The organism is Dactylosporangium sp. NPDC050688 (assembly GCF_040654515.1).
Lineage (GTDB): Bacteria > Actinomycetota > Actinomycetes > Mycobacteriales > Micromonosporaceae > Dactylosporangium.
Genome location: NZ_JBFAIC010000035.1, coordinates 1 through 110,928 on the forward strand (window position 1 = coordinate 1; position 110,928 = coordinate 110,928).

Sequence of the window (110,928 nt, forward strand, 5' to 3'; positions counted from 1 at the left end):
GTCGCTGCTGCCGGAGTGGGTCGTCGCCGGGTACCAGCGGGAACGCACCGGCGCGATCCTGCCCAACGTCGCGCGTGTTGGGGCTGTCGGGGCACGTGGCTGCTGAAGCCCTGCCCGCAGTGGACGGCGCGAGGCAACCGGTGCTGATCGGCTCGGCGACCTCGAACCGGTCGCAGGTGCTCGTCACCACCTGGCCTGTCAGTAGCTGAAGGTCACGGCGGGGTCGTCACCGATCCACTGCCACATCTGCACGGTGCCGCCGGATTCTGCGTTGGCCCGAAATCCGGCCGGGTCGACCTTGCGGGCCTGCACGCAGATCGGGCACACCAGGAACGTGCCGCCTGCCTTGGCGTAACGGTCGAGGAGATCCGCCAGGGGTGGGCAACCGTCGCAGGCGACGGCCTGGGCGAATCCCTCGGTGGCGAGCCGGACCGCCTCCTTGGTCAGGAACATCAGCGTCGGTCGTCCCTGCTCGGCCGCGCCGACCGCGACGAGGAACGCGACGGTGACCGTCTCGGCGTCCTCCAGACCCGTGTTGAGCGTGACAACTGCCTTATGCATGATGGTGCCCTTTTCGGTCGAAGTCATGATGCTGTCGACGATCAGCGTGTTGCGAGCGGGCGCCACCGGTCATCCGTGCGCGGCACGGATTTCCGCACGGACGCCGGCACCGTGGCGGGACAGGCGCTGCGGCTTGCATCCGGTACCCAGGTACAGGCTTACCGTGGCGGTACGGCACCGCCGTGGTGCCGAAACGACCAGGTCAGGAGCCTGTGATGTCCTTCGTCGTCCCTGACGCGTGCACGTTGCCGACGGTCGAGCAGCCGCTCCGACTGGCCGAGTTCGACACCCTGTTCACCACCGCCGTGCGCACCGTCGAAACGGTCACCCCGAACCACGCGCGGATGCAGTTGAGCGGGCCGGCCGGTCTGGAGGCCACGGTACGGGACCTCGCCGCCCGGGAGACCGCGTGCTGCTCGTTCTTCACCTTCACCGTGACCCCGCAGCCGGCTGACAGTGGCGAGGCGCTCACCCTCGACGTGCAGGTCCCGGGCCGGTACGCCGACGTGCTGGCCTCGCTCGCCGGCCGCGCCGCGGCCGTCTCGGCCGGGAACATGCCGTGACCGCGCCGGTGCTCGACACCGCCGAACACCCCGACGGAGACCCCACATGAACCTGCCGCTGACGACGCCGACCCGCCACGACGGGCACCAGCACACCGAGCCCACCGTCGACACCACGCCACCGACCCGTAGCAAGGTCAGCGGCATCCTCGCCGCCGTGGCCTGCGCCGCCTGCTGCGCCCTGCCGCTGCTCATCGCCGCAGGCGTGCTCACCACCGCCGGCGCCGCGATCCTGGAGAAGGCGCTCTTCGCCGTCGCCGCCGGCCTCGTCGTGGCCGCGCTGGGCATGTGGTGGCTGCACCGCCGCCGCAGCGTCCAGCGGGCCGCCGCCGCGGCCGGGGCGAGCTGCGGCTGCGGCGGCGGTGGATGCGGCTGCTGACCGGTCAGCCGCCGGACGTACCTACGGTGCGGACAAGTACGGGGTGATGACCTCGACCGGGCCGGCAGGTGCGGATTCGTCGCGGTTCGCGTTGATCGCGGTCAGCCGGTACTGGTGGCGTCGACGCCTTCGTACGTACCGACCAGGGCGGGGCCGGTGGTTTCGTATTCGAGCAGGAGCAGCCCGTTCGCGGTGACGTCGTGGCGGGTGAGCCGGAGGCCGACCGGCGCGCCGGGGTGGGGGAGCAGCCGGCGGCCCGAGCCGATCACCGCCGGGGCGACGACGAGGCGGAGGGTGTCGACCAGACCGGCCGACAGCAGCGCGGCGCCGAGGCGGGCACTGCCGTGGATCTGCAGTTCGCGGCCGGGCCCGGCCTTGAGGGCGGCGACCGTCGTGGCCGGGTCGCCGCGCAGCACCGTCGTCGGGTTCCAGGTCGCCTCGGTCAGGGTGTTCGACACGACGTACTTGGGCAGTGCGTTCATGCGGCCGGTGTACGGGTCGGCCGGGTCGGTGATCTGCGGCCAGTCGCGGGCGAACGCCTCATACGTGCGCCGGCCGAGCAGCAGGCCGTCGGCCAGCTCCAGCCAGGCGACGGTCTGCTGCACGAACTGCGCGTCGATGTGCGGCACGAGCCAGCCGCCCAGGGCGAAACCGTCGCTGGTGTCCTCGGTGGGTGCGCCGGGCCCCTGGCAGACGCCGTCCAGCGTGACGAACTGCATGAGCGTGAGCCTCACCGGCCGGCCTCGCGCTCGGCCAGGGTGACGAGCTGGTCGGTGACGGAGTTCCAGCCGTCGGCGAAGCCGAGCTTCTCGTGCCGGGCGCGGGCGTCCGGACTGCCGTGGCGCACGAGGATCTGGTACAGCGTGCCGTCCGGGTGATCGCTGAACCGCAGCTCGGCGGTCATCGCCACGGGGTCGGGTTCGGCGGGGCGCCAGGCGCTGTCGATCGCGTTGGTGAACACGATCCGCTCGAGGTCCTCGACGATGAGGAAGCAGGCGTCCATGTGTGGGACGAACTCGGCGCCGTCCTCGCTGAACCGCGTCACGAACCCGCCGCCGGGCCGCACGTCCAGCCGGTCGACGCGGGTCCGGGCCGGTGCCGGCACCCACCACTGCTCCAGCCGGCCGGGGTCGGTCCACGCGCGCCACACGCCGGCGCGCGGCGCGCGGATGGTGCGTTCCAGGGCGATGTCGAGATCGGGGTTCACTGCTGGTCCTCTTCGGAGTCGATGACGAACCGCTCGAGGCGGTCGGTGCGGCCTTCCCAGATGCGGCGCTGCTCGGCGAGCCAGTCGTCGAGCAGGGCGAGGCGCTCGCGGTTGAGCGTGCAGGTGCGCACCCGGCCCGACTTGACGGTGCGGATCAGGTCGTTGGCCTCGAGGGTGCGCACATGCTTCATGAACGACGGCAGCGCCATCGGGAACTCGCGGGCGAGCTCGCCGACGCTCGCCGGCCCGCGGCCGAGGCGATGGATGACGGCCCGCCGGGTCTGGTCGGCGAGGGCGACGAGCACACCGTCGAGCTGCGCCGAATACTGAGCCATGCGGCTTAGTATTGCCGCATCCCGACACTTAGCGCAAGGGCTAAGTGTCGGGGTGGTGGACTGCCCGGACCCGTAGGGCTACACCGCCGCCCCGGCCGGGTGCCGCACGGTGACGGGGCGCCGGCGGGTGGGCATTCCCAGGGTCGGGTTGGCGATGCCCCAGGCCGCGCCCTTGCAGATCAGCTCCTTGTAGACCGCGGCGAGCCGGCCGGTGAGGACCGCGGAAACGGCGCGGTCGTCGGCGGTCACGTACTGGATGAGCCCCTCCTTGCGGCCCAGCGAGACGCACTGGTTGAAGTAGCGCAGCGGGGCGTTCGGAAGCTTCCCGCCGGTCAGCCGCGCCGCGATCGCGTCGGCGGCCTGCCACGCCATCGGGGTGCCGGACGCGCACGACATCCGCAGCGGTTTGTCCCCGGCGCCCATGGCGTAGGCGGCGTCGCCGACGGCGTACACCTGCGGATGGGACACCGACCGCATGGTGCCGTCGACGACGATCCGGCCGGTGTCGGTGACCTCCAGGCCACTGCCCTGCGCGATCGGGTGGACCGCGAACCCGGCGGTCCACACCGTGACCGCGGCCGGGATGGTACGGCCGTCGGCGGTGACGACGGCGTCGGCCTCGACCCGGGCGACCGCGGTGTGCTCGTGCACGGTGATCCCGAGCCGGGCGGCGACCTTCCACAGGTGCGCGCGGCCCTTGACGGACAACCAGTCGCCGAGCTCACCACGGGCGGCGAGGGCGACCCTGAGGTCCGGGCGCGCCTCGGCGATCTCGGTGGCGGCCTCCAGCCCCGTGAGGCCGCCACCGACGACGACCACGGGCTGCCCGGCGTCGAGGCGGGCCAGGCGGTCCCGCAGTCGCAGCGCGCCGGGGCGGCTGGCGAGCTCGTGGGCGTGCTCAGCGGTACCGGGGACACCCTGGGCGTTCCAGCCGCTGCCGAGCGCGTAGACGAGGGTGTCGTACCGCAGTTCCTCACCGTCGACCGTGACGGTCCGGCGCTCCGCGTCCACGGCGGTGACCTTGCCGATCCGCAGCTCGACGCCGGTCCCGGCGAACATCGCGCTGAACGGCCGGGGCTTGAGCGTCTGGCCGGCCGCCAGCTGGTGCATGCGGACCCGTTCGACGAAGTCCGGCTCGGCGTTGACGAGGGTGATGGCGACGTCCTCGCGGCGCAGCCGCTTGGCGAGACGGCCGGCGGCAACGGCACCGGCGTACCCGGCGCCCAGAACGATGATGCGGTGCTGCATGTCCCTGCTCCTGTCATGCGGTGTGTGCCCCTTGAACCGGGCGGCCCGCCGTTTGCTGACAGGGATGCGGTGTGAAGCAGCTCACATGCTCACTGGAAGGCGGTGAACAGCGGTTTCCCGTGCCCGCCGGAGGCCGCCCAGCGCTCGGTCGCGCGCTCGAGCTTGTCGGGGTTGACCTGGGCGCGCAGCGCCGCGATGCCGCCGGCGGTGACCTCCAGGCACATGACCCCGACGACCCGCCCGTCCACGACGGCCACCACGGCCGGCCCGCCGTTGGCGATCGCGGCGTAGATCTCGGGCGACCCGCCGGCGGCGGCGCGCTTCGCCGCGCCGGGTTGGAACAGGCCCCGCACGAACTTCGCCACCGCGAGGGCACCCTCGAACGCCTTCGCCCGCGCCGGCACCTTCCCGCCGCCGTCGCCGATCGAGACGGCGTCCCCGGTGAGCAGCCGCACGAGCGGCTCGGTCCGCCCGCTGGTGGCGGCCGCCAGGAACTCCTCGACGATCCGCCGCGCCGCGACCTCGTCGATCTCCGTGCGCGCCCGGCCCTCCGCGACGTGCTGCTTGGCCCGGTGGAAGATCTGCTGGCTGGTGGCCTCCGTGATGTCGAGGATCCCGGCGATCTCGCGGTGCGGGTAGTCGAACGCGGCGCGCAGCACGTACACCGCCCGCTCGTTCGGCGTGAGCCGCTCCATCAGCGTGAGCACCGCGTAGGACACCGACTCGCGCTGCTCCACGGTGTCGGCCGGACCGAGCATCGGGTCCCCCGGGAGCAGGGGCTCCGGCAGCCATTGACCCACGTACACCTCGCGCCGCGCCCTCGCCGACGAGAGCTGGTTGAGGCAGATGTTGGTGAGGACCTTCGTCAGCCAGGCCTCGAGCACCTCGATGTGCTCATGGTCGGCGCCCTGCCAGCGCAGGAACGTCTCCTGCACCGCGTCCTCGGCCTCCGCCGCGGAGCCGAGCATGCGGTAGGCGATGGCCTCCAGCCGCGGCCGCGCCGCCTCGAACCGCTCAACGTCACCAACGGTCAGGGCCATGAGAACACCGTACGTGCTCCGCTTCGCCAGGCTGAGAACGGCGGGACGCTCCGGGCCCGCCACCGCGCGTCGTACGCACCGGGCCAGTCGGTGTACCGGCAGGTGACAGCGCAGGTGGCGCGACCGTACACACCCCGCAAAGTCACCTCTGCCGGCCGGCGCGCCGCGTTTATCAAGAACCGGTCGGGTACAGCCGCGCTTGACATCCCGTTGTTGAGGCCGGCGTTCGATGCCTCGAGCCGGTCCGGTGATCGGCGCGTGTCGCGGGGCGAGGGGAAGGAAGATCGTTGGTCGACGCGGGAAAGCGCAGCGTCATGGGGGTTCTGGTCGATGTCATCGACTACGACACCGCGGTAGCGAGGGTGATCGCGGCCGCCCAGCAGCAGCGCCCGTTCATCCTGACTGCGCTGGCCGTGCACGGCGTGATGACCGGCGTGTCGGATCGGCGGCACAACGCCCGGCTCAACGCCTTCGACGTGGTCGCCCCGGACGGCCAGCCCGTACGGTGGGCGCTGAACCTGCTGCACCAGGTCGGGCTGCGCGACTGGGTGAGCGGGCCGGAACTGACCCTCCGGGTGCTGCGGCGCGCGGCAGACGAGCAGTTGCCGGTCTACCTCTACGGATCCACGCACCGCACCGTTGACCGGTTGGTCGCGGCGTTGACCTGGACAGTGCCGGCGCTGCGCATCGCCGGCGCCGAACCGTCACGGTTCCGCGACGCCGAACCGGGCGAGTACGCGCGCATCGCCGAACGGATCAACGCTTCGGGGGCCCGCGTGGTCCTGGTCGGTCTCGGCTGCCCGCGGCAGGAGTCGTTCGTCCACGCGATGCGGCCGCTGCTCGCCATGCCGCTGCTGGCGGTCGGGGCCGCCTTCGACTACCACTCCGGGCGGCTGCGCCCCGCACCACGCTGGATGCAGCGCAACGGCCTGGCCTGGCTGATGCGGCTGCTCCGCGAGCCGCGCCGGCTGTGGCGGCGGTACCTGATCCTCGGCCCCCGGTACCTCGTGCGGCTGTCCGCGCAGAAGGTGGGGGTGTGGGAGCCGTATGTGCCCGCGCCCTCGCACCGGCCGGTCGAACCCGCACCGGTCTGACCGCACCCGCCCCTGTTCATCGATCGACCGAGGCGGAGGACACATGTGCGGAATCACCGGTATGGTGCTGGCCAACGACGCGCACCCCGTGGACGAGGACCGGCTGCGCGCCATGTGCCGCAGCCTCGCGCACCGGGGCCCGGACGAGGACGGCTTCTTCCTCACCGCGACCGCCGGCCTGGCGGTGCGGCGCTTGGCCGTCATCGACGTGCTGCACGGCCGGCAGCCGGTGCGGTCCGAGGACGGCTCCGTGCACGCGGTGCTCAACGGCGAGATCTACAACCATCGCAGGCTGCGTCAGGATCTCGCCGCGCGCGGCCACACCTTCGCCTCCGGCAGCGACGCCGAGGTGATCCCGCACCTGTACGAGGAGTACGGCACCGGCTTCGCGCGGCACCTGGAGGGCATGTTCGCCATCGCCCTGTACGACAGCGCCCGTCACCGCCTGGTCCTGTCCCGCGACCGGGTCGGCGTGAAGCCGCTGCACTACGCCGAGCGCGCCGACGGCCTGGTCTTCGGGTCGGAGATCAAGGCGGTGCTGTGCGCGCTGCCCGAGCGGACACCGGACCTGCAGGCGTTCAGTGCGTACCTGTCGCTGATGTACGTGCCCGCACCGCGGACGATGTACCGGGAAATCCGCAAGCTCGAACCCGGCACGACGCTGGTCTGGCAGGACGGCCGGTGCACGCTGCAGCGCTACTGGGCGCTCGCCGACGTGGAGCGGCGGCCCGACCTCACCGCCGCCCGCGCAGCGGCGGTCCTGCGCGAGCTCGTGGTCGACTGCGTCCGCCAGCAGATGGCGGCCGACGTGCCGCTGGGCTTCTTCCTCAGCGGCGGCATGGACTCCGCCGCCGTCGTTGCCGCCGCCCGGCGCGCCCGGCCCGACGCCACGCTGAAGACGTTCTCGGTGGGCTTCCCCGACCGGTCCTACGACGAACGGGGCGGGGCCGCCCTCGTCGCGGACCGGTTCGGGACCGACCACACCGAACTTGTGGTCGAGCCGACGGCGCACGACGTCGTGGACGGCATCCTGCCGGCCTTCGACGAGCCCTTCGCCGACCCGTCGATGGTGCCCACCTACTACCTGTGCCAGCTCGCCCGCCGGGACGTGACGGTGGCGTTGAGCGGCGACGGCGGGGACGAGCTCTTCGCCGGTTACCTCACCTACCAGGCCGACAAGTACGCCCGCTACTACCGCCACCTGCCGCGCGCCGTGACGGCCCGGCTCGTGCCGAGCCTGCTGCGGTTCCTGCCCCGCTCCAGCGCGCGGGCGAGCTTCGATTTCAAGGCGCGGCGCTTCGTCGAGAACGCCGTCGAGGAACCCGGCCGCAGCCACTACCTGTGGCGGGTCGTGTTCCGGGAGGCGCACAAGGCGCGGCTGCTGCAGCCGGACCTGTTCGCCGAGCTGTGCGACACGTACGACACGCACGAGGGGCACTACGACGCCGGTGCCGGCTTCGACCGGCTGACCCGGTTCCAGTACACCGACGCCCACGTCTACCTGCCCGACGACGTACTGACGAAGGTCGACCGGGTGAGCATGGCGCACTCCCTGGAGGTGCGGGTACCGCTGCTGGCCACGCCGATGATCGAGTTCGCCTTCTCGTTGCCGGGCCGGATGAAGTTCCCGGGCCGGCAACCGAAGCGGCTGCTGCGTCAGGCGATGACCGGCCTGCTGCCGCCACAGACGCTCGCCATGGGCAAGAAGGGCTTCAACGCCCCGTTGCCGCGTTGGCTGCGCGGCGTGTACCGGCCGCTGGTCGGCGACTACCTGTCCCGTGACGTCCTGCGACGGCAGGGCTACCTGCGCTTCGACGCGGTGAACGAGATCGTCGAGCGCCACCTCAGCGGCGTGGCCGAACACGCCCGCGAGATCTGGATCCTGCTGATGTTCACCATGTGGGCCGAGCAGGAGAAGGCATACCGATGACGACGGCGCCCGCCGCCTTCCTTGGAGGTACAACAATCCGTGAGACACTGGGTGCTGCTCATCCCGCTGTTCCTGGCGTTCCTGCCCGCCGTCGTCCTCACGTCCTCCGTTCCCCCGCCGGCTCGGGCCTGGGCCTGCCGGGTCGCCTTCGTGGTCACCGCGACGCTGATCGCCGCGCCGTGGATCTGGCTGCGCCTGGGGAATGACGTGCCGGCGCGGGCCGCCATGATCCTCATCACCGGGTCGTTCGCCGGCGGGATCGTGCTCAGCGGCGCCACCGCGGGGATCGTGGAGGACAACGCGCCGCCGTCGCCCGCGGTCCAGCAGGCGGTCCTGCGGTACCACACGGTCTGCACCATGCGCCGCGAGGCGCGGGGCAAGCGGGTCGTGGACGTCATCGGCGCCCTCGCCGGTCTCGCGCTCACGTTGCCGCTGTGGCCGATCATCGGACTGCTCATCTGGTTCGAGGAGCCGGGGCCGATCTTCTTCACCAAGAACTCCGTCGGCCGTGGCGGCCGCACGTTCCGGCAGTTCAAGTTCCGCAGCATGCAGTACGGCGCCGAACGGCTCACCGGACCGGTCGTGTCGCCCGAGGGGGACCCACGCACGCTCAGGGTCGGTCGCTGGCTGCGCCGCTGGCACCTCGACGAGCTGCCCGAACTGGTCAACGTGCTCAGTGGCTCGATGAGCCTGGTCGGGCCGCGGCCGCTGCGCACCGTGCTCGTCCACACCCACCTTGAGGCGGTCCCCGGGTACGCCGAACGGCACACGGTGCGGCCTGGCATCGCCTGCATCGCCCAGATCGAGAAGTTCCACATGCCGCCGCAGGAACGGCTGGTGAAGGACCTCGCCTACATCGAGCACCAGAGTGTGCGGCTCGACCTGCGGCTGCTCGTGCGCGCGGTGCTGAGCACGGTCCGCAGCGAGCGTCATTACGACGAGCCGGTGCTCGCCGCGTCGAGTCCCGTCACGGTACCGGCGACCCGGGTCGACGGACAGGTGCCGGGGCTGGTCGAGCATGCCAGCCGGCCCCAGGACGTCTGAGCGGATGCGCCGCCTGCAGGGGTTGCGCGGCGCCTCCCGGTTCGTCGGCGCCGGCCTGCTCGACCAGGTGGCGATCGCCGCCGCCAACTCGGCGAACACGCTGCTGGGCGGCATCCTGCTGTCGAAGGCGCGCTTCGGCGCGCTCGTGCTGGCCCTCGCCGTCGGCTACTTCGCGATGTACCTCAACCGGGCCATTGTCGGCGACGTGCTGCTCGCCCTGGCCTCCCGCTACGACGGCGAGCACCGGGCCCGCCTGGCCCGCAACGGCCTGGCCACCGCCCTGTGCTCCGGTGTGGTCACCACCGCCGTCTTCGTCGTGCTCTGGGCGGCCTGGCCCAGCCGTGACGAGATCGACCTGCGGGAACTCATCTGGCTGGCGCCGTTCATGGTCCCGATCATGCTGCACGACACCGCCCGTTGCGACTACCTCGCCGACCGCCGCCCGGGCAAGGCCCTCGGCATCGATCTCGTCTGGGTCGGCACCCAGGCCGTCGTGGTCGCCGTCATGGTCGCCACCCACAGCTCCAGCGCCGGCGGCCTGCTCACCGCCTGGGGCGTCGGCGCCACCGCCGGCGTCACCGTCTACCTGCTGCGTGAGCGCCGGCTGCCGTGGCAGGGCAGCCCCAGGGCCTGGCTGGCCGAGACCCGCCATCTATCCGGCTGGTTCACCATCACCGCCGTCGTCGCCCAGGTCCACGTCCTGGCCATCAGCTTCACCGTCGCCGGACGCCTGTCCAAGATCGACCTGGGCAACTTCCGCTTCGTGCAGACCGTCCAGCTGCAACCGGTCCAGAACCTCGTCACCGCGATCACCAGCCTGGTCGTCCCCCGGGCCTCCCGCCACGCCGCCGAGGCCGCCGAACCCGGCCCCGACGGCGCCGCCGCCGCCGCGACCCTGCGCCGCCAGACCCGCCAGCTGGCCATCGCCTTCGCCGTTCTCGGCGCGCTGATGGTGCTCATCGTCTGGCCGGTGGTCTCCTACGCCCTGGTGCACACCCGCAAGTTCGCCGAGGCCGCCCCGCTGGCCCTGCCGATCGCCCTGCAGGGCGCGATCTACCTGGTGCAGGTGCCGTTCACCGCCGCGATGCGCGGCATGCACCAGGCCCGGATGCTGTTCTTGCAGTACGTCGTCTTCGCCGTCGTCTCCCTCAGCGGCCTGACCCTCGGTGCCACCTGGGGCGGCCTGTACGGCGCCGCCTGGGGCCTGCTCACCGGCTCCGCCGCCGGGCTGATCTGCATGATGCTCCTCTACGCCCACACGTCGAGGTGGCTCGGTCCACCGGCCGCGACGCCCACGCCGGCCCGCGTGGACGCCGCACAGAACGCTTAGGTCCAGCTCGCAGTGCGCGTTGAGTTGCGGTTCCGGGCTCACCGGGCCGGCGGCGGGGACGGTGGCCCGGTGCGTTCCCGAGTGCTCAGGCGGTATGGCGGTAGACCTCACGAGCGATCTCGACCCGGCCGTGCAGGCCCAGCTTCGCCAGGATGTTGGAGATGTGGGTCTGCACGGTCCGGCGCGACAGGAACAGGGTCTGGGCGATGCTGGACGTCGACGCGCCTTCGGCGACCATCACGGCGATCCGCTGCTCGGTGGGAGTCAACGCCGCCCAGCCGGTGGCGCGCTGCCGAGTGCGTGGCCCGTGCACGCCGCGGCGGATGCCGTACCGGCGCAACCGTCCGTCCGCTCGCCGGACATCCCAGTCCGCGCCCAGCGTGTGATACACCGCTGAGGACTCGTTGAGCAGCAGCCGAGCCTCGGCGTCGCTGCCGCGGTCGGCGACGACCACGGCGAGATCCTCCAGGGCGCCGGCGAGATCCAGCGTCGCGCCCACGGTCCGGTAGTGCTCCACCGCTTCGCGCAGCGCAGCCGGATCGCGGTCCAGCAGTCCCACGCACCGGGCGAGCGCGGCCGTGGCCCGCGCCGGCTCGGATTCCGCGTCGGCCTCCGCACCGCACAGCTTCGCCGCGGCCAGTGCCGCCGGCCGGTCGCCGGCCAGCAGGCAGAGCCGTACCAGGTCGGGCAGCCACTGGTGGACCAGTGTCATCTCCCCGGGGCGGCGGCGCAGCCCGTCCGACAGGACGGCTCGGGCCTGGGACACGTCACCGTTCTGCTCCGCGGCAAGCGCCTGAGCGGCGAGCAGGAAGTCGCGGTTCTCGCGATCGGAGACGGTCGTGACCGGCAGGCTCAGTCCCGCCCGCAGATACTCGGACGCGACCTGTCGTTGGTTGCGCCGCCCGGCGACGAGCGCGGCGATGCCGTACCAGAGCAGCACCGGACCAGGCTCGCGCAGCCCGGTGTAGGTGAGCTCACCGAGCTCGGACGGGTCCGGCCCGAGCTCGGCCAGCGCGTCGTCCCATTGGCCGAGCCAGTAGCGAAGGACCGCAGCGGTGATCTGGGTGCTGCTGGCGGCGTACCCCGAGCGCTGCTCCAGCTCTCGAGCGTGCTTGAGCGTCGCCTCGGCGTCTGCCCAGCGATCGAGGTTCTGGAGGCTGAAGATCCGGCTGTCCACCGCGAACGCCCGCAGATCGGCATTATCCGGACCGTCGCCGAGCTTGGCCAGGGCCTGGTCCACGCACTGCAGCGCGCCTTTGTGGTCGCGTCGGACCGAGTGGTTGAGCCACAGCCCGATCAGCGCCTGCGCGGTCGCGTACGCGTCCGCTGCCGTTTCGGCGATGCGCAGCGCCTGCTGGGCCGTGGAGTCGGCGGTGTCGAGGTCGCCGTCCGTGGCGCGCTGGTACGTCGCCTGCAACGCCAGCAGCCGGCCACGCCAGGCGTCGGGCAGCTGCGGCCAGCTCAATGCCCGCTGGATCGCCTGCATCGCCGCATCGCTGCGACCCAGGCAGGAGTTCGCGCGGACGAGCAGCCAGTGCGCTTCCGCCCGGTGTTCCGGCTCGTGCGCCGAGGCGATCGCCAGGCCGGCCTGCGCCGCCGCCTCCTCGTGCCGCCCGATGCTCAGCAGCGCGCGCGTCAACCCCAGGGCCAGGACCCCGCCGACCCCATCGCTGGGAAGACTGTGATCGATCTCCCGCCGCAGGAGCTCGGCCGCGATCGCGGGCGCCCGCGCGATGAGCGTGGCATGAGCCTGAGCGAGCCAGCTGCGCAGGGCCGCGTTTCCGCGCTCACCGGAGGCGAGCAACTGCTCGGCCACCCGCAGCGGCTCCGCTCCGGCGGCGGCCAGGGCCATCGCGGCCTGTTGGTGCATCGCGATGCGCAGCGCGGCGGGTACGCCGTCGTAGAGGGCCTGGCGCACCAGGGGATGCCGGAATGCCAGCTGTGTCCCGGCGCCGACGACGATCCCGGCCGCTGAGGCGTCCATCAGCTGCTCGGTGAGTTCGGACGGGGTCCTGCCGAGGACCACCGCGAGGTCGGTGACGCGGAACGTCGAGCCCAGCAACGCGGCGTTGCGCAGCGCGTCGGCCGAGCCGGGGGAGATGGTGCGCAGCCGGTCGTCCACGATCGCCGAGAACGAGGCCGGGATCCGTTCGATCTCCTCCTTCGACACGTCGGCGCCGGCCGGGCGGTCCGTGCCGCGCTCCCGGATCACCGCGTCGATGAGCTCGCGAAGATACAGCGGGTTGCCCAGCGCCTGCGCGGTCAACGCGCTCAACCGCGGCCCTGGCTCCGCCCCGAGGACCTGCGTGACCAGGGCCGTCGCGTCGGCGTCGGGGAGCTTGTCCAGGGTGATGACGGTGCCCCCGCGGCGCACGACGGCCGACCGCAGCTCACGCACGCCGGAGCGGCGCGGCGCCGTCCGGCAGGTGGCCACCAGCAGCAGCGGCAGTTGGTCCACTGCGCGCGTGAGGCGATGCCACACCAGCAGCGACGCGTCGTCGGCCCATTGCGCGTCGTCCAGGACGATCGCGGTCGGTGATCCGGCGCAGATCTCGTCGACCAGCGATACGAGCAGTTCTATCTGGGCATATCCGATATCGCCGATATCGCCGGCCTCGTCGGCGGCGAAGATCCGCATCCGCCGCTCGTGCAGCAGTTGCGCCGTGCGTACGCGCCGCGGGTCCGCTGAGCGAGGTGTGACCTCAAGGCAGTCCAGCATGACCGCGAGCGGGAACTGCTGCGTGAGTTGGTCCGCGGTCGCTTGCAACACCTGGCACCCGATCGGATCCGCCCGTTCGAGGGCCCGCGCGACCAGCGACGACTTGCCGATGCCGGGCTCGCCCTCGACCCAGATGATCGCCCCCTTGCCCCGGTTGAGGTTGTCGAGCGCGGCGCGGATCAGAGCCAGTTCGTCCGATCGTCCGACCCATACATTCGGATCGTCGGCACTTTTCATGATCATGACCATAGCAATATTCGACAGTACTCATAAGTAGGCCGAAGTGATTCTCAGATCGTGACAATGTGCAGAGCCGCCGGATCCTGGACGTCCACATGCCTGGCCGGGCCGAATCGGCGTTTCCGCAGCGTGGTGGCGGTCTGCGGGCAGGCGAGGCGGGCGCATTCCGGTGCGGTCGGCTCGCCACCACGACCCGGACCCTCGGATGCGTAGCGCGGCCGTCGTCGAAGATCATTCAAGATAATGAAGAACGTCAATGCATCACATGTACGTGTGCTGGCGGATGTCCTGCGCGCGAACTCGGCCGAGGCTGAGGTGATCGCGCCACCCGAGGAGGCTGCCATGACCGCTTGCAAGACCAGGGACGTCGTGCGGGGTCAGCCGAGTCCGCACCAGGGCGACCAGGTCGCCGCGGACGACGCCCGGATGCGTGAGCTCCAGGCGGTGCACGGAGAGGCCCTGTACTCCCACCTGCTGCAGCTGACCTCCGGCGACCGGCGGGCGGCCGAGGACCTCCTGCAGGAGACCATCCGGCGGGCCTGGCAGCACATTGACGCCTCGACCGACATCCGGGCGCTCCGCCTGTGGCTGTTGACCATGGCGCGACAGACGGCCATCGACGCCGGCCGGGCTCGCCGAGCGCGCCCGACGGAGGTGGGCACCGCCGACCCCCGCCGCGACCTCGAGCAGCAGCTGTCCACGCAGGTCATCGAGCAGGCAATGGCCGGGCTGCGACCCGACTCCCGCGCGGTCATCATCGAGCTCTACTTCAAGCAACGATCCGAGGAAGAGACGGCACAGGCACTGGGCATCCCGCTGCGAAAGGTCCGATTGCTGGCCTGCCTCGCGAGGCTCTCGCTGCGCGCCGCCATCTCCGCACACGGACTCGACGCCGACCAGGTGCTGGGCCGGAAAGCTGTGTAGCCCCGGCGTCAGCCGAGATCACAGCCTTCCAACCCCGGCAGCCGATACGTGCTCGACACCGACATACCGCACATCGAAGCATGGCAGCTCGCCGGCCGGGCCTCGACGGGCTGACGACCGATCGTGGATGCCCGAGCGTTGCGGCATCCACGATCGGTGCGTGTCGGACAGGGTTCTGCTGGTCAGCGGCGTTCGGTGCCAGGTCCCAGTCGCCGTCCGGGGTACGCACGACGGCGACCGAGCAGGCGGCGAACCCGACCGCCGTCAACACCCAGGCGAACGCGTCGAGCGGCTGGATGCCGAGGACCACGTACGCGACGAGGTGCAGCGGCTGGGAGACGATGAGCGCGATGCTCACCCAGCGGGGGATGATGCACCACAGGGCGGCACCGAGCAGGATCATGCCGACGATGTGGCGATGGAGATGACCGTCATCAGCTCGGTCCGGCCCGGGCGGACGCTGCTGGTCGTGAACAACGGCGTCTACGGCGCCCGCCACCCGCACCCGATCATCCATGCTTGATCGGCATCGGGCTCGAGCGACGTCACGGCGCCGGGCTTTAGTCCGGCCAGGACCGGGAAGACTGCGGATCCCGGCGTCGAAGGGAGACGGCAGTGGCCAAGCGACGCAAGCTCGTCCGCACCTCACCCGATCGCGTATTCGCTGTCCTGGCCGACGGCTGGACGTACGCCAGCTGGGTGGTCGGCGCGTCCCACATACGGGACGTCGACGAGGGCTGGCCTGCGGCCGGGACCCGTCTGCACCACCAGGTCGGGCCGTGGCCGCTGCACATCACGGACGTGACCTCGGTGCGGGCAGTGGTCCGGGGACAGATGCTCGAGCTGCACGCCCGGGCGTGGCCGCTCGGCGCGGCGACGGTACGGCTGGACCTCGAATCGGTCGAGGCCGGCACCCGGGTGACGCTGGCGTACGACCTCACCGAGGGGATCGGCCGGTACATCCCGCGCCGGGTCCAGGCGGCGCTGCTCGGTCCACGCAGCGCCGAGATGCTGTCCCGGCTGGCCGACATCGCCGTCCGGCGGCGGGTCCCGGCCGTCTACTGACGGGCAGCAGCCGGCAGCGAGGCGATCAGCGATAACGGCGATACGGGCATGACTCACTTCAGAAGTGACCAACAAGGTGTAGAGAACCTCGATGATCTTCTGAAGCGGTCATGCCCGTCCTGCTGCCTCCGACAAGATCGGAAATTAGCTGTCCAGCCAGATGTCACGCCAGGTGCGGTAATCGACGCCGCCGTTCCAGGCGAAGTTCTTCACCTTGGTGCTGGTCGCGTCGAGCGACTGGTAAATGTAGGTGAAGTACCAGGGCCCCGTCACGCTCAGCTCTTTCTGTGCTTCCTTGAACAGCTTCGCCCTTTCGGCGCGATCCGTCGTGGCCTTCGCCTGTTTGACCAAGCTGTCGACCTTCGGGCTGCTGTACTTCACGAAGTTGGAGCCGGCGCTGGAGACGAACAGCTTCTCGAACGAGGAGTTCGGATCGACCGAACCGCCATCCGCGAACACGATCGCGTCGAAGTCACCCTTGGCGTTCAGCGGCACGATCACGGCCGGTTCCATGACGTTGACGGTGACCGTCACGCCGACCGCCTTGAGTTGCGACTGAATCACCTGGGAGGTGCAGATGTGCTGCGTGAACGACGGAGGGGCCGTATTCAGGTTGAAGCTGAAACCGTTCGGGTATCCCGCCTCGGCGAGCAACTTCTTCGCCTCGTCGATGTTCTCGGAGAATGCGGGATCGTTGGCGCCGGCCCAGTGCGACGGCGGCAAGAATCCGCCCTTGAGCGGGACCGAGGTGCCGGGCAGGCACAGGTCCGACATCTTGGTGTTGTTCAGCGCCAGGAAGATGGCCCGCCGAACGCGATCGTCGCTGAAGGGTGCTCGCTTGGTGTTCACGAGGAGGTACTGGAAGGCGAGCGCTCCGTCGCGGCCGTAGAGCTCGTAGGACTTGTCGGCTTCGAGCACCTCGAGCGTCGCAGACGGTGCCTTGTACAGGAAGTCGATCTGGCGCGACTTGAGGGCAGCGACCCGCGCGTTCGCGTCGGCGTTGAACGAGATGTCGATGCCGTCCAGGTGCGGGGCGCCGCGCCACGAGTCCTTGACCGCGGTGAGCTTGACGCCGATGCCCTTGCGGATGCTGCTGATCGCGAACATCCCGGTGCCGACCGGGCTGGAGCCGATCGTGGCTTCCGCGCTCGGCGTCTGCATGGCTGCGGTGTAGCCGGCGAGTGTCGTGAGCAAGGACGAGTCCGGTTCGGTCAGCTTCAACACCGCCGTGTCCGGGGACGGGGTCTCGACCGCGTTGATCGCGGCGAACTGCGCCGCGTTGACCGAGCCTTTGGTGTTCTTGATGCGGTCGATGGTGTATTTGACGTCAGCGGAGGTGAACGACGAGCCGTTCGAGAACTTGACGCCGGTCTGCAGTTTGAACGTGTACGTGACACCGTCGGGAGAGATCTCCCATGACTTCGCCAGACTCGGCGTGATCTGTCCCGCCAGGTCCACCTCCGTCAGCGTGTCCATCACGGTGGTCACGATGGCCTTCACGCTGGTGGCGTTGGTCAGCACCGGGTCCCAGGTCGTCGTCGGCTCGTCGGACATCATGACCCGCAACGTGCCGCCGGCCTTGGGCGTGTTGTCGCTCCCGCTGGAGTCGCCTTTCGGGGACGTGTTCGAGCACGCGGCGATCAGCATCGCGGCGGCACCGAGTGCCGCGACAGTGGAGATTCGCCGGCCCCGTCGGAATCTCTTGGCAATCAGTCTCTGAGTCAAGTCATCTCCACAGGAGGTGGGTGCACCCGATGCTGACGGGCGCACGGGAGAGAGCGTCTGCAGCCGTCTCTGAACGGCCGGCACGTGCGTACAGCCGGGGCATACGCGGAACTGCCTGGCATCGCTGATTGATCATCGGATCTGTGCCGATGACGGTAACTACCATAACTATGGTAGTCAAGTATTACTTCTCAGTTAACTTGATCGTGGCATCGACGACGCGCTACGCGGCATTCGCGTCATGAATCCCGAACCGTCACTGGTCGCGGCAAAGCACGGCCGGGGCGCGTCGGTCCATGCGGACCGCCGCCCGAAACGGGGCCGCAACCTACCAACCCCTGGACTTAGTGTTCTCAAGTCGTTAACCTCACTTAAGCACTGGAGTCGAGTTCGCGGGTCGGGGTTGTGTTCGCGTCGTCATCGCCGCCCGCGCGTTGCAGGCGTACGGCGCAGTTCCGAAGGCCCTCGCCGGAGCGGCCCTGGCCGTGCCGGAAGACGACGTCCGATCAAAGAACCGACGAGGAGGTCGCTCCCTCATGACCCTGATGGCACGAGCCACCAGCTTCAGCAGCCGGGAGGCGAAGGCCTTCCAGGAGAAGGCCAGATCCTGGGTGCGCGAGGCTGTCGTCGGCATCGACCGCATCGATGACAGCAAGACCGACGCCGAGATCATGGCGGCACGCGTGGCGTGGGACAAGAAGCTGTACGAAGGTGGCTTCTCCTGCCTGTCCTGGCCTGCCGAATACGGCGGTGGAGGATTGGGCCCCATCGAGGACTTCCTGCTCGCCGAGGAGGCATGGAACGCCGGCGCCCCGGAAGGCCTCGCCGGCCGCGTGGGTCGCAACCTGGTGGGGCCGTGCATCATGGCCTACGGCACCCCCGAGCAGAAGGACCGGTTCCTGCCGTCGATCGTGAGCGTGGACCACCTGTGGTGCCAGGGCTTCAGCGAGCCCGACGCCGGCAGCGACCTGGCGAGCCTGCGCACCTCGGCCAAACGCGACGGGGACGCCTTCGTCATCAACGGCCAGAAGATCTGGTCCAGCTTCTCGGCGCTCGCCGACTGGTGCTTGCTGCTGTGCCGGACGGGCGACCCAGAGTCGCGCCATCACAACCTGACGATGCTCTTGGTCGACCTGAACCAGGAGGGCATCGAGGTCCGGCCCATCCGGCAGATCTCCGGCTCGAGCGAGTTCAGCGAGATCTTCTTCGACAACGCGGTCGCGGCGGCCGACTGTGTGCTGGGCGAGGAAGGCCGGGGATGGCAGGTCGCCATCAACACCCTCTCGGCCGAGCGTGGTTCCTCGACCGCGATCTTCCTCGGCAGTACCGAGCAGGAATTCAAGCTCCTCGAGACGTGCGACAACTGCCGCCGAGGGCTCGGCCATGGGGCGGACGAGCGGCTCGCCGAGTTCCGCAGCCGCCTGCACGCCACGCGGTGGCAGTCGATCCGATCCATCGAGCAGATGGCGTCCGGTCGCGAGGCCAATCGCTCCTACAGCGTGCTGAAGATCGCCATGAGTGAACTGTCCCAGGAGCTGAGCCAGGCCGGTGTCGAAAGTGCCTGTGACACGCACTTCGCCCACTGGCGGCGGCAGTACATGACGACCCGCCAGCAATCGATCGGCGCCGGCACCAACGAGATCAACCGCACCGTCCTGGCGGAGCGGGTGCTGAATGTTCCCAGGTGATCGTTGCGTCAACGACCATGACCGATCAACGTGGAGAGGTTGACTCATGACAGCGACCGTCAAGGTGCTGCCGTCCGACGACGCCGTCGACGCCGTCGAAGGCCTTGAGAAGCTCGTGCGCGGTCGCGTGCCCGACCCCGCTCACCAGCCACCCGGCGACGAGTTCTTCCGCGGTGACTTCTCGACGTTGTGGTCTTCGTTGGTGGACAACGGCTGGACCGGACTCGCCGCGCCCGGCCAGTCACGAACGGGCGACGCCGAGGGCCTGGACATCGTCGACCTGCTCGCGGTCGCCGAGATGTGGGGCCGTTACCTCGTTCCATTGCCGTTCCTGCCCAGCCTGATCACCTCCCGCTGGTCGGATGCCGGCTCCTCGACCGGTGCCGGCGCGACCTTCGCGCTGTGGAGCGACCACTACGGGTACGCGATCAGCCCGTTCGGCGGCGTCGACGGAGTCCGCTGCGTCGCTCAGGTGCCCGGTGGCGCGGGAGACGTGGCGATGGAAGCGCCGCGGCTCGACCTCAGCGCTCCGTCACTGCCCGTGGCCCGGGCCGTTGCCCCGTCGTCGATCGGAGCGGACGTCCGCCGAGAGGTCGCGGCGCTCGCGCTCGCCGAGGCCGTCGGCGCCGTGACGGTCACCCTCGAGCGCGCCATCGCCTACGCCGGCGTCCGTGTCCAGTTCGGCAAGCCGATCGGCTCACAACAGGCGGTGAAGCACCACCTCGCCAACATGCACATCGCCAACGAGTTGGCGCGCAGCACCAGCCTCAGCATGCTCTACGCCGACGGCGCAGACCTGCCCGGCCTGGTACGCAACGGCTTCGGCTACTGCTCGACGGTGTGGCAGACCTCGGTGCAGGTGCATGGCGGCATCGGGTTCACGTGGGAAGCGGGTCTGCACTTCTACGAGCGCCACGTGCTGGCGCTGCGGGCGCTGGCTGTCGCCGCGGTGCAGACCGGGGACGGTTCCGCATGAGTGCGGTGGCGATCGTCGGGGCCTCCGCGGGCAGCTTCTGGACGCTCTGGCTCACCCGGAACCTGCGCAGGTTCGGCTACCAGGGAGAGATCTACGGCGTCAACAAGCGCAGGAGCGAGTTGAGCATTCCCCTGGTGGAGTCGCTGTCCGACGTTCCCCTTCCCATCGACGCCGTCGTCGTCGCGGTCCGGGCCTCGGCCTGCCCCGCGGTGGTCGAGGAGGCAGCGCGGCTCGGCGTCCAGGACATCGCGGTTGTGTCCAACGGCTTCGCCGAGACCGGTGACGAGGCGGGCATCGCACTGGAGCAGCAGCTCCACGACCTCGGAAAGCGGTACGGCGTCCGGGTCTACGGGCCGAACGGCATCGGATTCGCCGACTTCGCCAAGGGGCTGTGTGTCCTCGGCGGACCCATCCCACACGGCCTGCGGGCCGGCGACGTGGACGTGATCTCCCAGAGCGGGTCGCTGCTGCTCATGATGCTCGAGGCGCTCAGTGTCGAGGACTGCGGCGTCGACCTGGCCATTTCTTTGGGCAATGGAGCGTCCATCGACTTCGCCCGGGCGGTCGAGCTGTGTCTCGACCGCCCCACGGGAGACGTCATCTGCGGCTATCTGGAGAACATCGCCGGCTTTCGGGACGAACAGGACGTCGACAGGCTGGGCCGTGTACTCGACCGGGCGGCCGCGGCCGGCAGGCGTGTCGCTGTCGTCAAGCTCGGCAGATCAGCGACGGGTCTGCAGGTGGCGGCGGCGCACACGGCAGCGATCGCCGGCGACCAGGTCGCGGTCTCGGCGTTCCTGAACCGCCACGACGTCATGGTGGCGGACGACATCGACGAACTCGCCAGATACGTGCATCTGGCCCGGAGGTTGAAGAAGGCCAGGCGCGGACCCGGTACCGGTGCTGCCGTGATCGGCGGCTCAGGTGGCACGGCGGGTCTCGTGGCCGACATCGCCGGCGCAGCAGGACTGCGGCTGCCGGGGTTCGACACCGAGACGTCGGACGTCCTGGCCGCGGTGGCAGGGCCTGGGTCGTTCATCACCAACCCCATCGACCTCACGGCCATGCCGAAGGATCGCGACGCGGTCGAGCGTGCCTATCAAGCGGTGTACGAGGACGCGAACGTCGGTGTGGTCCTCGTACCGTTCAGCACCTCCTTCCCCCTGGGCGATGGTGACGGCCAGGACCTGCACCGGGTGAATCTGACGATGCACGCACGTCTTGCGGCACGCACCGGAGTCCCGGCCGTGATCGCATCGGTCGTCACTCAGGAGTGGACCGAATGGACCCGGCAGTTCACGCAGACCCACGGCGATGATGTCGTTCTGGTCCGTGGCATCGGCGCGACCGTACGCGCGCTCGCGGCACTGTACCCGGCGACCGGCGCGGCCACGACCGACGCCCCGCCACCGTCGGGAACACCGCAGACGCCGTCAGGCATCGAGCTCGGCGACGTCCTCAACATCGTCGCCGGCCGCCGGATCCTGCAGGAGCTCGGTATCGGTGTGACGAACGGTGCGGTCGTCCGCAACGCCGAGGAGGCCGCCGCAGCGGCCGACTCCCTTCGCCGGCCCATCGTGGCGAAGGCAGCCGTCGACGGCCTGGCGCACAAGGCTCGGTACGGGCTGGTCAAGTTGGGTTTGACCAACGCGGCGGACGTCGCCGAGGCATCGACGGAGATCCTCGACATCCTGCGGAACGCGCAGGTGCCCGAGGACGCGATCGCCGGGGTGCTGCTCGAGGAGATGACCTGGGGTCAGGAGCTGTTCATCGGGTTGCGACGCGCACCGATCATCGGCCCGATGGTGGTCGTGGGGGTCGGCGGTTACGAGCCGGAGACCCGCAAGGAACAGATCACCGCCCTCACGCCGCTCACCGGGGCTGACCACGACGCGGTGCGGTTGTTCCTGCACCAGCGTTGCCACCTGACGCCGAAGGCGAGCGAGAAGGTGCTCGCCGTCCTGTCGACCCTGATCACCAGCTTCGTCGGCGGGGAGCTTGCTTCCCGGGAGCTGATCGAGATCAACCCGCTGATCGTGACGCCGGACGACGTGCTGGCCGCAGACATCGTCGTGGATTGACGAGCCCAGGAGCAGCAACGATGCGAATCACCGACTCTCAGATCCATCTCCACCGACCAGGGCAGGAGACGCGAGCCGCCAAGGTCGGCCAGCGCTTCCTGCAGGCCCACGAGGCCCTCAGGGAGATGGACGAAGCGGGCGTCAACCGCGCCGTCATCGTCGCCGGCGCAACCGAGAGCAACGAGGTCGCGCTCGCCGCGGCGGCGGCGCATCCGGACCGCTTCGCGGTCATGGGCGCCGTCAACCTCAGCAAGCCCGAGAGCCGGGAGATGATCAAGACCTGGACGTCGCACCCGGGGATGCGGGGGATCCGGCTCAGCTTCCCGCCCTGGCGCGAGGTCTCGTGGCTGAGTGACGGGACCGCCGACTGGATCTGGCCGGCGGCGGGAGCCCTCGGAATCCCGATCATGCTGTGGCCCCCTGATCAGCTCGAACATCTGGCACGAGTGGCCCAGACCTGGCCGCAGACGAAGCTCATCGTCGACCACCTGGGCCTTTACGTCGACGTCACTGATGACGAGGTCACCGCAAAGATCCGCCCACTCATCGATCTCGCGAAGTATCCGAACGTGTCGGTGAAACTCTCGGCGTTGCCGTGTCACAGCACGCAGGCGTACCCGTACCACAACCTTCATCAGCCCATCCGTGACGTCATCGAGGCCTTCGGTGCCAGGCGCGCGTACTGGGGGACGGATCTGACCCGCCTCAGGGGGACCTACCGCGAAGCCGTCACGATGTTCACCGAGGAGCTCGGCTTCCTGTCCGACGAGGATCTCGAGTGGGTCATGGGCCGGGGCATCTCTTCCATCCTGGGCTGGGAGTGACCGTGGGCACGGACGTGCTGGCTGACGTCGCGGCGCGCGAAGGGTGGTGCGCGGGCCCATGGTGACCCTCATCGTCCGGCGGCTCCTCGGGATGATCCCGATCATCCTCGGCGTCGCTGTCGTGACGTTCTTCCTCGTCCGGGTCGTGCCCGGCGACCCGGTCGGCGAGATCCTCGGCGAGAACTACGATCCGGCCGTGGCCGCGGACCTCCGCGAGAAGCTGGGCCTCGACGCGCCGTTGGCGACCCAGTTCTGGGAGTGGCTACGGGATCTTGCGACCGGGAATCTCGGCACCTCGATCCGGTCGGAGCTGCCGGTGACGACGGAGATCGCCACCGCCTTCCCGTACACGCTCAAACTCTCGGTGGGTGCGTTGACACTCGCCATGATCTTCGCGATCCCGCTCGGGGTGCTCGCCGCCCGCCGGCGCGACAAGCCCGCCGATCTGCTCGCGCGCGCGTTCGCCGTCGTGGGCATCTCGGTGCCCACGTTCGTGGTCGGCATCCTGCTGATCCTGCTCTTCGCCGTGCAACTGCAGGTGCTGCCGTCCAGTGGGGTGGCACCCGAGGGCAGCGGCATCGTGGAGCAGCTGCGATATCTCTGCCTCCCGGTGGTGACGCTGTCGATCGCCATGATGGTCGTGACATTGAAGATGACGAGATCGTCCTATCTCGAAGTCGCCAAGCAGGACTTCATCAGGACCGCTCTGGCGAAGGGCGTGCGCCGGCGCAGAGTCACCACCCATCATGCGCTGCGCACCGCGCTCCTTCCCGTCGTCACGTCGGTCGGCATCGAAATCGGCTACCTGCTCGGTGGGACCGTGGTCGTCGAGACGGTGTTCTCGCAGCCGGGAGTGGGCAGCCTGCTGCTGCGCGCGATCGGTCAACGCGACTATCCCATGGTGACCGGGACGGTCATGTTCCTCGCGCTCGTGTTCGTTCTGGCGAATCTGCTCAGCGACGTGCTGTACATCGTCGTGGATCCGAGGTTGCGTCGTGCCTGACACCTCGACACGCACCCGTCGCCCCTTCCGGACAACGGCCCTCGGCGCCTTCCTGCTGCGGCTCTTCCGCCACCGGGTCGGGTTCGCCGCCGCGATCGTCGTCCTCCTGATCACACTGGCGGCGGTGTTCGCCCCACTCATCGCGCAGTACCCACCGAACGACATCGACGCCGACGCCCGCCTCGCCAACCCCGGCGGTTCGCACTGGTTCGGTGCCGATTCGCTGGGCCGTGACCTGTTCTCCAGGTTGCTGTACGGCGCCCGGATCTCCCTGCTGGTCGGCCTGGTCTCGGTGTCGTTGTCGGCGGTGATCGGCACCCTGCTCGGGGTCATCGCCGGCTATTACTCCGGATGGCGCGACAACGCCGTCATGCGATTCATGGACGTGCTCTTCGCCTACCCCGCCATCCTGCTGGCACTGCTGATGATCGCGGTCCTGGGCCAATCGACGAGCAACGTCATCATCGCGATCACCATCGTGTTCATCCCGGGATTCGCACGCGTCGCCCGAGCACCTGCGTTGAGTGTGATGACGCAACCGTACATCGAGGTGCTGCGCTGCGCGGGAGCCAGCGACCGCAGGATGATTCTGCGTCATGTCGTGCCCAACGTCCTTGCGCCGGTCCTGGTGCAGTTCACGGTGAACCTGTCGTACGCCATCCTGATCGAGGCGTCGTTGAGCTATCTCGGCGTCGGCATCAAACCTCCGAACCCGTCGTGGGGAAACATCATCAGCGACGGCCAGCAGTTCATGCTGGTCTCGCCGGGGCAGGTGGCCTTCGCCTCGGCAGTTCTCCTGATCACTATCGGGGCCTTCAACCTGCTGGGTGACGCATTGCGAGACATCACTGATCCGCGAGAACGGCGGTCGTCATGACGGCCAACGGCTCCGGCGCAGCACTGGAGGTCTCGGATCTCGTGGTGCAGATCCAGACCAGCAGCGGCGTGATCCAACCGGTCAACGCCGTCAACTTCGCGGTACAGCCCGGCGAGACGCTCTGCATCGTCGGCGAGTCGGGATGCGGGAAGTCGACCACGGCGCTCGCCGTGATGCGTCTGCTCGCCGACCAGGCAAGGATCACCGGCGGCAGCGTGCGGCTCGCCGGCCGCGAGCTGCTGACACTGAACAGCCGCGAGATGGAGGATGTCCGGGGCAAGGAGATCGGCATGATCTTCCAGAACCCGATGAGTTCCCTGAATCCGGTGCTCACGATCGGCGACCAGATCGGTGAGGCGTTGAGCCGGCACACCGGCTTGCGCCGTCAGGACGTCATTGATCGCACGCTCGAAGTGCTCAGTACGGTCGGCCTGCCGATGACCAGGCGCCGCCTCGGCGCGTACCCGCACCAACTCTCCGGCGGCATGCGCCAGCGCGTCATGATCGCCATGGCGCTGAGCTGCAACCCGTCGGTGCTCATCGCCGATGAGCCGACGACCGCGCTGGACGTGACGATCCAGGCCCAGATCCTCGAGCTGTTGCGCGAGCAGGCCGCCGACAGGGACATGGCGCTGGTCCTGGTGACGCACGATCTCGGGGTGGTCGCGCAGATCGCCGACCGGGTCGCCGTCATGTATTCGGGCCGGGTCGTCGAGGAGGGCCCGGTGGACGACCTCTTCGCCAGGCCCGCGCATCCCTACACCCGCGGCCTGCTGCAGTGTGTGCCCAACGTCGCCGGCCCGACGGCTGAGACGCTCTATGCGATTCCGGGCGAGCCGCCTGAGATGCGAGCCGGTGCGGCGGGCTGCCCGTTCGAGCCGCGCTGTTCCGCGCGGGTCGCGCGTTGCAAGACCGACGATCCAGCACTCGAGGTGATCGACGGCGCGCGCCGTTCGCACCGGGCGGCATGCTGGAGCAAACAGACCACGCCGCTGGTCGCCGGGCGGCCGACGGATTACACGGCCGACGGGTCCGGGAGCAAGCAGCTATGAGCATTCCACACGACCACCCGCCGATGACCGCTGCGGAGCCGCTCACGGCCGGTCGTGACATCCACGTGCACTTCGCCAGACGGTCCTTGCTCGGCCGTAGCGCGCCGGCTGCCCGCGCGCTCAACGGGGTCGATCTGGACGTGTTCCGCGGCGAGACCGTCGGCCTTGTCGGTGAGTCCGGCTGCGGAAAGTCGACGCTCGGGCGGGTGATGCTGTTGCTGCAGAAGGTCACCAGTGGCCGGGTCATCTTCCAGAACCGTGACGTCGCCGGCCTGGACCGCCGGGAACTCAGGAAGGTGCGCCCGCATATGCAGCTGGTGCACCAGGATCCGTATTCGAGCTTCGACCCGCGCAAGCCGGTCGGATTCTCGTTGCGCGAACCGCTGGACATCCACGAGATCGGTGACCCCCACTCGCGCACCCAGCTGGTCCAGCGTCTGATCGCAGAAGTCGGGCTCAACGAACGCCACCTCGATCGATTCCCGCACGAGCTGTCCGGCGGACAGTTGCAACGAGTGTCGATCGCGCGTGCGTTCGCGCTGAACCCGAAACTGATCGTGCTGGACGAGGCCGTATCGGCGCTCGACGTCAGCGTCCGGGCACAGATCCTGAACCTGCTGGTGAGACTGCGCGCCGAGCATGACAGCTCGTACCTGTTCATCTCCCACGATCTCGGCGTCGTCCGGCACATCGCGCAGCGCGTGGTGGTCATGTATCTGGGCCGGGTCATGGAGGTCGCCCCCAAGGAGCAATTCTTCAGCGGGCCTGCGCACCCCTACTCGCAGGCGTTGCTCTCGGCAGTGCCCATCGCGAATCCTGTCCTGGAGCGCCGCCGCGAACGCATCGTGCTGGCCGGGGAGTTGCCGGACCCCGACAAGCCCGTGTCCGGCTGCCCGTTCAACCCTCGGTGTTTCGTTCGCGCGGCGCTCGGCAACCCTGACAAGTGCACGACGCAGACGCCGGTCCTGCACCAGATCGCCAGCGGTCACACGGTTGCGTGCCACTTCGCCGATGCAGCGCAGGCCGGCGCCGAGCAGCTCACCCGCATCGGTGCCGTGCAGCCGTGACCGGCGGCCTCGGCGTCCGCCAGGCCCGCACCGGCACCGGTCCCGCCGGTGCCGTCTTGCCGTGCGACACCGCCGTCGACAGGCATCGGAGACCGGCCTGGCGCCGACCGGCCAGCAGACACTCCTGACGGCGGCCTGCGCGCGCTGTGATCCAGGCACCATTGCGGAGCCAACCTTTGGCGGAGTCGTGCGTCTATCGCTGCGAAAGCCCTGCCTCACCCACTGGAGTGCTGTGATGCGCCTGAAGGTCCGTTCCGTCGCGTACGTCGTGTGCGCGGCTACCGTCGGCGCTGGAGCAGCTGCGCAGACCATCCAGCAGCTGGTCGCCGCCGCCCACGGCGGAGCCGAGGCCGCGATCGGGCCTCCCCGGACGACGACTGGACCCGGCGGGTCAGCGGCACCGGGCCACTCGAGTCGCTGACCGCCGACGGCGTCGCAGACAGAATCCGGGCCGTGCGGAAGGCGGTCGAGCAGGACCGCTGGTCGCTGCGGTCCGTCGTGGAGATCGGGCTGCCGGCCGGATGCTTCACCGAACCGGGTGGCACCGGCGTCCGCATCATGGACCTGCCCGGCGTGTCCGCCACCAACGCCGCCGAGGACCGCCACGCGCGGCACCTGATCGACACCTGGATCAATGTGTCGGACCTCGTCATTCTCGTCACCCGCGTGGACCGGCTCAGCCCGCTGCGGCCGTCGGCCCTGCGGGTGCAGGCGCTGCGCAACTGGCCGCGGCAATTGGGCCGGTTACGGGTCGTACTCACCCACACCTACTCCGACCAGGAAACTCTGACCTGGATGGAGCAGCAGCGCCGCGGTCGAACTGCTGCGGCCGGCCGCCGCGACGGTACCTGGTGCCGCCGCCGACCTCGCGACGGCGTTGAACAACCTGGCGACGCACCGCTCGAACCGCGGAGACCGGACCGGCGCCCTGTCCGCCGCCGACGAATCGGTGCGCTGGTACCGGGCCCTCGCAGCCGGCGCACCGGCGCGCTTCACCCGTGACCTCGCCACGGCGGTGGCGAACCTGGCGACCATGGAGGCCGCCGCCGGCCGGTACCCGGCGGCGCTGCAAACAGCGCAAGCAGCGGTCGATCTGACCGTGTCGGCCGGCTCCCGCCCGGACGACCTGGCCACCGCGTTGATCGGGCTGGCCAACCGGCAGGGCGAGCACGGCATGCTCAGCGCAGCGACCGCAACCATCCAGCACGCGGTGGACATCTACCGCCGGCTGGCCGCCACCCACCCGCGCGCGTACCTTCCCGCGCTCGCGCTGGCGTTGAACAACGTCGCCGACCGGATGCACGCCACCGGCGATGTCGGCGGGCCACGACCGCGATGGCGGAATCCGTTGCCTTGTACCGTCAGCTGTCCGCCGAGCACCCCGGACGATACCGGCGCAAGCTGGCCACCACACTCAACCACTGGTCGATGCTGGCTCGCCGACAACAACCGGCACGCCGACGCCGCCGGCGTGCTGCGCGACGCCGCGACCCGCCTCGACGCGACCGACAGTCCACCGGCCGCCGTCGGGCAGGACGAACCGGCCCAGCGCGTGCGCGTCGCCGACCGGCCAGGCGGGCCACGCAACCGTAGACACGCGCCGATGCTAACGTCGGCCGGTATCGGGCCGCCCCGGCCGACATTCCGCCGTTCGGTCACCTCGACGCATCGATCGCATTGCCGCCGCCGACATGGATCGGTAGAAATGTTGACCGGTGCGTGTGCCGGTCGGCTCGAACACGTACGGTGTCCTCCTGCCGATGAACCGCGAATCACCGGGGGACTGATGCCGAAACTGTTGTCGAGCGGCAAGACCTGGACGGCATTTCTGATCTGGCTGCTGGCCGGTGTCGGACTGGGTCTGGTGACGATCCTGCTGTACGCGGCTGGCCACGCCGACCACGGCGCGGTCATGGCGATCGGGGTGGCCGTCACCGCGGCTGCGATGCTCACTGGCGGCGTCACCGGGTTCATCTTCGGGGTGCCGAAGATGCTCGGCCACGCCGCCGCCGAACAGCGCACAGCCGCGAACGAACCTTTGCCGGACGTGCCGCCCGGCGGGTCGAGACCGCAGTCGTGGATCATCGGCAACACGAACCTGGAACAGATCAGCGACTGGCTGACGAAGATCCTGGTCGGCGTCGGACTGACCCAGTTCGCGGCGATCGCATCGTTCGGCGGCCGGGTGGTCGACTCGGTCGCGCCCGCCCTCGGCGGCGGCCCGGCCGCGAAGGTCTTCGCCGGCGCGCTGCTCGTCTACGCGATCGGATTCGGGTTCGTGACGGGCTGGCTGTACACGCGGCTGCTCCTCGGCGGCGCGATGGCCGCGGCGGACCGCCGCGCGATGGCGAGAACGTTGATCACCGCGGCGCAGTCCGCGCAGCAGGCCGGCGACAATGTCACCGCCCGCCACCTCCGCGAGCAGGCCATGGACCTGCTCGACCAGGAAGCCTCCCCGGCTGCGGTCGGGGACACCCCGCCTGGCGGTGCGGCGGTCACCGAGCCGCGGGGTTAGCGGCAGGCTGGCGCAGTCACAGGGGGTGTACGTCGATGACCACCTGTGTCAGCAGCCCCTGCTCGACGGCCCGGACGACGGGGTGGCTGGCGCCGAAGGCTCGGCGCAACCGGAGCACGACGTCTTCGGTGGTGTTCCGCCGGACGATCGCGAGGTTGGCCTCGACCCGGACGGTGTCGGGGTGCCCTGAACCGAGGACATCGGTGAGGTCCCGGGCGACACCGTCGAGGATTTCTGCGGCGCGGTCCTCCTCGCCGATCTCGGCCAGGACGACGGCGTGGTTCTGCCACGCCCGCAGCGAGTACGGGTGGCGCCGACCGAGCGTGTCAACGACCTGTTCAGCGGTCGTCGCCGCCAGGCTTCCTGCGGCACCTGGCGAGCCGCCGGTGCGAAGGGCGACGCCGACGTTGTTGCCGGCGAGGAGCGCGTACGGGTGGTGCGGTCCGAGGCCCGCGCGGTACGCATCGTGCACCGAGCGCAGGTGTTCCAGGGCGCCGTCGAGGTCGTCGCTCGCGAGCAGTGACAGGCCATAGGTCATCCGGGCTGCGACGGTGTCCAGGCTGCGGGGACCGAAGGCGTCCATCAGCCCGCTGTACGCCTCTGCGGCGTGGGAGCCCTGTTTCGGCCGGCCCGCCGTCCGTAGCGCCGCCGCGAGGCTCGCGCGGGCGTTCAGGGTCGCCCGGCCGTGCGGTTCGAGCACCGACTGGAAGCGCTCGACGATCGCGGTCAGCAGCGCGACCGCCGCCTCGAACTCGCCGGTGTCAAGCAGGTCCCGGCCCAGCCCGGCGCCCGCGGCGAGGGTCGTCAGATGATTGGCGCCGAGCACCACGCCGCTGCGCTCGTACGCAAGTTCGTCGCAGTCGCGGGCGTGCCGGTAGTCGCCGGTGAGCCGGCTGGACGCGGCAATGCCGGTCAGGGCGGCAAGGCTCCGCGGATGGTCATTGCCGAGGATTTCCGTCCACCGGTCGTACGTGCGCAGGTCCAGGTGCAGCGCTTCCTGGTAGCGGCCGATGGCGCGCAGGTCGGCCGCGAGTCCGCCTGCTGTCATCAGCGTGTGCGGATGGTCGTCGCCCAGGAGGGCCTGTTGTTCGGCAAGTACCGCCCGGTCGATGTCGTACGCGTCGCGGACCTGGGCGAGATCTCGCAGCACGCTGCCCAGGACGTGGCGCAGGTGCAACAGGTGCCGGCGCAGCGGGCCCGTGTCGCCGCCCTCGTCGAGCGTGCTGGTCCAGATGGCGGAGACCCGCTCGGCCGTCTCCCGGGCCTGCTGCAGCGCTCCCCGGATCAGCAGATAGCGCACCCGGTCGATCATCAGTTGTCGAACTGCGTCGTCCGGGCACTGCAGTGCGTCGGTGGCCTCCACGTGCGGCCAGAGCATCCGGAACCGTGGCCACGATTCGGGATCTTCGACCTCCTTGGCGGGCCGGAGCGCGGCCAGTACACGGTGGATCTGGTGCCGGGAGTCGTCGAGGTCCGATTCGGACATCAGATCGCGTACCGCGTACTGCAGGAGCCGGTGAACCTGAATGGTGCCGCTCGTCGCGTCCAGCTTGAGCAGCGCGAGACGGTTGATCTGCTGCACGAGTGAGCCACGGTACATCCGGTCGGACACCTGCGGGTCGATGCCGATGATGGCTCTGGCCAGTTCGTCGCTGTACACCAGGTCCAACGCGATCTCGGGTGCCATCACGGAACACAGCTGCAGCAGCCGGTAAGCGCCCGGCGAGCGTTCCTGGAGGCGTTGCAACGACAGACTCCACGTCGTCTCGAACGCGGACGGCATCAGCGCATGCGGTCGCGGGGTCTCCACCATCCGGAGGTATTCGGAGACCGGCGTCCCGGTGTCCGCGAGCCATGCCCCTGCCGCGGCGACGGCGATGGGCAGGTCGCCGAGCCACTCGGCGATGCGGCTCGCGTCCTGCGGGTCGATCGATTCGACCCGGCGGCGCAGGTGCTCGACGCTTTCTGATCGGGCGAACACGTCGACCGGCAGTGCCTTCGCCCGATCGTGCCACCCCGGATTGCGTGAGGTGATCAGCACATGCCCGGGTCCTGAGGGAAGGAACTCGGCGATGCTCTGCGGGTCCTCCGCGTTGTCGAAGATCAGCAACCAGCGTGTGAACGGGGTGCCGTTCGCGAGTGCCGCGAGGACCGACGCCACCGTTCCTGTCTCGGTCGGCCCGTCCAGGACACCCATCCTCCGGCCAAGATCGGCGAGGGCTGAATCGACGAACACCACGGACTCTGCGCTGATCCACCACACGACGTCGTAAGCGTTTCGGAACCGATGGGCGTACTCGATGGCGATCTGCGTCTTGCCGACGCCACCCATGCCGTTCAGCGCCGTCGGCAGGTTGCCGATCAGTGCTGCGACGCCACCTTGGCCTCGCAGCGTCTCCCGCAGCTTGCGCAGCTCATCGGCCCGTCCGGTGAAGCGTGCGTTTCGCGCCGGCACGTTGAAGATCTGCGGAGCACGGCCGGGAAAGCGGATCCCGATCGAGCCTGGTTCCGGCGCGGCGTCGGACCAGCCGAGCACACGCAGCAACCGGTCCGCAGCGTGTTGCTCCGAAACGTCGGAGAGGAACACAGATGCGTCGATGGGGAAGTCGGGCACCGGCCGCACGTCCTCCACATAGACCGCGACGGGCGCGCGAGGGCTCCGGCCGTCGGGAAGCCAGCTGCGGGCCTCGCCGGTGTTGGCGGGTGAGATCAGGACCAGATCGCGACCACTGCCCTGCGCCGCCGCGTCCGGGCTCGTGTGCGCATCGATCACCCGGACGCCGACCGTGACGAGCAGCCGTTCCAGCCACTCCGCCCACAACTGGTCGGCGTCGGCGTAGTGCAGGACGACCTCCTGGTCCGCGTTGGTCAGCTGGCGGCTGAACCTGGCCAGGACCCGCCCGCGAAAGGACTCGTCGATCGCTGGAAGGGTGCTGACCGCACCGTCGGTGATCCGTGCGGTGAGCGCCTCGTACGCCGCGAGCAGCGTTTGGCGCCCTCCCGGTCGATCGCCGAACACGGCAAGCATCTCTTCGTAGGCGTAGAACGGGCGGTACGGCACCTCGACCTGGAGCCAGTAGCGTTCGCGGTCACGCTCGTCGAGCTCCTGCGGGAACCCGCTGAACCGTTTGCGTGCGAGCGCCAGCCCGGCCTCCGCCCGCTCCTTCTCCGCAAGGTCGACCCGCATCGGCACCGGCAGGATCCGGATGGCGCGTTGCCTCGTTGCGACCGCCCGGGCGACCCTGGCGGCGCCGTCGATGCCCTGGTCGGTGAGGGTGAAACAGTCCACGAGCAGGTCCGGCAGGTGGAGGGTGCAGATGTCGGCGACGTCGCTGAGACCGGAGCGGCTGTCGATGAGCGCGTAGTCGTAGTTGCGTTTCATGTCGGCGCGCAGCGCGTCGAAGAACTCGCCGCCGCCCAGGTGCTCGTAGAAGGCATCCCAGTCCAGCCCGCTGAGGCTGGTGGCGTAGTCACTGTTCTGCCGCCCGGACATCAGCATGTCGAGCGATCCGCCGTGAGGGAACTGCCAGTCCAGCGAGAAGGCGTGCCGTGCGACGCGCGCATACTGCTCGTAGTCGCCGATCGAGCCGGGCCCTTGGCGGGTGGTGGCCCATTCGAACTGGCGGACCATGTCGATCACACCGGTGGTGGCTTCAAGGGTCCGCGGATTGACAAACGGCGCGAAGAAGCGGTGCAGGCCAGGGGATTCGAGGTCCCAGTCGGCGACCAGGACCCGCTTGCCGTTGGCGGCCAGGATCCACGCCACATTGGCCAGCGCCATTGTCCGGCCGGTGCCACCCTTGTACGAGTAGAACGTCACCACCTGACCGTCGCGGTCCTGGGTCATCGGTCGGTCTCCTCGATTTCGGGCTGTTGCGCGGCAAGGCCATCGGCGAGCCGGGGTCTGGGGGTCCTGGCCGGTGCGGCTGCCATCGCGGTGTTCACGAACTGCCGGTATGCCCGGATGACCAGCATCGGCATGAACGTTGCGACCTCCTCGACATCCAGCAGGGGCCGGATCGTTGCGGCCCCGATGGACTGCAACCTACCGGTGACGTCGGCGATCGTCGCGTCGCCCCGCTCGGCGTACCGCGGATCGCTGCGGTCCGCCAGCAGCAGGGGCGAGACCCAGGGGTGCAGGAAGCGGGCGAGCGCCGCCAACGGCCCGTCGGTGTCCTGGCCCGCGAGCAGCCACGGGTCGATGAGCACCAGCGCCGGGCCGGCGCGCAGCACGGCAGCGGCGCCGGCACGCAGGTCCACCACCTGCGCGGCGAAGCCCAACCGTTCGGCGATCTGGGCGATGGAGTACGCGATCGGCGGGCCGGCCGCGTCGGCGTACGGCCGCCACGCTGACGGGTCCTCGCCGGTGTCGACGGTCAGGATCGCGATCGCAAGCCTTGGGCCGCGGACCAGTTCCGCCGCCCGCTCGAGCATCACCGACCGGGACCGGGGCAGCGGGGCATGCTCGACGATGTCGGCCACGCGATGCGCGAGCCGGGTCAGCACCACCTGATACTGCTGGCGGTACACCGCGAGCCTGCACAGCCCCATCAGGCCGTTCTCGGCATATTCGGGCACACCGTCGCCGAGGGTCAACGCCGGTCCCAGTTCGGGAACGTCGTGGAGGCTCGGGAACGGCGCCCACAGCACGGGCACGAGGTGCGTACGGGTATGGGCCTTCTCCAGCCGCCGCAGGAACGCGGCCCGTTCGCTCATCGACCAGGCGCTGCCGAAGTACCGTTGAGAGTAGAGCGCGACGAAGACGTGGGCGGCGCCGATCGCCTCGGCCAGATCCGCCTTCACGTCACGACCGGGCGGGATCAGCTCGTCGAAGAAACCGACCGGCTCGTGGGCGGGTGTCCCGAGCAGCCTCGCGACCTCCTCCGAAAGGTCCTGGAACAGTGTCTGGACCCAGTGGTCGGCGGCGCGCTCCGCGGCGTCCGCGATGTGGGTCACGGGCGCGTAGCTGAGGAAGAACGCGTAGCTGCGGTCCTTCATCGTTCCGGCCGATCGAAGGTGTTCCGCAGCTCAGCGATGTCGCGCGGGACGGACGGCTCGACCCAGTAGTCGTACTGGAACTGCTGAATGCGCATGGCGAGGCGCCAGATGACGAAGTCGTATGCGTCGCGCTGCCCGGTGCGCAGCAGCCCGAGCAGCCCGTTTTCGCGGTACTGGGCGTTGAACTCCGGTCTGGTCCCGCCTGGGTCGAACATTTGGATCTCGGACACGGCGTGGGGTAGCGGTCCGCCGATCGGCGCCCAGATCACCGGGAAGATCGGGCTGATTCTGCCGACCGGCTCACCTGTCGCGCGGCGGTAGACCCGGCGGCGGGCGAAAGCGCTCCACTCCCGGGCACACCATTGGCTGTTCAGCGATCGTGGCGACAGCAGAAACACCAGCATCTGGCATGTACCGAGCGGTCGTAGCAGCGCCTGTTCCCAACGGTCGCCGACGGTGAGCGACATGTCATAAAAGCCCGGGTCCTGCCCGGCGCCCAGTCTGGCCAGCTCGGACACGTTGAATGACAGGTCCGTGAAACAGCGGGTGACGTCGGCGTTGGAGCCGGAACCGGCGGCGTGGGCGAAGCTGAGGTAGAACAGTGGCACCGTCGGGTCATCGGACATGTCGGGCCCGGGGGCCTCCGGCGGGGCCGGCTCGGGCTCGGCGTCGGGCAGGCCGAGGCGCCGCAGGTCGGAGTGCTCCGCCTCGCCGATCGGTGCGGTGCCCGTCGGCACGGTCCGGGTTCCGGCGGGGTCGGCGACCAGGACAGCGAAGCGGGCGCCCGGGTCGTCGGTCGTCGTCATGTGGCGGGTGATCGCACGATAGCGGTCCCATGCGTCCGTCGGGGTCTGCAGCGAGCGCAGCTGCTGGCGTACCCCTGGCCGGAACCGCAGCAGCACCGTCTCGTCGGTGACGACCGGGTCGAACACGCCGCCCGTGATGATCGCCGCCAGGTCATCGGCGTCGGCGTCCGGGACCAGCTCCTGGCGGATCAGGTGCAGGTAGGACAGGTCGAGGTCGTCGTGGTCCTGCAGCGCGCAGAGGACCGCGAGCCGTACCGCCCGGCCGGAGGCGCCGATGCGGAGCGCCTCGACCGGGGTCGGTGGGCGCCACTCCTCCGGATCGTCCTCGTCCGCCGGTGGGGGAGTGCGCCCGTCGGGCGGGATCAGCGCGCCGTCACATCCGTCGGGATCGGTGTTCATGATCGCGCGGGCCCACCGGCCCAGGGCATGCTGGGTCAGCGCCGGGATCGGCACCGGTGTCCACGTCGGGGGTCCGCCCCGGGCGCTGAGGTCGCGGTCGTGGCCGCCGGGCTGGACGGCACGCAGCCGCACCGTCGGCAGATCCAGCGCCGTGCGCCGCCACACCGTCGTGGGCAGCGGGTTGATCAGTACCGTGGGGGTGTTGCGCGCCCAGGCCCGCAACGCCAGCCACGGCGCCGCCGCGCGCCACCAGGCCGCGGTGCAGTCGGACAGCACCATGACGAGCCGCCGGCCGTCGGGCGCGTTGAGGGCGTGCGCCGCGACCGGGCGCCCGTCCGGGTCGAGGAGCTGCCCACCGGCGCCGAGCCGCCAGATCCGCACGGTCCGGAACACGCCGAGCCCGGCGAGCATGCCGACGAATTCCTCGACAGTGTGTGCCCACACCGCCATCGTCACGGAGGCGTCCACGACGATGTCGAGATCGAACCAGCGCTCCGGTCCGGGACGAAAGTGCGGCACCAGCACGCGGGACGCGGCGTACACGCGGACGGTCGCGGCGACGTCGAGCACGGTGTGCCGCCCACCGGGCCACCGCCGCCGCAGTGGGCGCAGTGCCCTGCTCAAACCGAGCGTGTCCAGCGGCTCGCGCACCCGGTAGGGAAACACCACCGACGCCGGGCGGGCGCCGCTCGCCCCGGCTGCCGGACCGTAGACAGGCAGCGCGGCCGGTGAGCGGCCGGTCTGCGACGTGGTCGGCGGGCCGGTGTCCGTGCGGCGTGCTGCCGCGCCGGCCGCCGGGACCTGGGCGTCGGCCGCCTGCGGGCCGCTGGCGGTGCGGAACCCCGGTGTCTGCCACAGTTGCAGCACCTCGGCCGCGGCGACCGGGTCCAGGTCGTACGTCGAGATGAGATGCTCCACCAGCCGACGCAACCGGTCAGGCATCGGTGAGTTTCTGCAGCAGGAGTTTGGTCAGCCGGTCCTGGTCCTCCGCCGGCGGCGCGGCCTTGCCGGTGCGCAGGAACACGGCGTTCAAGAGCTGATCGACGGCGACCGTCCGGCCGGCCCGCAGGTTCTCCTCGAACGCGGCGATCAGCGTCTCGACACGGGCCACCACCTCCGGGCCCAGGTGCGCACGGACGATCTCGGTCAGCAGCTCCGTGGTCAGGGGCGGCATCTGGAAGCGTACGCACCGCCGCAGGAACGGCGGTGGAAAGCTGCGCTCACCGTTGCTGGTGAGCACGATGACCGGGAACGCCGCGCACTGGATCCGGCCCTCGCGGATGCGGTGGGTCACCTTCGAGTCCCGCTCGCGGACCTGCAGGTCCTGGTCCTCCTCACGGACGAGTTCCGGGATCTCGTACTCGCCGCGCTCCAACACGTTGAGCAGGTCGCCGGGCAGGTCCAGGTCGCTCTTGTCGATCTCGTCGATGAGCAGGGCGCGGGGCGTGGCAGAGGCCAGGGCCGCGCCGAGCGGGCCGAGCTGCAGAAAGTCGGTGATCTTGTCGGCCGCCGTCTTGCCCTGGGCCTGGGCGACCTGCTGAGCGTGGATGCGGCCGAGGACGTCATAGCGGTACACCGCGTCGGCGAGTGTGCTGCGCGACGTGATGTGCCAGCGCAGCACGGTGCCGAGGCCCAGTTCCCGGGCGACGGACTCGATGAGCGTGGACTTCCCCGAGCCGGGCGGTCCGGTGACCAGCAGCGGCCGGCGCAGGACAAGTGCGGCGTTCACGGCTTCGATGAGCCCGTCGGGCGGCCGGAAGAACTCGCCCTCGCCCTCTGGCGGGCGCGGGAAGGTCCGCCATCGGGGCGCCGCCGGCAGCTCGACCTTCCGGCCGGGCTCGTTGTCGCCGCGGTAATACGCGTTCCAGACCATGCTGTCCAGCCCTTCAGCTCGCTCGCGGCCCGGCGAACGACCGGCAGAACCGTAGCCATTCCTCGTCGTCCCATACTGCCCTCAGCCCGGCGAGCGGACGCGCCAGGAGCGGCTCACGTCGTGTGCGGTAGGCGTCGGTCAGGCTGCGCGGCACGTCCGGCCAACATCCGTGCAGCTCGGCGACGGCTGCGCCGTCCGCCTCGAGACCCCGCTCCGGCCACACCAGGATCGGTGACTGCTCAAGCACCGTGTCGAGCAGCGTCTCCTGTCCCTCGGGGTGGAAACGTAGCCCGATCGCCTGGTCCGGCAGCCCGTTGCGCAGCGTGGCGGCGACGCCGTCGAGGTCCGCTGCCACGGTGCTGTCCAGCCAGAGCACCGGTTTGTCGGAAGCGGCCTGGAGGATGGCCTTGAAGCGCTTGCGCACGTGGCGCGTGTCGCGCCACAGCCGGTCGCCCCATCGGGTCACGACCTGGTGGTGCTGCACGAGCCGCCCGCCGATCTCAGCCTCCTCCGGCTGCCACCGCAGCAGCAGGCCGGTCGGGATGGCGATGTCGACCTGCTCCAGCTCCAGCCCCGGCTCGTGGTCCTGGATCTCGTCGTCCGCCCACTCCAGCAGCCGGCGGACTGCGGCCTCCAGCCCCCGCTGGCTCGGCTCGCAGTCCTCCTTTTTCGGCTCGCTCGGCTTGCCGTCCAGCAACCACCAGCCGACAAGCGACTCCGGCCAGTCGTCGGCGACGGCCGCGTGCAGGCTGACGATGAGCCGGGCCCGTGCGTTCTCCCGCTGCGCACGTACGGTCCGGGCGACGTCGTTGATGTCGACGAGCATGTTGAGCTCGTTCGCCCAGCGGCGCACCGGCTCGACGTCGAGGTCCATGCCGGCGTCGACCGCGAGGTTGACCACGAAACTCGCCAGCCACCTGCGCAGGCCGGCTGGCCCGTCCCGGTGGTGCAGCGCGATGTGCTCAAGATAGTCGCCGAGGGTGTGCAGGGCGGCCGGCGTCGCGGCCGGCGCAGCACCGGGCGGGCGCAGCGCCTGACGCATCGCCTTGGTGGTCAGCACGTGCGGCATCCAGCCGGCGATGAACTCGTTGGTGACCAGCGCCTCGGTGAGGTCGCGTACGGCGTCGGCGACCAGCGGCTCCTGCGGGGTCGGCAGGCCGGCCACGAGCGGGGCGAGGCGGCGCAGCCCGGCCAGGTTCCAGCGTGGCGGGGCCGTGACACCGACCAGCTCGAGCATCTCGGTGAGCCTTCCGGCGCCGATCGGCCCGAGCTCGGCCTCGACCGAAGCCTTCGCCACCTCGGGGGGCCGCACCGCGTACGGCGTGATCCCCTTGCCCGCCTGCAGGTGGAAGTATGTCGGGTCGACGAGGTGGCGCAGGTCACCGCCGGCGAGCTGGTCATAGCCGGCCGAGACCGCCTCGGCGAACGTCAGCCGGGCGGTCGGACCACCCAACCGCTGGGTCGCGCTGACGCCGGTGCATTCGACCATCACGTACTCGCCTGCCTGCGGGGTCTCACGGCTGAGCCGGGCCAGCAGCTGCGCCCGCATACTGTGGTCATCCGCGGGCAGGCCCTGACGCAGCAGCGTCTCCTCGCCCGGCACCGGTCCGAGGCGAGGCCTGGCGTCCTCGACGCCAGTGGCCAGCGCGACCGCGACCAGCGTGTGATCGCGCAGGATCACCAGGAGCGGGCGCAGACCCACACGCTCGCACAACCCGGCGTAGACGAGGCTGAGGTCGAGGCAGCTGCCGCCGTCTTCGTGCACCTCCCAGGCGCTGCGCACGCGCTGCTCGCCGGTGCTGTGGCCGGTGAAGTCGATCGGGGTCGCGTCGTAGCGCAGCCCGAAGCCCTCCAGGTGGGCGTAGACGTTCGCGGCCAGCTCGAACCGGGTCGCGCCGCCGACCTGCGACAACCTGGCGGTGGAGCCTGGGGCGGCCGCGAACACCTCGGCGATGACGCCCGGGTCGATGTAGCGGGCGAGCCGGTGCGGCTCCATCTTCTTCCACTTCTCCCAGCCGGGAGTGGTGTGTGCCGGCACGGATCAGCCGATCTCGAAGGAGTCGCTGACCGAGCGGTCGCCGACGTGCACGGTGACCGTGTGGGTTCCGGGTGGCAGGCCCTCGGCGGTCCACAGCAGGGTGTCGTCGGTCCGCTCGACGGTTGTGACGGCTGTGGCGTCGTTGCCCAGGGTCACGGTGGCGACGGCGTCGCGCAGTTCGGGTGGCACCGTGCAGCGCACAACAACCGGCTCGTCGGCGGTGAAGATCTCATCGACGTCGAGCCCGATCGCGGGCTGCCAGGCGGACGCCGGTGACTGCGCGGCGGGGTGCTGCTGGTCGCTCAGGCCCGCGCCGTACCGCGTCAGCGCGTACGCGATCCATTTGAGCTGCGCCGCGACCCCGTGCAGCGTGCCGTGGGTGTCGTTGACCGGGTTACCGGCGGCGGACTCCGACAGCTCGACCGGCAGCGCCGACAGGGCCGGCACCGTCCGGTCCCCGCTGACGTGCCACGGGTTGAGCTCGTCGCCGCGCCACGGCACGCTCGCACACCGCAGCCGGTTACGGGAATCGAGTGTGGCCGACAGTGGTGTCGGGTGGCCGAAACCGACGACCGGCAGGACGTCGACCAGATGGTGCAGCGGCATGCCGGCGTGCGTCGAACGATCGGTGTCGAGCATCCGCTGGAACGTCTCGCGGGCCTCGACAGCCTTCCGCAGCTCAAGCCCGCCGACGTCGGCGCCGAGCTCCGTGATCCGCACCGGGCGGGTCGGCAGGTCCGGGCCGCGCTGGTCCAGCACGACGGGATAGCGGGGCAGTAGCTGATACACGCTGGTGAACCCGCGCAGCAGCGCCGAAAGGGTGCCGAACTCGACGCCGGCCTTGCGTACACCGTTGGCGAGCAGGTCGAGCGCCTTGACGGAGCCACGGTACGGCGTGCCGAACGTGATCAGCGCCCGGCACTTGCGCCATCCGTCGAGCGCGTCGAGGTAGTACTTGGCGACCAGCCCGCCCATGCTGTGCCCGACGAGGATCACTTTCGCGGTGCCGTCGGCGAGCGTGGCCGACCACCGGGGCAGCTCCCGATCGACGAGCCGCCGCAGCAGCTCGGCGTTGACCCGGTTGTCGCGGCGCCAGTCGTACGCGAACTCGAAATAGTTGGCGGGCGGACCGCCGCCGTCGGGGGCGCCGACGGTCAGCTCGAACGTGTCCATCAGGTGCGTGCGCAGCTGCTGATACCCGGTGATGCTGCCGAGCCCCGGCACCGCGACCGGCAGCCCGATCAGCCCGTCCGGCCGGATCTTCACAGGTGCGTTGACATCGTCGAGACCGGTGTCCGGGGCCAGGGCGTCGAGCACCTCGTGGCGGTGCCGCGCCGCCCGCCACAGCGTGCGTACGCTCGGCTCGTACACCGGCCCAGACGCGTCGTGCAGCGTGCTGCCGCCGATCCCGGGCAGGACGACAACCACGTCGGTCATCGGAAGCCGCGCCGTCAATGCGACCTCGGCAGGCGAATCTCGACCACGTCGGCAGTCTATGCGTGATCCACGACGCGTCGACAGCCGCGGATCGCGAAAGCAGCCGAACGGATGGGCCGCCTGCAGTCGTTCAGGCCGTCTCACCGGACGCGGGGTCGTCGGTGAACCCGCAGTCGCGGTCGTCACATGCGGACGATGGAGCTGATCCGGCCGGTGTTGCCGCGGCGATGCGTTCGCCCCGCCCAGCTCCGTCGACGTTCCGGCGTGCCCGCGGTCAGGTGGACCGTGGCGGCAGCATCCAGTGGCGGCCGGTCGACCAGCCGAGCAGCCGCCGGCGGTCGGGAGCCGCAGTGCCGTCAGGGGGGAACGTCCCGCCGGCGACGACGTGCTCGAGGCCGCCGATCGCGGGCCGCAGCCGCACCTGCACGTGGAACGGCAGACCGTCGGCGTCGCTGTGTGCCGTCCGGACGAACTCGGCGGGATCGGCTCCGGGCATCGACAGGTAGAACACGAGGTGGCGCCAGGCGTACGCGATGTCCTTGACGACCGGCAGCGGATGCGGGCTGGCCGGCACCTGCGCGGCGAGGGTCTTCGCCTTCACGAACGCCCGCCACGCCAGCGTCGCCCAGTCGCCGGCCGGACAGACCCCGGCCGGCCCGACGAGGGTGGCAAGGTTGTGGGTGGTGAGGATCTGCGCCTGCTCGATCACCGTGCCGTTGGCGGCGACCGAGCCCGAACCGGCCGATCCGCTCGCCCGCGCCCGGTTGCCGCACAGCGCGTCGAACGTCGGCGACGTCCGGGCGCCGTACCTTCCGTTGCGGACGTCGTCGACAGCCATGAGGGCGGCGTAGTCGATGCCGTAGTAGCGCTCGTACAGGCTGCCGGTGAGCAGACCGCCGGCGATCTGCGCGGCGGCGAGGTACTTGCCGGAGAACGTTCCCATGAAGATGTCGGCGGCCAGTTCCTCGACCCAGGGCAGCCGCAGACCGGTCTCGGCCCCGAGCGTGCTGAGCTCACGGACCAGCGGGTTCGGCAGTACGGTCGCCGGAAACGCGTCCAGGGTGAGCTCGCCGAGCCGGCGCAGGGCCCCGGCTGCAGCGCCACGTGTGTCGGCGTCGGCGTGCCGGTGGGCCTGCACCGCCCGTACCCACGGCAGTTCCTCAAGCTGCACCTGGTGTTCGAGGTTGAGCAGCAGCAGCGACCGGCGGTTGCGGAAGGCACGGTAGGTCGCCGTCATCAGCTGCCGCAGCGCCGGGTCACGGTATGCGGCGGCGGTGCTCGCCGCCGCCAGCTGGGGCACGAGCATGGCCAGGACCTCGGCCGATGGGACGACACCGGCGTCGAGGAGCTCCTCGACGGTGCCGGCGGCGGCGCGGCGCACGGCGGTGCGGAACGCGTCGGGGATGGCTGTGCCGACGGGGATCGTCGCATCGGGTGCCTCGCCGGCCTCGACCGGCCGCAGGACGGCGTCGACGTCGCGGACCCCGGCGTGCTGCGGCAGGGCGGCCAGGCGCGCGACGAGAACCCGGGCGATCCCGTGGTGGGTCGGCACGGCGCTGATCGCAGCCTGCTCGGCGCGCAGTGCGGTGTGTGACGGTGAGCCGGGCGTACCACGCCGGCGCACCATGCTGTCGACCGCGTGCTGCAGCAGTCCCCGGGTGCGCGGGGTGAGACCTTGCCCGGTGAGCTGCTCGGCGAGGGCGTTGCGCAGAATGGCGAGGTTCTGCTTGCGGTTGCGGTGCTTCGTGCAGTGCCGGTGCCGGTCGGCGAGCGCGGTGTAACGCGCCAGCAGCGTGCGGGAACGGGCCGTCCATGCCTCGTCGGCCAGCTCGTCGGCCCGCTCGGCGACCCGGCCGCCGACGACGGTGGCAAGCCAGTGGGTGAGCAGCTCGTCGGCGAACGGGTTCCAGACCGTGAGCGCCTCGCGCATCGCCTCGATCTGCGGATTGGGGCGGCGGGCGGCAAGCTCCTGCCGGACCTCGCCGGCGCTGTGCCGCCACACGATCGACGGGTCGGCCGGCGCCGAGTCCGCCGGCTGCGGCGCGAACCGCAGCCGTCCGGCGAACGGCGCGATCTCCTCCACGACCGCCGACGCGGCCTCACCGTCGCCGGCCCGGACCAGCCATGCGACGGTGAGCAGGGCGGCCTCCTCCGGCAGGTCCACCCGGTACGCGCCGGTGTCCAGCAGCGTCCACAGCTCGGTCAGGCCGTGCTTGCTCAGGTGGTGGCGGAACAGCTCCGCTCGGTCGGCGGCAACGCGCATCCTCGTGGCGAGCGCCTGCTCGTGCGGCAGCAACGGGCCCTCGGCGGCCGCCGACCCGGTCGCGAAGCCACCCCGGACGACACCCGGCGTGACCCACGCCGGCAGGTCCTTGACCGGTGTGCGGGATCCGATCGTCAGCTTCCCGTCCAGGACACCGCGCAGCACGGCGCCCCACCGCTCCATGCGGCGGTCGGCGCGGCGGCGCGTGTCAGCGTCCTCGTGCGTCGTCGCGGTGACGAGCGCCTGCGCCAGCTGGTCCACGGCGTAGCCGAGGTTGACGCCGGTCGGTGCACCCGTCGGAGACGTGGACGGGTCCGGGGTGGGGTCGGTGTTCGCGGCCATGCCAGCGTGGCGGGCCTCGCACCCGCACCCACCGGGGCCAAGCCCGGCGCTCTGTCTCGTTGAGCTACACGCTGTCGTCGTGCGTCGCCGACGTGGCGGGAGCCGCACCCGAGCCCACCGGATCACGAGCCGGCGCTCTCTTCTGGCTGAGCTGCACGTCGCTGCCGACATGGCGGGAGTCGCACCCGCACCCTCCGGGTTACAAGCCCGGTGCTCTGCTGATTGAGCTTCATGTCGAGGCCGACGCGGCGGGACTTGCACCCGCGCCCTCCGGGTTGACAGCCCGGTGCTCTGCTGCCGAGCTCCACGTCGTCGCGATCCCGACCATACAAGCCTGGTGCTCTCCCCGTCGTCCCGTTTTCGCTTCCGTACCGCCCGAGCCCGGCCGCGCCCATGTGTGCTCGCCTCCGACGTCGCTGTCGACCGGGTGGTCGTGGCCCGCGTCGACCTGGGCGGCGCGTTCGTCGAGCGGCGAGGTCCACGCGCGTGGCGAGTGGTGCTTGCCGCGACTGCACGCTACAGATACTTCACCATGCTGGTCACCTTCTTCCAGGTTCGCTGCCGCTGCCAGCCACACGAGGTCCACCTGCGGTGAACCCCGGCTCGTCCACCGAGCGGCGGCGCCAGCCGGAAACTTCCCCCTGTCGGCGGCGCAAACCTGCCAAGCACACATACCGGGGCTGACCCGGCCACCATTCGTCACAACCGGTCACTGGCGCCGTGTTGCTGAGACACCCTCAACTGTCGATGAGCGAGCACCTGGCCTTGGTCGGTTCGGGGATGCCGGGTGGGAGGACGATGGATCGGTCATCGGCGGGACTCACCGGCCCGGTGGAGGAGTGACCTCAGTCGGCGGTACAGGCGACCGCGTCGGCCGTGCTGACGGCGTGATCGGCACTACGGACGGCACCGGAGCCGACGTGAGCAGCGATTGCGGCGACGCAGGCCCCTGACCTCCTCCGTGCTCACCGCCCTCGACGGGCCGCACAGAGGCGCCCTGCCGCACATTCTGCGGCGCGGACGGCGACCCGGCGGCTGGAGTGCGCCGCGGCCCCGGCGAGTTCCCATGGTCCGGCATCACAAGCATCAGCGCCGCGACACCACCCACGAGGACACCGGTGACCGCCACCGTGCCGATGACGTGCCGCCGGCCCAACGGGCGCTCCGGCCATACCTCGTCGTCCACCAACCTTCGCTGTTCCACGTTGAAGCACGATAGGCGTAGCACAGCAGATCGGCTTGCCCGTGGTCAGCGGCTCCACGCATCACCCATGCCCAGCGCCCGCGCCTATTTCAGTGGGTGGCTGGACTGCTTGTATTCGGGTGTGGTGCGGCCGCATTTTTGGTGTGTGTGGTGGCGAGGATGGCGTCAAGGCCATGTTCGAACAGTTCGTCGTCGCTCCAGCGGTTGGCATCGAGGTGGCCGGAGGCGTTGAGGGTAGGAAAGGCGGTCGGATCCGCTGTGATGTGGCGTCGAGCGTCGAGCCGCAGGCCGGGGTCGGACGTTCGGCGGAAGGTCGCCTCGGTCAGTGCCGAGCCGATGACGTGGTTGGCAAGTAGGTGGGTTGTTACCGCGAGGTGCAGGTCGGTGAGTCCGCCGCGTGACAGCGCCGATTGCAGGAATTCGGTACGGGCCAGGACGTGCGGTCCCAGCACCGGCCGGCCGATCCAGGCTGGTGCCCACGGGTGTCGGAGCAGGACTGCACGCCACGCTTTCATCAGATACCGGACGTCGTGCTGCCATTCGGTGGGCTCGGGGAGTGCCACCTCGCCGAAGATGTGGTCGAACGCGAGGTCGAGGACGTCGTCTTTGGTGTTGACGTGCCAGTACAGGGCTGTGGCAGTGACGTCGAGGGCTTCGGCCAGGCTGCGCATCGTCAGGCCGGAGGTTCCGCGCCGGTCAAGGAGATCCACGGCCGCGTCCACGATGCGAATCCGACTCAGCGGAGAGGAGCGTGTTGTGGGGAGGGGGCGACGCAACCAGATCGAGGTGGCCTCGGGCTTGGATATCGGCACAGTCGGAGCTTAATCGAGTAGCGTTCCTAAGTTAACGTCGGTAGGTTACCTTAACAACGCTAACTTAGCGAGGAGTGATCATGCCGCTGCTACGCGTTCAGCTCACGAGTGATCGCGCCACCGCCCGGAGGGTCATGGAGCTCCACCGCGCAGACAAGGCTCATCACGAATCTCGTGAGGCGGCTCGGGATGAGGCGTGGCGACGCGGGTGGACTCCGGCCGGTGAGCCGGTTTTCGTCGGCGTCATGAATGGCGAACCGGTTCGCCTTCTCTATGACGTGGAGGTCTATTCGGACACAACGCCTTGAGAGGTCGGCGTGCCAGCTCATGCCGCAGATCGGCTCGACGCCGCGGACGGAGTTACACCCCGGAACGGTCCGAGGGTCGCGGTACGGAACAGGTTCGACGTGGCACGGGAGGTGTTCCGGTACGAGGTGATCCGAACGGCGGCCGCCACGGCGGCTTGGTTCGGGCTGGCCGCCTGCTGATCGGTGTAGGGCCGCCCGAGACCGAACCCAGCGGGAATGGCCCGGCGCCGGCCAATGTGTGGCAGCTGCTGTGGCTTGCCGGGTTCGGATTGGCGTACCTCATGATGCGGCTGCTGCGCCGGTTCGTGGATTTCGTCGTGCCGCACTGCGCGGCCGTTACGGCGATCAGTACCTGCATCGCTGCTGGACCGGCCGGCGCCCGGCCGCGGCGCGTCGCGGGGGTGCGGGCGCCGTTCGCCCAGTCCCGCACGAAACTCAGCGCTGCGGCTAGCAGGCTCACCACGCTCGCGGCCCGCATGGACACCGTCACCCCGATGCATCCGGTCGGCACGATGCTGTGGGCCGCGGCGACCAGTCTGCGCGGCCACCTGCAAGGCGTCGCGTCACTGGCGTCGCCGATGCCGGGCGAGGTCCGTCAGACGCTCGAACACGCGATCGTGCTCATCATCGGGCCGCGGACACGAGCGGACTACGCCGCGATCTCGGGCCACCTTCGTGGTTTCGACGGCGGCGGAGCACCGCTGCCGGAGATCCGAATCGTCGCCGATGGCCGATGGTCGACCCTGGTGGGCCGGGTCGTGACGTTCCTGGAGACCTACTCCCGCCTCACCGCGGCCGTCTGGGCGATCACGACGGCGCTGGCCGTTGCGTACCTGATCGCCACGGGTCGGCTCAACCTGTCAAACATTCAGATCCAGAAGTGAGTCGCTGTACGAATGGGGTCGGAGGTCCGCCTCCTCAGCGGCCGAAGTCGAGCCTGGTCGCCGGCTGACCGTCGCCGGTCAGCCCGAAGCGGTGCAGCCGCGCGGCCCCTTCAACGTCACCGGCTCTTTCGAGCAGTTCGGCGAGCCGCCGCAGGGCGGCCGCGGCCCCACGGTCGGCGGCCTGCCGGTACAAAGCCTCCGCCCTGGCGAGGTCACCAGCGTCGTCGCAACGCAACGCCAGATCCCACAGCGCCCGGGTGTCGCCGCGGTCTGCGGCGCGCACGGCGAGGGGCCGGGCACCATCGACATCCCCGGCCAGCGCGCGCTGCAGCGCCAGGTAATGCAGCGCCCGGGTGTCGCCGCGCTCCGCGGCCTGCATCGCAAGGAATTCGGCCCCGGCCGCGTCGCCGGCATCCTCCCGACTCTGCGCGAGGAACGCCAGTGTCTCCGTGTCGCCGCGGTTGGCCGCCTGCAGCGCCAGCAACTGCGCTCCGGCCGCGTCACCGGTGTCCTGCCGCGACTCCGCGAGCAGCCGCAGCGCGAGCGTGTCCCCGCGGTTGGCCGCCTGCAGCGCCAGCGCCTCGGCTCCGGCGGCGTCGCCGGCTTCCTGCCGTAACTCCGCCAGCGCCTGCAGGGCACGGGTGTCGTCGAACCCGGCCGCCTGCAGCGCCAACGCCTCGGCATCACCGGCTCCCGCGAGGGCCTGCCGCAGCGCAAGCGCGGCCAGCGGCTGGGTGTCGCCGCGCTGGGCCGCCTCGATGGCTATGGCCCGGGCCCCTTCGACGTCGCCGGCCGCCTCCCGCATCGCGGCGATGGCCCGCAGCGCGTCGGAATCGCCGAAGTCAGAGGCCCGCCGGTACAGCGCCTCCGCGCTGCCCGGGTCGCCGGCAAGAGCCCGCCGCGTCGCCAGTCCACGCAAAGCCGTGGTGCGGCCGGATGCCGCCGCCGCGACTGCCAGCGCCTCCGCGGCGGCCGCGTCCCCGGCATCCTCCCGCTGATAGGTCAGGGCCTCCAGCGCCGCCGGATCACCGCGCTCGGCGGCAAGCCGGTACAGCACCCCGGCCCCGGCCTCGTCACCCCGCTGTGCCCGCCGCTCGGCAAGCAGCCGCACGGCGTCGGCGTCGCCACGCTCACCCGCGCCCAACACCAGGCCCTCGGCGGCGGCCTCGTCCCCGGCGTCGTCGCGGCTGTAGGCCAAAGCCCGAAGTGCATCCTGATGCCCACGCTCGGCGGCCTGCCGGTACAGCACCTCGGCGCCCTCGGCGTCGCCGGCCACCGCGCGTCGCGCGGCCAAGGCCCACAGCGCCTCCGTACTGCCGCGGTCGGCCGCCGCTACAGCCAGCTCCGTCGCACCGGCCCGGTCGCCGGCATGCTCACGCCGCTCGGCCATGGCACGCAACGCCCGGTCGTCGCCGCGCTCGGTGGCCTCCAAGGCCAGGGCAGCCGCCGCAGGTACATCACCGGCGTACTCGAGACGCTCCGCCATGACCCGCAGCGCCCTGACGTTGCCGAGCTCGGCGGCCTCACGGGCCAGGGCCGTCGCGGCGGCTCGATCGCCCGCCCACCAGTCCAGCTCGGCCAGGGCGACCATCGACTCGGCGTCACCGCGATCGGCCGCACGCCGGTACAGGTCCCACGCGCCGGCGTGATCCCCAGCGCGTTCCCGCAGCTCGGCGAGGCGCCGCAGCACACGGCAGTCACCCCGCTCGGCCGCCTCGACGGCGAGGCCGACGGCCTCGGCGGTGTCTGCGGCATCTGCCCGGAGCAGGGCCAGGGCCAAGAGCGCATCAACGTCACCCTGCGCGGCCGCATGCCGGTACAAGGTCTCGGCCCCGGCCGGGTCCCGCCGCGCCTCACGCCGCTCGGCCAGGGCTCGCAGCGTGCCGGTGTCGCCGTGCCCCGCGACGCGCAGCGCCAGCGCCTCGGCGCCGGAGGGATCCCCCGCATCCTCCCGGAGCCGGGCCAAAGCCTGCAAGGCATCGACGCTGCCCTGCGCGGCCGCACCGGTGTACAGCGCCACCGCATGCTGGTATCTGCCCCGGTGCTCGGCCTGCCGCCCAAGGTGCAGCCGCGACCCCGGGTCGGTGATCGTGGCGTCGAACCCTGCCCACAGGCTGTCCGGTGGGTACATCCCGGCGCGCTGAACGCGGCCGGACTGCTCGAGGTAGTCGGCGAGGCGGTACACGGGCGGCCCACCCGAGTGCCGGCCCGGACGGGATCGGATACGTGTCAGCAGGCCGCGGGCGCCCATACACGGCTTGGCGGCGTACGCGAGAGCCTCCTCCAACCAGTCATCCGTGACGGCGTCCCACTCTTCGTCGTCGAGGTACCCGGGCGCGGCCTCCTCAAGCAGGTCTTGCGGCAGTGCGAGTGGGTGGCCGAGCCGGCGGGCGTCGAGCGCGGCCTGGATGACGGCCCGGGCCGCGGCGGGCGCGGTGCGATACCGACTCTCCAGCTCCGGCGCCCCCGCCAGGTACTGGGTGATCCGGCCGCCCTCGGCGTACTCGGCGGCCTGGCGCAGCCGCGGGTCGGCCACCGTCTCACGCAGCGTGGCGAGTTCGGCCGGGCTGAACACGTCCGGGACGTTCACCGCGGTGCCGGTCAGCAGCTCACGCGCCTGCGAGTACGGGTCCGGACCCTCGGTCGTCGGCGGCGTCGTCAGCGTCAACCAGTACTGGGGCCACAGCGTGGCCAGCACGAGCAGCGGACTGCGCGTCGTGTCCTGCAGCAGGGTGCGCAGCCCGGCCGCGATCCGCTCACCGAGGTGGTGATCGTTCGGGGCGAGATAGTGCTGAGCCTCGTTGAGCCACACGATCGTGTGCGCGCCGGCCTGCTCGAGCGCTGCCGCCGCGGCCTCGGGCCGGGTCGGGTCGAAAGGATGCCAGACCCGCCACCGGCCGGGTTCGCGTTCGTCGAGGTACCGCGCAAGCTCCCACCCGGAACGCGTCTTCCCGGTCGACGACTTGCCCACCAGCGTCACGAGCCGCGACGAACCGCCGAGCACATGGTCGGCGACCCGGCGCAGCCGAGCGTCGTGAGCCCGCGGCACGTACGGCGGCAGCCGATCCGCCGCTCGAGCCTGGTCGGGCACCTGGATGGCGGGGTGCACCTCCAGCGCCAGCGGGTCGCAGTCAGCGACCGGCCGGCCCAGCCGGTCCGGCGGCCGGGACGGCTGCGCTGTGCGAGCCGCGACCCACCACCGTCGGATCTGCTCGGCGACCCGGTCGACGTCGGCGCGGCCGGCCGCCCGCGCCAGCGCCACCGCGACACTCACCGTGTCTTGCTGGGAGCCGAGCCCTTCACCGCCGATGATCTTGCCGATGAGGTCACGGCCCGGCGCACCCGACAGCGTGTCGTCGGCGGCGATCGCGCGGGCCAGGTCGTCGAGGCGGGGACAGCCCACTTCGCCGTACAGCAGGTAGATGGCATCGCGCAGGTCACGCGCCGGCCCGGCGGGCAGCTCGACCGGCTCCACCGGACGACTGCTCGGGCGTAACTCGTCTGCCCTCATCGGGTTCCAGCTTGCACTACAGCCCGTTGCTTGGCACTCATCGGCACTCATCGGCGTCCAGTTCGATCACTCGCCCGGCCCCGACGCTGAGCTGCGTCCGGTTCGACGAGAGGAGTTCCGATGCCTGCCAAGCGCCGCCGTCGTACGAGGCACGACCGCGCCACCACCCTTGCCGTGCTCACCGGTGTGCTGTCCGGTGCCGCCCGTGCCGTCACCACCTGGATCATCGACCGCCTGACGGACGGCGGCTGAATTCCCCAAATTTCGGTACCAGTACACCCGTGACCAGCTCGGCCGCCAGGTCGAGCTGGTCACGTTCGCCGCGGCCGTCCGCGACGACGGACCGCTGCCGCGCCCGAGTCGAACACTCCGGCGAACAGCCACACGTTGTCCGGACCAGACGCGACCAGGCGGTCGTTGAACAGGGTTTCGTGGCGGGCAGCGGCATCGCGACCCGCTGCCAGGTGCCGCCGGTCCGGCGCAGGAGCACATGCTCGGTGTCGACCTGGCCGATGGCCCAGCCCTCGTCCTTGCTCACCGGGGCGACGTCGAACACCCCCGCGTTGTTGACGTCAGTGGCGTAGTCGATCCGCCAGCGCTCGGGCCTCGACATGGTCGCGCACCGGTCGGTGTCCGCGTACCGCCGCGCGTTGGCCCCCGGCGGCCGGTACAGGTGCGTCGGCGGCTCGGTGCCCACCCTGCTGCGCGTGCTGACGCTCGGCACGCTGACCGGCCTGGCAACGGGCCGGCGGCTCGCTGTCCTCGCCGCCAGGGAAGGCCCGGCCCACTTCCAGCCGGTGGCCCAGTCGTGCGTCCAGGGGGACCTGAAGATCCACATCGATCGCACGTTCACCCTTGACGAGGTGCCCGAGGCCCTGGCCAGGGTGGGCGAGGGCCACGCCCTCGGCAAGGTCGTCGTCAGCGTGACCTGACCCGGCGGCCGCTGCCGACGCCTCTACCGCGTGCGGTCGGCGTGCGGTGGGGCGGCTGATCTGTGATCATGGCCGACCATGGGGCTCGCCTCAGGCGAAGGTGACCTGCAGCTGGCCGTCGGTGCCGATGGTGACCTTGCCCGTGGGGGTGATCGGGGTGTCGCCGGAGCGGCCGGGGACAGGCGTGCCGCCGGGCAGGGCGATCTGCATGCTCCAGTGGATCACGCCGCCGGTGCCGGTGAACGTCACGTGGTCGGCGGCGTCGGCGGCCGGGGTGTACGCGCACGCCGGTTGCCGGGTGACCTGGGCCGCGATGTTGACGGAGCCGCCCACGACGATGGTGCCGACGCGGGCGTCCGCCGGGAGCGGGATCGCCGACAACGGTGTCATGGAGGTGGGCTCCGAGGGATCGAAGAGCTTGATTTCCGGGCAGGTCGGCTGCCGTTGGAAGATTTTCGTGGCGCACTGCTCCAGTGCGGCGGCGATCGCCGCGTCCGCGTTCGTCCGGCCCTCCGCCGACAGGGATGGCGGCGGCAGCGTGACCGCGGCGGCGCCGCCGGCGCCCGGCACGGCCGTGGCGGCGCGGCCGGCGAACAGTGCGTTGCTGTCCACTGCGACGGCATACGCACCCGGGAAGGCCGCGACGGCCGCGCCGGTCGACGCAACCGGCAGCACGACGCCGTTCACCGTGACCCGTGTCGCGTTCACCGCCGGCGGGTGTGCGAAGGAGAGCCGTACGAACGGGTTCTCCAGCTCAAACGCGCGGCCTCGCCGGTGCGCCGTGAGGGTCTGGGTGATCGCGGCGCCGTTCGCCTCGTACCGCACCGTCATCGTGGCCGCGTCGCCGCGCTCGACGACGCGGGTGATCGTCATGGCCTGCGGCCGCGACGCCGAATCGCTCAGTGCGGCGTCGGTCAACAGCGGGCTGCCTGCCGAGAGCTCCGCGCCGATCGTGCGGCGGTCGACGGCGAGCAGGGCACCGGCCGCGTCCCCGTCCGCCAGGCGGGCGAAGTAGTCCTTCGCCGCGTCGCGGGGGTCGGGGTCGAGCGCCCACCACGCGACGGCACCGCCTGCGGCGACGAGCAGCGCCACGACCGCGACCACCATGACGAGCGGCCGGCGCGGCCCTGGCCGGCCGGTGTCCTCCGGCGGAGTGTCGGCGGCAGGAGACGAAAGGGCTTCGGTCACGCCGGTACGGTAAAGCAATTGATCACGTGCCGCTGTCCCGGCGCCGGTCTCCGTCGTGAGGACGTGCATCTGGCCGGTGCCGTGCTGGGGAAAGCCGCGGGTCGGGAATGCGGGCGGCGGTGCGGGGCATAGGCTGGCGGGGGCCGGTGGTGTGGAGGAGTGTTGTGGTCGACGTACCCGACGCGGTCGTGGTGGAGCTGACCGGGCCGGTCGGTGTGGCGGTGCCGCTGCTGGCCTCACGCACCCCGGTGGCGCCGGCGGCGGAGCTCGGCCGGTTGCGCGCGGTCGCCGAAGGGCCCAGGACGCCGGGGCTTGCCGGGCGGCCTGCTGCCGCGGGGTTCCGGTCATCCGGCGAGCGGCGCGGGGAGGGCGACTCGCCGGTGCTCGACGCGCTCCGGTCGCTGCCGGAGCTGCTGACCCAGCGGCTGCTGGGTGCGCTGGAGCTGACCGTGGCGGAGCTGGATCTGGCCGCGGTGCCGGACCTCAGCGGCCTGCTGGGTGCGCCGTTCACCGGCCGTTTCGCCGTGACGAGGCTGGGCCGGGAGAGCGAGGCGGTCACCGGCGCCGTCATGCTGGACCGGACGTGGCCCGGGGCGCTGCCGCTGGTCGCCGCGCTGGCCCGCAGGCTGGCCGCCCACCCGGACGTCGCGGCACGGCTGACGGTGGATCCGGGGCTCGCCGACGAGCCGGGTGTCGCCGCCGCGCACGGTGCGGCGCACCTCGCGCTGGGCGTGGCGACCGCCGCCGCGGTCCTGCACCTGGTGGGCAGCGGGGAATGGGCCGTCGAACCGCCGGCCGTGCTGGGTGCCGGGATCGGCGCGGCGGTGCTGCTGCTGCGCGAGGCGCCGATGCCGGCCGGTTACGCCGCCGCGGTGCTCGCCCGGGCCAGGGCCGAGTACAGGCTGCCGGTCCACGCCGGGCAGTCGGCGCTGGTGTCGGAGCACCGGTTCGCGTTGCTGGAGGGCGGCGGGGTGCCAGCGGTCGACTTCGCCGGCAACGGCCTCGTCGCGGTCGTCCTGGGCGGCGCCGTGATCCGCACCGGCGTCGAGTCCGGCCACGTGTCGACCACGTTGCGGGTGCTGGACGGGCCGCCCGCCGGCGTCGCGGCCGGCTGGGAGGAGATCATCGAGGTCAGCTGGCGCTCGGGCGGCACCGGCGCGGCGGTGCTCGGGTCTGGTGCGGGCGCGCCGGATCTGCGCCGGTGCACACCGCCCTGGCCGGGCGACTACCGGCTGCGGGTGCACGCCCGCGGCCGCGACGACCTCGAGGAGCGCGGCAGCGAGTCCTACGAGCTGGTGGTGTGGCAGGCGCCGGCCGCGCCGGAGGTCGTGTACGCCCGCACCGACCGGCTCGGACATCGGCTGCGCGGCGAAGCGGAGCCGGTGCGGCCCGAGCTGCCCGAGGCCGCGTACCGGTGGGTGCGAGGCAGCAGCCTCGGCGAGGCGGCGACGGTCACGGTGGTCACCGGCTCGGACGTCGCGGAGGTGCTGCGGGCGTTCGGCGCCGATCCGGGCCGGCCGGAGTCCGCGCGGGCCGTCGTGGAGGACCTGTCGCGGCGGCGGTCGGTCGACCCGTGGGTGGCGGTGCTGGACGCCGGCGACGCGGTGCTCGCCGTGGAGTGGAACGGCTGGACGGGCTCGACCGTGCCCGTGCTGGTTCGGGCGTCCGCCGGCGGGCGGGCCGCCAGCATGTTCTGGAACGTCAACGCCGCGACCCGGCTGACCTTCGCCGAGCGCGGCGATCTCCTGCTGGCGGTGGAGCCGGCCGGTGACTTCGCCGTGCCGCCGGCGCTGGCCGTGACCTTCGCCGGCCTCGACTTCGCCGACCGCAACCGCAGCAGGTGGCACATGGGCCTGGCCGCGGTGCAGCGGTTCACCGGGCACGGCTTCACCGCCGAGCACCTGGCCCGCATCGAGGCCGCCGACGTGGCGTTCCGGATCGTGCCGGACCTGCCGCCGCTGTACCCGAACCGCCACCCGCGCCGCGCCGACCCGCTCGGCGCCGCCACCGGGACGCTGGCCGGCCTGCCGGAGCCGCGCCTGCGGGAACTGGCCTGGTGGGCCGTGGCCGAGGCGGCCCGGTACGCCGGACTCAGCGACGACCCGGACATCGCCGCGAGCCTGAGCGCCCGCGCCCTCACCCCTGACGCGGTTGTGCGCGCCCGCCGGTCCCAGCTCGACGGCGGCGAGCACAGGGCGCTCTGGCTCGCCCTGCACCGGGCGACCAACCCCGACCCCGTCACCGCGGTCATCGAGACTGTCGACGCGGCGCGGTACATCGCCGGACCGCACGCGGCGAACCTCATCGCCGACGCCCGCGCCCGCATCGCCGGCTGAAGGCCCGACCGGCCTACCCGTTTGCCGAGTCGAGGAAGAACTCGAACACCCGTTGCGGGTCCGGGTACCCCTGCAGGGCCGCCTCGCGTTCGGCCTTGGACAGCGGCGGGCGCAGGCCGGCGCGGTGGCAGAAGTCGAGCAGCTCTTCGGCGCCGAGCTCGCCGACCCACGGGCCGAGGAAGTCGACCAGGCTGGTGCCGAGCAGTTTGACGCACGCCTCGTCGTCGACGAAGACGACCGGGGCACCGGCGAAGGTGCTGGCGCCGGCGCTCCAGTACCCGATCGGCAGGTCGTTGTCGGACTCGCCGATCCAGAGGATGTCGGCCAGGAAGCGGGCGACGCCCGGGTGACCGTCGGCCAGGTAGTCCTCGACGGCGCGCGGGGTGTCGGTGACGGTGAAGAACTCCGCGAGGAACGGGTCGTCGCGCATCCGCCGCCACACCGGGAGCTCGGGCGGCTCCACGTCCCGCGCCGCCGGGGGTACGCCGGCCTCGGAACGCAGCCGTCGCAGCAGCTGTCCGGTGGCTTCGGTGCGGTCGGTCATGGCGGCTCCTGCTCAGTCACGGTCGTCCGGCGACCCGCGAAGCTACCGCACCCGGGCAAGGCCGATGCGCCGGCGTCAGCCCGGGGTGAGCAGACAGAACTGCTGCCGGTCGTCATGGGGCGGGCGCGGATCCGTCGTGCGGGATGCGCGGACCTGGCAGGTTCAGCGCGTGCGGTCGATCGAAGGACCGGAACCCTTTCGGCGAGATTGGCGACAGCGGACAGGGCGTTCCAGCAGATGTGACGTCACATGTCAGTACGCGTGCTGAGGTTGCGGTGCATTGCTCGCCGAGAGGCTTTGCGCAGCCGTGCAGCCTACGGCCTGGGATCGGGACGGGTGCGGGCGACCGGCAAGAAGGCACAGGTCAAGCAGTTGTACGCCACCCGAAAGCCACCTTGACGCACCTGTCGTATTACCCGGCGTTCACCTGCCGCGCCTACGTTTCCGGCGCACACCGATACACCGAAGGAGGGCCGTCATGTCCGAACTGCTTGCCGCGATCACGGTCGAGGTGGTCAGCGTCCTGCTGGTCTCGCTGATCGTCGCCGCGTGCCGCCGCCTCGTGAGCCGTCCCGCCTGAGCAAGCCGCAATCCCGGGTCTGCGGGTTGATTCCACACCGTCCGGGTAGAGGCACCTTTCCCGGGACGATTCCGGTGGAGGTGCTCATCCATGACAACCACAGCAACGAGGTCTTCAACCCGCCCGCAGAAGCAGGCCCCGGCTCCACGCGCTGCTGGGACTTCAACGACGCAGCCTCGGCGCCGCAGCCCGGCGAAGGGGGCCACCCCCACGACGGCAGTCGAGCCTCCGACCCGAGCGAAGGAACTCCCAGCCGTCAGCGCGACCGCACCGCCCAGGGGCGAGTCCGAGCTGGTGACCTGGCAGGAAGTTCCGATGCCGCACATCAAGGTGCCGGTCGTCCATGTGGCCGGGCCGGTGGCACGGTCGATGGTCACGAATGCCGAGTGGACGGCACGGACTGTCGCGTCCGCCGTACCGCAGCCGAAGCAACTGCTGTACTACGGCGGTGTCGGCGTGCTGGCCGCGGTCGGCATGCTGGAATGGCCCGTCGCCCTCGCGGCCGCGGCGGGTGTCTGGGTGGCGACCCACAGCGGTCAGCGTGCCGAACCGCAAGGCCCGGCCGAGGTGCCGACGGGTGAGACGCGGGCCAACGCTGGTCCCGCCGCTTCCACCGCACAGTGACGGCGGCGCCGACAGGCCGGCCGTTCGGCCGGCGGACGGCGTGGGCACGGGACGGCTTCGCCTACATCGAGGTGCGGGGCGCCCGAGACATGATCGGCGCCGAGAGCGGCGAGCTGCTGGAGAAGGCGCTCGAAACGCTGCGCGGCGTTGACTGGGCCGCATGGAATGCCGCCCTCGGCTGGCTGCTGATCAGCTACGACGAGGACACGCTCGGGCTCGACGACCTCGTCGAGGCGGTCGCGTCTGCCGAATCCGACCACATCCCTGCGGATCGGGCGGCCGGGCCGCCGAACCTCGACGCGGAGACCCGTCAGCTGGTGACGCTCGTCGTCGACCTGCTCGGTGCCGCCTGGGCGTCCGTGGCGCGGGGCCTGCGGCTACCTGCAATGCCGCGCGAGCTGGCCGCCGTCGTCGCGATGGTCGACCACATACCGGGGCTGCGCGCCCGGCTGCGCCGGGCCGTCGGCCGCGACTGGGCCGACCTGGCCGTCTCCGCGGCGAGCGCGGGGATTGATGCCGCGGGCCAGGCGAGGCTGTCCGTGCTCGCGGACGCCGCCATGCGGGTCGTCCTGCTGCGGGAGGCATCCGCGCAGCGTGACGCGTGGCAGCGCAGGGCGGCCGAGCTGCCCCGGGCGGCCGGCGCGAGCCGTGCCGGCCGCCTCGACGACCCGCGGCCCGCGGCGTTGCCCGACGGCCCGATCGAGCGCTACGCCCACCGGATCAGCACGCTGACGCTGCTCGCCTCCGGCGCGGTCGCGCTGCTCCCCGGCGGCGTCCGGCGTGCGGCCCGGATGCTCGCGGCCGGTTCACCGGTCCCCGCGCATGCCGGTCGGGAGGCGTACGCGGCTGAGCTGGGCCGGCTCCTCGCCCGCCGGGACGTGCTTGTCCGCGACCCGGGCGCGCTGCGCCGGCTGGACCGGGTCGACACGGTGGTGATCGATGCCCGGGCGCTGACCGGGGGCCGGCACGTCATCACGCACGTGGTGCCCGTCGCCGGCACGGTGGAGGACGCCTGGAAGGCCGCGAGCCGGCTCGTCGACGGGCATCGAGGCACGTTACCGACGGACGAAGACGCCGACGGCTGGGCGCTGACCGCCCCGCAGCGTCTCGACACCGCGATCCCGGCGGCCGTCCTGGACGACGCACGCGCCTCGGACGGCCGGAGGGGGAAGGTGTACGCGCTGACCCGCAACCGGCAGCCCGTGGCGGTCGTCCTGGTCGAGTCGGCGCTGGATCCGTTGACCACCGCCATGATCGCGGCCGGTCGCCAGGTCGGGCAGGTGCTGCTCGCCGGAGCGCCGGCTGAGATCCGTCGCCGGCTGCCGGCGGACGGCACCGTGCCGGGAGGCTCGCGGCTGGCCGAGTCGATCCGCGCGCTGCAGCGGGACGGCCACGTCGTCGTGCTCATCGGCGAGCGCAACGACACCGCCCTCGCTTCGGCGGACTGCGGCTTCGGCGTGCTGCAGCCTGATCGCCGACCTCCGTGGGGCGCCCACCTGATGGGCGGGCCCGGGCTGGAGACAGCCTGGCTGCTGCTTGAGGCGGCGACGGTAGCCAAGGCGGTGAGTAAGCGCAGCACCCTGGTGGCGTCCCAGGGTTCGGCGGCCGGCGCGCTGCTGGGGAACGTCGACCTGGCGCAGCGGTGCGCGCGCCGCGGAACGCTTGCCACCGGTGTCGCGCTGACCGCCAACGTCCTCAGCGCGGTCTGGTCGGCGCGCGGCCTGGGCCGCCGTGCGGTGCCAGCGCCCGCCGTCGATGTCGCCTGGCACACGCTGCCCATCCAGGAGGTCATGCGGATCCTGGACACGTCGCCGCACGGCATCAGCGAGGAAGCCGCCGGACAACGCCGGCGCGCCGAGGCTCCAGCCGGCGAGACGACGCCGGCAGCGCGGGGACTGTTCGGCACCGTCGTGGCCGAACTGGACACGCCCCTGACGCTGCCGCTCGCCGCCGGTGCGGGTGTCTCCGCCATGATCGGTGCGAAGAGCGACGCGGCGCTGGTCGCCGCCGTCATCCTGGTCAACGCGCTGCTGTCGGGTGTCCAGGACGTGGCCGCCCGGCGGGCCCTGAGCCGGCTGGTGAGCGCGGCGACGCCGCAGGTCCGGTTGCGCCGGGCCGGTGTCGATCGTGACGGCAGCATCGACGAACTCGTGCCGGGCGATGTCATTCTGCTGGAGCCCGGAGATGCGGTACCGGCGGACTGCCGCCTGATCGACACCTCCGGCCTCGAGATTGACGAGTCCTCGCTGACCGGCGAGTCCGTGCCGGTCGTCAAGAGCGTCGCCGCCACCCGCTCCACCGCCGTCGGCGAGCACACCGGCATGGTGTACGCAGGGACGACGGTCGCCGCCGGGTCGGCCACGTGCATCGTCGTGGCGACCGGTGAGAAGACGGAGGCCGGTCGTAGCGCGCGGGCGGCGCTGCAGGAGCCACCGAAGAGCGGCGTGCAGCAGCGGCTGCACGAGCTCACCAAGGCGTCACTGCCGGCGGCCGGTGCCGCCGCGGTGGCGCTCCTCGCCACCGGCCTGCTGCGGGGGCGGCTGGCCGAGTCGATCAACAGCTCGGTCGCGCTCGCGGTCGCCGCGATCCCCGAAGGGCTGCCGTTCATCGCCACCGCGGCCGAACTGAGCGCCAGCCGCCGGCTGTCCGAACGCAACATCCTCGTCCGCGATCCCAGATCGATGGAGGCGCTCGGCCGCATCGACGTGATCTGTTTCGACAAGACCGGCACCCTGACCGAGGGACGCATCGCGTTGCGCACTCTCTCCGACGGCCGTGTGCAGGTGCCGACCGAGCGGCTCACCCCGCGGCACCGGCTGATCCTCGCCGCCGCACTGCGCGCGAGCCCGGCGCCCAACGGGCAGGAAACGTTGCCGCACCCCACCGACCAGGCAGTCGTGGTCGGCGCCGCGGCCGCGGCCGTCTGCACCGACGAGAAGGCCGAGGGCTGGCAGCCTGTCCGCGAACTGCCCTTCGAGCCGGCACGCGGGTTCCACGCCGTCCTCGGCACGGCACGCAACGGCCAGGTGATCAGCGTCAAGGGCGCACCGGAGATCACGCTGCCGCGCTGCGTGACCTGGCACCCCGACGGGTCCGCCCGGCCGATCACTCCGGCCGACCGGCAGGAGATCGAGGCGGAGGCCGACCGGATGGCCCGGCAGGGGCTGCGGGTGCTCGCGATCGCGGAACGGGCAGCGTCCGGCAGGCGCCGCCTCGACGAAGAACGAGTCGACAACCTCGAGTTCCGCGGCCTCCTCGGGCTGGCCGACCCGACCCGGGCCACCGCTGCCGAGGCGATCGACCAGCTGCGGCGCGCCGGCATCAAGGTACTCATGCTGACCGGCGATCATCCCAGCACGGCGGAGGCGATCGCCGCCGAACTCGACCTGCTCAACAGCGGGACAGTGGTGACCGGGCCGGAGCTCGACGGCGCCGACGACGCGACCATCGACGCGCTGGTGGCCAAGGCCTCGGTCTTCGCGCGGGTGAGCCCCGGGCACAAGGTCGCGGTGGTCCGCGCGTTGCGGCGCGCCGGACATGCCGTCGCGGTCACCGGCGACGGCGCCAACGACGCGCCCGCCATCCGGCTCGCCGACGCCGGCATCGCGCTGGGCGAGCAGGCCACGGATGCCGCCCGCCAGTCGGCTGACATGATCGTCATGGACGGCCGCATCGAGACGATCGCCGACGGGGTGGTCGAGGGCCGCGCCATGTGGGCGTCGGTGCGTGAGTCGCTCGCCCTGCTCCTCGGCGGAAACCTCGGCGAGATCCTGTTCACCGTCGGCAGTTCCCTGGTCTCCACGACACCACCGCTGAACGCACGGCAGATCCTGTTCGTCAACCTCATGACCGACCTGCTGCCCGCGATCACGGTGGCCGCACGGCCGCCGAAGCACGTCACCGCGGACCAGCTCATCCGCGAAGGACCGGAGGCCTCACTCGGCACGGCCCTGACCGCCGACATCGCCCGCCGCGCCGTCGCGACCTCGGCGGCCACCGCAGCGGCCTGGTTCGCGGCCAAGGCCACCGGGACGGCCACGCGCGCCAGCACCGTGGCGCTCGCCTCCCTCGTCGGCGCGCAGCTGGGCCAGACCGCGCTGGCCTCCAGCGGTGACCGCGTCGTCCTCGGCGCGGCCGGCGCCTCCGCCGCGGCGCTCGTCGGCGTCGTGCAGACCCCCGGCCTGAGCCAGTTCTTCGGCTGCCGGCCGCTGGGACCCGTCGCCTGGGGCATCGTCCTGGCGGCCACCGCCGCCGGTACGACGGTCGGGGCGCTGCGACTGCCACGCCGGTTACTGGAACGCACGCGTCCGGACCGTTCACGCCCGTAACGTCCTGGCGGTTGACGGTGCCGGATCGGCGGCATGACTGCCGAGGTCCTGCACGACCTCCGTCGCCGCCTGGTTGCCCGGCTGCCGCACGCCGCCTGAAGGTTCGGCGCCGGCGGCGACGGGTCAGCGGATCTTCGGGCAGTGCTGCACGCCCCGTGGACCGTCGCAGATCAATCACCATGTTCGCGCCAGAGCCCGGTTGTCACCGGCGAAGCTACGCGGTCGTGAACGTACCGGCGGGTCAGCGGATCGACGGTGTACCGCCCGTCTGGGTGCTCGTGGACGAGGTGGGTGGCGCACAGCAGGTCGAGCCAGCGCGCCGCGGCGGTCGGGTCGCCGTCGGTGAACGCGGCGGCCGTGGCCGGCGACACCGGACCGGTCGTGGCTGTGCCCATGCGGTGCAGCAGCTGGCGGGCCGGCGCGGGCAGCAGCCCGTGCGACGCGTCCAAGGTGCCGGTGAGGGCCGCCCACGCCGGGTCCATCCGCTGCCATGCCCGCAGGCCGTGGGCTGTGCGCAGCTCCTGCACCAGGGTGCTGAGGCGGCGGTGTGGTCGGTCCAGCAGGCCGCCGGCGGCGATCCGCAGCGCCAGCGGTAGTCGTGCGCACAGGTGCACGAGGTCCGTGGCTGCGTCCGGCTCGGCGTGCACCCGGGTGGCGCCGACGAGTGCGGTGAGCAGCCGCCGGGCCGCGGCTGCCGACAGTGGGCCCACTTGGACCCTGGCCATGTCGTGCCTGGCGGTCAGCGCGCCGAGCCGGGCCCGGGCGATGATCATCACGAAGGCTTCGGGTCCGCCCGGCAGCAACGGTTCGACCTGTGCGATCGAGCTGGCGTCGTCGAGCAGCAGGAGCACGCGCCGGCCCGCCAGGACGGACCGCAACAGCGCCGCCGCCTCGGGCACGTCGCCGGACGGGCCGGGCACGCCGAGGGAACGCAGCAGCCTGGCCAGCGCGTCGGCGGGTTCGACCGGTCCGGAGGGGCCGTTGAGCTCCAGGTAGAGCTGGCCGTCGGGGAACTGGCCGGCGGCACGGTGCGCCCAGTGCACGGCCAGGGCAGTCTTGCCCGCGCCTGGCGGTCCGTGCACGAGCACCGCGGGTGCGGCCGGGGGTCCGTCGCGGGGCGGCAGTCCGCGCGGTGGTACGGGCCCGCGCTGCACGGTGCCGGCCGCCTGGTCCAGCAGGCTCAGCTGCTCCGCGCGTTCGGTCAGGCCGGCGGGTACGGCGGGCAGCTCCCGCCGCACCGGTGGGGTGCTCACCTGGACGGCGCTCGGGCGGCGGGGCCGGGCGAGCTGGCCGGACACTTCGGCGTCGACGGTGTCGCCGTCGCGGCGCAGGATCGCCAGGTTGAGCGACTGCAGCATCGGGCACGGCTCCAGCCCGAGCTGTTCGGTGAGGATGCGGCGGGCCGTGCGGTACGCGGCCAGGGCGTCGGCCTGCCTGCCGGCGCGGTACAGGGCCGCCATCAGCAGACCGTGCAGTTCCTCCCGGTACGGGTGTGCCACCGTCATGGCCCGCAGCGGTTCGACGAGGTGCGCGGGGCGCCCCAGCCGCAGCTCCAGCCGTACCCGGTGCTCGAACGCCAGCAGCCATCGTTGCTCGATGCCGTGCGCGGCGCTGGCCAGGTATGGGGTGGTGAGCCCGTCGAGGGCCGGGCCGCGGCGCAGCTGGAGCGCCTGGCCGAGCAGGTGCGCCGCTCGGGCGGCTGCGCCGGCCGCTTCCAGCCGTTCGGCGGTGCCGGTCAGTGCGCGGAACCGGTCGAGGTCGAGGTCCCCGTCGCGGGGTCTGATCGTGTACCCGCCGGGCGCGGTGCCGATCAGTGCGTCGGCGGACGGCACCGGCTGGAGGGTCCGGCGCAGCCGCCCGATGCGGTTCTGCACCTGGATCCGTGCGCTGGCGGGTGGGTCGGCGCCCCAGGTGGCCTCCACGAGCTGGTCGGTCGAGACCACCTTGCCGGCGTCGAGGAGCAGTGTCGCCAGCACCGCGCGGCTGCGCACACCGCCGATCGGCAGCGTCTGCGCGCCGATGGTGACGGTGAGCGGGCCCAGCAGCCGGAACAGTGCCGGCCCGGTGTCCGGTGCCGGTGGTCCGGCCAGGTGCTGCGGCGCTGCATGCATCGGTTCCCCCTCGTCCGGTGACGCGTGGGCCCAGCATGATCGGCGGTGCCTGACGGAACCTTGACGCGACCTTGATCGAGACTCTGGAAGGGATTTGCCGGAGCGGCAGGTCGGCCGGCCGTGGTGGTCCACGGCCGGCCGACGATGCGCCGCCGCCCGGACGGGGTCAGGCGGCCAGTTTCGAGACCTCCGCCGGGGGCATCGCGCCCGCGTACACGCGGACGTCGTCGATGTCGCCGGTCCAGAAGTCGGTGATCAGCGCATTCCACTTGCCCCGGCCGATGGTGAACGCGCCGCCCGCCTGCCATCGCGGGCCGGTCGGTGCGGTGACCGCGAGCACGCCGTCGAGGTACAGGCTCAGCTGGCCGGCCACGGCGTCCCGCACGGCGGTCAGCTGCACCCAGCCGCCCGGGACGCACGCGCCGGCGTTGGCGTACACCGCTGAGCTGCTGGTCGAGTCGGCCGACCTGACCAGCATCGACCAGTACGACGTGCTGTCGGTCCGGCAGCCCAGGAAGAACCCGGAGATGGTGGTCCCGTCCTGCGCCAGTGCCGTGCGTGCGGCGCCGCCACCGGTCCAGCGCACCCACCCGGCGACCGTGTACGACTGATCGGTGTACACCGCGGGTCCGGCCGTGGCCAGGAACTGGTTGGTGCCGTTGAACGACGCCGCCGAGACCGGTCCGTCGCCGCGGTCGTCGGCCCAGGTCACCCCGCCGGTCGCGGTGGCGTCGCGGCCGTAGGCGGTGGCGTCGGTGCCGTCGCCGTCCAGCCGCCACCGGCCGACGAGCGTCGCCGCGCCGGGCGCCAGCTCCTGCGCCGACACCACCCGGTCCCAGACCTTGACCTCGGCGATGCTGCCGTCGAAGAAGTTGTTCACCGTGCCCTGGTACCGGGCACGGCCGATCAGCAGCGGCCCGTTCGCCCGCCAGTTGCCCGCCAGGGTGGCGCTGCCGGCGAGCTTGCCGTTGACGTACAACCGGATCTGTCTGGCACCGGCGTCGTACACGGCGACCAGGTGCGTCCACACCCCGAACGGGGCGGCGGCGTGCGCGGCACGCACGATGGCCGGAGCGTTGCCGTCGACGCTGTACATGTCCAGCGCCCACCCGGTGCCGGCCAGGTACTCCAGGGCGAAACCGCAGTTGGAGGCGCCGTCCTGGCACAGCACCGCCCGATGTGTCGTGGTGCTGTTCAGTTTCGCCCAGGCCGAGACGGTGAAGCTGCGGCTGGTGTCCAGGACCGGCCCGGCCGTTGCCGCGTACGTGGTGGTGCCGTTGAACGCCACCGAGGTCGGCGCCGCCTTCGCGGGGCCGTTGACGATCCGGCCGGCGGTGCCCGCGGCCCCGGCGGTCAGCGTCGCAGGGTGGGTGGTTCCCCGGCTGGTCGTGTCGGCCAGCGTGGTGCTGCCGGACGGCTCGCCCATGTCCCAGACCCCGACCGGGGCGGTGGCCGGCCCGAGGACGAACACGTAGGTCGCCAGCGGGCTGGTGCGGCCGGCGCTGTCGACGGAGATCACGTACAGGGTGCTCTGCCCGCCGTCCGTCGGGTCCTGCGGCTTGGGTGGTGGCGGCGTCAACGGTACGGTCACCGTGGCCCCCGGCGACGGTGCCGCCACGTGGGTGGTGGGCGGGTCGGACCAGCCCCACCGGTACCCGGTCACGTCGGTCACGCCGCTGGCGGTGAACGTGAAGTCGGCGGTCAGGCCGACGGCGCCGTAGGTCGTGTTGAGGTCGGTGCCGTACACCGGTGAGGAGACCCCCGGCGGGAACTGCGGCGAGACCGTGTCCACCCGGAACTCGCAGTACCCGGACCACGTCGAGCTGTCCGTGCCGGACGTGCCGTTGTAGGACCACGGGTCCTGGGTCTGCGCGCGCCACCGGTAAATGCCGTCGTTGACGAGACCGGACGTGATCTTGTACTGCCCGGTCGCGCCGGACGTCAGGCTGGACTGGGAGCCCGAACCGAGCGCGGTCCAGGCGGTGCCGTTCCACTGCTCCCAGGCGAACGCCGCACGCAGGTCGGTTTCGGTGTCCGGGTCGCTGACCACGGCGCGCAGGGTGGGGGTGGCCGTCGGGATCCCGGGACGGTTGCTGCTGGTGCCGCAGCCGGTGCCCTCAGCGCTCAGTGACGTCGGCACCCGCGGGACCGAGTTGTACGTCACCGACAGCGTCGCGTCGTACCGGAACCGCTTCCAGCCGCCCGGCATGCTGGTCTCACTGCCGGCCCGCAGCCCCAGCGTCAGCGTCGACCAGCCGCTGGACAGGGCCTCGTTCACGCCGCCGAGCGCGTTGAACTCCACCCATCCGGGTCCGTTGGTACAGCCGGACTTGCGGGCGATCGACACGCTGGCCAGCTGCTTGGCCCAGGTCGAGGCGTGGTTGTCCCAGGTCGTGCTCGAGGAGACCGCGCCGGTGCGCCACAGCTGCACCGCGTCGGCCGTGCAGTCGTAGGCGTGGGTCTCGTACGCGCTGAACGTCGACGCCAGCACGTGACTGCCCCTGATCACGCTGGGGATGGTGAACTCCCAGGCCAGCCGCTTGATGTTGTCGGCGTTGCAGGTCGGTTCGAGCTGCACGTCGCACAGGCCCACGCCCTGGTCGCCGGTGAACTTGTAGGTGGGGTCGTCGCCGCCGAACCCGCTCTGGATCATCGCCCAGTCGCTGCGTGCGGCGGTGACCGACGGGTCGACGTAGACGGGGAACACGGTGGCCGGGTCGTCCAGCAGGGCGTGGTCCGGCGTGATGGTCAGGTCGGTGCCGGACACCGAGGTCGCCATCGTGGCGACCCGGTCGCCGCCGACGGGCCGCTCGGCGGATCTGCCGCCGGCGCCGAGGACCGCAGCCACGCCGTCCGCGGTCGCGCCTGCGGCGTGCCGGTCACCGGTGGAGTCCCACATGCGTGGGGCAGGGCTGGTGAACTCGACCCGTCCCGCACCGTCGGTCGCCTCGAACCCGCCGCCGGCGGCGCGCAGCGTCAACCCGGCCGCGGTCAGCGACAACCGCAGCGTCCGCAGCGCCGGGTTCGCCGCCGCGGCACGCTCACGCAGCACCAGCACCTCCGAGAAGCCCTCCGGCTCAGCGGTCAGCACGAGGTCGACGCCGGGCTGCACGTCACGGTAGGTGGCCGTCGAGCCGCTCAGTTCCGGCGCGGGCAGCGGCCACGGCAGGCCCAGGCTGACCTCCCGGCCGCCGGTGCCGAGCCGCGCCGCCGGCCCGGTCCCACCGGCGGACAGGCGCAGGTTCCCGGCGGCGGCGACCGGCACGACCTGCCCACCGGCGTGGCGCAGGGTCGTGTCGACGGGCGTCCACGTGCCGTCGGGCCGCCGCACCCGGGTCGGTGCGGCGGTCACCTCGGTGGTCCACGACCCGTCCGGGTTGGCGAGGGTCCGCGAGCGTTCGGTGCGCCGCGACAGGATCTCGGCGGGCCGGCCGGTCGCCCGGGCGGCGGCGATGGACTCGGCGGCGTCCGGTGCGGCGGCGTTCTGCGCGGGGTCTTGCTGCGCGGGATCGGCCGTCGCCGGTGCGGGCGGCGGTGCCGCGCCGGCCGGCGCGGACAGGACCGGTGCCGTCTGGACCAGCACAGCGGCGCAGAGCACGGCGGCGAGCAGCGACCGCGTCAGCCGCAGCCGGTGTCGCCGGACGCCTGGCGGGCCCGGTACGACGGGACGCGGACGGTCCCTCACGGCCGCATGTGTGGAACTGAGCCACCTGATCATGGTGCTCCTCATCGGGTTGGCCGGGCCCGTCCGGGCCGGATGATCCCCGGGGGCTGACGGCGACGCACGGTCATGCTCGGCGGCGCCGTCACCGATTTCTCATCGATCCGCTGCCGGGTGCCCGCGGACGCCGTGCGGAGCGCCCGGGGGAGCGCGGGCGAGCGGTGAGCGAGCGATGAGCCATCGATGAACAGCGCGTCGATGCTGAACGGGCCCGTTTGTCCGTCCCGGCGCTCGGGTGTGTCGCGTTTCGCGGGAGGGAGCGCAGATGGCCGACGTGCCGGCAGCACCGACCAGTGGGGGACAGCGATGGTGGGCGGTGTGGTTCGCGCGGCTGCGGCGACGACCGCGGCCACGGGCCCATCGCAGCGTCGCCGTGTCCGCCGTCGCCCTGGCGGTGGCCGTGTCCGCCGGTGGTGTCCTGGTCGCCTCGTCCGGGCCCGACCGCGGTGAACGGCCGCAGCCCCAGCAGGACCGTGCGGTTGCCGTCGCCGCCGCCGCGCCGGCGGGCGCGCCCGCCGGCGTCACCGGCCGGCCGTTCCAGCCGCGGGCGGTGAGCTGGCCGGCCGCGGCCGCCGGGGAGGTGGCGCTGCAACCTGCTGCCGCACCTGGTCCGGCGCGCACCGTGCGGGTCAGCGGGACGCCCGTCTCGGTCGGTCCCGCCGCCGGTGCCGCGGCGCCGGCGCGGGTGCGGGTACGGGTGCTGGACCGGGCCGCCACGCAGCAGGCCGGGGTGGCCGGTGTGCTGCTCGCCGTCGCACGCGCCGACGGTGCGGCGACCGCCGGCACGGCGCGCGTCAGCGTCGACTACGGCGAGTTCCGCGACGCGTACGGCGGTGACTGGGCCACCCGGCTGCGCCTGGTACTGCTGCCCGGCTGCGCTGCCACCGCGGCACCCGGATGCGCTCCCGTCGCGCTGGCGTCGACCAACGACCCCCGCACGGGCACGGTCAGCGCCGACGTGCCACTGTCCGCCGCCGACACCGCCACCGAAACCCTGGTCGCGCTGGCCGCCGGGGCGGCCGGCAGCGCCGGCGACGTGAGCGCCACGCCGCTGTCGCAGGCGGCGACCTGGTCGGCCGGCGGGAACTCCGGCGGGTTCAGCTGGGGTTACCCGCTGCGGACGCCTCCCGGCGTGGACGGCCCGGAGCCTGAGCTGTCCCTGATGTACTCGTCGTCGTCCGTGGACGGGCTCACCGCCGCGTCGAACAACCAGCCGTCCTGGATCGGTGAGGGCTTCAGCCTGCCGGTCAACGCGGTCGAGCGCCGCTACGTCCCGTGCGGCAAGGACATGAGCGGCGGCAACAACGCGACCAAGACCGGGGACCTGTGCTGGAAGCGTGACAATGCCGTCGTGACGCTCAACGGCGTCTCCACCGAGCTGCTGAAGGACTCGGCGGGCACCTGGCACGCACGCACCGAGGAAGGCTGGCGCATCGAGCAACGCACCGGCGGGGTCAACGGCGACAACAACGGCGAGCACTGGGTCGTGACCACCATGGACGGCACCCAGTACTGGTTCGGCCGCAACCGGCTGCCCGGCTGGGCGTCCGGCAAGGCGGAGACCGCGTCGGTGTACACGGTCCCGGTGTTCGGCAACCACGCCGGCGAGCCCTGCCACGCGAGCACGTTCACCTCGTCGGGCTGCGACCAGGCATGGAAGTGGAACCTCGACTACGTCGTGGACACCTTCGGCAACACGCAGTCGTTGTGGTACGTCAAGGAGAGCAACTCCTACGCCAGGGCCGGTTCCACCACGACCCTGGCCGGCTACGTGCGCGGCGGGCGGCTGGCCCGCATCGACTATGGCACCCGCAGCGACACCGCGTACGGCAACGCGCCGGCGCGGGTCGTGTTCAACCCCGCCGACCGCTGCCTGAGCTCGTGCTACACCAACGCCAAACCGAACCGGCCGCAGTGGCCGGACACGCCGTGGGACCAGGAGTGCACCGCCACGCCGTGCCTGGTCGGCGGGCCCAGCTTCTGGGAGACCAAGCGGCTCGCGTCGGTGCAGACCCAGGTGTGGGGCGGCTCGGCGTACCGGCCGGTGGAGACCTGGACGCTGACCCATTCCTTCCCCGACCCCGGCGACGGCACACGGGCCGGGCTGTTCCTGGACCGGATCAGCCACACCGGTTCGGTCGGCACGACCACCACCGTGCCGGACGTGACGTTCGGCGGCGTGCAGCTGGCCAACCGGGTCGATTCCATCGACGGGTCCGCGCCGATGAACTGGTGGCGGCTGGCGACGGTGACCACCGAGTCCGGTGGCGTCATCGGCGTCACGTACAAGCCGCAGGAGTGCGTGGCCGGTTCCCGGATGCCGTCGGCGCCGGAGTCGAACACGCTGCGCTGCTTCCCGGTGCGGTGGACGCCGGAGGGCGCGACGTCGCCGAAGACCGAGTACTTCCACAAGTACGTGGTGGACACCGTGACCGAGACCGACATGGCGCTGCCGTCCAACGCCCGTTCCGTCCGGTCGATCACCGCCTTCCAGTACCTGGACAGCCCGGCATGGCGGTACACCGACGACGACGGGCTCGTCGACGACGCCAGCAAGACATGGTCGGTGTGGCGCGGTTACGGCCGGGTCCGGGTCACCACGGGCGACCCGGGCGAACAGCAGCGCACCGAGACGGTGTACTTCCGTGGCATGCACGGCGACCACCTGCCCGGCGGCACCCGGTCGGTCACCATGCCGGCCGCCGGCGGCGCCGCGGCGGTCGCCGACGAGGACGAGTACGCCGGCATGGCCCGCGAATCCATCGTCTACCTCGGCGCCACGTCCACCGAGGTGTCCGCGACGGTGACCGAACCGTGGCGGTCCGACCCGACGGCCACCCGGAGCCTGGACGGCGTCACCGTCCACGCCCGGTACATCGGGGAGGCAGCCACCCGGGCCCGCACCGCCCTGGACGGCGGCCGCGGCAACCGGACCACCGTCACGAGGTCCACCTTCGACGCGTACGGGCTGGCCACGCAGGTCGAGAACCTCGGCGACGACGCGGTCACCGGCGACGAGGAGTGCGCCATCACCACGTTCGTGCGCAACACCGCCAACTGGCTGATGGAGCTCCCCAGCCGGGAACAACGGTTCGCCACCACCTGCGCCCGGGCACGCGGGACGGGTCTCACCGACGCTGACATCCTCGCCGACACCTACACCAGCTACGACCAGCAGGCCCGGGGCGCCGCGCCGACGAAGGGCGCGGTGAGCAGGATCGAGCAGCTCGTCGCGTACACGCCCGCACCCGTCTACCGGGTGACCGGCCGGTCCACCCACGACATCCACGGCCGTGCCGTCGAGACGTGGGACGCCCGCGGCAACCGCAGCACCGTGACGTACACGCCGGCGACCGGCGGTCCCGTCACCCGGATCGTCAACACCGACCAGGACGGCTGGCAGACCACCACCACCGTCGAACCCGCGTGGGGCAGCCTGCTCACGTCGACCGACGTCAACGGCAAGACGACCGAGGTCGCCTACGACGGGCTCGGCCGCAAGACCGAGGTGTGGCTGCCCAACCGCAGCCGGGCGGCGGGCCAGTCCGGCAACGGGCGGTTTACGTACACCATGCGCCGGGACGCGGCCTCCGTCGTGGCCACCGCACGGCTGAACGCCGCCGGCAGTTACGTCACGACCTACGAGCTGTACGACGGGATGCTCCGGTTGCGCCAGACCCAGGTACCGGAAGGCGGGACCCAGGGCGGGCGGATCGTCACCGACACGACGTACGACTCCGCGGAGCGGCCGGTCAAGCAGACCAAGGGCTACGTGGCGGACGGCGCGCCCAGCGCCACCCTCGTCATGCCACTGTCCGACGCGCTGATCCCGGCCTGGAACAAGACCGTCTACGACGGCGCGGGCCGCACCGCCGCCGTGATCACCTATGCGAAGGACGTCGAACTGTGGCGGTCCAGCATGGTGTACGGCGGCGACCGCACCGACATCACCCCGCCGGCCGGTGGGCCACCCACATCCACGTGGACCGACGCGGACGGTCACACCACCAAGGTGCGCCAGTACGCCGGGGCGGTCGGGTCGGCCACCTATACCGAGACCAGCTACGGGTACAACACGAAAGGGCTGCGTGACCGGGTGACCGACTCGGCCGGCAACGTGTGGGTCACCACCTACAACCTGCTGGCGAAGCCACTGACGATCGACGACCCCGACAAGGGCCTGACCCGCATGGCCTACACCACGTACGGCGACGTGGAAACGGCCACCGACTCCCGCGGTGAGGTCCTCGCGTACACCTACGACGCGCGCGGCCGCAAGACCAGCGTCCGCGACGACACGGTCACCGGCGCGAAGCGGATGGAGTGGACGTACGACACCGCCGCCCGCGGGCTGCTCGCGACCGCGACCCGCTACGACAACGGCAACGCCTACACCACGACGGTCACCGGCTACAACGACCTGAGCCAGCCGACCGGCAAGTCCATCACCATCCCGGCGGCCGAGACCGGGCTGGCCGGCACGTACACCTACGTGTCGACGTACAACGTGGACGGCTCACCGGCCACGACCCGGCTGCCGGCCGCGGGTGGCCTACCCACGGAGACGCTCAAGACCGCCTACAGCGCCACCGGCCAGCCGTCCACCATGAAAACCGACCTGTCGGCGACCGGCGACGACGTGTTCCTCGTCAACGGCACCAGCTACACCCGCTACGGCGAGCTGGCCACCATCGGCCGCCGGTACGACACGGGCGCCTCACTCGACACCACCATGTACTACCAGGAGGGCACCCGGCGGCTGCAGCGGGTCCTCACCACCCGGATCACGGCACCGACGGTGGTGTCCGACCTCAACTACAGCTACGACCGGGCCGGCAACATCCTCGGCATCGCCGACACCCCTGCCGGCGGCGCCGCCGACACGCAATGTTTCGGCTACGACTATCTGCGCCGGCTGACCGAGGCGTGGACACCCGGCGGCGGCGACTGCGCCGCGACGCGTTCCCAGTCGGCGTTGGGTGGCCCCGCACCGTACTGGCACTCGTACACCTACGACACGATCGGCAACCGTCGCACGTCCACCGAGCGCACCGCGACCACGAGCAGGTCCCGCACCTACACCTACCCGGCCGCCGGCGCGGACGGACCGCACACGCTGTCCTCGGTGGCCACCGGTGGCGGCGGCACCGTCAGCTACGGCTACGACCCGTCCGGCAACACCGTGAACCGGCCGGCGCCCGCGGGCGGTACCCAGCAGCTGACGTGGACCGCCGAGGGCAACCTCGCCACGGTCACCGACGGCTCCGGCCAGACGTCCTACCTGTACGACGCCGACGGCAGCCGGCTGATCAGCCGGGCACCGGGGAAGAAGACCCTGTACCTGCCCAACCAGGAACTGTCGTACGCGACCGGGACGGCGACGAAGACCGCCAGCCGGTACTACGCCCACGCCGGCCAGATCATCGGGATGCGGGACAAGACCGGTCTGACCTGGATGTTCGGCGACCACCAGGGCACGACGACGGCGGCGGTCACCGAGGCGGGCCAGGCGGTCACCAGGCGGCGCACGACCCCGTTCGGTGAGGACCGGGGACCCGCGGTCGCCTGGCCCGACGACAAGGGCCTGGTCGGCGGGGTCCGCGACGGCACCGGCATGACCCACATCGGCGCCCGGGAGTACGACGCCGGCATCGGGCGGTTCATCAGCGTCGACCCGATCATGGATGCCGACGACTCGCAGCAGATGCACGGGTACACGTACAGCAACTCCTCACCCGTCACCTTCAGCGACCCGGACGGCAAGATCATCATCGGTGACGACCAGGGCCTGCTGGTCGAACGGAAGCACTCCTGGGGCTTCGAGATCATCGACCGGCGCCGCCCGTCCGGCGGGCACAGGTTCTTCGCGCCGCAGTTCCCCACCTGCCGCGGCTGCACCGCCGTCGGCGGGCCGGCCAAGCCCTGGCGGCCGAAGGTCCAGCGCTTCTACTACCCGGTCAAGAAGCCCGCGCCGCGCACGTGCACCTCGTACACCGGCGGGTACCCGGTGGCGTGCTCAACAGCGTGGAAGCAGTACTGGAAGATCGCCGGGCCGACGCTGAACGCGATCCGCCAGTGCGAGCAGAGCAACGCCAGCCGCCGGGGACCGTGCAACCGTGACCTCGTGCGGGAGGTACGCGTCAACGGCGAGTACACGTTCCTGCCGAAGAACCCGCTGCCGTCCAGGCCGGAGTACGACGAATTCGGCATGCCGTACGGCGAAGGCAAGAGCGAGGAACGCAAGGGCGGCGGCCGCGTCTTCCTGACCGTCAGCATGTGCAGCGGGTTCCTCTGCGTCGGCTTCAACTTCACCACCGACGGCCCGCAGGTGACGACCGGCACCGGCGGACGATTCGGCATCTCGGCCGGCGTCGGCTACACCTCCGCACCCGCCCGGGACCAGGCGGCGATGAGCGTCGGCGGCTGCACCGTCATCGTCGTCGGCCCCTGCCTGCAGGGCGGCCGCAAGAAGCAGGAAGCCGGCGGCGGCTGGTGGGGCGGTGGTTCGGTGAACATCGGCTTCGAGATCGGCCCGTCCCTGCCGATCAACCCCCAGTGGAGCAAGGACCTCGACTAGCGCGAACGTCGAGTGGTCCATGCACCCACCCGGAGGCGGCCGCGGATCGCGGCCGCCTCCGGCGGTGCCGAAGGGTGCCGGCTCACCGGGGAACGGTCGCGACCCGCAGGTCCCGCGGTGCCGGCACGCCCAAATCCGCGAACAGGTCCAGCGCGGCCCGCCGGTAGGGCCCGCCGTCTGCGCACGCCTCGGCGAGGATCGCGAGCGTGCCGGCCTCACCGAGGCGGTGCCCGGTCGCCCGGTGGTTGTCCAGTGCGCGACGGGCGTGCTCGACCGCCTGGTCATGCCGGCCGGCGTCGAGGTGGAGCCGGGCCGCCGTGCTCAGCACCCGGCCTTCGAGCAGCCGGAACCGGCACCGGGCGGTGATGTCCAGGGCCCGGCGGGCGTGGTCGATGCCCGTCTCGTACTGCCCCAGCCGACCGAACGCGGAGGCCAGACCGGCCAGGGCGGCAGCCGACGGGTACGGGATGTTGATCTCCTCGGCGGCGGCCAGCGCATCCCGGTACCAGTGCACGGCGGCGTCCGGCCGGCCCTGCGCCTCATGCACGGCAGCGAGGGTCGTGTAGGCGTACGCCTCGGCGCGGCGTTCGCCGATGTCGCGGCTGAGTTCGACACCGGCCCCGGCGAGGTCGAACGCCTGATCGAGGTTGCCAAGATCGGCGTGCACCCTGGCCATGCTGTTGAGCAGGCGTGCCTCGTGGTATCGGCTGCCGACCTTCCGGTGGATCGTCAGCGCCCGTGCCGACAGCTCCAGTGCCCGGTCGAAGTGGCCCAGGCTGTGCTCGACGGCGCCGAGCGAGTCCATCGCCGTCGCCGCACCACTGTCCAGGCCGGCCTGCCGATTGAGGGTGACGGACTCGGTGAGGACCACCGCGGCGTCGACCAGCCGCCCCATGTCGTGGTACACGTTCCCGAGGTTGATCATGACGTTCGCCGCGCTGCCCAGGTGCCCGCCGAGCCGGTACAGCTCAAGCGCGCGGCCGTGCCGGCGCAACGCGTCCTCCAACCGCCCCACCTCGTGCTGGACGAGACCGAGATTGCCGGTGAAGGCGGCTTCGCCGTCCCGCCAGCCACCGCGGCCCGCCAGCATCAGCGCCTGCTCCAGGTGTCCGACGGCCAAATCGTGCCGCCCCAGCAGGAAGTCGGCGCAGCCGAGGCCGTGATGCATGCTGCTCTGCCCGTCCAGGTCCGCTGCCGCCTCAGCGGCGGCGAGTCCGGCCCCGGCGACCGCCACCAGGTCGACAACCTGCCCGTCCACGACGAAGTGCGGCCGGAGCCGGTCGGCCAGCAACCAGGCCGTCTCGTGCGGGCCGGACACCGCGGCGTGTCGCACAGCAGCGACCAGGTTGTGCCGCTCGCTGTCCAACCAGGCCAGGGCCTCGGCCGTACCGGCGAACTCCAGCCCGACCGGCGCGCCGGTCGGCAACGGCAGCAGGGTCATGTGCCCACGCAGCAGCCGGGTTGCGTGGTCCAACGTGTGCAGGTACCAGCTGAGCAGCCGCCGCAGCGCGGCGACCGGCTCGCCGTGGCCACCGTCGCCGGCCTCGGCGTGCTCGCTGGCGTACCGGCGCAGCAGGTCATGGAAGGTGTACCGGTCCGCGGCGCACTCGTCGATCAGGTGGGCCGCGGCCAGCTGATCCAGCAGCGGTGCCGTCACGGCAGGGGCGGCACCGGCCAGTGCCGCCGCGGCGGCGACCGAGACGTCGGCGCCCGGCACCAGCCCGAGCAACCGGAACATGCGCCGGGCGCCGGGGGACACCGACCGGTACGACAGGTCGAACGCGACGCGGACCGCCGCCTCCTCGTCACCGTCGATCGCCAGGGCGGCGAGCCGGTTGCCGTCACGCAGCTCGGCCACCTGGCCCGCGATGCTGCGGTGCGGGCGGCCGGCCAGGTTCGCCGCCGCGATCCGCAGCGCCAGGGGCAGGTAGGCGCACACGGCGGCGAGCTCGGCGGCGGCCTCACGTTCGGCCCGTACCCGCCGCTCGCCCAGCAGCCGCTCCAGCAGCAGACCGGCCTCCGCCGCAGCGAGCACGTCCAGGGTGACCCGATGGGCACCATCGAGCGCCACCAGGCCACCGAGCCGGTCCCGGCTGGTGACCAGCACGAGGCAGCCGGAGGCGCCCGGCAGCAGCGGACGGACCTGCTCCGCCGCGCGGGCGTTGTCCAGCACCACCAGAACCCGGCGGCCGGCGAGCGTCGAGCGGTACAGGGCGGTCGCCTCGGCCAGCTCGACCGGGATGCGCTCCGCACCGACACCCAGCGACCGCAGCAACGCCGCCAGCGCGTCGATTGGCGGCACCGGCGGCCCGGCGGCGTAGCCTCGCAGGTTCACGTACAGCTGACCGTCCGGGAACCGGTCCGCCCGCTGATGCGCCCAATGGACCGCGAGCGCGGTCTTGCCCACGCCGGCGGTGCCGGTGATCGTGACGACCCCGGGTCCCGCAGGGCCGCCCGCCTCGGACAGCACGGTGTCCAACGCGGCGAGACCCGCCGCCCGGCCGGTGAAGGCGGCGACCGCCGGTGGAAGCTGTGCCGGCGTGGCCGCCGCCGTGGATGCGGTGCCGGGGGCGCTGCCGGCGCTGTCGTGCAGGACGCTGAGGTGGACAGCCTGCAGCTCGCGGCCCGGCTCGACGCCGAGTTCGTCGATCAGCCGCCGGCGCGCCCTGGCGTACCGGTCCAGCGCCTCCGCGCCGCGCCCGCCGGCGTGCAGGGCCCGCATCAACGCCGCCGTCAGGGACTCATCGAGCGGATGCTCGGCGGCCAGTGCGGCCAGCGGGCCGATCACCGCCGCGGCCCGGCCCAGCCGCAGCTCGACATCCGCCCAGGCCAGCGTGGCTGCCACCTGCTCGCCGCACCAGCGTTGCCGCGTCCGGGCCGCCCACTCACCGTGCAGATCGGCCAGCGGCGCGCCCCGCCACAGCCGCAACGCCTCCCGCAGCGCCCCGGCCCGCTGCGCGTCACCGGCGGTGTCACCCACCGCCGCCGCGGTGACGAGCCGGCGGAACCGGTGCACGTCGACCCGGTCGGGGTCGATCCGCAGCTCGTAACCGCCGCTGTGGCGGATCAGCACCGCAGGCTCGTCGCCGGGAACGCTCGCCCGCCGCAGCAGCCGCCGAAGCCGGCTCACGTACGTGTACAGGGAGTTGCGGGCCTCGGCCGGCGGCTCGTCGCCCCACACCCGGTCGACGAGGTCCGGCACGGTCACGGTGAGCCCCGCGTCCGCCAGCAGGGCCGCCAGCACGATACGTTGCTTCGCCGGACCCAGCTCGACCTCGGCTCCGGCGGTGTCCAGCGTCACCGGACCCAGCAAATGGAACACTTTCTCCCCCGCGATCAGCGTCGGCTCGCGCCGCCGCCGATCATCGCACCGGCCCTCAGCCCGATCAAGGTTCGGTCAAGGTCGATGAGACACCCACCCGGGCGCAGCGGACCATGGCCGGCCCACGTCCGAGGGCGATACGGTGCCGGTCATGATTGCTTCGGGGGAAGACGCTACGCCGGGCGACGCTGCTTCGGATGCCCTGCGCGACGCCGCCCGTCTCGTGTTCGAGCACGGGCCGGCCGGCTGGCGCACGGCGGCGCTGTCGGTCGATCTGGTCGCCCGTGGTCACGGCGGCGAGGGTGTGCGGTACTTCGCCGAGGACGGCTCCGGTCTGTACAACCCGGAGGTGAGCCACGCCGCGATCGGCGCGCCGATGCTGCAGTTGTTCGGCCGGCTCGCTTCGGGGACCTCGTTCCGGCAGGTCGTGGTGCACGTGACGGTCGACGCCGACGGTGAGTTCGACGCGGTGGCCCGGTTCGGGCTGCGCGAGTCGAGCGTCGGGCGTTCCTACACCGTGCAGCTGCGCGCCGGACTGCCGCCGGAGACGCTCGATCCCGAGCCGGTGGTGCTGGATCCCGCGTACGCCGGCGATCCCGACCGCGCGGTCGCGCTGCTGCTGGAGCAGGACGGCGGGGACCTGCCCCCGGGCGCGAGCGAGGACGAGATCGCGGCCGCGGAGGCGAAGCTGGGCCACCGGCTGCCACCGGACCTCCGCGCGCTGTTCGCGCTCGCCGACGGCGGCGGCACGCTCGACGGCTGGAACCGGTACCCGCTCGCCGAGGTCACCGGCATGTACGAGATCACCTCGGCCCCGGCCGAAGGCACCTGGCCGGGCGTGTGGGACCGGGTCGTCCTGGACGCCGACCCGGCCGGCACGGTCCGCCGGGCCAGCGGCCACCCCGGCTGGATCCCGATCGCCGACGACGCCGGCGGCAACTTCCTCGCCGTCGACCTCGCCCCGGCCCGGCACGGCCGACCAGGCCAGGTCATCAACGTCGGCGTCGACTGGAGCACCCGGCCCGGGTACGTCGCCGACTCGGTCACCGCAGTGCTGGCCGGCCCGCCCCGCCAGGCCTTCCGGCGGCCCAACCTGCGCCTGGAGCAGCGCGGCGGCGAGATCGACCTCGAACCGCTGCAGCAGCTGCCCGACGTGCAGGAACTGCGCCTGTACTACGGCACCGTGAACACCGCCGAGCTGGCCGGGCTGCACCGGCTGCGGTACCTGGCGATGACCGCCCCGGCGGACCTCGAACCGCTGCGGGCACTTCCGCTGGAGCATCTCACGGTGAACGCAGCATCGGATCTGGCGCCGCTGGCCGGCCACCCGACCCTGCGCTCACTGGCGCTGCTCGACGGCGCCGCGCCGGGCGACCTGACGCCGCTGCGGACCGTCGCGAACCTGCACGGCCTGTCCCTCGCCCGCGCCGGTGTGGCCGACCTCGCCGTCCTGGCCGACCTGCCGTCACTGACGTACCTGGACCTGACGTTCGAGCAGTGGCAGCAGCTGCGACCGCTGCTGGACCGCATCGACCTGCACGCGGCCACCCTCAGCGGGAACCCGACGCCCCGGCAGGCGATCGCCTGGCGGGCCCTCTTCGACGCCGATGCGGCGGAAACAGCCCGGCGTACCAGATCCGCCCGCGGCCGCCTGTGACCGCGGCGCCGGATGAGGGTCGCGTCAGCGGGAGCGGCCGGGCAGACCCGATATTGCGACGCTCGAGTGCTGGCCGACGTGGTCGACTGCAGCGGCAGGCACGCGAGGTGGACAGCCGAGTTGGGGTTCGCCGCGCCTGGGCGGTCCGAGCGGGTAGTGCTGGCCGGCGGCGCGGGCGACGGTGCGTTCGAGGCGTCGGCCGCGGTGAAGGACAGCGCCCTTCGGTGCACCGGCCGGCCAATGGTCTTCGGGCCCAGACACCGAAGTCTGCGGTGGTCACGCTGCATACCGCTACGCGTGGCGACCGCACGTATGCAGGTCGAATGAGTGGATTGACGAGCCCGTGATGCTTGGCGTTCACCGTTGGCCTGCGTCCCGGTATGCGCAGACGCTGCCGGAGCGGCTTTCGCTGGTTCGGGAGGTGCTGGCGGACCTGCAGGCTCGGGCGGACGACGCCTGCCCGAGCCGTCGACGCCGTGGTGTGGCCGCGACCCGCTGGATGCCGGCGGCGGTGTTCAGCCGTTGACGGTTGAGACGTCTGGCGATGGACGTGTCGTGGTGTTGCTGAGCGCGTGGAGGTATTCGGCGGCCCATCGGTGCACATCATGTTCGTGGAGCCGCCGCCGCATTGCACGCATCTCGACGCGGCGGCGGCCCGGGTTGGCCGGCTCGATCGCGCTGAGAATCGCAGCCTTCAGTGCGTCGACGTCGTACGGGTTGACCGTGATCGCCTCGGGGAATCCGGCGGCGGTGCCCGACCCTTCACTGAGTACCAGGGTGCCCGTGTTGTCGGTGCGGCAAGCCACGTACTCCTTCGCGGTGACGTTCATGCCCGCTCGCAGCGGTGTGGCGAGCATGACGTCGGCGGCCAGGTAGAACGCGACGAGTTCGCGCGGAACCAGCGCCTGGTGCAGGAAGTGCACCGCAGGCCGGGTGATCCAGCTGTACAAGCCGTTGATCTGGGCGACCTTCCGTTCGACCCGGGTCCACGCGTCCGGTCGGTCCAGGCCGTGTTGCCGGCCGGGGACGGCGACCTGGATGAGCAGCGTGGTGGTCGGGTCGAGCCGTCCCTCGGCGAGCAGTTCGTGGTAGGCGTCCAGACGCTGTTCGATGCCTTTGGCCGGTTCGAGGTGGTCGACGGCGAGCAGGATCGTCCGCGGCTTGCCGAGTTCGGCGCGGATCTCGGCGGCCCGTCGCCGGGTCAGCGGATCCCGGGCCCGCCGTTCGAAGTCGACGGCGTCGACGGAGGCCGGGAACACGCCGATCGAGACCCGCCGCCCATCGGGGTGCACCACGTCGGCGTCCATCCGGTACTCGCCGAACTCGGTGACCGCCTGCCAGAAGTTGGCCGAGGACCGCCGGCTCTGGAACCCGATCAGGTCGGCGCCGAGCAGCCCGCCGAGAATCTCCTGTCGCTGCGGGAGCTTCTCGAACAGCTCGACCGGCGGGAACGGTACGTGAAGGAAGAATCCGATCAGCAGGTCTGGCCGTAGTCCGCGCAGCATCGCGGGGACGAGCTGGAGGTGGTAGTCGTGCACCCAGACGGTCGCGCCCGGCGCGGCGATGCCAGCGACGGCGTGGCTGTAGCGGTCGTTGACCCGCCGGTACGCCTGTCGCCAGCGCCGGTCGAACTGCGGCGGTTCCACACCGTCGTGGTACAGCGGTGCCAACGATGTCTCGCAGTGACCGCCGAGGTGATCGGCGACGTCCACGACTGGCATCGGCACCGGTTGCAGGCTGATGCCGTCCCAGCGAAGCCTGCCGACGTGGCGGTCGTTGAGGCCGTGCCACCCGATCCAGGTGCCGTGACGGCGGGCGACGATGGAGTGCAGCGCGGCGTTCACGCCGCTGTGGCTGGCCCGCCACCGCACCGGTTCGCTCCCATCCAGGACCGGGTCGACCGGCAGGTGCTCGGTCACGACGACGAAGTCGTGCTTGGCCGCAGCCAGCATCGGTTGGTCAATCCTTGTCTCGGCGAGGGGCACGCGGATGCTCAAGCGGCGTGAGTGCTGTTCAGGTTGACATTCGCAGTGTCCGGTCGACAGCGTCGCTGGCGTTGCGCAGCACCACGCTGGTCCCGGCGTAGCGGGCGCTGCGCTGGCATGCGTCGAGCGCGCCGACAACCGCGGCGTCGATGTAGGTGACGGATCGCAGGTCGATGTTCACGAGCGCGGGTCGCCGCTGGTCGACGATGTCGTTGATCGTGTCGCACAGTGACCCGATGGTCGTGTGTTCCACGGTGCCGCGGACGGTGACGACCACCGCGTCGCTGTGCTCGACGCTGCTGCTGACGGAGAAGCTCACCGCGCACCGACTCGACCGTGCCGCGCCGCGCCCGCCGGCACGGCCCAGTCTCCCATCGTCGGGGCGAGGTCGGTGACGAGCTGGCCGCAGCCGTCGCAGGCCAGGGTGAAGTTCTTGCTGTCGAGACTGAGCAACGCCGTCAATCGCGCCTCCATCGGACCATGTGGACAAGGCTCCACCCTGCGTGCGGTGCATGGCAGCCGTTCCGCGAGTTGATGACAGTTCTATGACGAAGCCTTCAGCGGCTCGGCCACTGTGCCGGTGACGTGCAGGACCCGGTCGACTCGGGCGAGTTGCGGGGGCCGGGTCCGGACGCGCGGCGCGGCGCGGCGCCGGTGTCGAGCAGGCGGCTGCTGAGGCGCGATACGTCGTGGAACCGTCACACTGCCGCGGAAGCTTCTCCACATGCGTGGCACAGGGTGATGCAGGTACCGAAGTCACCCGGACCAGTCGACCCGCCGACCGGCACACGCCGGATCAGGACCGTACAGTCGCCACTGCCGTTGGAGAAACCGCATGCAGACCATCGCGTCAACCGGAGCGGACTCCGTCGTGGAAATCACCGTGACTGACGCATTGGACGGGCCCGCGGTACGCCACAACCTGTCGGTCATCGAGTCCACGGTCGCGATGCGGCCGACGCAGCTGATCCTCGATCTCACGCGGTGCCGTAGCGTGGACACGGTTGGTGCGGCCTTCCTCGCTGATCTGCACCGCACCGTTGGCGACAGCGGCGGGCGCTTGACGCTGCGGGGACTGTCGATGCCGCTGCTGCTCGAGCTGCAGTCAGCGCAGCTGGAGGACGTCCTGATGACAACGGACCGGCCGCTCGGCTACCTGCCACGGCACCGAATGCCGCAGCGACGTTCCAGGCAGGCCGCCCGCGAACGCCAGGTCCAGGAGCTGCGCTGGTGGCAGGCGCCCACGGCCGACGGGCCGCCGTGACCGCACTGCTGAACCTCGACGGCACCGACTGCAGCCTTGCCTGAGACGACTGTGGTCACCTTGTCCCCAACCTGGCCGGGACGATGCGTGACTGCAGCGACCGAGGGCGCAGCCTCACGGCCCGCTCGGCGAACGCCTCGCCGGCGGCGGTGAGCTTGATCCCGCGGCCGTCCGGCTCGAACAGCTCGACGGCCATCTCCTCCTCGGCGCCGGTAGCCGGGCCAGCCCTGGCGGCGTGCCCGTCGTCAGCGCTCCATCCTTACCTGACAGTGGCTCCGCCCTGACGTTCCCCGGACATCGCGCTGCCACAATGCCGGCATGGTTCGTCGACTCGGTGCCCTGATCGGCCTGGCCGCGCTCGTGCTCGCCGCCGGGTGCCGGGCACACCCCGAGCCGCCCGCCACCGAGTGGCCGCGTGGTTCGTCGGCCCAGTCGCTCACAGTGGCCGGGGTCGAGCGTACGTACCGTTTGTACGTCCCGCCCGCCCTGTCACTCGACACACCCGTGGCGCTGGTGGTGATGATGCACGGCGGTTTCGGCACCGGTCAGCAGGCCGAGGACGCGTACGGTTGGGACGCGAAGGCGGACGCCGCCGGGTTTGTGGTCGCGTTCCCCGACGGGGCGAACCGGGCCTGGTCGGTCGGCGGCGGCTGCTGCGGCGAGCCCGGACGGCGGGGCACCAACGATGTCACCGTCATCGAGGCGATCGTCGACGCGATCGCGGCCACGCTGCCGGTCGATCCCACCCGGGTCTACGCGGCCGGCATGTCCAACGGAGCCATGATGTCCTATCGACTGGCCTGCGACTCGACCCGGTTCGCGGCGGTCGCCCCGGTCGCGGGCACCCTGATGGGCGACTGCCCCGCGCCGAAACCGGTGTCCTTGCTGCACATCCACGGCCTGGCTGACGACAACGTGCCGTTCGACGGCCGCCCCGGGACCGGCTTCGCGAAGGTCGACGGACCATCCGTTCCGACCTCGATCGACGTCTGGCGGGCTGCCTGCGCCGCCCCGGCCGAGACGACCGCGGGCCCGGTCACGACGGCGAAGGCGTCCTGCCCGGGCGGGCGCGAGGTCACGCTGATCACCATCGCCGCAGCCGGGCACCAGTGGCCCGGCGGCGAGTCCAAACCGGTGCTGGAGAAGGCAATGGGCATCGATCCGCCGTCGACCGCGCTTGACGCCACCGCCATGATCTGGGACTTCTTCGCCGGCCACCACAGCTGAACTCACGTCTGACCTACAGCCAGAACGGCCGCGCGGCTGAACCTTGTCCACGTGAGGGTTTCTGCCGGCGGGCGGGGGTCACCCCCGCCCGCCGTGATTGCCTTACTGCTGCAGGAGGTCGTACGGGTTGTCGTAATACGCCCGGGGGTCTGCGGTGAGACCGGCCTTCGCGATGCGGGACCACTCGTCCGCGAGGACTTCCCAGTCGCCGGCTTCGAGGCCGTCCAGCCCCGCCTTCACGATCACCGCGGGATCGGCCTTCGGCACGTCGTAGCCGGCTGTCATGTCGGTGTCGGCGGCGCCCAGGTGCAGGCCGGTGACCTGGGTCCCCTGCCCGGCCAGTTCCAGACGGACGCCGTTGGTGAGGCTCCACTGGGCCGATTTCGACGCCGCATACCCGCCGGAGCCCTGGAATCCGATCCAGGACAGTACCGAGAGCACGTTGAGGATCGCGCCTCCGGCCAGCTGCGGCGCGAACGCCCGGATCACGGAGAGCGTTCCCCAGAAGTTGGTGTCCATCTCCTGCCGGAGCAGGTCGAGGTCGCCGGTGACGAGGTCGGCGCCGAAGGCCGCCCCGGCGTTGTTCACGAGCAGGTTGACGTCGCCAGCAGCCGCCGCGGCCGCGGCCACCGAGACGGGGTCGGTGATGTCGAGAGGCAGGACCTCCACTCCGGGGATGTTGACGAGTTCGGGCCGACGGGCAGTGGCGTACACCTTGCTGGCGCCGCGCTGCAGTAGCTGGGTGGCGAACTGGCGGCCGAGGCCGCGGTTTGCCCCGGTGACCAGGGCAATCGCTCCTGAAATGTGCATGCCGGTACGCTAAAAGTTGACACCAGTGACAAGAGCAAAGAAATGTGGCGGTGGTCACTTTGCGTATCGGAGAACTGGCTGCCCGCGCCGGCGTGAGCACGCGGTCCCTGCGGTACTACGAGCAACAACGCCTGCTGCCCGCCGATCGCACCTCCACGGGCCAGCGCCACTACCCGGAGGCGGCCGTCGACCGGGTCAAGCTCATCCAGCGCCTGTTCGCCGCGAACCTGTCCAGCCGGACCATCGCCGAATTGCTGCCCTGTCCCCGGGCCGGCATCACCCCGCTCGTCGCCAAAACGCGGCTGGCCGCCGAGCGCGAACGCATCGACGCGCAGATCGCCGAACTGGCGCAGGCCCGCATCCAGCTGACCGAGGTGATCGCGCAAATCGACCAGCCGATGAACGACTGCAACTGACACTCCGGCCAGGCCGAGGCGACCCGCTGTTACGACCGGCTCGTCGGCGCGCCAGCCCGCGATGGAGCTGATATGCGCTGCACTGGACACTGGGCGCGATCGTAGGAATTGCGGTGCATGCCGGAGCCTGTCACGGCTCTGCTGTGAGGCGCTGTCGTCGCGCGCGCAGCCATAGGTACAGCGGCAAACCGACAGACGCCCCGAGGAGTGATCCGGTGATGACCGCGATGCGGTCGGACCGGCACAAGGTGGGCTCCGTCAAGGCCATCGCGGTGATCACGGCAACGGCGATGATCACGTCCCAGCCGAAGAAGGTGCTGATCCGGTTGGCGAACAAGTCATCTCGGAACCGGACGACGTCGAGTCCGTACTCGAACAGCCAGGGCAGGGCCGAAGTGTAGGGCACCACGAGCCCGGCCAGCAGCAGCATCAGCCACAGGGCTTCCAACCGGCGGACCCGATCCATACGACACCTCACCGACTTGTATTATGTAGTGGTCGATAGATAATAGCGGAATCCAATCCGTGTGGTCGTCGCGGGCTCACCGCGCCGTCTGTCAGCGAGGCATGGAACAGTTCATGCCGGCCATCCGGCGCAACTGCATCGATGCCAAGGATTTATTCGGCAAGCCTCCCCGCACTGGCGTGATGGCACGCGGGCCGTTCGGCGTCCCGGTGCTCACCACCGCCGTCGACGGGTACGCCCCGTCACCCGTATTCCGATCCGGCCGTGATCGCCCGCTTTGCCGCCGCGGTGCCCCAATGAGGTGGGCGTACGCCCTGTCGAAGGATGGCTGGGTGGTGCTCAGATCGACCGGTAGGACAATGCTGTCATGACCGTCGACTGGAGCGTCCCCACACCGATGGAGTTCGACCCGGACGCGCTGCGGGTGCGCCTTTCGCAACTGCTGGAGCCGATCCTCACGATCGAGCTCTCGTGGTACGCGCTGGACGGCGCCTACCCGAAGCCCGGCGCCTACCTGCGGGGTGACCGCTCGCCGCAGGCCCCGCCCACACCCACCGAGAACAATGCAGTAGTCCTCGGCGACCACGCGAATAACTGCAATATCACGATCAGCACGGACTTCGGCGAATTCGGCCCGGGCTACCGGGTCAGCCCGATGCGGAACCTGGTCTCGTGGGTCGTCGCGCTGCTCGCCGCCGGCTGCACCGCCGAGCTCACCGGCGCGCAGGTCTTCGACGACCCGGAAATCACCGGCCGCCGTCTCCTCGCCCCAGCGGAGCTGCTGGCGCCGGTCCGGGCCCTGCGCCGTCACGACGGCGAGACGATGGAGTCGACGCTGATCCGCATCGCCGACGCGGTCGGCGCGCCGACCCTGGCCAACCCGTGGCGGCCCTGACCCCGGATCCGCTCATATGAGCAGCAATCTGTGGACTGGCGTCGAGCACGTCGGGCGCTGTGCGCGCTCGCCGTTCTGGCCGTCGGTGCCGTCGCCGCCCCGGCCAGCCCTGCGGCCGTCGCCGGGCCGTCGTCCACCGACCCGGCCGTCGGCACGCCCACCAGCGTCGCCGGAGACTACGACCAGCATGAGCGGTTCGTGGTCCGGGCCGACCCGCGCCGCACCCCATGGCTGACCGAGATCGTCGTCGTTCGCCCGTACGTCAACACCCACCATGCGTTCAACGCGACGGGCCTGCGGCGCGGCTGAAGGCGAAACAACGGCCGACCCCGGCGGTGGGGTCGGCCTCTTGTGTCGTGACGGCTACCGCAGATACTTCTCCCACCATGTGAACGCCACCCGATAGGCTGACGGCGTGTCGTCCGCAGCGTGGTTGGCCAGCCCGTTCTTGCCGAAGTAGTAGTCGTGCACCTGGTTGGCCGCCCCCGTGGCCAGGTCGGTGTCGGAGATTGCGACAGCATGGATGTGGTACGGCCAGTCTCCCTGCGACGGATTGCGCAGCCAGGCGGCGAACCCGACGGTCCGTAGCGCCTGGACGGTCTGCCACCGTTGGGTGGTGCTCAGGCTGGCGACCGAGATGTCCACCGCTCCGCCTGCATCATGTGTACCGGCCGAGCTCGGGTTCGCCGACGTATAGGACCCCTGGCTGAGCGTGATGCTCCAGGACAGCTTGGCGTCGGCCGCGGCGAGCATGTCGCGGGTCCTGGCGTTGACCCGTTGGCCACCGTACGAGCTGGTCCGCGACCCGGTGCTGATCGGCCTGGTGACGGTGTACCGACCACTGCCGAGCGTGGTCAGCGACGACGGGCCCGGGTATCCGTTGGCGTCCAGGCCCGAGTATCCGAGTGAGCGCTGCCAGGCCGCATACGCCGCGACGGTCGACGTGCCGTAGTGCCCGTCGACCGAGCCCGAGGCCAGGAAGCCCTTCGCCGACAGTGCCCGCTCGACCTCCAGTACGCTCGCCGCCGCGCCAGGGGTCTGCCCGGTGCCGCTCTTCGGTGGATCGACCTGCGCGGCGAGCATGACCTGCTCCATGTCGACGACCGGCAGCGCTGCGGCGGCCGGTCCGCCGAAGGGTACGACGACCCCGAGCAGCGCGAACACCACCACCCCACGGGACAGCACGGCGGAAAGGTTCATGGCGAGCTCCGATCCAGGCATCGACGGACAAGGATGGAAAGAAGCTACAGGAACATCGATCGGGATGGAAGAAACCTGCGGCGCGGCGATCTCTACAACCGCAAGGTGCCCTCCGGTGCCCACAGGATCGAGGCCGGTGCGACCAGCCCTTGGCATGTCGGGCGAGTCAGCTTCGGGGCGGGCGAGCCGTGTCCGCTGTCGATACCGTGTGCGACGTGGCGACCGACACGTTCTCGACCGCGACCGAGCGAGATGCTCTGTGCGGCTTTCTCGACCAGGCGCGGGATGCGTTGATCCGTAAGGTCGACGGCTTGTCCGACAAGGATGCGCGGACGGCTGCGACCGTGAGTTCTCTGTCGTTGCTGGGTCTGCTGAAGCACTCGGCTGTCTGGGAGCGTAGGTGGTTTCAGGTCATCTTCGCGGGGCGCAGCCTTCCGGACGAGTGGCCGACGGTGGTGGACGACGGCCGGGACGCCACCTTTGCTCTCGACGGTGATGACACGGTGGAGAGTGTTGTGGCGTACTACCTGGAGCAGATTGCGGTGTCCCGGGAGATCGTCGCCGGCGTCGATCTCAACGCACGATGCGCGCGGTCGGACCTGGTTGACGAGAACCTGCGTTGGGTGGCAATGCACCTGATCCAGGAGACGGCGCGGCACGCCGGCCATGCCGACATCATCCGCGAGGCCATCGACGGCAGTCGCGGACTCTGAGCCGCAGCCGACTCCGGAACGGGCGCCGGCGACTTCATCGACAACCGTGCCATCGGCGCCGGGCGTCGGCGCCGGGGGTTCGCTGGTTCAAGTGGTGGTTCGGGCGTGGAGGTAGGTGCTCCAGTCGGTGCTGGCGTGTCGGGCGTAGTGGTTGGCGGTGTCGATGCTGATGCCGAGCAGGTCGACGAGCAGCGGCGGTGGTAGCTGGGCGGCGAGGTTGATCAGGGCGGTGGCTCGGCCTGGGGCGGCGCGGGGCATGCGGTGGCGGGCGAGTTGGTGTGCAGGGTGGCGGTGTGGGTGCCGGGCAGCCCGCCGGGGAAGATCCATCTCGGGTTGCTGGTGGCGGCGTTGCGGTGGCGGGTGGCGGCGTTGGCCTGGGCGTGCAGGAGCGCGGCGACGGTGGGGGGCGACGCGGAGGCGGTGGCTGCCGAGGAGCAGGTAGGTGTTGGTGTCGCTGCCGGACGGGGTCGTGCAGGACCTCGTCGGCGTCGCGGATGGCGGTGACGAGGGCAGCGGTCGGGTGGTCGGGAGCGAGCCAGCGCCAGACGGCTTCGCCGGTGCCTGCGGCGAGCAGCGCGTCGGCGACCCGCTGCAGCGGCTGGGTGATGGCGTCGGTGACGGTGAGCAGGTCCTGGATGCGGGCTTCGGCGAGGCATCGGTAGCAGGTGCGGTGGATCGGGAACGTGCCGGAAGTGCCGCACCGCCGGCAGGTGTAGTCGTACTCGAGGTCTGCGCAGCCGGCGCAGATCCGTGTGCCCGTGGTGTCGAGGCCGATCAGCACCCGCGATTCGTGGCAGTTCGGGCAGGGCCGTCACGTCCGGCCCGGCCGGCGCGGCCAGCGACGGTGGTGGCATCGTCCATCGGCGGTCCGGGCCGGGTTCGGCGTTTCTTCGTCGGTGTGCAACGCGCTCCACGAGCCGGCCCGGGTCGCCGCCGACGATGCCTCGGTGAGGGCGTCACGCCACCCTCGTCCGATGATCGCGGGCGAGCCCGTGCAACGAACATGGTTGCTGCGGGGCTCGCGGGCACAACACCCACACGTCGGACGCGGTGGCCCGGTACAGCCGATAGGGCGACGATCCGGTCACATCCTGCCGCGCCACCGGGGTGGCGCCCCGTGCGGTCGGCCCGGGATACATCCGCAACCCGCAGTCGAGGTCGTCCCCGGTCAGTTCGCCGGCATCGCCGACCGCATAGACCGCGCGACCGTGGTACGGCGGCACGCTGGAGTCGAACACGACGATGCTCACCCGCGGGCGGTCGGCGAGGTTACGCGAGTGCCGGGAGTCGGCTGCGGACACCCAGCAGAACTCCCGGTGACCGGCGGCGGCGAAGTAGACGGGCGAGGTCCACGGCCGGCCGTCCGGGTCGACGGTGCCCAGGACGAGGTACCGGTTCGCGTCGAGCAGTTCGCGCGCGTGACCGGCGAGGTCGGTGCTCATGCCGGCCCGCCTATCGGGTTATGCGGTAGCGCAGGTGCGTCGCCGCCGGTGTGGGCAGGACGTCGACCGGCTCCAGCCGGACATGTCCGTCGGGGAGGCCGGCGAACATCCGCGTGCCGCCACCGAGCAGGACCGGCACCAGGTGGATCTCCATCTCGTCGAGCAGTCCCGCGTCGAGGTACTGCCGGCCGATGTCGGCGCCGCCCATCACTGTGACGTCCTTGTCGCCGGCGGCGGTCTGCGCCTGCGCCAGGGCGCTTTCGAGGCCGTCGGTCACGAAGTGGTACACCCCCTGCTCCGGCTGCTGCTCGGGCGCCTCATGCGTCACGACGAACACCGGCCGCCGCGCTGGTCCGCTCGGGCCGTCGGCGCCCCACCAGGGCAGCGACGTGTCGTAGGTCCGGCGCCCGGTGATCACGGCGCCGAGGCCGTCGACGGCCGCGGCCAGGTACCGCTGGTTCGTCTCGTCGGCTTCGAAGGCCCACTCCTGCAACCGCAAGCCGCCGTCGCCCATCGGGTTCTCGGGTGTCTGGTTCGCTGCCGTCGTGTAGCCGTCCAAGGACATGCTGATGACGAAGATGACCTTTCCCATGGCTGTGCTCCTCCGGTCGTTTCGTACCTGCCCTGACCCGTCCACCGTGCCGGTGCAGGCCCCGTACCGCATCCGTGGTGGCCACGGATCCGCCACGGATCCGTGACCGCCAACGGGGGGCACGGCGGCGGCTGGCGCGATGCGAGACGATGGCGGGATGGACCGGCCGGAGATCTCGCCCAGGGAGGCCGAGGTGCTCGCCGCTCTGCGGGAGCACCTGTCCAACGCGCAGATCGCTCAGCAGCTGCAGGTCTCCGTGCGTACCGTCGAGAGTCACGTGTCGTCGCTGCTGCGCAAGCTCGGGGCCGGCGATCGGCGGACGCTGGCGCGGATGGCCGTCCTGGCGGGCGAGTCCGGCCCGACTGCGCCGCGCCCTTCCGGTATCCCGGGCCACCGGACCACGTTTGTCGGACGCCACCGCGACATGCAGACCGTGCTGGACCGGATCGGCCGGGCCGGCCTCGTCACCCTGCTGGGCCCGGGCGGGGTCGGCAAGACACGGCTCGCGGTCGCGGTGGCCGAGACCGTCGTGGCGGATCGTCCCGGGAGCGTGACGTTCGTCGACCTGATGCCGGTCCGTGCCGGCTTCGTGCTGCTGGCGCTCGCCGGGGCGTTGGGTGTGCTGGAGCGTCCGCCACGGTCCCTCGCCGACGCGGTGATCGACCGGCTCCGCACCGAGCAGTCGCTGCTGGTGCTGGACACCTGCGAACATCTGGTCGACGACATCGGCCCGATGGTCGAGCGGATCCTCGCCGACTGCCCAGGCGTCACCGTCCTGGCCACGAGCCGGCAACGGCTCGGCGTGAGCGGCGAGCACCTCGTGCTAGTGGCGCCGCTGCCGTCGGACAGCGACGCCCAGCGGCTCTTTCTGGACCGGGCGCGGGCGGTGTCGCCGGACTTCGCCGCCGACCCGGCGCTGCTCGCCGAGATCTGTACCCGCCTGGACGGCATGCCGCTGGCGATCGAGCTGGCCGCCGCCCGTTCGGCGTCATTGGGCGCCGACGGTCTGCTCGCGGCGCTCGACGACCAGCTGCTCCTGCTCACCGGCGGACGGCAGGCCGACGCGCGGCACCGATCCCTGCACGACGTCCTGCAATGGAGCCATGATCTGCTCGACGAGCCGGAGCGGGCGATGTTCCGGCGGCTGTCCGTGTTTGTCGGCGGCTTCGACCTGAACGCGGCTTCGTCCGTGATGCCGCAGCGATCCCGCGGCGAGCTGACCGACCTCATCGGCCGCCTCGTTGACAAGAGCCTCCTGACCCACCGGGTGACACCCGACGGCCGGAGCCGGTGGCGGTTGCTGGACACCGTCCGCGCATTCGGTGAGCAGCAACTCGACGGGGCCGGCGAGGCTGCCGAGGTCCGGCTCCGTCACCTGCACTGGGCGGCCGCGACCGCGCAGGCGCTCGCGCCGGACGACCGTGGCGACTGGGCGACCACATTCGACGAGATCGTCGGTGACCTGCGCGCGGCCCTCGCGCACACCGATCCTGCCCCGGACGACACGGCATACCAGCTGGCCGTCGGACTTGCCCGGCTGGCGTTCGCCCGCGGCTCGTTCGCCGAGGCACGCGAGCACTACCGGGCGGCATCAGCCCGAGCTGGCGACGCCACCCGGGCCGTGCGCGACCTGCGCCATGCCGCCGACGCGGCGGTGATCGTCTCCGACGGGCCGGCCGCGCTGCGCCTGCTGCTGGAGGCGGCGGACCGGGCCGGCGCGACCGGCGATGCGCGGGCAACGGCGCTGGCGCACGCCGTCATCGTCGCCGTCCGGTACGCGGCCGAGTTCGCCGGGCCGGTGACCCGGGCGGTCCGTGCTCGGTTGCTGCGGCAGGCGAGCGACGCGACGGACGGCACCGACCCGGCGACCGCCGCGGTCCTGGCCGCCGCACGGGCGTGGCACGAGCTCGGCGAGCCCGCAACCTCGGCGGCGCCGGCGCGCATCGCGCTGCGGGCCGCCCGACGCGCCGCCGACCCGGCGCTCACCGCACTGTGCCTGGACGCCCTCGGCACGGCTGCCGTGCAGCTGGGCCGCCCGCTTCGGGCGCACCGCGTCGCGGAACTGCGTATCAAGGTCGTATTCGCGCTGTCCGCCCACGATCCGGCTGGTGCTGCGGAGATCACCGACGCCCATCACGTCGCAGTGTCGGCCGCCATCGCAGCGGGGGACCTGCCCGCCGCGCGTACCGCTGTGCGGCGGGCCCAGGCCGACGACCCGGTCGGCAGCCATCCCTACCTGGCCATGCCGCGCCTGATCCGCGTGCTCGCCCTCTCCGGCCAGTTCGACGAGGCCGTCGAGGCGGCGCGGGCCCTGTGGGACAACTGGGTGCGCGACGGACGTCCGGAGATGGCCTGGATGTCGTCGGCGCTGGCGGCCGTTGCGATGGTGCACGGCCTGCGCGGCGACGGGCAGGCCGACCGGTGGCGGTCCCGGGCGCTCGAGGTCGCCGGTCACGACGACCCGCGGCAGTCGGGCGATCTCGCGGCGGTCGTCGCTTTCGCGGACGCACGGATCGCGGTGCACACGGGCGACACCCGCCGGGCCGCCGCACTGGTCGAGCGGTGCACCGCCGTGTTTCCTGAGCGCTGGTGGGAGGGGTACGCGCGGGCCGCCGGCGCCGAGCTGGCCGTCGTGGCCGGCCTGCCCGACGCCGCCGACACACTCGCCCGGGTCACCCCGGTGGCGTCGGAACACCGCTGGGCGGCGGCGGTGCTCACCCGCGCCCGAGGCCGCTTGTCCGGCGACCCCGCCGTGCTACGGCAGGCGCTCGGGCAGTGGGACCGCCTGGACTCGCGGTTCGAGCTGGCCTGCACGCTGGCCCTGCTGCCCGGCCAGCAGGCGGCCGGGCACAGCGAGCTGGCCGCCCTCGGCTGCTCACCGCCCGGCCGCGCCGTCGGCACCGATGAGGATGACGACCATGGACCATGAGCTCATCCGGTTCGACCGGGTGGCGACCGACCGCGGCGTGCACAACGACCTCGAACTGCGCCTGGGCCGATACCGCCACACCGCCGACTCGTACTACCTGGCCATCGACGACTCGCCGACGGCGGGCGCGGCGGTCGAGGAGAACCTCGCCCGGCTGCTGGCCCAGTGGATCGACCGGCTGCACGGGCTGGCCGCCGGCGGGAAGGCGCTGCTGCCGTACGACTTCAGTGACCAGTGCACGGCCTGGCTGCACGTGCAGAGCCCGGACGGCCGGACGGCCGTCGTGCAGGCCGGGTGGAGCGGCATCGAAGGCTGGAGTTTCATGCCGACGAACATCGACCAAGGGCAGCGGCCGCGACACCTGCAGCCTATCGCCGAAGCCCGCATCGAATGCCGGCTGGCCGACCTCGTCGCCGCCCTCGAACGCAACCGCGACGACCTGCGCGGCCGGCTGCAGTAGCGCAACCGGCGCCGATGCGTGAACCGGCGGGTGGTCGGGCACCGGCCCGGCGCCCCGCAACGGGGCGCCGGGCACGAGGCGGGCGTCAGCAGACGTCGATGTACCACACCGGACCCCAGTCGATCGTGGTGGTGTGGCTCGGTGCCGTGGACTGGACGAGGACGTCGTGCGGGCGGCCGAGGAACCGGGTCACCGTGCCGGGCGTCTGGTGGTTGATGAACTCCGTCTGCTTGCCGTACGCATGGAAGTCGTGCAGCGCACGGGTGGTGCAGGTGCGCATGATGAACACCTTGTACGAGGCGCGGGTCGGATCCCAGACGTCGACGCAGAGCGTCCCCGTCTCGCACCGCTGGCCGCGCACGCCGGTCAGCGACCACAGGACCTTGTCCGCCGGCGGGTACATCGTCGGCTCGACCTCCGCGGCCGCCTGCGCCACGGTCGTCGTGGCCGCCTGGGTCACGGGTTGCGCCGCCGTGGCGCTGACCGGCACGGCGAGCGCCGCGACTGCCAGCGTGGCGGTGATGAGCATTCGGCTGAGCATGATCTGTTCCTCCTGTCGGGTGGTAGAAACTACGGCTTTGTGCCGATGACCGCACCGTTCGCGCCTGGTCCGTCGAACCAGACGGTGCGGACGTCCTGGTAACCGGCGTCGCGCAGCCAGCGCGTGTACTCACCGGGCGTGTAGTTGCGGCCTTCCGTCTCGACGAGCATGTTGAGGCTCATCAACGCTGCGGGTGGCGGTCCGGTGCGCTCGTCGTTGACGAGCAGCTCGGCGACGACCACCTGACCACCGCTGGGCAGGGCCGCCCAGCATTTCCGGAGGATCCCGCGGCAGCGGTCCTCCGCCCAGTCGTGCAGGATCATGGACAGCAGGATCGTGTCGTGCCCGCCGGGCAGCGCGGCGCCGGCGAAGAAGTCACCGGCCACCGTCCCGATCCGGTCCGCGAGGCCCGCTTCCTCGACCTTTCCGGCTGCGATGTCAGCGACCTTCGGCAGGTCGTAGACCGTCGCGGTCAGGTCGGGGTAGAGCCGGCACAGCTCGATGTCGTACGCCGCGGAGCCACCGCCGACGTCGAGCAGCCGGCGGGCGCCGCTCAGGTCGACGGCCCGGCCCAACGCGCGGGCGGTGAACGTCGACAGCGAGTGCATCGCCTCCCAGAACACCGCGAGCAGTCGGGGATCCTCGCCGTCGAAGAGCGAACTCTGCCGGTCCGGGTTCCACGTGGTCGGCCGGTTCGTGCGGATCGCGTCGGTCAGCCGGGCCCATCCGGGGTACAACCGCTGGTCGAGCATCTGCACCCAGCCGCCGAAGTAGTAGGGCTTGCCGCGGACCAGGAACTCCTCGGCGATCGGGCTGTTGCGGTAGCGGCTGTCGTGCTTCACGAGCAGCCCGAGTGCGGTGCACCCGGTGAGCAGCATGTCCGCCGGTCGTTCCTCGATGGCGAGCGTCTCGGCAAGGTCCGGGGCCGTCGTGCCGGTCGTGCCGGACAGGCGTGAGAACAGGTCGAGCTCATGGGCCGCGGCGAGCGTCTTGAAGGCCCAGAAGCCGGTCGTCAACTGCATCAAGGGGACCGGCGAGAGCGTTCGGTCAGCGTCCGTGATCATGACTACTCCACAACGTCTCGTCGTCGGTTGTCGCTGTCCGTGACCACACTGCCGTCGCGCCCTACACGCGGGCCATACACTGATGTGTAGATCGCGTCGGGCGTCCCGCCGTTCGGCTTGCCTGGTGGATGCCTCACCCGGACGGGGATCATGGAGTTTCGGATACTTGGCACCCTGGAGATCAGGGACGGTGCGGGGCGGCTGCTCTCGCCGCCCCGGCGCAAGCAGCGGCTCCTGCTTGCCGTGCTGCTGCTGCGCGCCAACACACCGGTGACGACCGATGCACTGCTCGACCTGTTGTGGCCCGAAGCGGCGCCGGTCTCGGCGCGGGCGAACCTGCAGTCCTACGTGAGCGGCCTGCGCCGGCTGCTGCACACCGACGAGCCGGCCGACCCGCCCCGCCTGCACCGCGAACCCGGCGGGTACGTGCTTCGGGTCGGGCCGCAGGAGCTGGACGCTGCCGCCTTCGAAGCTTTGGCCGGCCAGGGCCGGCAGGCGCTGACCGAGCAGCGCCACGCACCCGCAGCCGAGCACCTGACGCAAGCCCTCGCTCGATGGCGTGGACCGGTGCTGGAAGACCTGCCACTGCCCGCCGAGCTCCAGCCGGCAGTCGAACGGCTCGAACAGCTGCGCATGGTGGTGCTCGAAGACAGCATCGAGGCCCGGCTGGGCCTGGCGGAGCCGGCGGTGCTCGCCGCCGAGCTGGCCGAGCTCACCGCCCGCCACCCGCTGCGCGAGCGGCTCTGGGCACACCTCATGGTGTCCTTGTACCGCGCGGGCCGGCAAGGCGACGCCATCGAGGCCTACCAACGCGTCTACCGGCTGCTAGACGAGGAACTCGGGGTCCAGCCCGGCCCGGCGCTGCAGCAGCTGCACCGGCAGATCCTGGCCGCCGACCCCACCTTGACCCTGTCACCGGCCGCCACGCGCGCGGCGACGCGGGTGCGGCAGCTGCCGGCGCCGCCACCGATGTTCATCGGCCGTTCCCGTGAGGTCGCCGCGCTGGAGCAGACGCCGGACGCGTCCACGGTGGTGATCAGCGCGATCGACGGGATGGCCGGAATCGGCAAGACCGCGCTCGCCGTCCACCTGGCGCACCGGATCGCCGACCGGTACCCGCACGGGCAGCTGTTCATCGATCTGCACGGTCACACACCGGGCATGACGCCCCGCGAGCCGGCCGACGCGCTCGACCATCTGCTGCGCGCCCTCGGCGTTCCAGGGGCCCAGGTCCCCGACGCCCTGGAAGATCGGGCCGCGCTGTACCGTACCCGGCTCGCCGACCAGAAGATGCTGATCCTGCTGGACAACGCCGCCACCGAGACCCAGGTGGCACCGTTGCTCCCCGGCGGCCCGGGCTGCCTGGTGCTGATCACCAGCCGACGCCGGCTGGCCGGGCTCGACCACACCACAACACTGTCGCTGGACACCCTGCCCCTGCCGGAGGCCGGCAGCCTGTTCGTCCAGACCTCCGGCCATCTCCAACCCGACGACCAGCCGGCCGACCTGGTTGCGGAGCTCGCCGAGCTGTGTGGGCGGCTGCCGCTGGCCATCCGCATCGCCGCTGCCCGGCTACGCTCCCACCCCGCCTGGAACCTGTCCCACCTGGTGCAGCGGCTGCGGGACCAGCAGCACCGGCTCGGCGAGCTCGAGGCCGGGCAGCGCAGCATCACCGCCACCCTTGACGTGTCCTATCAGCACCTGCCCTCCGACCAGCAACGCGCCTACCGGCTGCTCGGCCTGCACCCCGGCACGGACACCGACTCGTATGCCGCGGCCGCACTGCTCGACTCCACCCCGGACGACGCCGGCCGGCTGCTCGAGCACCTCCTCGACGCCCATCTGCTGCAAGAACCCACACCCGCCAGGTACCGGCTGCACGACCTCGTCCACGCCCACGCCGCGCACATCGCAGCCCGCGACCAGACCGGGTCCGCCGGCCGCGCGGCGCTACATCGACTGCTCGACCACTACCGGCACACCGCCGCGCTCGCAGTGGACGTCGCACATCCCTGGGAGGCCGAAGGTAGCCCCGATGTACCTTCCGCGAGTACTCCGGGTCCCGACCTGCGGGACCCGGCCGCCGCGCTCGGCTGGTTGGACGCTGAACTGACCAACCTGCTGGCCGCCGCCCGGCACGCCGCCGAACACGGCCGCACGGAGCACGTCCTGGACCTGTCGACCATCCTGCGCCGGCCGCTACGGGCCCGGGGCCGCTACCACGACGCCGAAGCCCTGCACCAGCAGGCCCTGACCACCGCCCGCGCCACCGGCCACCGCACCGGCGAGATGGAGGCGCTGGCCGGGCTCGGTCACATCCACCGCCTTCGAGGCCGCTACGCGCAGGCCGCCGACCACCTCCAGGAAGCATTGCGGATCGCCCAGGCCACCGGGCACCGCGTCGGCGAACTCGACGCGCTGACCGGCCTCGGTCGGCTGCACTGGATGCAGGGCCGGTATGTCCAGGCGACCGACCTTTTCGAGCAGGTGCTGCTGAGTGCCCGGGCCACCGGACACGGCGTGCTGGAGCTGGACGCGCTGACCGGCCTCGGTCGGCTGCACTGGATGCAGGGCCGGTATGTCCAGGCGACCGACCTTTTCGAGCAGGTGCTGCTGATCGCCCGGGCCACCGGACACGGCGTCGGCGAGCAGAACGCACTGACCGGCCTCGGCCAGATCCACCGGATGCATGGCCGGTACGACCAGGCCGCCGACCACTATCAGGCGGCGACATGCCTGGCCCGGACCACCGGCCACCACGTCGGTGAACTGAACGCACTGACCGGCCTCGCCCAGGTCCAGCGACTGCAAGGCCGGCACCGGCAGGCCGAACACAGCTTCCAGCAGCTCCTCGATCGGGCCCACGCGACCGGTGACCGCAACTACGAGTTCGAAGCTCTGCAGGGCCTGGGCCGACTACGGTACGCCACCGGCGACCCGGACACCGCCGTCGCTCAGCACTACAAGGCCCTTACATTGGCGGGCGAGCTGGGCCAGCCCGTCGACGAGGCCCGCGCCCACGACGGACTCGCCCACGCATACCGCGCCCGGGGCGAGGACGTACAAGCCCGCGAACACTGGCAGCACGCCCTGACCATCCTCACCGGCTTGGGCATCGACCGTACCGACGACGAGGAAACCACCACCGCGGCCGTCCGCGCTCACCTGGCCCCCACCGACCCGGTCATCCGGATGCAAGGGCCTCCTGAATAGGGCTTGCATCCGGTACCCAGGTACAGGCTCCTGGCCCAGCTCCTCGACCGCACGGGTGCCGCCGCCGAGGAATCCATGCACACCGCTTGACGCTGCGCGCACGGTCCGAGCCAGGCCCGCCGCCGGGCGCCCCGCCGGTCGCAGACTGGGCCGGAGCCCACCCGGCCGGCGGTGTCATGCAGCTGAACATCACGCTCGTCGACCTGTCCGGCGGTGACCGCGTCGACGTCGCCGCGGAGTCCACCATGGACGGGCTCGCCCGGGCAGGCGGCCACGCTCGCAACCCGCCGACGCCGTCGAGCTGCGAAGCCGCCGCGCCCGGTCAGCATGACCAGGCGGATCGACGGCCACGGCACCGCGGCCGGGCCCAGCCGCTCGCCCGGCGCCTCGACCACCAGGTCGGGCGGGATGCGGCGGGTTGCCAGCGTCACGGCCGAGCCTGCAGGCGTCGCCCGCCCCGAGGCGGGCACGACGTGGCGCGTTGCCAATTCCGATCGTCGCCTGGCCCGTGGCGCCCGCGCCCGCCGCGCCGGTGCATGCACGGCCCGAACAGCGGCGTGCACGCACCGGCAACCTCGCGGCCGTGCGTCACTCGAAGAACTTCAGCCCGAAGCCGGTGTCGGTGGTGGCGCCCGGGACGTTGGCGCGACGGTAGGTGACGCCGCCCCACCAGACGGCCGAGCCGATGTACCAGTACCGGTTCGGCCACGAGTACGGCGTGCCCTTGGCGACGGCGTGATACATCGTCGGGAAGCGGTTGCCGGAGGGCGGGCCGGCGGCGATGTCGCCGCGGTCGAGCGCGAATACGATTTCTCGTCCGGGTAGATCGTGTTTACCCCGGCGTCGCCCGGGTATCGAGCCGGGTTGCAGACCCGACCGATCGGAAGGGGACTTCATGGACATGGCCGGATGGATCATCTCCGTCATCGCCATCCTGATCGTGGCGGCGATCGCGCTCGACGTGAGCCGCCGGAGCCGAAAGCGGTAACTGTCATGCACCATCTCTTCGTGCCCGCCGCCACGGCGGGACTGACCGCGGTGGCCGCGTTCGGCGTCGCCGCCGAGCGCGTGGACTTCCAGCCGACCGAGATCACCGAATCGGTGCGCAGCTACGAGCTGACGGACGAGTCGACGAAGTACGACAACGCGGTCGACGAGCTCAACGGCCGGGTTGACCGTGCGCGGCTCACCGACGTCCTCCGCGACGCCAACCACAGCGCCAAGGCGCGGTGCGGGGTGCCGCCGACCGCCGACTCGGTCCAGTTCTGCTGGAACGACGAGGACAACGACGGCAAGACCTGGATCCCGCAGGGCCTCACGGGATCGTGGGACGCCAACGCCGACAGCCTCTGGAACGGCCACCGGGTCATCGCCGCCACCTGGTACGACGGCCGGGGGCGTGACGGGACCAACCGGGGCAGCCGGATCACGTTCGTCAACTACGACGACGCAGGCAAGCCGGAGTACCGGCACGTGCTGCTCGTCGTGCCGGACGAGGACGGCGAGAGCTTCCACGCCGCGAAGTCCCACGTCGGCGGCGTTGCCTGGTACGGCTACCGGCTCTACGTCGCTGACACCGATGCCATCCGGGTATTCGACCTGCACAACGTCTGGCGCACCCGGGCCGACGACACGCGCAAGAAGATCGGCATCCTGGACAAGAAGGCGTACGCGGCGGACTACCGCTACGCGATCCCGCAGGTCGGATACTATCGGGCCAAGGACGGACTGCGTATCTCGGCGATCAGCCTCGACCGCAGCACGACGCCCGACTCGCTCGTCACCGTCGAGTACAAGGAGGACCGCGACGGGGTCCACTCCCCGAAGCCGGCCAACGCGCGCATCGTCCGCTGGAACCTCGGCCGGGACGGCAAGCCCGACACCACCTCCAGCGCCGCCTACGTGACCTCGCGCGCCAACGTCAACGGCGTCCTCACCATCGGCGACGGGCCCGCATTCGTGCTCACCTCCAGCGAGTTCAACCGGCTGCCGGCCTGGATCCACCGCGCGAAGCTCGGCTCGTCGAGCCGTTACACCAGCGTGCGCGTCGGCGGCCCGGAGGACCTCACCTACCAGCCCCAGGGCAAGCGGGTGTGGACCCTCACCGAGTACGACGGTCGCCGCACCGTCGTCGGCATCCCGCTGGCATCGATCGGCGAGCGCTGACCCCTGCCGATTGGGCCTGCCGGGGCACCTGCGTCCAGGTACATCCGCGGCGACCGATCCGGCACATCGCCGTACGGCCGCCGGGCCACGATCAACACGGCCAGCAGGGTGGTCAGGGTCTGCAACCGCCGCAGCAGCCCGTCGTCATCGGCGCCCGAACGGGTGTCTGCCTGGCCGCGGACCCCGGCCGGCGGTGATCTCCAGGGCGCCGACCCGGTCGGAGCCGTCCACGAGCGCCGGTGTCCAGCAGCGTCCACAGCTCGGTCAGGCCGTGCTTGCTCAGGTGGTGGCGGAACAGCTCCGCCCGGTCGGCGGCAACACGCATCCTCGTGGCGAGCGCCTGCTCGTGCGGCAGCAACGGGCCCTCGGCGGCCGCCGACCCGGTCGCGAAGCCACCCCGGACGACCCCCGGCGTGACCCACGCCGGCAGGTCCTTGACCGGTGTGCGGGATCCGATCGTCAGCTTCCCGTCCAGGACGCCGCGTAGCACGGCGCCCCACCGCTCCATGCGGCGGTCGGCGCGGCGGCGCGTGTCAGTGTCCTCGTGCGTCGTCGCGGTGACGAGCGCCTGCGCCAGCTGGTCCACGGCGTAGCCGAGGTTGACGCCGGTCGGTGCACCCGTCGGGGACGTGGACGGGTCCGGGGTGGGGTCGGTGTTCGCGGCCATGCCAGCGTGGCGGGCCTCGCACCCGCACCCTCCGGGTTACAAGCCCGGTGCTCTGCTGATTGAGCTGGCCGACGAAGGCAGCCCGTCCGTCGAGGTCGCGATGGCCGGCACGTCGATCCCGGCGACGCGGGACGGACGACCCACTGACGCCGGTCAGCCCAACCACGCTGACAGAGATCAAGATCTATGGCAAGGACTGGATGGCGCCGACCCAGACCATCGACTTCCAGACGGGGCTGAACTGCAAGGGCTGGGACTGGCTCGTATGCTGACCGTGGGGGTGCTCGATGGGTGAATGGGCCTTCGCCGTCTCGCCGGTCGATAGCCGGACCCGGACGACTGAGGAACTCGCCGCGCTGCTACCGGCGCTCAGCGAGGTGCTCGGGGTCCGGCTCGTCCGGATGGGCGGAGACGGGGAAAGCATCTCCGGGCACGGTGTGGACGAGCGCGGCACCGAGTTCTGGCTCGCCGGGATGTTCTGCGACCCTGGTGACTTCGGCCGGTGCGAGTCCTACCAGTTCGAGTTCTCGGTGGACGCGATCCCGTCCGACGACCCCGGGGCGATCGCCGCGTGGTTCTACGGGCGGCTCTGTGACAGCGGGCAGTTCCATGCGGTGCTTATGAGGAACTCCACTGCAATCGAGGCGACCGAGGTGGACAAGTCCCTGTGGTGGACCTAACCTGACCGGCCCGCGGTGGTGGCGGCGCGAACGTGTCATCGCCACCGCGGCCTGTACTGCCGTCCGGATGCTGCACGCAGGACCCGCGACGGCACGCTGTGACTGCGCGTGGGCAGCACCTGCCGTCGAGGATGACGAACGTGTTGGACTCGTAAATTCGGTTCGGGCTGTGACGTGCGGCTTTGTCCGACGTCTGCCTCCCCGACTGGGGCGACGATTGAGGTCATGACCGCTTCGCTGGTGTACCTGCTGCTACGCCAGGCCTTGCAGATGCTGACCCAGCTCACCCGCGACGGCGGCGCCAAGGACGTCGAGCTGCTCGTGTTGCGGCACCAGGTGGCGATACTGCGCCGGCAGGTTCACCGCCCGGCTCTGCAGCCTGAAGATCGGGTTGTGCCGGCGTCGTCGTCGCGGCTGCTGCCCGAGCCCGATGGTCCGCGTTCTTGGTCACCCCGGCCACGCTGCTGCGTTTACAGGTACTGGCCGCTGAGGGCCGGCTCGCGCTCGACCGTCGTGTCGAAGCCGTCACGCAGTGCGTACAACTCGGCGAGGGTCGCGCCGTCGGCTGGGATGCCGGCTGACGTGCCCAACCAGCCTGCCGCCTCGCCGAACGGCAACGCAGGCACCTCGATCCGGGCCAGGCAGCGGCCCGGCCGGACGACAGCCGGGTGCAGCCGGGCGAGATCCTCGTTGGTGGTGATCGCCACCAGGACCTTACGACCTTGACCGAGCAAACCGTCGGTCAGGTTGAGCAGCCGGGACAGCGCCTGCCCGGTGTGCTGCTTGGCCTCGCCGCGGATCAGCTCGTCGCAGTCTTCGAGCAGGAGCAGCCGCCACTTCTCGTGCTTCTTGTCCGGGCACGAACAGTCGCCGGCCCGGTTGAGCGCGACCTCCATCAGGTAGGCAGGGCTGCTGAACAGCGAGTCGGGGTCGAGCACGCAGTCGAACTGGCACCAGTCCTGCCACTCGTGGGCCAGCGCGCGCAGCACTGTGGTCTTGCCCGTGCCCGGTGGTCCGTGCAGCAGCAGGAGCCGGCCGCGCACCGAGGTGCGGTCGACCCCGACCAGCTTGTCGAACTGCGTCGCGGCGGTGCGGGCGTAGTTGTTGCGGATGTCGGACCACGGACCGGCGGTGATGGGCCGCGGGTTGCGTTGCGGGCCGTTCGCCGAGGCGTACCAGAAGCCCATCGAGACGGCCTTCTCCAGCGGTGGCGGCTCTTCGGTCATCCCGTCGATCGCCGACGCGATGATCTTTTTGCCGAGTTCCGTGCTGGTCGCGGTGACCGACACCGTGGCGGTCTTGTTGCGCGGCCAGTGCACCGCGCGCAGGGTCCAGCCGTCGCCGGTGGCCAGGCTGGCGCGTTCGGTCTCGTTGATGGTCGTGCGCAGCACCAGTACACCTGGCGGGAGGAGGGTCGCATCGTCGCGGACGTTGTTGAGGTCTTTGGTGACGGCGTGCGGCTGGGTGCCGGTGACGAACGAGGTCAGTGCGAGGGCGTCGATGACGTCGCGCGGGGAGTCGGCGTCGTCGACCGTGACGACGATGGGCAGCAGCGTCTCCGGCGCGGTGCCGGGGGCGCCGAGCTGCAGCGGGAACTGCCGTGGAGTACGCACGGATCAATGATCGCCGCTGAAGCTGTTGCGGTACACCGATTTTCCAGGCCCTGGCCGGACACGGCGCCGCCGCCGTCGCACACCTGGATGGCGACTTCGTCGCGCCGGTCTGGCCAGCCGTTGCCCATCGTGTCAGGCGTGCTCGTCACGTACTCCCGCGTCATTCTGAACGCGCCCGAGCCACCAGGACGCACCGATCAAGGCGGGACGGAAGTGCGGGCGCCGCGTACGCTGCAACGATGGCTTACGGCGTGCTGCTCGCGATTGACTTCGGCACCTTCAACACCGTGGCCATGGTGCGTCGCGGCGGCGGTGAAGCACGTTCCCTGCTCTTCGATGGGTCACCGCTGCTGCCGTCGGCGGTACTCCTGGAAGGCCCCGGCGACGTGTTGTCCGGTGCCGAAGCCGTGCGGTCGGCGGGGGTGTATCCGGATCGGTACGAGCCCAACCCGAAGCGAAGGATGGCAGACGGGATCGTTCTGCTCGGCGGCTACGAGACCGACGTGGTCGACCTGGTCGCCGCCGTGCTGGGACGTGTGGCGTCGGAGGCGCGGCAGGTCGTCGGCCAGACCCCGGATCGTGTCGTGGTCACGCATCCGGAGACCTGGGGCACGTCGCGGTTGAGCCGGTTGACCGCTGCGGCCGTCCGTGCCGGCCTGCCGAGCCCGATACTGGTGTCGGAGCCGATCGCTGCCGCCGCCTACTTCCTCGGCCAGGTCGGCCGGGTCGGCGCGGGTCAGTGCGCGGTGGTGTACGACCTCGGGGCTGGCACGTTCGACGCCGGTGTGGTTCGGCGCGGCCCCGCAGGAGCGCTGACGGTACTGGCCAGTGAAGGGCTGCCCGAGGTGGGTGGCCTGGATCTGGACGCCGCGTTGGTGGAGCACCTGGGCCGGCTGATCGCGCAGCGGGCCCCGGACGCTTGGGACCGGTTGCTGCGACCGGCCACCGCCGCCGACCGTCGTGCCCGGTGGCAGCTGTGGAATGACGTTCGGCTGGCCAAGGAGTCGTTGAGCCGGCGTTCGCAGACGCTGGTGCACTTGCCGGTCCTCGACGACACCGTTCCGGTGAGCCGGGACGAGTTCGAGCAGCTCGCCGAACCGGTCATCGCGCGGACGGTCGCGGTCACCCGCGTCGCGGTGCGGAGCGCGGGCATCGGGCTGTCAGACGTCGGCGGCATCTTCCTCGTCGGCGGGTCGAGCCGCGTCCCACTCGTTGCGACGCTGCTGCACCGCGCGTTCGGGATGCCGCCGACGGTTCTGGAGCAGCCCGAGCTCGTGGTGGCGGAGGGTTCACTGGTCCTGCTCGACGCGTGCGAGGAACACACGCCGACCGGTGTCACGATGAGGCTGCCCGCCGGTGCCGGGTCGCAGGTGTCCGTTGCGCAAGCGCGTGGAACGGCCGCTGGCCCGTCATCCGTGCCGCAGGGCTCGCCGCAGCAGATCATGCAGCTATCGCCGGCCTCGACGACGGCAGGCCGCGCGTCGAGCGTCGACGAGGCCGTCGAACCGGAGCGGGGGCGATCGATCCGCGGCCACCTCACCGATCCGTGGAGTGTGGCAGCGGCCGTGCTGCTGGGTGCCCTGAGCGGCATGATCGGCGGCCTCGCCGGTGCGAGTGCGGCGGCCGGGCTGATTGCGGGAGCCGTGGTCACCGTGATCGTGCATACGGTGCGGGTGGCCCTCGGTATCGTGTTCGACCGTTGAAGACGCGGCTGTCGGGCATTGCCCGCTAGAAATTACTCAGCACCGAGCTGAATATCTTGTCGACGCTGGCCGGGTCGCGCGCGTCGTAGGCGGCTGCCCGCGACACTTTCGCGATCTGTTCGAGCGTGTCCAGGTCGGCCTCCTCGCCGAAGGCGATACCGAAGATGCGAATCGAGTTCTCCAGGCGTGACCCGTCCAGGTCGCGGAGCAGCTTCGCCCGGTCGTTGTCGGCCGGATACTCGTTGCGCCCATCGGTGAGCAGCACGACCGCGTTGATGCGGTCGGCGTCCAGCCGTCCCCGCATGTACACGTCGGCGGCCCGGGTCGTGTGGTACAAGGCCGTGCCGCCATCGGCGCTCAGCGCCCGGATGATGTCGGTGAGTTGCTGCTTCGCGTCACGGATGCGCGACATCGGCAGCCGCTCGGTGTAGGGCTGCGCACCGTTCGGTCGCTGCCCCGAGAACGTCCACAGTGCCACCTCGTCGTCGGGATGCAGCAGGTCGAGGCTCGCGATCGCCGCGTTCTTCGCGGCTTCCAGCTTGCTGATGTCACCGGCCGCCTTTTCCTTCATCGAGCCCGAGACGTCGAGGACGAGCAGCACCCTCGCCTTCTTCCGCAGGTCGTCCCAGCCGGCGAGGATCTTGTCCAGGACCTCTCCGACGGGTGACTGGATCAGGCTGAGCTGCTGCCCGGCCGGGATCCGCAGGGTCTGCGCCAATTCGGGGCCGGCGTTGCCCTGGTGGTCGCGGAAGCCCATCGCCGCGAACGCGGCCTGCTGGGCCGGTTGCTGCAGGAACGCGAGGAAGTCCGCGGCTGCTTCCCGTTGTGCGTCACTGGCCGAAGGCAGCACCACGTACGGGTGGTCGAGCATCAGCGTGCCGTCCCGCGGCACCATCGGCACGAGCGGCACCGTGGGCGCCCTGCCTTTCACCTTCGGGTCGCCGGTGGTGTTGCCCTTGTTGTAGAGGAAGGTGAGCTGCTCCTGATGCACGACGGCGCTCACGTACGACATCGCGGCGCCCTTGGCGTCGGCTTCGGCCAAGTTGGCGAGGAACTTCACCGCATCGTCGGTGTAGTGCAGGACGCCGGCTTCGACCCCGCGAACGAAGTTGATCACATTGGGCTGGGTGAGATCGGCCGCAGTCAGTTCGCGGGACAGGCCGGTCGCCGCGTAGTACGTGGCCACCGTCGCGGCAAAGCCGGACGTGGACCGGTGCGGGTTGTCCTTGCCGAAGGAGAAGCGCCCCCACTCGGGATGGCCGTACCGGCCCCACCCCTGCGGATCGGACGCCAGCGCCAGCACGTCGCTCCACCCGAACTCACGGTTCGGCCAGCCGAACGCCTCGGCCATCGGCTTCGGCATCGAGATGACCAACGGGCTCTGCGCGATCGACGGCATTTGCGTGCCGGCCGCTGGCACCACCTGCTTGCCGCCGGTGGTCTCCCGGTGGCGGGCCAACTGGAGCCACAACGATGCGGTGGGCGTCCACACCTGCGGTGCCGGCCCACCGTCGCGCTGTTCATCCCATCCGGAGCCAAGCGCCTCCGCCGCCGCGCCGGACGTGAGCCGGTGCACGGTCACCGATGCGCACCGTTTGCCGCCGTACAGTGTGTCGGAGGCATTGTACCGGCGGGCCAACTCGATCATCAGGTCGGCCTTCTCGGTCGACGAACTGACCTCGATGGGTTCACAGCCGGCTCGCTTGTCGGCGCCCGCCTCCCCGGGGTCGCGACGGAGCACCACGTACGTCACCACGACGGCTATCAGACCGACGATCACCGCAATCACCAGCGGCATTCGCGTACGTGGCCCCGCGACAACGCCCATCGACGATCTCCTGTTCACCGGCAGAGCCCCGCATCTTAACCGACGGCCACAACGCCGCCGCTATCCGCCGGACGTGGCCGACTGGACGGCCCGCTACGGGTAACCCTCGACTCGTCCAGCCCGAAGGTCCGGCACCCGTCGCTCTCGGGGCATCAGGGTCGCTTCGAGCTGCGGGAGATCGTGAACGCGATCTTCTACCAGAACCGGACCGACGGGTTTACCTCCCTCGCCGTGCTCCTCGGCGCCGGCGGTGTGGCGATCGGCTGGCGGTGGGCGGACCCGGTCGTGGGGCTGGTCATCACGGCCGCGATCGCGTTCGTGCTCAAGGACGCGGCGCGGGAGGTGTACCGCCGGTTGATGGACGCCGTCGACCCAGCCCTCGTCGACACGGCGGAGCAGAGCCTCGCCGATATCCGGTCGCCGCCAGGTATGCCGGGTGAGCAGGACCGTGCTGATGCCGCAGAGCACGAATGCCTGCAGGTAGGCCGCGGCGCTGCGAACCTCGGCGCCTGCACCATCGCCGCACGGATGTCCTCAAGGTACACCGCGGGGTTCCGCGGCGCTGGGACGTCACCGCAGGGGATCGCTGCTCGGCACCTGCCGCTTGCCGACTCCGCGCCGGTCAGGACAGCACCGCGACCTCGGTCGCGCCCGACCATCCACTGTGGTGGCGCCGACCGCCACGAAGTCGGGAAGTTGTGCCGCGGGGCCACGGGTCAGACACGGGTGAACTCCATGACCCAGTTGGATTCCCACGTGTGCCCGCCGTCGGCGGAGAACTCCTGCTCCCAGCGCGCCGAGGTGGGGGTGATGTCCGACCAGATGAAGTGCGCCTTGATCGGCCTTCCTTCATGGGTGTCGTCGCCGTAGAAGTCGCCGCGGCCATCGGTGAAGGTGCCGACCACCGGCGGGTAGAGCAGGCCGGTGGTGCTGCTCGCCCAGTAGATCGACCACCCCTTGCGTTCGACGTCGAACAGGCGTAGCGAGAAGCCGCGGCTGCCCAGTGTCGGGAAGACGATCTCCTCGGTGTTGCCGGCACCGTTGAAGATGCTCTGGCTGGTCACGGTGCTCGGGAAGTGGTCCCATTCGTCGCTGCCGGCGAAGAGCGTCCTGAGGCGCCGGTTGGTCACGTTCCACGAGCCGATGATGAAGTCGAAGTCGTTCATGCGGCGATCATGGGACGCTACCCCTGACATCTTCTGTCAGTGGTCTGGAAGACTGTCCCGGTGCGTGCGAGCCGGTTGCTGTCCCTGCTGCTGTTGCTGCAGAACCGCGGGCGGATGAGCGCCGCACAGCTTGCCGCGGAGCTCGGCGTCACCGCCCGGACCGTCTACCGCGACGTCGAGGCGCTGGCCGCGGCGGGCGTGCCGATCTACGCCGAGCAGGGACCCACCGGTGGGTACCAGCTGATGGACGGCTACCGCACCCGGTTGACCGGGCTGACCGCGGACGAGGCCGAGTCGCTGTTCCTGACCGGCATGCCGCAGCCGGCCGCCGAGCTTGGGCTCGGTGCCCAAGTGGCCGCCGCGGAACTCAAGTTGATGGCGGCGCTGCCCACCCCGTACCGGGAGGCGTCGAATCGGATCCGGCAGCGCTTCCACCTCGACGCGCCGGGCTGGTTCCGGGAGCCGGACGCGGTGCCGCACCTGCTCGCCGTCGCGGAGGCGCTCTGGCAGGACCAGGTCATCGAGGTCCGGTACCGCCGCTGGGCGCCCAGGCCCGGTGTGGTCGGCCGGCGGCTGCAGCCGCTGGGGCTCGTCCTCAAGGCGGGAGTCTGGTACCTGATCGCCGCCGGGCACGGTGAGCCGCGCACCTACCGGGTCTCCGCCATCGTCGAGCTGCGGCGGCTGCCGGAGCGGTTCGTCCGCCCGGACGGCTTCGACCTGACCAGATTCTGGCAGGCACATGTCGAACGGTACGAGCGGGCCGAAACGGCCGAGGTCGCCGTGGTGCGTCTGTCGCCCGCCGGGATCGCCGCCCTGCCCGACGTCCTCGGCCCGCGGGCCGGCCGGCTGGCGGCGCGCACCCTCACACCCGCCGACCCGGACGGCTGGCGACGCGTCACCATCCCGCTGGAAAGCGTGGACCACGCCGCAGCCGGCTTGCTCCGGCTCGGCGCGGACGCGCAGGCACTCGCCCCTCCCGAACTGGTCGCGCGCATCACCGCAACGCTCCGGGCGATGACCCGGCTGTACCCGACGACGTCAGGGGATTGACATACCCAGTCCGCTCACAGGCGCGTAAGCCAATCTCGCCGAGATCACCTCACTGAGCCATTCTGCGCACCCCCGCAGTCGGGCCGCTGCCTGGACGACCCTTCCAGCAGCACGACCAACGGCACCCAGCTGCAACTGTGGGACCGCAACGTGACGAACGCGCAGCGGATACCTACCCGTCGCGACCGTCACAGCCCTTTTGTGAACGTCACAGCCCGGCGGCGGGCAGTCCCGCCAGGGTGAAGCGTTCCTGGAGCCAGGGCAGCAGGTACTGGTAGGCGGTGATGGTGTTCGGCTGGCCGTTGTCGTGCGACAGCACAATCGAGCCTGGGCGCGTGTGGCCTTTCACGTGGCTCACCACGCGGGAGATGTGCGCCGACGCACCGCTGTCGTGGATGTGCTCCCAGTCGCGCGGGTCCACGTCCCAGGAGATCGAGTCCATGCCCAGCGAGCGCGCCTTCGCCACGAGGGCGGGCGTGAAGTTGCCGCCGGGCGCGCGGAAGTACCGGACCGGCACGTCCGTGCCGACCGCCGCGCGGATCATGTCGTTGGTGTGCCTGAGATCCCAGTCGATGTAAGCGTCGTCGCGCTGGGCGAGGTTCAGCAGGTGCTGCCACGAGTGGTTGCACAGGGTGTGCCCGTCGGCGTGGATGGCCCGGACGAGGTCGGGCCGGTCGCGGACCCGGAATCCGACCATGCAGAACGTGGCGTGGATGTGCCGCTCCCGCAGCATGGCCAGCAGCTTGGGGGTGTTGATCGGGTCCGGCCCGTCGTCGAAGGTCAGGGCGACCGCCTGGCTCCCCGTCGTAATGAAGGCGCCGAAGCGCCCGTCGCCGTCATGGAAGGTCGGGCTGGGTGACGGGGACGCCGACGTGGTGGGGCTGGGCAGGGGCGCGGCGGCGACCGGGACGGCGGACACGGCCGGCGCCGGCTGCGCGGGCCGTGTCACGGTGATGCTGTCGCCGGTCACCGTGACCAGCAGCACCACCACGGCGGCCGGCAGGCCGAAGATCGCAAAACGCATACCTTCCAGACGGGCGGACACCGTGACAGGGTTGCACGCCGCACCGGCCGGCGGGCCGGCGACCCGGTCAGTAGCTGAAGGCCACGGCGGGGGTCGTCACTGATCCACTGCTACATAAGCATGGCGCCGTCGGATTCCGCGTTGTCCCGGAAGCCGGCGGGGTCGACCTTGCGGGCGTTCACGCAGATCGGGCCGCCGAAGCCAGTCGATGGGCGGCGCTCGGGGCGATGCGCAAGATCGGCTCGTAGGGCCGGGTGCGGTTGGTTCCGGGCAGCGGAGGGTATCCGTCCGGTGAACGTTTGACGACGTGTACGGGAGGACGACCATGCTGCCGAAGATGATCGCCCGGTGGGCGGTGGCCGCGATCGCGGTGCCGCTCGCCATCGCCGCGGCCAAGAAGGTCAGCGACCGGATGGAGGCGCGCCGCGGGTCGACGCGCGCCACGCGGCTGCTGCGCCGGGGCGTCTCCGCAGCGGAGCGGATGACCGGCCGCAAGCGCCGCCGCTTCGCGTGGTGACGGCGGAAGCGCGGCGGGTCAGGGAGACAAGAGCGCGGTGACCAGGAGCCGGTTGGCGGCTGGGAGCGCCACCGGGCTGGACGGGTAGCGCGGGGCGTAGGAGGACGCGGACGCGCCGCCGGCCCACTCGGTGTGTCCCCAAGCCGTACGAGGAGGTGACCGCCGTCTACACCGGCCCCGCCGTGCGGGCCGTCGTCATCCCGTACGCGCTGACCTTCCCGACCGCCGGCAAACGAGCGCGAAGGGCACCTGGCGACCGGCAAGGCCGCACCGGGCACGACCTGGGCCAGCAGTCCCACCCGCAGCGCCGTCTTCGCGTCGAGCTTCTCCACAACAGCAGCAGCTCACTTGCCCGGACCTTACCGAGCAGGGCCGGCAGCAGCCACGTGATGCCGTAGTCGCCGCTGACGCCCGCGCCGAGGTGGCGGTCCGCACATCCCGGCGGGCCCCCACCTCAGCGGCGACCTCGTGCAGCCGGGCGGCGAGAGCGTCCGTGACGCCGTTGCCGCGATCAGGCCGGTTCAGGGTGACCCGGGCGACCGGCCCGTCGATGTCGAGCAGGACCCCGTTCACGCGGTGACCCGTTCGAAGACGGCGACCGGGGCTTGGCCGCCGCCGATGCACATTGTCCGCAAGCCGTAGCGGGCCTTGGGGACCGATGGAAAGAGCCTTGGTTACTGTACTTAAGTAAGCTAGCCTTCTACTATACCGTAGCGTACGGGGGTCGTCGCCACGACGATGCCGGCCTGCGGCAAGCCGGACAGCTTAAGGAAATGATGTGCCGCCATGCGCCAGGGTTCGCGTCGATCCGCCCGATTCTCGGCGTGAACCCGCTCGGCATGGGCCTGCGGGCCTGTGCCGAGCACCGCCGGCGCGCCACCGGCGCGGCTACCAAGCCCTCCAACCAGTCAAACCCACGCACAGGAGACGACGCGCATGCCTCTCACCGCCCCGCTCACCGCCAACGGGAGCGCCCGATGACCCGTAGCGGCGACCAGTACCTCGAGGGGCTGCG

General features: G+C 71.2%; 82 protein-coding genes, 4 tRNA genes and 1 pseudogene. 42 read left to right on the forward strand and 45 right to left on the reverse strand.

Annotated features, from left to right (window positions below; translation table 11 throughout):
* Nucleotides 1–198: 198 nt before the first annotated feature.
* Nucleotides 199–561: a DsrE family protein gene (locus AB0H83_RS29000; protein ID WP_360099918.1), complete on the reverse strand. Its 363-nt coding sequence runs from the start codon at nucleotides 559–561 to the stop codon at nucleotides 199–201.
* 215 nt (nucleotides 562–776) lie between these two features.
* Here AB0H83_RS29000 and AB0H83_RS29005 point away from each other — a divergent pair, with 215 nt between their 5' ends.
* Nucleotides 777–1,124: a hypothetical protein gene (locus tag AB0H83_RS29005; RefSeq protein WP_360099920.1), complete on the forward strand. Its 348-nt coding sequence runs from the start codon at nucleotides 777–779 to the stop codon at nucleotides 1,122–1,124.
* A 46-nt stretch (nucleotides 1,125–1,170) separates the two neighbouring features.
* A complete protein-coding gene (locus AB0H83_RS29010; RefSeq protein WP_360099922.1) occupies nucleotides 1,171–1,503 on the forward strand; it encodes a hypothetical protein in 333 nt (110 codons plus the stop codon).
* A 101-nt stretch (nucleotides 1,504–1,604) separates the two neighbouring features.
* Here AB0H83_RS29010 and AB0H83_RS29015 read toward each other — a convergent pair whose 3' ends face one another.
* The 5 genes from AB0H83_RS29015 to sigJ form a co-directional block, all read right to left on the reverse strand.
* Entirely contained in the window at nucleotides 1,605–2,222 is a 618-nt protein-coding gene (locus AB0H83_RS29015; protein ID WP_360099924.1) for a dihydrofolate reductase family protein, read from the reverse strand.
* Between the two features lie 11 nt (nucleotides 2,223–2,233).
* Entirely contained in the window at nucleotides 2,234–2,710 is a 477-nt protein-coding gene (locus tag AB0H83_RS29020; protein WP_360099926.1) for an SRPBCC domain-containing protein, read from the reverse strand.
* The gene (locus AB0H83_RS29025) at nucleotides 2,707–3,045 is read right to left on the reverse strand and encodes a metalloregulator ArsR/SmtB family transcription factor (RefSeq protein ID WP_360099928.1); all 339 of its coding nucleotides are present in this window, start codon (nucleotides 3,043–3,045) and stop codon (nucleotides 2,707–2,709) included. The genes AB0H83_RS29020 and AB0H83_RS29025 overlap by 4 nt, the downstream gene beginning before the upstream one ends.
* Nucleotides 3,046–3,123: 78 nt before the next feature.
* Nucleotides 3,124–4,293, reverse strand: coding sequence for an FAD-dependent oxidoreductase (locus AB0H83_RS29030; RefSeq protein ID WP_360099930.1), 1,170 nt, complete (start codon nucleotides 4,291–4,293; stop codon nucleotides 3,124–3,126).
* Nucleotides 4,294–4,382: 89 nt separating this feature from the next.
* Nucleotides 4,383–5,333 (reverse strand): RNA polymerase sigma factor SigJ, encoded by a 951-nt coding sequence (gene sigJ, locus AB0H83_RS29035; RefSeq protein WP_360099932.1) that lies wholly within the window; start codon nucleotides 5,331–5,333, stop codon nucleotides 4,383–4,385.
* Between the two features lie 314 nt (nucleotides 5,334–5,647).
* Here sigJ and AB0H83_RS29040 point away from each other — a divergent pair, with 314 nt between their 5' ends.
* From AB0H83_RS29040 to AB0H83_RS29055, 4 genes are read left to right on the forward strand one after another with little or no spacing between them, the layout of a single operon-like run.
* Nucleotides 5,648–6,427 (forward strand): WecB/TagA/CpsF family glycosyltransferase, encoded by a 780-nt coding sequence (locus AB0H83_RS29040; RefSeq protein ID WP_360100093.1) that lies wholly within the window; start codon nucleotides 5,648–5,650, stop codon nucleotides 6,425–6,427.
* Nucleotides 6,428–6,470: 43 nt separating this feature from the next.
* Nucleotides 6,471–8,357: an asparagine synthase (glutamine-hydrolyzing) gene (gene asnB, locus AB0H83_RS29045; RefSeq protein WP_360099934.1), complete on the forward strand. Its 1,887-nt coding sequence runs from the start codon at nucleotides 6,471–6,473 to the stop codon at nucleotides 8,355–8,357.
* A gap of 39 nt (nucleotides 8,358–8,396) precedes the next feature.
* Nucleotides 8,397–9,401 carry a sugar transferase gene (locus AB0H83_RS29050; RefSeq protein ID WP_360099936.1) on the forward strand — a complete coding sequence of 335 codons (1,005 nt, stop codon included), beginning with the start codon at nucleotides 8,397–8,399 and terminating at the stop codon, nucleotides 9,399–9,401.
* Nucleotides 9,402–9,405: 4 nt separating this feature from the next.
* Nucleotides 9,406–10,731: a hypothetical protein gene (locus tag AB0H83_RS29055; protein WP_360099938.1), complete on the forward strand. Its 1,326-nt coding sequence runs from the start codon at nucleotides 9,406–9,408 to the stop codon at nucleotides 10,729–10,731.
* 85 nt (nucleotides 10,732–10,816) lie between these two features.
* Here AB0H83_RS29055 and AB0H83_RS29060 read toward each other — a convergent pair whose 3' ends face one another.
* Nucleotides 10,817–13,687, reverse strand: coding sequence for an AAA family ATPase (locus tag AB0H83_RS29060; RefSeq protein WP_360099940.1), 2,871 nt, complete (start codon nucleotides 13,685–13,687; stop codon nucleotides 10,817–10,819).
* A gap of 345 nt (nucleotides 13,688–14,032) precedes the next feature.
* Here AB0H83_RS29060 and AB0H83_RS29065 point away from each other — a divergent pair, with 345 nt between their 5' ends.
* From AB0H83_RS29065 to AB0H83_RS29075, 3 genes are all read left to right on the forward strand, one after another.
* Nucleotides 14,033–14,614, forward strand: a complete 582-nt coding sequence (locus tag AB0H83_RS29065; protein WP_360099942.1) for a sigma-70 family RNA polymerase sigma factor — start codon at nucleotides 14,033–14,035, stop codon at nucleotides 14,612–14,614.
* 127 nt (nucleotides 14,615–14,741) lie between these two features.
* The gene (locus tag AB0H83_RS29070; RefSeq protein ID WP_360099944.1) at nucleotides 14,742–15,137 is read left to right on the forward strand and encodes a hypothetical protein; all 396 of its coding nucleotides are present in this window, start codon (nucleotides 14,742–14,744) and stop codon (nucleotides 15,135–15,137) included.
* 92 nt (nucleotides 15,138–15,229) lie between these two features.
* A complete protein-coding gene (locus AB0H83_RS29075) occupies nucleotides 15,230–15,679 on the forward strand; it encodes an SRPBCC family protein (RefSeq protein WP_360099946.1) in 450 nt (149 codons plus the stop codon).
* A gap of 144 nt (nucleotides 15,680–15,823) precedes the next feature.
* Here AB0H83_RS29075 and AB0H83_RS29080 read toward each other — a convergent pair whose 3' ends face one another.
* Complete coding sequence (locus AB0H83_RS29080) at nucleotides 15,824–17,326, reverse strand: ABC transporter substrate-binding protein (RefSeq protein WP_360099948.1); 1,503 nt, start codon at nucleotides 17,324–17,326, stop codon at nucleotides 15,824–15,826.
* Nucleotides 17,327–17,940: 614 nt separating this feature from the next.
* Between AB0H83_RS29080 and AB0H83_RS29085 the strand changes: the two genes are divergently transcribed.
* From AB0H83_RS29085 to AB0H83_RS29130, 10 genes are all read left to right on the forward strand, one after another.
* Nucleotides 17,941–19,092 carry an acyl-CoA dehydrogenase family protein gene (locus AB0H83_RS29085; RefSeq protein WP_360099950.1) on the forward strand — a complete coding sequence of 384 codons (1,152 nt, stop codon included), beginning with the start codon at nucleotides 17,941–17,943 and terminating at the stop codon, nucleotides 19,090–19,092.
* Between the two features lie 46 nt (nucleotides 19,093–19,138).
* Nucleotides 19,139–20,068 carry an acyl-CoA dehydrogenase family protein gene (locus AB0H83_RS29090; protein WP_360099952.1) on the forward strand — a complete coding sequence of 310 codons (930 nt, stop codon included), beginning with the start codon at nucleotides 19,139–19,141 and terminating at the stop codon, nucleotides 20,066–20,068.
* On the forward strand, nucleotides 20,065–22,149 hold the full coding sequence (locus AB0H83_RS29095) for an acetate--CoA ligase family protein (protein ID WP_360100096.1): 2,085 nt from the start codon (nucleotides 20,065–20,067) through the stop codon (nucleotides 22,147–22,149). The genes AB0H83_RS29090 and AB0H83_RS29095 overlap by 4 nt, the downstream gene beginning before the upstream one ends.
* Nucleotides 22,150–22,169: 20 nt before the next feature.
* Nucleotides 22,170–22,973, forward strand: a complete 804-nt coding sequence (locus tag AB0H83_RS29100) for an amidohydrolase family protein (RefSeq protein WP_360099954.1) — start codon at nucleotides 22,170–22,172, stop codon at nucleotides 22,971–22,973.
* A 58-nt stretch (nucleotides 22,974–23,031) separates the two neighbouring features.
* A complete protein-coding gene (locus AB0H83_RS29105) occupies nucleotides 23,032–23,976 on the forward strand; it encodes an ABC transporter permease (RefSeq protein ID WP_360099956.1) in 945 nt (314 codons plus the stop codon).
* A complete protein-coding gene (locus tag AB0H83_RS29110; RefSeq protein WP_360099958.1) occupies nucleotides 23,969–24,853 on the forward strand; it encodes an ABC transporter permease in 885 nt (294 codons plus the stop codon). Before AB0H83_RS29105 ends, AB0H83_RS29110 begins: the two co-directional genes overlap by 8 nt.
* Nucleotides 24,850–25,905, forward strand: coding sequence for an ABC transporter ATP-binding protein (locus tag AB0H83_RS29115; protein ID WP_360099960.1), 1,056 nt, complete (start codon nucleotides 24,850–24,852; stop codon nucleotides 25,903–25,905). Before AB0H83_RS29110 ends, AB0H83_RS29115 begins: the two co-directional genes overlap by 4 nt.
* A gap of 23 nt (nucleotides 25,906–25,928) precedes the next feature.
* The gene (locus AB0H83_RS29120; RefSeq protein WP_360099962.1) at nucleotides 25,929–26,972 is read left to right on the forward strand and encodes an oligopeptide/dipeptide ABC transporter ATP-binding protein; all 1,044 of its coding nucleotides are present in this window, start codon (nucleotides 25,929–25,931) and stop codon (nucleotides 26,970–26,972) included.
* A 453-nt stretch (nucleotides 26,973–27,425) separates the two neighbouring features.
* Nucleotides 27,426–27,974: a hypothetical protein gene (locus tag AB0H83_RS29125; RefSeq protein ID WP_360099964.1), complete on the forward strand. Its 549-nt coding sequence runs from the start codon at nucleotides 27,426–27,428 to the stop codon at nucleotides 27,972–27,974.
* Nucleotides 27,975–28,110: 136 nt separating this feature from the next.
* Nucleotides 28,111–29,487, forward strand: coding sequence for a hypothetical protein (locus tag AB0H83_RS29130; protein WP_360099966.1), 1,377 nt, complete (start codon nucleotides 28,111–28,113; stop codon nucleotides 29,485–29,487).
* A 16-nt stretch (nucleotides 29,488–29,503) separates the two neighbouring features.
* Here AB0H83_RS29130 and fxsT read toward each other — a convergent pair whose 3' ends face one another.
* The 11 genes from fxsT to AB0H83_RS29185 all read right to left on the reverse strand — a co-directional run bounded on the left by fxsT (nucleotide 29,504) and on the right by AB0H83_RS29185 (nucleotide 45,659).
* On the reverse strand, nucleotides 29,504–33,334 hold the full coding sequence (gene fxsT / locus AB0H83_RS29135) for an FxSxx-COOH system tetratricopeptide repeat protein (protein ID WP_360099968.1): 3,831 nt from the start codon (nucleotides 33,332–33,334) through the stop codon (nucleotides 29,504–29,506).
* A complete protein-coding gene (locus tag AB0H83_RS29140) occupies nucleotides 33,331–34,485 on the reverse strand; it encodes a TIR-like protein FxsC (protein WP_360099970.1) in 1,155 nt (384 codons plus the stop codon). Before AB0H83_RS29140 ends, fxsT begins: the two co-directional genes overlap by 4 nt.
* Nucleotides 34,482–36,632: an SAV_2336 N-terminal domain-related protein gene (locus AB0H83_RS29145; protein ID WP_360099972.1), complete on the reverse strand. Its 2,151-nt coding sequence runs from the start codon at nucleotides 36,630–36,632 to the stop codon at nucleotides 34,482–34,484. Before AB0H83_RS29145 ends, AB0H83_RS29140 begins: the two co-directional genes overlap by 4 nt.
* Nucleotides 36,625–37,563 (reverse strand): MoxR family ATPase, encoded by a 939-nt coding sequence (locus tag AB0H83_RS29150; RefSeq protein ID WP_360099974.1) that lies wholly within the window; start codon nucleotides 37,561–37,563, stop codon nucleotides 36,625–36,627. Before AB0H83_RS29150 ends, AB0H83_RS29145 begins: the two co-directional genes overlap by 8 nt.
* A gap of 13 nt (nucleotides 37,564–37,576) precedes the next feature.
* Nucleotides 37,577–39,601: a hypothetical protein gene (locus AB0H83_RS29155; RefSeq protein WP_360099976.1), complete on the reverse strand. Its 2,025-nt coding sequence runs from the start codon at nucleotides 39,599–39,601 to the stop codon at nucleotides 37,577–37,579.
* A gap of 3 nt (nucleotides 39,602–39,604) precedes the next feature.
* Nucleotides 39,605–41,038: a hypothetical protein gene (locus tag AB0H83_RS29160; protein ID WP_360099978.1), complete on the reverse strand. Its 1,434-nt coding sequence runs from the start codon at nucleotides 41,036–41,038 to the stop codon at nucleotides 39,605–39,607.
* A 274-nt stretch (nucleotides 41,039–41,312) separates the two neighbouring features.
* Entirely contained in the window at nucleotides 41,313–43,643 is a 2,331-nt protein-coding gene (locus AB0H83_RS29165) for a hypothetical protein (protein WP_360099980.1), read from the reverse strand.
* Between the two features lies 1 nt (nucleotide 43,644).
* Nucleotides 43,645–43,717: transfer RNA gene (locus tag AB0H83_RS29170), tRNA-OTHER, on the reverse strand.
* A gap of 90 nt (nucleotides 43,718–43,807) precedes the next feature.
* Nucleotides 43,808–43,880, reverse strand: a tRNA-Thr gene (locus AB0H83_RS29175).
* 3 nt (nucleotides 43,881–43,883) lie between these two features.
* Nucleotides 43,884–43,955: transfer RNA gene (locus AB0H83_RS29180), tRNA-Asp, on the reverse strand.
* 981 nt (nucleotides 43,956–44,936) lie between these two features.
* The gene (locus AB0H83_RS29185; RefSeq protein ID WP_360099982.1) at nucleotides 44,937–45,659 is read right to left on the reverse strand and encodes a TetR/AcrR family transcriptional regulator C-terminal domain-containing protein; all 723 of its coding nucleotides are present in this window, start codon (nucleotides 45,657–45,659) and stop codon (nucleotides 44,937–44,939) included.
* Nucleotides 45,660–46,203: 544 nt separating this feature from the next.
* Between AB0H83_RS29185 and AB0H83_RS29190 the strand changes: the two genes are divergently transcribed.
* Complete coding sequence (locus tag AB0H83_RS29190; RefSeq protein WP_360099984.1) at nucleotides 46,204–46,851, forward strand: hypothetical protein; 648 nt, start codon at nucleotides 46,204–46,206, stop codon at nucleotides 46,849–46,851.
* 34 nt (nucleotides 46,852–46,885) lie between these two features.
* On the opposite strand, the gene AB0H83_RS29195 is transcribed toward AB0H83_RS29190, so the two are convergent.
* Nucleotides 46,886–50,326, reverse strand: a complete 3,441-nt coding sequence (locus AB0H83_RS29195; RefSeq protein WP_360099986.1) for a hypothetical protein — start codon at nucleotides 50,324–50,326, stop codon at nucleotides 46,886–46,888.
* Between the two features lie 156 nt (nucleotides 50,327–50,482).
* On the opposite strand from AB0H83_RS29195, the gene AB0H83_RS29200 reads away from it, so the two are divergent.
* A complete protein-coding gene (locus AB0H83_RS29200; protein ID WP_360099988.1) occupies nucleotides 50,483–50,614 on the forward strand; it encodes a hypothetical protein in 132 nt (43 codons plus the stop codon).
* On the opposite strand, the gene AB0H83_RS29205 is transcribed toward AB0H83_RS29200, so the two are convergent.
* A complete protein-coding gene (locus AB0H83_RS29205) occupies nucleotides 50,586–50,918 on the reverse strand; it encodes a hypothetical protein (RefSeq protein WP_360099990.1) in 333 nt (110 codons plus the stop codon). The genes AB0H83_RS29200 and AB0H83_RS29205 overlap by 29 nt on opposite strands.
* Before the next feature lie 55 nt (nucleotides 50,919–50,973).
* On the opposite strand from AB0H83_RS29205, the gene AB0H83_RS29210 reads away from it, so the two are divergent.
* Nucleotides 50,974–51,294, forward strand: a complete 321-nt coding sequence (locus tag AB0H83_RS29210; RefSeq protein WP_360099992.1) for a zinc-binding dehydrogenase — start codon at nucleotides 50,974–50,976, stop codon at nucleotides 51,292–51,294.
* Nucleotides 51,295–51,384: 90 nt separating this feature from the next.
* Here AB0H83_RS29210 and AB0H83_RS29215 read toward each other — a convergent pair whose 3' ends face one another.
* Nucleotides 51,385–52,482: a hypothetical protein gene (locus AB0H83_RS29215; RefSeq protein WP_360099994.1), complete on the reverse strand. Its 1,098-nt coding sequence runs from the start codon at nucleotides 52,480–52,482 to the stop codon at nucleotides 51,385–51,387.
* 164 nt (nucleotides 52,483–52,646) lie between these two features.
* Between AB0H83_RS29215 and AB0H83_RS29220 the strand changes: the two genes are divergently transcribed.
* Nucleotides 52,647–54,818 (forward strand): DUF6461 domain-containing protein, encoded by a 2,172-nt coding sequence (locus tag AB0H83_RS29220; protein WP_360099996.1) that lies wholly within the window; start codon nucleotides 52,647–52,649, stop codon nucleotides 54,816–54,818.
* 13 nt (nucleotides 54,819–54,831) lie between these two features.
* On the opposite strand, the gene AB0H83_RS29225 is transcribed toward AB0H83_RS29220, so the two are convergent.
* Nucleotides 54,832–55,362 carry a hypothetical protein gene (locus AB0H83_RS29225; protein ID WP_360099998.1) on the reverse strand — a complete coding sequence of 177 codons (531 nt, stop codon included), beginning with the start codon at nucleotides 55,360–55,362 and terminating at the stop codon, nucleotides 54,832–54,834.
* Between the two features lie 895 nt (nucleotides 55,363–56,257).
* Here AB0H83_RS29225 and AB0H83_RS29230 point away from each other — a divergent pair.
* On the forward strand, nucleotides 56,258–56,566 hold the full coding sequence (locus AB0H83_RS29230) for a hypothetical protein (protein ID WP_360100000.1): 309 nt from the start codon (nucleotides 56,258–56,260) through the stop codon (nucleotides 56,564–56,566).
* A complete protein-coding gene (locus tag AB0H83_RS29235) occupies nucleotides 56,563–60,894 on the forward strand; it encodes an HAD-IC family P-type ATPase (RefSeq protein WP_360100002.1) in 4,332 nt (1,443 codons plus the stop codon). The genes AB0H83_RS29230 and AB0H83_RS29235 overlap by 4 nt, the downstream gene beginning before the upstream one ends.
* Before the next feature lie 170 nt (nucleotides 60,895–61,064).
* On the opposite strand, the gene AB0H83_RS29240 is transcribed toward AB0H83_RS29235, so the two are convergent.
* Both AB0H83_RS29240 and AB0H83_RS29245 read right to left on the reverse strand, forming a co-directional pair.
* Nucleotides 61,065–63,005 (reverse strand): AfsR/SARP family transcriptional regulator, encoded by a 1,941-nt coding sequence (locus AB0H83_RS29240; RefSeq protein WP_360100004.1) that lies wholly within the window; start codon nucleotides 63,003–63,005, stop codon nucleotides 61,065–61,067.
* Nucleotides 63,006–63,171: 166 nt separating this feature from the next.
* Nucleotides 63,172–66,690 carry a LamG-like jellyroll fold domain-containing protein gene (locus AB0H83_RS29245; RefSeq protein ID WP_360100006.1) on the reverse strand — a complete coding sequence of 1,173 codons (3,519 nt, stop codon included), beginning with the start codon at nucleotides 66,688–66,690 and terminating at the stop codon, nucleotides 63,172–63,174.
* Nucleotides 66,691–66,991: 301 nt separating this feature from the next.
* On the opposite strand from AB0H83_RS29245, the gene AB0H83_RS29250 reads away from it, so the two are divergent.
* Nucleotides 66,992–73,303, forward strand: coding sequence for an RHS repeat-associated core domain-containing protein (locus tag AB0H83_RS29250; protein ID WP_360100008.1), 6,312 nt, complete (start codon nucleotides 66,992–66,994; stop codon nucleotides 73,301–73,303).
* An 82-nt stretch (nucleotides 73,304–73,385) separates the two neighbouring features.
* On the opposite strand, the gene AB0H83_RS29255 is transcribed toward AB0H83_RS29250, so the two are convergent.
* Nucleotides 73,386–76,604 carry a tetratricopeptide repeat protein gene (locus tag AB0H83_RS29255; protein ID WP_360100010.1) on the reverse strand — a complete coding sequence of 1,073 codons (3,219 nt, stop codon included), beginning with the start codon at nucleotides 76,602–76,604 and terminating at the stop codon, nucleotides 73,386–73,388.
* 172 nt (nucleotides 76,605–76,776) lie between these two features.
* On the opposite strand from AB0H83_RS29255, the gene AB0H83_RS29260 reads away from it, so the two are divergent.
* The gene (locus AB0H83_RS29260; protein WP_360100012.1) at nucleotides 76,777–78,282 is read left to right on the forward strand and encodes an SMI1/KNR4 family protein; all 1,506 of its coding nucleotides are present in this window, start codon (nucleotides 76,777–76,779) and stop codon (nucleotides 78,280–78,282) included.
* A 515-nt stretch (nucleotides 78,283–78,797) separates the two neighbouring features.
* Here the strand turns inward: AB0H83_RS29260 and AB0H83_RS29265 are convergent.
* The 3 genes from AB0H83_RS29265 to AB0H83_RS29275 form a co-directional block, all read right to left on the reverse strand.
* Nucleotides 78,798–80,234: a trehalose-6-phosphate synthase gene (locus tag AB0H83_RS29265; RefSeq protein WP_360100014.1), complete on the reverse strand. Its 1,437-nt coding sequence runs from the start codon at nucleotides 80,232–80,234 to the stop codon at nucleotides 78,798–78,800.
* 61 nt (nucleotides 80,235–80,295) lie between these two features.
* Complete coding sequence (locus tag AB0H83_RS29270; RefSeq protein ID WP_360100016.1) at nucleotides 80,296–80,586, reverse strand: STAS domain-containing protein; 291 nt, start codon at nucleotides 80,584–80,586, stop codon at nucleotides 80,296–80,298.
* Nucleotides 80,583–80,729, reverse strand: coding sequence for a hypothetical protein (locus AB0H83_RS29275; RefSeq protein WP_360100018.1), 147 nt, complete (start codon nucleotides 80,727–80,729; stop codon nucleotides 80,583–80,585). The genes AB0H83_RS29270 and AB0H83_RS29275 overlap by 4 nt, the downstream gene beginning before the upstream one ends.
* 373 nt (nucleotides 80,730–81,102) lie before the next feature.
* Here AB0H83_RS29275 and AB0H83_RS29280 point away from each other — a divergent pair, with 373 nt between their 5' ends.
* Nucleotides 81,103–81,531, forward strand: a complete 429-nt coding sequence (locus tag AB0H83_RS29280; RefSeq protein WP_360100020.1) for an STAS domain-containing protein — start codon at nucleotides 81,103–81,105, stop codon at nucleotides 81,529–81,531.
* A 55-nt stretch (nucleotides 81,532–81,586) separates the two neighbouring features.
* On the opposite strand, the gene AB0H83_RS29285 is transcribed toward AB0H83_RS29280, so the two are convergent.
* A complete protein-coding gene (locus tag AB0H83_RS29285; RefSeq protein ID WP_360100022.1) occupies nucleotides 81,587–81,727 on the reverse strand; it encodes a hypothetical protein in 141 nt (46 codons plus the stop codon).
* Between the two features lie 122 nt (nucleotides 81,728–81,849).
* Between AB0H83_RS29285 and AB0H83_RS29290 the strand changes: the two genes are divergently transcribed.
* Nucleotides 81,850–82,758 carry a PHB depolymerase family esterase gene (locus AB0H83_RS29290; RefSeq protein ID WP_360100024.1) on the forward strand — a complete coding sequence of 303 codons (909 nt, stop codon included), beginning with the start codon at nucleotides 81,850–81,852 and terminating at the stop codon, nucleotides 82,756–82,758.
* Nucleotides 82,759–82,860: 102 nt separating this feature from the next.
* Here the strand turns inward: AB0H83_RS29290 and AB0H83_RS29295 are convergent, their stop codons facing one another.
* A complete protein-coding gene (locus tag AB0H83_RS29295) occupies nucleotides 82,861–83,568 on the reverse strand; it encodes an SDR family oxidoreductase (RefSeq protein ID WP_360100026.1) in 708 nt (235 codons plus the stop codon).
* Between the two features lie 59 nt (nucleotides 83,569–83,627).
* On the opposite strand from AB0H83_RS29295, the gene AB0H83_RS29300 reads away from it, so the two are divergent.
* Nucleotides 83,628–83,984 carry a MerR family transcriptional regulator gene (locus tag AB0H83_RS29300; RefSeq protein ID WP_360100099.1) on the forward strand — a complete coding sequence of 119 codons (357 nt, stop codon included), beginning with the start codon at nucleotides 83,628–83,630 and terminating at the stop codon, nucleotides 83,982–83,984.
* 130 nt (nucleotides 83,985–84,114) lie between these two features.
* On the opposite strand, the gene AB0H83_RS29305 is transcribed toward AB0H83_RS29300, so the two are convergent.
* Nucleotides 84,115–84,450 (reverse strand): DUF2834 domain-containing protein, encoded by a 336-nt coding sequence (locus AB0H83_RS29305; RefSeq protein ID WP_360100028.1) that lies wholly within the window; start codon nucleotides 84,448–84,450, stop codon nucleotides 84,115–84,117.
* Nucleotides 84,451–84,817: 367 nt separating this feature from the next.
* On the opposite strand from AB0H83_RS29305, the gene AB0H83_RS29310 reads away from it, so the two are divergent.
* Both AB0H83_RS29310 and AB0H83_RS29315 read left to right on the forward strand, forming a co-directional pair.
* Complete coding sequence (locus tag AB0H83_RS29310) at nucleotides 84,818–85,345, forward strand: hypothetical protein (RefSeq protein WP_360100030.1); 528 nt, start codon at nucleotides 84,818–84,820, stop codon at nucleotides 85,343–85,345.
* Nucleotides 85,346–85,375: 30 nt separating this feature from the next.
* The gene (locus tag AB0H83_RS29315; protein WP_360100032.1) at nucleotides 85,376–85,654 is read left to right on the forward strand and encodes a hypothetical protein; all 279 of its coding nucleotides are present in this window, start codon (nucleotides 85,376–85,378) and stop codon (nucleotides 85,652–85,654) included.
* 54 nt (nucleotides 85,655–85,708) lie between these two features.
* Here AB0H83_RS29315 and AB0H83_RS29320 read toward each other — a convergent pair whose 3' ends face one another.
* Complete coding sequence (locus AB0H83_RS29320) at nucleotides 85,709–86,545, reverse strand: peptidoglycan-binding protein (RefSeq protein WP_360100034.1); 837 nt, start codon at nucleotides 86,543–86,545, stop codon at nucleotides 85,709–85,711.
* A gap of 215 nt (nucleotides 86,546–86,760) precedes the next feature.
* Between AB0H83_RS29320 and AB0H83_RS29325 the strand changes: the two genes are divergently transcribed.
* Nucleotides 86,761–87,258, forward strand: coding sequence for a DinB family protein (locus AB0H83_RS29325; protein ID WP_360100037.1), 498 nt, complete (start codon nucleotides 86,761–86,763; stop codon nucleotides 87,256–87,258).
* Nucleotides 87,259–87,345: 87 nt separating this feature from the next.
* Here the strand turns inward: AB0H83_RS29325 and AB0H83_RS29330 are convergent, their stop codons facing one another.
* The 3 genes from AB0H83_RS29330 to AB0H83_RS29340 form a co-directional block, all read right to left on the reverse strand.
* Nucleotides 87,346–87,585 carry a hypothetical protein gene (locus AB0H83_RS29330; RefSeq protein ID WP_360100040.1) on the reverse strand — a complete coding sequence of 80 codons (240 nt, stop codon included), beginning with the start codon at nucleotides 87,583–87,585 and terminating at the stop codon, nucleotides 87,346–87,348.
* A gap of 629 nt (nucleotides 87,586–88,214) precedes the next feature.
* Nucleotides 88,215–88,700 carry a pyridoxamine 5'-phosphate oxidase family protein gene (locus AB0H83_RS29335; protein WP_360100043.1) on the reverse strand — a complete coding sequence of 162 codons (486 nt, stop codon included), beginning with the start codon at nucleotides 88,698–88,700 and terminating at the stop codon, nucleotides 88,215–88,217.
* A gap of 10 nt (nucleotides 88,701–88,710) precedes the next feature.
* Nucleotides 88,711–89,292 (reverse strand): dihydrofolate reductase family protein, encoded by a 582-nt coding sequence (locus AB0H83_RS29340; RefSeq protein ID WP_360100046.1) that lies wholly within the window; start codon nucleotides 89,290–89,292, stop codon nucleotides 88,711–88,713.
* A 157-nt stretch (nucleotides 89,293–89,449) separates the two neighbouring features.
* Between AB0H83_RS29340 and AB0H83_RS29345 the strand changes: the two genes are divergently transcribed.
* Nucleotides 89,450–92,221: a LuxR C-terminal-related transcriptional regulator gene (locus AB0H83_RS29345; protein ID WP_360100048.1), complete on the forward strand. Its 2,772-nt coding sequence runs from the start codon at nucleotides 89,450–89,452 to the stop codon at nucleotides 92,219–92,221.
* Nucleotides 92,211–92,681 (forward strand): hypothetical protein, encoded by a 471-nt coding sequence (locus tag AB0H83_RS29350; RefSeq protein ID WP_360100051.1) that lies wholly within the window; start codon nucleotides 92,211–92,213, stop codon nucleotides 92,679–92,681. Before AB0H83_RS29345 ends, AB0H83_RS29350 begins: the two co-directional genes overlap by 11 nt.
* 85 nt (nucleotides 92,682–92,766) lie before the next feature.
* On the opposite strand, the gene AB0H83_RS29355 is transcribed toward AB0H83_RS29350, so the two are convergent.
* Both AB0H83_RS29355 and AB0H83_RS29360 read right to left on the reverse strand, forming a co-directional pair.
* A complete protein-coding gene (locus tag AB0H83_RS29355) occupies nucleotides 92,767–93,222 on the reverse strand; it encodes a hypothetical protein (protein WP_360100054.1) in 456 nt (151 codons plus the stop codon).
* A 29-nt stretch (nucleotides 93,223–93,251) separates the two neighbouring features.
* A complete protein-coding gene (locus AB0H83_RS29360; protein WP_360100057.1) occupies nucleotides 93,252–94,244 on the reverse strand; it encodes a methyltransferase in 993 nt (330 codons plus the stop codon).
* A 192-nt stretch (nucleotides 94,245–94,436) separates the two neighbouring features.
* On the opposite strand from AB0H83_RS29360, the gene AB0H83_RS29365 reads away from it, so the two are divergent.
* Nucleotides 94,437–97,499, forward strand: a complete 3,063-nt coding sequence (locus AB0H83_RS29365; protein WP_360100060.1) for a tetratricopeptide repeat protein — start codon at nucleotides 94,437–94,439, stop codon at nucleotides 97,497–97,499.
* 588 nt (nucleotides 97,500–98,087) lie between these two features.
* Here the strand turns inward: AB0H83_RS29365 and AB0H83_RS29370 are convergent.
* The gene (locus tag AB0H83_RS29370) at nucleotides 98,088–98,498 is read right to left on the reverse strand and encodes a hypothetical protein (protein ID WP_360100063.1); all 411 of its coding nucleotides are present in this window, start codon (nucleotides 98,496–98,498) and stop codon (nucleotides 98,088–98,090) included.
* On the opposite strand from AB0H83_RS29370, the gene AB0H83_RS29375 reads away from it, so the two are divergent.
* A complete protein-coding gene (locus AB0H83_RS29375) occupies nucleotides 98,493–99,665 on the forward strand; it encodes a hypothetical protein (protein ID WP_360100066.1) in 1,173 nt (390 codons plus the stop codon). The two genes, AB0H83_RS29370 and AB0H83_RS29375, sit on opposite strands and share 6 nt — an antisense overlap.
* Before the next feature lie 112 nt (nucleotides 99,666–99,777).
* Here AB0H83_RS29375 and AB0H83_RS29380 read toward each other — a convergent pair whose 3' ends face one another.
* Together AB0H83_RS29380 and AB0H83_RS29385 are read right to left on the reverse strand one after the other, a co-directional pair.
* Complete coding sequence (locus tag AB0H83_RS29380; RefSeq protein WP_360100069.1) at nucleotides 99,778–100,332, reverse strand: hypothetical protein; 555 nt, start codon at nucleotides 100,330–100,332, stop codon at nucleotides 99,778–99,780.
* A gap of 8 nt (nucleotides 100,333–100,340) precedes the next feature.
* Nucleotides 100,341–100,398: transfer RNA gene (locus AB0H83_RS29385), tRNA-Thr, on the reverse strand.
* Between the two features lie 221 nt (nucleotides 100,399–100,619).
* On the opposite strand from AB0H83_RS29385, the gene AB0H83_RS29390 reads away from it, so the two are divergent.
* Nucleotides 100,620–101,012 (forward strand): hypothetical protein, encoded by a 393-nt coding sequence (locus AB0H83_RS29390; RefSeq protein WP_360100072.1) that lies wholly within the window; start codon nucleotides 100,620–100,622, stop codon nucleotides 101,010–101,012.
* 470 nt (nucleotides 101,013–101,482) lie between these two features.
* Here AB0H83_RS29390 and AB0H83_RS29395 read toward each other — a convergent pair whose 3' ends face one another.
* On the reverse strand, nucleotides 101,483–102,625 hold the full coding sequence (locus AB0H83_RS29395) for a DUF5925 domain-containing protein (protein ID WP_360100075.1): 1,143 nt from the start codon (nucleotides 102,623–102,625) through the stop codon (nucleotides 101,483–101,485).
* A gap of 461 nt (nucleotides 102,626–103,086) precedes the next feature.
* Here AB0H83_RS29395 and AB0H83_RS29400 point away from each other — a divergent pair, with 461 nt between their 5' ends.
* Nucleotides 103,087–104,328 (forward strand): Hsp70 family protein, encoded by a 1,242-nt coding sequence (locus tag AB0H83_RS29400; protein WP_360100102.1) that lies wholly within the window; start codon nucleotides 103,087–103,089, stop codon nucleotides 104,326–104,328.
* Between the two features lie 25 nt (nucleotides 104,329–104,353).
* Here AB0H83_RS29400 and AB0H83_RS29405 read toward each other — a convergent pair whose 3' ends face one another.
* Nucleotides 104,354–106,156: an extracellular solute-binding protein gene (locus tag AB0H83_RS29405; protein WP_360100078.1), complete on the reverse strand. Its 1,803-nt coding sequence runs from the start codon at nucleotides 106,154–106,156 to the stop codon at nucleotides 104,354–104,356.
* Nucleotides 106,157–106,273: 117 nt separating this feature from the next.
* Between AB0H83_RS29405 and AB0H83_RS29410 the strand changes: the two are divergent.
* Nucleotides 106,274–106,543, forward strand: a pseudogene (locus tag AB0H83_RS29410) (cation transporter); the annotation flags it as partial.
* A gap of 329 nt (nucleotides 106,544–106,872) precedes the next feature.
* Here AB0H83_RS29410 and AB0H83_RS29415 read toward each other — a convergent pair.
* A complete protein-coding gene (locus tag AB0H83_RS29415; RefSeq protein ID WP_360100081.1) occupies nucleotides 106,873–107,322 on the reverse strand; it encodes a hypothetical protein in 450 nt (149 codons plus the stop codon).
* Nucleotides 107,323–107,382: 60 nt separating this feature from the next.
* On the opposite strand from AB0H83_RS29415, the gene AB0H83_RS29420 reads away from it, so the two are divergent.
* Nucleotides 107,383–108,372, forward strand: coding sequence for a WYL domain-containing protein (locus AB0H83_RS29420; RefSeq protein ID WP_360100084.1), 990 nt, complete (start codon nucleotides 107,383–107,385; stop codon nucleotides 108,370–108,372).
* A 208-nt stretch (nucleotides 108,373–108,580) separates the two neighbouring features.
* On the opposite strand, the gene AB0H83_RS29425 is transcribed toward AB0H83_RS29420, so the two are convergent.
* Complete coding sequence (locus tag AB0H83_RS29425; protein ID WP_360100087.1) at nucleotides 108,581–109,417, reverse strand: polysaccharide deacetylase family protein; 837 nt, start codon at nucleotides 109,415–109,417, stop codon at nucleotides 108,581–108,583.
* A 286-nt stretch (nucleotides 109,418–109,703) separates the two neighbouring features.
* Here AB0H83_RS29425 and AB0H83_RS29430 point away from each other — a divergent pair, with 286 nt between their 5' ends.
* A complete protein-coding gene (locus tag AB0H83_RS29430; RefSeq protein ID WP_360100090.1) occupies nucleotides 109,704–109,913 on the forward strand; it encodes a hypothetical protein in 210 nt (69 codons plus the stop codon).
* Nucleotides 109,914–110,928 lie beyond the last annotated feature (1,015 nt).

Bases quoted from the DNA above. Each gene is read 5' to 3' on its own strand.
- AB0H83_RS29000 (WP_360099918.1), bottom strand. From the start codon at position 561: ATGCATAAGGCAGTTGTCACGCTCAACACGGGTCTGGAGGACGCCGAG.
- AB0H83_RS29005 (WP_360099920.1), top strand. From the start codon at position 777: ATGTCCTTCGTCGTCCCTGACGCGTGCACGTTGCCGACGGTCGAGCAG.
- AB0H83_RS29010 (WP_360099922.1), top strand. From the start codon at position 1,171: ATGAACCTGCCGCTGACGACGCCGACCCGCCACGACGGGCACCAGCAC.
- AB0H83_RS29015 (WP_360099924.1), bottom strand. From the start codon at position 2,222: ATGCAGTTCGTCACGCTGGACGGCGTCTGCCAGGGGCCCGGCGCACCC.
- AB0H83_RS29025 (WP_360099928.1), bottom strand. From the start codon at position 3,045: ATGGCTCAGTATTCGGCGCAGCTCGACGGTGTGCTCGTCGCCCTCGCC.
- AB0H83_RS29030 (WP_360099930.1), bottom strand. From the start codon at position 4,293: ATGCAGCACCGCATCATCGTTCTGGGCGCCGGGTACGCCGGTGCCGTT.
- sigJ (WP_360099932.1), bottom strand. From the start codon at position 5,333: ATGGCCCTGACCGTTGGTGACGTTGAGCGGTTCGAGGCGGCGCGGCCG.
- AB0H83_RS29040 (WP_360100093.1), top strand. From the start codon at position 5,648: ATGGGGGTTCTGGTCGATGTCATCGACTACGACACCGCGGTAGCGAGG.
- asnB (WP_360099934.1), top strand. From the start codon at position 6,471: ATGTGCGGAATCACCGGTATGGTGCTGGCCAACGACGCGCACCCCGTG.
- AB0H83_RS29055 (WP_360099938.1), top strand. From the start codon at position 9,406: ATGCGCCGCCTGCAGGGGTTGCGCGGCGCCTCCCGGTTCGTCGGCGCC.
- AB0H83_RS29060 (WP_360099940.1), bottom strand. From the start codon at position 13,687: ATGAAAAGTGCCGACGATCCGAATGTATGGGTCGGACGATCGGACGAA.
- AB0H83_RS29065 (WP_360099942.1), top strand. From the start codon at position 14,033: ATGACCGCTTGCAAGACCAGGGACGTCGTGCGGGGTCAGCCGAGTCCG.
- AB0H83_RS29070 (WP_360099944.1), top strand. From the start codon at position 14,742: ATGCCCGAGCGTTGCGGCATCCACGATCGGTGCGTGTCGGACAGGGTT.
- AB0H83_RS29080 (WP_360099948.1), bottom strand. From the start codon at position 17,326: ATGCTGATCGCCGCGTGCTCGAACACGTCCCCGAAAGGCGACTCCAGC.
- AB0H83_RS29085 (WP_360099950.1), top strand. From the start codon at position 17,941: ATGACCCTGATGGCACGAGCCACCAGCTTCAGCAGCCGGGAGGCGAAG.
- AB0H83_RS29090 (WP_360099952.1), top strand. From the start codon at position 19,139: ATGACAGCGACCGTCAAGGTGCTGCCGTCCGACGACGCCGTCGACGCC.
- AB0H83_RS29095 (WP_360100096.1), top strand. From the start codon at position 20,065: ATGAGTGCGGTGGCGATCGTCGGGGCCTCCGCGGGCAGCTTCTGGACG.
- AB0H83_RS29100 (WP_360099954.1), top strand. From the start codon at position 22,170: ATGCGAATCACCGACTCTCAGATCCATCTCCACCGACCAGGGCAGGAG.
- AB0H83_RS29105 (WP_360099956.1), top strand. From the start codon at position 23,032: ATGGTGACCCTCATCGTCCGGCGGCTCCTCGGGATGATCCCGATCATC.
- AB0H83_RS29115 (WP_360099960.1), top strand. From the start codon at position 24,850: ATGACGGCCAACGGCTCCGGCGCAGCACTGGAGGTCTCGGATCTCGTG.
- AB0H83_RS29120 (WP_360099962.1), top strand. From the start codon at position 25,929: ATGACCGCTGCGGAGCCGCTCACGGCCGGTCGTGACATCCACGTGCAC.
- fxsT (WP_360099968.1), bottom strand. From the start codon at position 33,334: ATGACCCAGGACCGCGACGGTCAGGTGGTGACGTTCTACTCGTACAAG.
- AB0H83_RS29140 (WP_360099970.1), bottom strand. From the start codon at position 34,485: ATGAAGGACCGCAGCTACGCGTTCTTCCTCAGCTACGCGCCCGTGACC.
- AB0H83_RS29145 (WP_360099972.1), bottom strand. From the start codon at position 36,632: ATGCCTGACCGGTTGCGTCGGCTGGTGGAGCATCTCATCTCGACGTAC.
- AB0H83_RS29150 (WP_360099974.1), bottom strand. From the start codon at position 37,563: ATGGTCTGGAACGCGTATTACCGCGGCGACAACGAGCCCGGCCGGAAG.
- AB0H83_RS29160 (WP_360099978.1), bottom strand. From the start codon at position 41,038: ATGACCGACGTGGTTGTCGTCCTGCCCGGGATCGGCGGCAGCACGCTG.
- AB0H83_RS29165 (WP_360099980.1), bottom strand. From the start codon at position 43,643: ATGGCCGCGAACACCGACCCCACCCCGGACCCGTCCACGTCTCCGACG.
- AB0H83_RS29200 (WP_360099988.1), top strand. From the start codon at position 50,483: ATGCCTGCCAAGCGCCGCCGTCGTACGAGGCACGACCGCGCCACCACC.
- AB0H83_RS29210 (WP_360099992.1), top strand. From the start codon at position 50,974: ATGGTCGCGCACCGGTCGGTGTCCGCGTACCGCCGCGCGTTGGCCCCC.
- AB0H83_RS29225 (WP_360099998.1), bottom strand. From the start codon at position 55,362: ATGACCGACCGCACCGAAGCCACCGGACAGCTGCTGCGACGGCTGCGT.
- AB0H83_RS29230 (WP_360100000.1), top strand. From the start codon at position 56,258: ATGCCGCACATCAAGGTGCCGGTCGTCCATGTGGCCGGGCCGGTGGCA.
- AB0H83_RS29240 (WP_360100004.1), bottom strand. From the start codon at position 63,005: ATGCATGCAGCGCCGCAGCACCTGGCCGGACCACCGGCACCGGACACC.
- AB0H83_RS29250 (WP_360100008.1), top strand. From the start codon at position 66,992: ATGGCCGACGTGCCGGCAGCACCGACCAGTGGGGGACAGCGATGGTGG.
- AB0H83_RS29260 (WP_360100012.1), top strand. From the start codon at position 76,777: ATGATTGCTTCGGGGGAAGACGCTACGCCGGGCGACGCTGCTTCGGAT.
- AB0H83_RS29265 (WP_360100014.1), bottom strand. From the start codon at position 80,234: ATGCTGGCTGCGGCCAAGCACGACTTCGTCGTCGTGACCGAGCACCTG.
- AB0H83_RS29280 (WP_360100020.1), top strand. From the start codon at position 81,103: ATGCAGACCATCGCGTCAACCGGAGCGGACTCCGTCGTGGAAATCACC.
- AB0H83_RS29285 (WP_360100022.1), bottom strand. From the start codon at position 81,727: ATGGCCGTCGAGCTGTTCGAGCCGGACGGCCGCGGGATCAAGCTCACC.
- AB0H83_RS29290 (WP_360100024.1), top strand. From the start codon at position 81,850: ATGGTTCGTCGACTCGGTGCCCTGATCGGCCTGGCCGCGCTCGTGCTC.
- AB0H83_RS29295 (WP_360100026.1), bottom strand. From the start codon at position 83,568: ATGCACATTTCAGGAGCGATTGCCCTGGTCACCGGGGCAAACCGCGGC.
- AB0H83_RS29305 (WP_360100028.1), bottom strand. From the start codon at position 84,450: ATGGATCGGGTCCGCCGGTTGGAAGCCCTGTGGCTGATGCTGCTGCTG.
- AB0H83_RS29310 (WP_360100030.1), top strand. From the start codon at position 84,818: ATGACCGTCGACTGGAGCGTCCCCACACCGATGGAGTTCGACCCGGAC.
- AB0H83_RS29320 (WP_360100034.1), bottom strand. From the start codon at position 86,545: ATGAACCTTTCCGCCGTGCTGTCCCGTGGGGTGGTGGTGTTCGCGCTG.
- AB0H83_RS29330 (WP_360100040.1), bottom strand. From the start codon at position 87,585: ATGGATCTTCCCCGGCGGGCTGCCCGGCACCCACACCGCCACCCTGCA.
- AB0H83_RS29335 (WP_360100043.1), bottom strand. From the start codon at position 88,700: ATGAGCACCGACCTCGCCGGTCACGCGCGCGAACTGCTCGACGCGAAC.
- AB0H83_RS29340 (WP_360100046.1), bottom strand. From the start codon at position 89,292: ATGGGAAAGGTCATCTTCGTCATCAGCATGTCCTTGGACGGCTACACG.
- AB0H83_RS29345 (WP_360100048.1), top strand. From the start codon at position 89,450: ATGGACCGGCCGGAGATCTCGCCCAGGGAGGCCGAGGTGCTCGCCGCT.
- AB0H83_RS29350 (WP_360100051.1), top strand. From the start codon at position 92,211: ATGGACCATGAGCTCATCCGGTTCGACCGGGTGGCGACCGACCGCGGC.
- AB0H83_RS29355 (WP_360100054.1), bottom strand. From the start codon at position 93,222: ATGCTCAGCCGAATGCTCATCACCGCCACGCTGGCAGTCGCGGCGCTC.
- AB0H83_RS29360 (WP_360100057.1), bottom strand. From the start codon at position 94,244: ATGCAGTTGACGACCGGCTTCTGGGCCTTCAAGACGCTCGCCGCGGCC.
- AB0H83_RS29365 (WP_360100060.1), top strand. From the start codon at position 94,437: ATGGAGTTTCGGATACTTGGCACCCTGGAGATCAGGGACGGTGCGGGG.
- AB0H83_RS29375 (WP_360100066.1), top strand. From the start codon at position 98,493: ATGCACCATCTCTTCGTGCCCGCCGCCACGGCGGGACTGACCGCGGTG.
- AB0H83_RS29380 (WP_360100069.1), bottom strand. From the start codon at position 100,332: ATGGCCGCGAACACCGACCCCACCCCGGACCCGTCCACGTCCCCGACG.
- AB0H83_RS29390 (WP_360100072.1), top strand. From the start codon at position 100,620: ATGGGTGAATGGGCCTTCGCCGTCTCGCCGGTCGATAGCCGGACCCGG.
- AB0H83_RS29400 (WP_360100102.1), top strand. From the start codon at position 103,087: ATGGCAGACGGGATCGTTCTGCTCGGCGGCTACGAGACCGACGTGGTC.
- AB0H83_RS29405 (WP_360100078.1), bottom strand. From the start codon at position 106,156: ATGGGCGTTGTCGCGGGGCCACGTACGCGAATGCCGCTGGTGATTGCG.
- AB0H83_RS29415 (WP_360100081.1), bottom strand. From the start codon at position 107,322: ATGAACGACTTCGACTTCATCATCGGCTCGTGGAACGTGACCAACCGG.